General features: G+C 59.7%; 86 protein-coding genes, 3 tRNA genes, 4 rRNA genes and 11 pseudogenes (1 of these 104 running past the window's edge). 42 read left to right on the top strand and 62 right to left on the bottom strand.

From position 1 onward, the window contains the following. A protein-coding gene (locus GJU48_RS01070) for an AAA family ATPase (protein ID WP_155295908.1) crosses the window boundary here: on the top strand, window positions 1-369 show its 3' portion. Its footprint begins 789 nt before the window's first position; 369 of the gene's 1,158 nt are visible here — the last part of the coding sequence; its start codon lies beyond the left edge, outside the window; it ends in the stop codon at window positions 367-369. 30 nt (window positions 370-399) lie between these two features. Here GJU48_RS01070 and GJU48_RS01065 read toward each other — a convergent pair. The 11 genes and pseudogenes from GJU48_RS01065 to GJU48_RS01015 all read right to left on the bottom strand — a co-directional run. After that, window positions 400-498, bottom strand: a pseudogene (locus GJU48_RS01065) (IS3 family transposase); the annotation flags it as partial. A 220-nt stretch (window positions 499-718) separates the two neighbouring features. Then, window positions 719-1,573, bottom strand: a complete 855-nt coding sequence (locus tag GJU48_RS01060; RefSeq protein ID WP_094951123.1) for a transporter substrate-binding domain-containing protein — start codon at window positions 1,571-1,573, stop codon at window positions 719-721. Further along, entirely contained in the window at window positions 1,570-2,346 is a 777-nt protein-coding gene (locus tag GJU48_RS01055; protein WP_094951122.1) for an amino acid ABC transporter ATP-binding protein, read from the bottom strand. The genes GJU48_RS01060 and GJU48_RS01055 overlap by 4 nt, the downstream gene beginning before the upstream one ends. Further along, complete coding sequence (locus GJU48_RS01050) at window positions 2,343-3,002, bottom strand: amino acid ABC transporter permease (RefSeq protein WP_094951121.1); 660 nt, start codon at window positions 3,000-3,002, stop codon at window positions 2,343-2,345. Before GJU48_RS01050 ends, GJU48_RS01055 begins: the two co-directional genes overlap by 4 nt. Continuing rightward, window positions 2,983-3,648, bottom strand: coding sequence for an amino acid ABC transporter permease (locus GJU48_RS01045; RefSeq protein WP_065941074.1), 666 nt, complete (start codon window positions 3,646-3,648; stop codon window positions 2,983-2,985). The genes GJU48_RS01050 and GJU48_RS01045 overlap by 20 nt, the downstream gene beginning before the upstream one ends. 484 nt (window positions 3,649-4,132) lie before the next feature. After that, window positions 4,133-4,915, bottom strand: coding sequence for a MetQ/NlpA family ABC transporter substrate-binding protein (locus tag GJU48_RS01040; RefSeq protein WP_094951120.1), 783 nt, complete (start codon window positions 4,913-4,915; stop codon window positions 4,133-4,135). Between the two features lie 124 nt (window positions 4,916-5,039). Then, window positions 5,040-5,978, bottom strand: a complete 939-nt coding sequence (locus tag GJU48_RS01035; protein WP_094951119.1) for a sigma 54-interacting transcriptional regulator — start codon at window positions 5,976-5,978, stop codon at window positions 5,040-5,042. A gap of 49 nt (window positions 5,979-6,027) precedes the next feature. Next, the gene (locus tag GJU48_RS01030) at window positions 6,028-6,609 is read right to left on the bottom strand and encodes an alpha/beta hydrolase (RefSeq protein ID WP_094951118.1); all 582 of its coding nucleotides are present in this window, start codon (window positions 6,607-6,609) and stop codon (window positions 6,028-6,030) included. Between the two features lie 252 nt (window positions 6,610-6,861). Next, window positions 6,862-7,263 carry an ExbD/TolR family protein gene (locus GJU48_RS01025; RefSeq protein WP_010565408.1) on the bottom strand — a complete coding sequence of 134 codons (402 nt, stop codon included), beginning with the start codon at window positions 7,261-7,263 and terminating at the stop codon, window positions 6,862-6,864. Between the two features lies 1 nt (window position 7,264). After that, the gene (locus GJU48_RS01020; protein WP_094951125.1) at window positions 7,265-7,987 is read right to left on the bottom strand and encodes a MotA/TolQ/ExbB proton channel family protein; all 723 of its coding nucleotides are present in this window, start codon (window positions 7,985-7,987) and stop codon (window positions 7,265-7,267) included. A 51-nt stretch (window positions 7,988-8,038) separates the two neighbouring features. Further along, window positions 8,039-8,863 (bottom strand): energy transducer TonB, encoded by an 825-nt coding sequence (locus GJU48_RS01015; protein ID WP_094951117.1) that lies wholly within the window; start codon window positions 8,861-8,863, stop codon window positions 8,039-8,041. A 561-nt stretch (window positions 8,864-9,424) separates the two neighbouring features. On the opposite strand from GJU48_RS01015, the gene GJU48_RS01010 reads away from it, so the two are divergent. Both GJU48_RS01010 and GJU48_RS01005 read left to right on the top strand, forming a co-directional pair. Continuing rightward, entirely contained in the window at window positions 9,425-10,624 is a 1,200-nt protein-coding gene (locus tag GJU48_RS01010; protein ID WP_094951115.1) for a CynX/NimT family MFS transporter, read from the top strand. A gap of 64 nt (window positions 10,625-10,688) precedes the next feature. After that, window positions 10,689-11,441 (top strand): LysR family transcriptional regulator, encoded by a 753-nt coding sequence (locus GJU48_RS01005; protein WP_371923429.1) that lies wholly within the window; start codon window positions 10,689-10,691, stop codon window positions 11,439-11,441. An 87-nt stretch (window positions 11,442-11,528) separates the two neighbouring features. Here the strand turns inward: GJU48_RS01005 and GJU48_RS01000 are convergent, their stop codons facing one another. Next, on the bottom strand, window positions 11,529-12,608 hold the full coding sequence (locus GJU48_RS01000; RefSeq protein ID WP_094951100.1) for a fatty acid desaturase: 1,080 nt from the start codon (window positions 12,606-12,608) through the stop codon (window positions 11,529-11,531). Window positions 12,609-12,709: 101 nt separating this feature from the next. Between GJU48_RS01000 and GJU48_RS00995 the strand changes: the two genes are divergently transcribed. Then, window positions 12,710-13,714 carry an AraC family transcriptional regulator gene (locus GJU48_RS00995; protein WP_094951099.1) on the top strand — a complete coding sequence of 335 codons (1,005 nt, stop codon included), beginning with the start codon at window positions 12,710-12,712 and terminating at the stop codon, window positions 13,712-13,714. A gap of 307 nt (window positions 13,715-14,021) precedes the next feature. On the opposite strand, the gene GJU48_RS00990 is transcribed toward GJU48_RS00995, so the two are convergent. Both GJU48_RS00990 and GJU48_RS00985 read right to left on the bottom strand, forming a co-directional pair. Further along, on the bottom strand, window positions 14,022-14,387 hold the full coding sequence (locus tag GJU48_RS00990) for a response regulator (protein WP_094951098.1): 366 nt from the start codon (window positions 14,385-14,387) through the stop codon (window positions 14,022-14,024). 38 nt (window positions 14,388-14,425) lie between these two features. Beyond that, window positions 14,426-15,112 carry a Crp/Fnr family transcriptional regulator gene (locus GJU48_RS00985; RefSeq protein WP_094951097.1) on the bottom strand — a complete coding sequence of 229 codons (687 nt, stop codon included), beginning with the start codon at window positions 15,110-15,112 and terminating at the stop codon, window positions 14,426-14,428. 83 nt (window positions 15,113-15,195) lie between these two features. Here GJU48_RS00985 and GJU48_RS00980 point away from each other — a divergent pair, with 83 nt between their 5' ends. Then, the gene (locus tag GJU48_RS00980) at window positions 15,196-15,720 is read left to right on the top strand and encodes an Mpo1 family 2-hydroxy fatty acid dioxygenase (RefSeq protein ID WP_094951096.1); all 525 of its coding nucleotides are present in this window, start codon (window positions 15,196-15,198) and stop codon (window positions 15,718-15,720) included. A 101-nt stretch (window positions 15,721-15,821) separates the two neighbouring features. On the opposite strand, the gene GJU48_RS00975 is transcribed toward GJU48_RS00980, so the two are convergent. From GJU48_RS00975 to dibA, 6 genes are all read right to left on the bottom strand, one after another. After that, on the bottom strand, window positions 15,822-16,802 hold the full coding sequence (locus GJU48_RS00975) for a sulfate/molybdate ABC transporter ATP-binding protein (protein ID WP_028615256.1): 981 nt from the start codon (window positions 16,800-16,802) through the stop codon (window positions 15,822-15,824). 3 nt (window positions 16,803-16,805) lie between these two features. Beyond that, on the bottom strand, window positions 16,806-17,678 hold the full coding sequence (gene cysW, locus GJU48_RS00970) for a sulfate ABC transporter permease subunit CysW (protein WP_094951095.1): 873 nt from the start codon (window positions 17,676-17,678) through the stop codon (window positions 16,806-16,808). Between the two features lie 13 nt (window positions 17,679-17,691). Beyond that, complete coding sequence (cysT, locus tag GJU48_RS00965; protein WP_094951094.1) at window positions 17,692-18,510, bottom strand: sulfate ABC transporter permease subunit CysT; 819 nt, start codon at window positions 18,508-18,510, stop codon at window positions 17,692-17,694. Between the two features lie 214 nt (window positions 18,511-18,724). Beyond that, window positions 18,725-19,735 carry a sulfate ABC transporter substrate-binding protein gene (locus GJU48_RS00960; protein ID WP_094951093.1) on the bottom strand — a complete coding sequence of 337 codons (1,011 nt, stop codon included), beginning with the start codon at window positions 19,733-19,735 and terminating at the stop codon, window positions 18,725-18,727. 67 nt (window positions 19,736-19,802) lie between these two features. Then, entirely contained in the window at window positions 19,803-19,985 is a 183-nt protein-coding gene (gene oscA, locus GJU48_RS00955; RefSeq protein ID WP_003170956.1) for a sulfur starvation response protein OscA, read from the bottom strand. Between the two features lie 293 nt (window positions 19,986-20,278). Continuing rightward, on the bottom strand, window positions 20,279-22,189 hold the full coding sequence (dibA, locus tag GJU48_RS00950; RefSeq protein WP_094951092.1) for a phosphodiesterase DibA: 1,911 nt from the start codon (window positions 22,187-22,189) through the stop codon (window positions 20,279-20,281). 165 nt (window positions 22,190-22,354) lie between these two features. Here dibA and desA point away from each other — a divergent pair, with 165 nt between their 5' ends. Together desA and GJU48_RS00940 are read left to right on the top strand one after the other, a co-directional pair. Beyond that, the gene (gene desA, locus GJU48_RS00945) at window positions 22,355-23,539 is read left to right on the top strand and encodes a delta-9 fatty acid desaturase DesA (RefSeq protein WP_094951091.1); all 1,185 of its coding nucleotides are present in this window, start codon (window positions 22,355-22,357) and stop codon (window positions 23,537-23,539) included. 174 nt (window positions 23,540-23,713) lie between these two features. Further along, a complete protein-coding gene (locus GJU48_RS00940; RefSeq protein ID WP_094951090.1) occupies window positions 23,714-24,715 on the top strand; it encodes a GGDEF domain-containing protein in 1,002 nt (333 codons plus the stop codon). Between the two features lie 30 nt (window positions 24,716-24,745). On the opposite strand, the gene GJU48_RS00935 is transcribed toward GJU48_RS00940, so the two are convergent. The 3 genes from GJU48_RS00935 to gabD all read right to left on the bottom strand — a co-directional run bounded on the left by GJU48_RS00935 (window position 24,746) and on the right by gabD (window position 28,988). Then, a complete protein-coding gene (locus GJU48_RS00935) occupies window positions 24,746-25,948 on the bottom strand; it encodes an HDOD domain-containing protein (RefSeq protein ID WP_094951089.1) in 1,203 nt (400 codons plus the stop codon). Between the two features lie 137 nt (window positions 25,949-26,085). Beyond that, entirely contained in the window at window positions 26,086-27,363 is a 1,278-nt protein-coding gene (gabT, locus tag GJU48_RS00930; RefSeq protein WP_094951088.1) for a 4-aminobutyrate--2-oxoglutarate transaminase, read from the bottom strand. Between the two features lie 182 nt (window positions 27,364-27,545). Then, window positions 27,546-28,988, bottom strand: a complete 1,443-nt coding sequence (gabD, locus tag GJU48_RS00925; protein ID WP_094951087.1) for an NADP-dependent succinate-semialdehyde dehydrogenase — start codon at window positions 28,986-28,988, stop codon at window positions 27,546-27,548. A gap of 371 nt (window positions 28,989-29,359) precedes the next feature. Between gabD and GJU48_RS00920 the strand changes: the two genes are divergently transcribed. Further along, window positions 29,360-29,436 (top strand) — tRNA-Arg (locus GJU48_RS00920). A 228-nt stretch (window positions 29,437-29,664) separates the two neighbouring features. Here the strand turns inward: GJU48_RS00920 and GJU48_RS00915 are convergent. Then, window positions 29,665-29,961: pseudogene (locus GJU48_RS00915) on the bottom strand (hypothetical protein); the annotation flags it as partial. Between the two features lie 357 nt (window positions 29,962-30,318). Here GJU48_RS00915 and GJU48_RS00910 point away from each other — a divergent pair. Next, window positions 30,319-30,576: a hypothetical protein gene (locus GJU48_RS00910; RefSeq protein ID WP_094952063.1), complete on the top strand. Its 258-nt coding sequence runs from the start codon at window positions 30,319-30,321 to the stop codon at window positions 30,574-30,576. Between the two features lie 156 nt (window positions 30,577-30,732). On the opposite strand, the pseudogene GJU48_RS25850 reads toward GJU48_RS00910, so the two are convergent. The 16 genes and pseudogenes from GJU48_RS25850 to GJU48_RS00830 all read right to left on the bottom strand — a co-directional run. Then, window positions 30,733-31,580, bottom strand: a pseudogene (locus GJU48_RS25850) (DUF637 domain-containing protein); the annotation flags it as partial. A gap of 38 nt (window positions 31,581-31,618) precedes the next feature. Continuing rightward, window positions 31,619-32,599, bottom strand: a pseudogene (locus GJU48_RS25845) (filamentous hemagglutinin N-terminal domain-containing protein); the annotation flags it as partial. A gap of 31 nt (window positions 32,600-32,630) precedes the next feature. Beyond that, window positions 32,631-34,260, bottom strand: a pseudogene (locus GJU48_RS00895) (ShlB/FhaC/HecB family hemolysin secretion/activation protein). A gap of 508 nt (window positions 34,261-34,768) precedes the next feature. Then, on the bottom strand, window positions 34,769-35,251 hold the full coding sequence (pgaD, locus tag GJU48_RS00890) for a poly-beta-1,6-N-acetyl-D-glucosamine biosynthesis protein PgaD (protein WP_094952048.1): 483 nt from the start codon (window positions 35,249-35,251) through the stop codon (window positions 34,769-34,771). A gap of 2 nt (window positions 35,252-35,253) precedes the next feature. Further along, window positions 35,254-36,594, bottom strand: coding sequence for a poly-beta-1,6-N-acetyl-D-glucosamine synthase (gene pgaC, locus GJU48_RS00885; protein WP_094952049.1), 1,341 nt, complete (start codon window positions 36,592-36,594; stop codon window positions 35,254-35,256). 2 nt (window positions 36,595-36,596) lie between these two features. After that, complete coding sequence (pgaB, locus tag GJU48_RS00880) at window positions 36,597-38,594, bottom strand: poly-beta-1,6-N-acetyl-D-glucosamine N-deacetylase PgaB (RefSeq protein ID WP_094952050.1); 1,998 nt, start codon at window positions 38,592-38,594, stop codon at window positions 36,597-36,599. Between the two features lie 12 nt (window positions 38,595-38,606). Continuing rightward, on the bottom strand, window positions 38,607-41,087 hold the full coding sequence (pgaA, locus tag GJU48_RS00875; protein ID WP_094952051.1) for a poly-beta-1,6 N-acetyl-D-glucosamine export porin PgaA: 2,481 nt from the start codon (window positions 41,085-41,087) through the stop codon (window positions 38,607-38,609). Between the two features lie 298 nt (window positions 41,088-41,385). Further along, complete coding sequence (locus GJU48_RS00870; RefSeq protein WP_094952052.1) at window positions 41,386-42,882, bottom strand: YdgA family protein; 1,497 nt, start codon at window positions 42,880-42,882, stop codon at window positions 41,386-41,388. 147 nt (window positions 42,883-43,029) lie between these two features. Beyond that, a complete protein-coding gene (locus tag GJU48_RS00865; RefSeq protein WP_094952053.1) occupies window positions 43,030-43,662 on the bottom strand; it encodes an NADH:ubiquinone oxidoreductase subunit N in 633 nt (210 codons plus the stop codon). 81 nt (window positions 43,663-43,743) lie between these two features. Next, a complete protein-coding gene (locus GJU48_RS00860) occupies window positions 43,744-45,192 on the bottom strand; it encodes an efflux transporter outer membrane subunit (protein ID WP_094952054.1) in 1,449 nt (482 codons plus the stop codon). Next, window positions 45,189-46,097, bottom strand: coding sequence for an efflux RND transporter periplasmic adaptor subunit (locus tag GJU48_RS00855; protein WP_094952055.1), 909 nt, complete (start codon window positions 46,095-46,097; stop codon window positions 45,189-45,191). The genes GJU48_RS00860 and GJU48_RS00855 overlap by 4 nt, the downstream gene beginning before the upstream one ends. After that, window positions 46,094-46,303 (bottom strand): DUF1656 domain-containing protein, encoded by a 210-nt coding sequence (locus GJU48_RS00850; protein WP_016969155.1) that lies wholly within the window; start codon window positions 46,301-46,303, stop codon window positions 46,094-46,096. The genes GJU48_RS00855 and GJU48_RS00850 overlap by 4 nt, the downstream gene beginning before the upstream one ends. Continuing rightward, window positions 46,300-48,378 carry an FUSC family protein gene (locus GJU48_RS00845; protein ID WP_094952056.1) on the bottom strand — a complete coding sequence of 693 codons (2,079 nt, stop codon included), beginning with the start codon at window positions 48,376-48,378 and terminating at the stop codon, window positions 46,300-46,302. The genes GJU48_RS00850 and GJU48_RS00845 overlap by 4 nt, the downstream gene beginning before the upstream one ends. Next, the gene (locus tag GJU48_RS00840) at window positions 48,375-48,794 is read right to left on the bottom strand and encodes a MarR family winged helix-turn-helix transcriptional regulator (RefSeq protein WP_094952057.1); all 420 of its coding nucleotides are present in this window, start codon (window positions 48,792-48,794) and stop codon (window positions 48,375-48,377) included. Before GJU48_RS00840 ends, GJU48_RS00845 begins: the two co-directional genes overlap by 4 nt. A gap of 368 nt (window positions 48,795-49,162) precedes the next feature. Further along, window positions 49,163-49,408: a DUF2789 domain-containing protein gene (locus tag GJU48_RS00835; RefSeq protein ID WP_094952058.1), complete on the bottom strand. Its 246-nt coding sequence runs from the start codon at window positions 49,406-49,408 to the stop codon at window positions 49,163-49,165. A 193-nt stretch (window positions 49,409-49,601) separates the two neighbouring features. Continuing rightward, window positions 49,602-51,212 carry a glycosyltransferase family 39 protein gene (locus GJU48_RS00830; protein ID WP_094952059.1) on the bottom strand — a complete coding sequence of 537 codons (1,611 nt, stop codon included), beginning with the start codon at window positions 51,210-51,212 and terminating at the stop codon, window positions 49,602-49,604. A 358-nt stretch (window positions 51,213-51,570) separates the two neighbouring features. On the opposite strand from GJU48_RS00830, the gene GJU48_RS00825 reads away from it, so the two are divergent. Both GJU48_RS00825 and GJU48_RS00820 read left to right on the top strand, forming a co-directional pair. Next, window positions 51,571-53,727, top strand: a complete 2,157-nt coding sequence (locus GJU48_RS00825) for an outer membrane assembly lipoprotein YfiO (protein ID WP_094952060.1) — start codon at window positions 51,571-51,573, stop codon at window positions 53,725-53,727. Continuing rightward, on the top strand, window positions 53,724-54,428 hold the full coding sequence (locus GJU48_RS00820; RefSeq protein WP_094952061.1) for a DUF3142 domain-containing protein: 705 nt from the start codon (window positions 53,724-53,726) through the stop codon (window positions 54,426-54,428). The genes GJU48_RS00825 and GJU48_RS00820 overlap by 4 nt, the downstream gene beginning before the upstream one ends. A 521-nt stretch (window positions 54,429-54,949) precedes the next feature. Here the strand turns inward: GJU48_RS00820 and GJU48_RS00815 are convergent. The 11 genes from GJU48_RS00815 to GJU48_RS00765 all read right to left on the bottom strand — a co-directional run bounded on the left by GJU48_RS00815 (window position 54,950) and on the right by GJU48_RS00765 (window position 68,683). Further along, the gene (locus GJU48_RS00815; RefSeq protein WP_094953063.1) at window positions 54,950-56,410 is read right to left on the bottom strand and encodes an efflux transporter outer membrane subunit; all 1,461 of its coding nucleotides are present in this window, start codon (window positions 56,408-56,410) and stop codon (window positions 54,950-54,952) included. Then, window positions 56,407-57,465, bottom strand: coding sequence for an HlyD family secretion protein (locus GJU48_RS00810; protein ID WP_094953064.1), 1,059 nt, complete (start codon window positions 57,463-57,465; stop codon window positions 56,407-56,409). Before GJU48_RS00810 ends, GJU48_RS00815 begins: the two co-directional genes overlap by 4 nt. A 14-nt stretch (window positions 57,466-57,479) precedes the next feature. Next, the gene (locus GJU48_RS00805; protein WP_094953065.1) at window positions 57,480-59,015 is read right to left on the bottom strand and encodes an MFS transporter; all 1,536 of its coding nucleotides are present in this window, start codon (window positions 59,013-59,015) and stop codon (window positions 57,480-57,482) included. 198 nt (window positions 59,016-59,213) lie between these two features. Then, window positions 59,214-60,134, bottom strand: a complete 921-nt coding sequence (locus tag GJU48_RS00800; RefSeq protein ID WP_094953066.1) for a LysR family transcriptional regulator — start codon at window positions 60,132-60,134, stop codon at window positions 59,214-59,216. Window positions 60,135-60,186: 52 nt separating this feature from the next. Continuing rightward, window positions 60,187-60,735, bottom strand: a complete 549-nt coding sequence (locus GJU48_RS00795) for a TonB family protein (protein WP_176462997.1) — start codon at window positions 60,733-60,735, stop codon at window positions 60,187-60,189. A gap of 198 nt (window positions 60,736-60,933) precedes the next feature. Beyond that, window positions 60,934-61,782: an ABC transporter permease gene (locus GJU48_RS00790; protein WP_094953068.1), complete on the bottom strand. Its 849-nt coding sequence runs from the start codon at window positions 61,780-61,782 to the stop codon at window positions 60,934-60,936. 11 nt (window positions 61,783-61,793) lie between these two features. Next, window positions 61,794-62,645 (bottom strand): ABC transporter ATP-binding protein, encoded by an 852-nt coding sequence (locus GJU48_RS00785; RefSeq protein ID WP_094953069.1) that lies wholly within the window; start codon window positions 62,643-62,645, stop codon window positions 61,794-61,796. Window positions 62,646-62,665: 20 nt separating this feature from the next. After that, complete coding sequence (locus tag GJU48_RS00780) at window positions 62,666-63,559, bottom strand: TauD/TfdA dioxygenase family protein (RefSeq protein WP_094953070.1); 894 nt, start codon at window positions 63,557-63,559, stop codon at window positions 62,666-62,668. 214 nt (window positions 63,560-63,773) lie between these two features. Beyond that, the gene (locus GJU48_RS00775) at window positions 63,774-65,138 is read right to left on the bottom strand and encodes an HlyD family type I secretion periplasmic adaptor subunit (RefSeq protein WP_094953071.1); all 1,365 of its coding nucleotides are present in this window, start codon (window positions 65,136-65,138) and stop codon (window positions 63,774-63,776) included. Then, a complete protein-coding gene (locus tag GJU48_RS00770) occupies window positions 65,128-67,284 on the bottom strand; it encodes a type I secretion system permease/ATPase (protein WP_094953073.1) in 2,157 nt (718 codons plus the stop codon). The genes GJU48_RS00775 and GJU48_RS00770 overlap by 11 nt, the downstream gene beginning before the upstream one ends. Window positions 67,285-67,324: 40 nt before the next feature. Next, window positions 67,325-68,683, bottom strand: coding sequence for a TolC family outer membrane protein (locus GJU48_RS00765; RefSeq protein WP_094953072.1), 1,359 nt, complete (start codon window positions 68,681-68,683; stop codon window positions 67,325-67,327). Between the two features lie 338 nt (window positions 68,684-69,021). Here GJU48_RS00765 and GJU48_RS25555 point away from each other — a divergent pair. The 18 genes and pseudogenes from GJU48_RS25555 (at window position 69,022) to GJU48_RS00675 (ending at window position 87,449) form a co-directional block, all read left to right on the top strand. Continuing rightward, window positions 69,022-72,874, top strand: a pseudogene (locus GJU48_RS25555) (retention module-containing protein). Further along, the gene (locus tag GJU48_RS25840; RefSeq protein WP_155295902.1) at window positions 72,871-73,062 is read left to right on the top strand and encodes an immunoglobulin-like domain-containing protein; all 192 of its coding nucleotides are present in this window, start codon (window positions 72,871-72,873) and stop codon (window positions 73,060-73,062) included. Before GJU48_RS25555 ends, GJU48_RS25840 begins: the two are co-directional and overlap by 4 nt. A 50-nt stretch (window positions 73,063-73,112) precedes the next feature. Further along, window positions 73,113-73,361: an immunoglobulin-like domain-containing protein gene (locus tag GJU48_RS25835; protein WP_452603452.1), complete on the top strand. Its 249-nt coding sequence runs from the start codon at window positions 73,113-73,115 to the stop codon at window positions 73,359-73,361. Next, window positions 73,352-74,397 (top strand): annotated as a pseudogene (locus GJU48_RS00725) (immunoglobulin-like domain-containing protein). The gene GJU48_RS25835 and the pseudogene GJU48_RS00725 overlap by 10 nt, the downstream one beginning before the upstream one ends. Then, window positions 74,352-74,678, top strand: coding sequence for an immunoglobulin-like domain-containing protein (locus GJU48_RS25550; protein ID WP_371923443.1), 327 nt, complete (start codon window positions 74,352-74,354; stop codon window positions 74,676-74,678). Before GJU48_RS00725 ends, GJU48_RS25550 begins: the two are co-directional and overlap by 46 nt. Before the next feature lie 13 nt (window positions 74,679-74,691). After that, window positions 74,692-74,904: an immunoglobulin-like domain-containing protein gene (locus tag GJU48_RS00715; protein ID WP_155295899.1), complete on the top strand. Its 213-nt coding sequence runs from the start codon at window positions 74,692-74,694 to the stop codon at window positions 74,902-74,904. A 200-nt stretch (window positions 74,905-75,104) separates the two neighbouring features. Further along, window positions 75,105-76,223, top strand: coding sequence for an immunoglobulin-like domain-containing protein (locus GJU48_RS00710; RefSeq protein WP_155295898.1), 1,119 nt, complete (start codon window positions 75,105-75,107; stop codon window positions 76,221-76,223). Further along, a pseudogene (locus GJU48_RS00705) lies at window positions 76,220-77,317 on the top strand (immunoglobulin-like domain-containing protein); the annotation flags it as partial. The gene GJU48_RS00710 and the pseudogene GJU48_RS00705, both read left to right, overlap by 4 nt. Window positions 77,318-77,332: 15 nt before the next feature. Beyond that, a complete protein-coding gene (locus tag GJU48_RS00700) occupies window positions 77,333-77,572 on the top strand; it encodes an immunoglobulin-like domain-containing protein (protein WP_371923442.1) in 240 nt (79 codons plus the stop codon). Further along, the gene (locus GJU48_RS25545; protein ID WP_371923441.1) at window positions 77,527-77,730 is read left to right on the top strand and encodes an immunoglobulin-like domain-containing protein; all 204 of its coding nucleotides are present in this window, start codon (window positions 77,527-77,529) and stop codon (window positions 77,728-77,730) included. The genes GJU48_RS00700 and GJU48_RS25545 overlap by 46 nt, the downstream gene beginning before the upstream one ends. A gap of 50 nt (window positions 77,731-77,780) precedes the next feature. After that, a pseudogene (locus GJU48_RS25540) lies at window positions 77,781-78,265 on the top strand (immunoglobulin-like domain-containing protein); the annotation flags it as partial. 48 nt (window positions 78,266-78,313) lie between these two features. Continuing rightward, on the top strand, window positions 78,314-78,442 hold the full coding sequence (locus GJU48_RS25535; protein WP_371923440.1) for an immunoglobulin-like domain-containing protein: 129 nt from the start codon (window positions 78,314-78,316) through the stop codon (window positions 78,440-78,442). Next, window positions 78,439-78,798, top strand: coding sequence for an immunoglobulin-like domain-containing protein (locus tag GJU48_RS00690; RefSeq protein ID WP_371923439.1), 360 nt, complete (start codon window positions 78,439-78,441; stop codon window positions 78,796-78,798). Before GJU48_RS25535 ends, GJU48_RS00690 begins: the two co-directional genes overlap by 4 nt. Beyond that, the gene (locus GJU48_RS00685; RefSeq protein ID WP_371923438.1) at window positions 78,770-80,212 is read left to right on the top strand and encodes an immunoglobulin-like domain-containing protein; all 1,443 of its coding nucleotides are present in this window, start codon (window positions 78,770-78,772) and stop codon (window positions 80,210-80,212) included. Before GJU48_RS00690 ends, GJU48_RS00685 begins: the two co-directional genes overlap by 29 nt. Beyond that, the gene (locus GJU48_RS25830) at window positions 80,137-81,705 is read left to right on the top strand and encodes an immunoglobulin-like domain-containing protein (protein WP_256671182.1); all 1,569 of its coding nucleotides are present in this window, start codon (window positions 80,137-80,139) and stop codon (window positions 81,703-81,705) included. Before GJU48_RS00685 ends, GJU48_RS25830 begins: the two co-directional genes overlap by 76 nt. Continuing rightward, window positions 81,632-82,096, top strand: coding sequence for an immunoglobulin-like domain-containing protein (locus GJU48_RS25825; RefSeq protein WP_452603451.1), 465 nt, complete (start codon window positions 81,632-81,634; stop codon window positions 82,094-82,096). Before GJU48_RS25830 ends, GJU48_RS25825 begins: the two co-directional genes overlap by 74 nt. Further along, window positions 82,093-86,958, top strand: a complete 4,866-nt coding sequence (locus GJU48_RS25445) for an immunoglobulin-like domain-containing protein (protein WP_452603459.1) — start codon at window positions 82,093-82,095, stop codon at window positions 86,956-86,958. Before GJU48_RS25825 ends, GJU48_RS25445 begins: the two co-directional genes overlap by 4 nt. Window positions 86,959-87,110: 152 nt before the next feature. Then, complete coding sequence (locus GJU48_RS00675; RefSeq protein ID WP_094953149.1) at window positions 87,111-87,449, top strand: tryptophan synthase subunit beta; 339 nt, start codon at window positions 87,111-87,113, stop codon at window positions 87,447-87,449. Window positions 87,450-87,602: 153 nt separating this feature from the next. Here the strand turns inward: GJU48_RS00675 and lapD are convergent, their stop codons facing one another. After that, entirely contained in the window at window positions 87,603-89,549 is a 1,947-nt protein-coding gene (gene lapD / locus GJU48_RS00670) for a cyclic di-GMP receptor LapD (RefSeq protein WP_094953150.1), read from the bottom strand. Between the two features lie 14 nt (window positions 89,550-89,563). Next, window positions 89,564-90,256 carry a cysteine protease LapG gene (lapG, locus tag GJU48_RS00665; RefSeq protein WP_094953151.1) on the bottom strand — a complete coding sequence of 231 codons (693 nt, stop codon included), beginning with the start codon at window positions 90,254-90,256 and terminating at the stop codon, window positions 89,564-89,566. 250 nt (window positions 90,257-90,506) lie between these two features. Between lapG and GJU48_RS00660 the strand changes: the two genes are divergently transcribed. The 5 genes and pseudogenes from GJU48_RS00660 (at window position 90,507) to GJU48_RS00640 (ending at window position 97,152) form a co-directional block, all read left to right on the top strand. Beyond that, a complete protein-coding gene (locus tag GJU48_RS00660) occupies window positions 90,507-91,217 on the top strand; it encodes a GntR family transcriptional regulator (RefSeq protein WP_094953152.1) in 711 nt (236 codons plus the stop codon). A 380-nt stretch (window positions 91,218-91,597) separates the two neighbouring features. After that, window positions 91,598-92,356 carry a DUF3050 domain-containing protein gene (locus GJU48_RS00655; protein WP_094953154.1) on the top strand — a complete coding sequence of 253 codons (759 nt, stop codon included), beginning with the start codon at window positions 91,598-91,600 and terminating at the stop codon, window positions 92,354-92,356. Beyond that, window positions 92,353-93,300 (top strand): diiron oxygenase, encoded by a 948-nt coding sequence (locus tag GJU48_RS00650; RefSeq protein WP_094953156.1) that lies wholly within the window; start codon window positions 92,353-92,355, stop codon window positions 93,298-93,300. Before GJU48_RS00655 ends, GJU48_RS00650 begins: the two co-directional genes overlap by 4 nt. Beyond that, window positions 93,297-96,675: pseudogene (locus tag GJU48_RS00645) on the top strand (amino acid adenylation domain-containing protein). Before GJU48_RS00650 ends, GJU48_RS00645 begins: the two are co-directional and overlap by 4 nt. 18 nt (window positions 96,676-96,693) lie before the next feature. Continuing rightward, on the top strand, window positions 96,694-97,152 hold the full coding sequence (locus tag GJU48_RS00640) for an SRPBCC family protein (RefSeq protein WP_094953158.1): 459 nt from the start codon (window positions 96,694-96,696) through the stop codon (window positions 97,150-97,152). 39 nt (window positions 97,153-97,191) lie between these two features. Here the strand turns inward: GJU48_RS00640 and GJU48_RS00635 are convergent, their stop codons facing one another. Continuing rightward, the gene (locus tag GJU48_RS00635; protein WP_094953160.1) at window positions 97,192-99,072 is read right to left on the bottom strand and encodes a methyl-accepting chemotaxis protein; all 1,881 of its coding nucleotides are present in this window, start codon (window positions 99,070-99,072) and stop codon (window positions 97,192-97,194) included. Between the two features lie 148 nt (window positions 99,073-99,220). Here GJU48_RS00635 and GJU48_RS00630 point away from each other — a divergent pair. Beyond that, window positions 99,221-99,545 (top strand): annotated as a pseudogene (locus GJU48_RS00630) (sigma factor); the annotation flags it as partial. 170 nt (window positions 99,546-99,715) lie between these two features. Here the strand turns inward: GJU48_RS00630 and rrf (GJU48_RS00625) are convergent. The 8 genes from rrf (GJU48_RS00625) to GJU48_RS00585 form a co-directional block, all read right to left on the bottom strand. Then, window positions 99,716-99,831: ribosomal RNA gene (rrf, locus tag GJU48_RS00625) — 5S ribosomal RNA — on the bottom strand. Window positions 99,832-99,940: 109 nt separating this feature from the next. After that, window positions 99,941-100,056, bottom strand: a 5S ribosomal RNA gene (rrf, locus tag GJU48_RS00620). A 170-nt stretch (window positions 100,057-100,226) separates the two neighbouring features. After that, window positions 100,227-103,118 (bottom strand): 23S ribosomal RNA (locus GJU48_RS00615). Window positions 103,119-103,369: 251 nt separating this feature from the next. Beyond that, a tRNA-Ala gene (locus GJU48_RS00610) sits at window positions 103,370-103,445 on the bottom strand. A 30-nt stretch (window positions 103,446-103,475) separates the two neighbouring features. Further along, window positions 103,476-103,552 (bottom strand) — tRNA-Ile (locus GJU48_RS00605). A gap of 82 nt (window positions 103,553-103,634) precedes the next feature. After that, window positions 103,635-105,170: ribosomal RNA gene (locus tag GJU48_RS00600) — 16S ribosomal RNA — on the bottom strand. The 16S, 23S and 5S rRNA genes sit together here with 2 tRNA genes alongside, the layout of an rRNA operon. Before the next feature lie 628 nt (window positions 105,171-105,798). Further along, entirely contained in the window at window positions 105,799-107,019 is a 1,221-nt protein-coding gene (locus tag GJU48_RS00590) for a CaiB/BaiF CoA transferase family protein (protein WP_094949637.1), read from the bottom strand. A gap of 12 nt (window positions 107,020-107,031) precedes the next feature. Beyond that, window positions 107,032-108,213, bottom strand: a complete 1,182-nt coding sequence (locus tag GJU48_RS00585; RefSeq protein WP_094949638.1) for an acyl-CoA dehydrogenase — start codon at window positions 108,211-108,213, stop codon at window positions 107,032-107,034. A 157-nt stretch (window positions 108,214-108,370) separates the two neighbouring features. Between GJU48_RS00585 and GJU48_RS00580 the strand changes: the two genes are divergently transcribed. The 7 genes from GJU48_RS00580 (at window position 108,371) to GJU48_RS00550 (ending at window position 115,262) form a co-directional block, all read left to right on the top strand. Further along, entirely contained in the window at window positions 108,371-109,270 is a 900-nt protein-coding gene (locus tag GJU48_RS00580) for a LysR family transcriptional regulator (protein ID WP_094949639.1), read from the top strand. Window positions 109,271-109,722: 452 nt separating this feature from the next. Next, window positions 109,723-110,844 carry a Re/Si-specific NAD(P)(+) transhydrogenase subunit alpha gene (locus tag GJU48_RS00575; protein ID WP_094949640.1) on the top strand — a complete coding sequence of 374 codons (1,122 nt, stop codon included), beginning with the start codon at window positions 109,723-109,725 and terminating at the stop codon, window positions 110,842-110,844. Between the two features lie 15 nt (window positions 110,845-110,859). After that, complete coding sequence (locus GJU48_RS00570) at window positions 110,860-111,183, top strand: NAD(P) transhydrogenase subunit alpha (protein WP_094949641.1); 324 nt, start codon at window positions 110,860-110,862, stop codon at window positions 111,181-111,183. Further along, window positions 111,180-112,616 carry an NAD(P)(+) transhydrogenase (Re/Si-specific) subunit beta gene (locus GJU48_RS00565; RefSeq protein WP_094949642.1) on the top strand — a complete coding sequence of 479 codons (1,437 nt, stop codon included), beginning with the start codon at window positions 111,180-111,182 and terminating at the stop codon, window positions 112,614-112,616. Before GJU48_RS00570 ends, GJU48_RS00565 begins: the two co-directional genes overlap by 4 nt. A gap of 169 nt (window positions 112,617-112,785) precedes the next feature. After that, window positions 112,786-114,279, top strand: a complete 1,494-nt coding sequence (locus tag GJU48_RS00560; RefSeq protein ID WP_094949643.1) for an acetyl-CoA hydrolase/transferase family protein — start codon at window positions 112,786-112,788, stop codon at window positions 114,277-114,279. Between the two features lie 318 nt (window positions 114,280-114,597). Continuing rightward, the gene (locus GJU48_RS00555; RefSeq protein WP_003214752.1) at window positions 114,598-114,813 is read left to right on the top strand and encodes a DUF1127 domain-containing protein; all 216 of its coding nucleotides are present in this window, start codon (window positions 114,598-114,600) and stop codon (window positions 114,811-114,813) included. Window positions 114,814-115,076: 263 nt separating this feature from the next. Further along, complete coding sequence (locus GJU48_RS00550; protein ID WP_094949644.1) at window positions 115,077-115,262, top strand: DUF1127 domain-containing protein; 186 nt, start codon at window positions 115,077-115,079, stop codon at window positions 115,260-115,262. Window positions 115,263-115,343: the final 81 nt, after the last annotated feature.

Raw genomic sequence — 115,343 nt, 5'->3', positions numbered from 1 at the left:
GGCGGGCGCTTTGCAATTGAGTTTTATCAGGAAGGTTTGCTGCGGCCGTTATCAGCGGCGGAGTTGTCGGACGGCACCTTGCGTTACCTGCTGCTGATCGCGGCGCTGCTGACGCCCAGGCCGCCGACCATGATGGTGCTGAACGAGCCGGAAACCAGCCTGCACCCGGATTTGCTGCCAGCGTTGGCGCGCTTGATTATCCAGACATCGAACCACTGCCAGGTATGGGTCGTGTCGCATGCCAGCCGTTTGATTGCGGCGTTACAGCAGGATGAAGGGTGCAATTCGATTGTGTTGGAGAAGGTGATGGGAGAGACGCGGATAGTGGGGCAAGGGATTTTGTGCGGCGGATCAGCCAGGCCGCCATGAAGTGCGCCCCAAAAGTTGGACAGCTAATGGTTAGGCTACCGCGGACCGGGTTCTGTAAGCCACAGGGCTCAGTCCGCCAAGCTTCGTTTTGATTCGCTTATGGTTGTAGTAATGGATGTACTTATCCAGCCCGTTGCTCATGAAAAGCCTCAGGAGTTGGACGAGTGTCCAACTTCTGGGGCGCACTTCACAGGCCTCATCGCGGGCAAGCCCGCTCCCACATTTTGATTTTGAAGAGCGTCCCCACGCTCTGCGTGGGAACGCCTCCTGTGGCGCTGCGCATCACGACTTTAAAAGCGGACGCGGAGCGTCCAAAGCTGCATGCCCACGCAGAGCGTGGGAACGATCATCAGCCCTGCCACTTACCACCCTCAACAATCACGCTCTCAGGCTGGGTGTCATCGCTCAGCTCTTTACGCACATATTGGTCATACAGCTTGAGCAAGAACTTCTCCTCACCCAACTTCGCCAACTCGGCATTCACCCAGTCGCGCAGTTCGATGTTGCCCTTCTTCACCGCCGGTGCAATCGGCGCTTCATCACCGAGCTTCTCTTCCAGCACCCGGTAGCCAGGGTTCTGCTTGGCCCAGCTGAACAGCACCAGGTTGTCTTGCGCATACGCATCACCACGGCCGGCCGTCAGCGCTTGCAGCGACTCGGAGTTTTTCTCGAACTTGAGCAGCTTCCAGTCCGGGTGGTTCTTGGTCAGCCAGATATCCGCCGTGGTGCCGGTGGTGACGATGATGGTGCGAGTGGCCAGGTCATTCAGGCTTTTCACCGAGCTGTCCTGCGGCACCAAGGCCTGTACCGCGACTTTCAGGTTGGGGTTGGTGAAGTCCACCGCCTCCTTGCGTTCCGGCGTCACGGTCATGTTGGCGAGGATAAGGTCAACCTTGTCGCTCTGCAGGAACGGAATACGGCTGGCCGGCTCCACGGCAACGAATTCAACTTTGTTCTCGTCGCCCAGCAGGTCTTTGGCGAATTGGCGGCCGATGTCGGTATCAAAACCCACGTAGCGACCGGCTTCATTCACAAAGCCGAACGGCGGTTTGTCGGTGAATACGCCGACGATCAGCTTGTCGCGCGCCTTGATCTTGTCGATGTAGCTGGCGGCAGCAGCCGCTGGTTTGGCGGGCTCTTCGGCCTTCTTATCGCAGCCGGCCAGCAAGGCGACGGCAAACAGTGGCAGCAGTAACTTTTTCATATCAGCTCCAATTCCTTGGTTTTCTTGGGCAGTGTTGACACAAAGGAGAACTTCTCCAGGAACTGCTGCGCGCGTGCGGTTTGCGGGTTCGTAAAGAATTCTTCGGGGGTGTTGTGTTCGAGGATGCGACCGGCCTCCATAAACACCACGCGGTCGGCGACGGCGCGGGCGAAGGCCATTTCGTGAGTGACGATCAGCAAGGTCATGCCATCGCGGGCCAGGCCCTGAATCACCTCCAGCACTTCCTTGACCATCTCCGGGTCGAGGGCGGCGGTGACTTCGTCAAACAGCATCACTTGCGGGTTCATGCACAGCGAACGGACGATGGCGATGCGTTGTTGCTGGCCGCCGGACAGCTGACGCGGGAAGGCGTCGCGCTTGTCGGCCAGGCCTACGCGTTCCAGCAGTTTTTCCGCCTGGTCGCGGGCTTCACGCGGGTCGCGCTTCTGCACTTTCAGCGGGCCGAGCAGGATGTTGTCGAGCACGCTCATGTGCGGGAACAGGTGGTAGCTCTGGAACACCATGCCCACGTCCTGGCGCACTTGGCGCCAGTCGGTGTGCTTGTCCAACAGTTCCTTACCGGCAAACCGCAGGCTGCCGCTGTGCGCCACTTCCAAGCCGTTGAGGCAGCGCAGCAAGGTGCTTTTGCCGCAGCCACTGGGGCCGAGGATCACCACCACTTCGCCGCTTTTCACGCTCAGGTCGATGCCCTTGAGCACCTGCTGCTCGCCGAAGAATTTGTTGAAACCCTGAAACTCGATCAATGCGCTCATGCTTGGGCCCAGCGCCGTTCCAGCACCTTGGAGGCGGCCGACAACGGGTAGCAAATAAAGAAGAAAAACAGGAACAGCACGCCGTAGATCAGCACCGACTCATAGGTGCGCTCGATGATTTGCTGGCCGACCTTGATCACGTCCACCACGCCGATCAGCACCGCAAGGGAGCTGGTCTTAATGATGCGCGTATAGACGTTGATGGTTGGCGGCGTCAGGCGTTTGAGGGCTTGGGGCAGCAGCACGTAGCCGTACAGCTGCGGATCGGACAACCCAATCGACAACCCCGCTTCGCGCTGACCACGCGGCAGCGAATGCAGCGCACCACGGACCACTTCGCCCACCTCGCTGGCGCCCCACAGCGACAGCACCAGCACCGCGCACCAGAAGCTCGGAATGCTCAAGCCGAAGAAAATCGGCAGGCCGAAAAACAGCAGGTACAACCACACCAGCACCGGGATCGCGCGAAACAGCTCCAGGTAAACCCGCAGCACCGCGTTGATCAGTGTGTTGTTCAACGTGCGCAGCACGCCATACAACACGCCGCCGACCGTACTGAAGGCGATGCTTAAAAACGAAATCGACAGCGTTTGCGCAGCGCCCTTGCCCAGTTGCGGCAACGACACCCACAACAACTCAAGACCCGAACTGGCCATGCTGGAGCCTCCTTTCCAGGCGGCTGAGCAGCAGCGACAGCGGCAAGAACAACAACACGCAAATCAGCGTCAGCACGGCGAGCATTTCGTAAGTCTTGTAGTAGAGCGCGATGTAGCTCTTGGTGGTGTAGAGAATCTCCGGCACCGCCACGGCCGACACCACCGTGGTCTCCTTGAGCAGGAAAATGAAATTGGCGAACAGCGCCGGCAGGCTGAGGATGCCGGCCTGGGGCAAAATCACATGGCGCAGCAGTTGCCAGTCGGACAGGCCGATGGACTTGCCCGACTCGATCTGCGCCAGCGGCACCGCTTCCACACCGGCGCGCAGCACTTCGGTGAGGTAGGCGCCGCCGAGGAAGGTCATGGTGATAATCGCCGCCCAGAACCCGGAAATATTCAAACCCAGAGCCGGCAAGGCGAAATACACGAAGAACAGTTGGATCAGCAGCGGCGTGTTACGCGCCAGCTCCACATACAGCGCCACCAGGCGCGACAGGTACGGCGTGCGAAACACCAGCAGCGCGGCGTTGATCAACGCCACCAGCAAGGAGGTGGCAATAGCGATCAGGCCCACTTGCAGCGTCACCCCCACGGCGTTGAGAAACGCCGGCAAGGTGCTGAGGATAAAAGCGAAATCGAAGGTCATCGTGAGTCCATAACGCCGCAAGGGTAATGCGGCGAGCGCAGTCTGTTCCGGCGTGGGTAACGTCGGGTAGCGCGAACTTTAAAGGTATAAAAAGTAAAATTTAAATACCGAAATAGCATATTGATATCACGCAAAAAGATAACCGCCGGATTCGCGGGTTTGACCGGGGGCGGCTATGGTCTTGGGTCGAGGGAAAGCCGAATCGAGGGAATGAGAGATGAACGAGGCGAAACCGATTGATCCGCAGGAGCTGGTGAAGTGGTTGGTGGCGTTGCGCAGGGCGATCAATAGCCGGGCCGCATAGCCCCTGATCATTCCCACGCTCTGCGTGGGAATGCTGCCCAGGACGCTCTGCGTCCGCTTCTAACATTGTGACGCGGAGCGTCACAGCAGGCACTCCCACGCGGAGCGTGGGAACGATCAAAAAAACGCCGACGCTATGCAAGCCGTCGGCGTTGAAACCTTGAAGGGGGTTTTGTTTACATCAGAACGCAGGCACTACCGCGCCGCTGTACTTCTTCTCAATGAAGGCTTTGACTTCAGGGCTGGTCAGGGCCTTGGCCAGCTTCTGGATAGCGTCGCTGTTCTTGTTATCCGGGCGTGCCACCAGGAAGTTCACGTACGGCGACTTGGCGTCTTCGATGATCAGCGCGTCTTTGGCTGGGTTCAGGCCGGCTTCCAGGGCGTAGTTGGTATTGATCACGTCCAGGTCAACCTGGTCCAGCACGCGTGGCAGCAAGGCCGATTCCAACTCTTTGAATTTGAGATTTTTCGGGTTGCTGGCGATGTCTTTCGTCGTGGACAGGGGATTAGTCGGGTCTTTGAGCGTAATCAGGCCGTTCTTTTGCAGCAGCAACAGGGCACGGCCATTGTTGGAGCCTTCGTTCGGAATGGCCACGGTGGCGCCATCTTTGAGTTCGGAAATATTCTTGATCTTCTTCGAGTAACCACCGATGGGCTCAACGTGCACACCGATGACCGTGACCAGGTTGGTGCCCTTGCCCTTGTTGAAGGTTTCCAGGTACGGCAGGGTTTGGAAGTAGTTAGCGTCCAAGCGTTTCTCGGCAACCTGTGTGTTGGGCTGTACATAGTCAGTGAAGACTTTGATCTCAAGGTCCACGCCTTCTTTGGCCAGGGTCGGTTTGACCAGCTCAAGGATCTCGGCGTGCGGGATCGGAGTGGCGGCAACCACCAGTTTCTCGTTGGCCTGGGCGAAGCTTGCAGTCAGGGCAGCCGCCAGAGCGGTAAACAACAGAACCTTTTTCATGCAGTGTCCTTATCGAAATTCCGGGGCGTCTCTGACGACCGTTTTTATGGTGTGCCAGCGAAGTGCTATCGCGGCGTGGAATGGACAATACCTAGATTTTTTATTCCCGAACAATATCTTTTATTCACTTTGATATTCCATTTTGTTCATGTAGCTGCTGTTCATTTAGAAAGCTGAGCAGGGTCTGCTGCTCAGCCGGGCTGGCACTGGCGAAAATCTGCTGCACTTGCGCAAGCGGCGAACCCGCCGCCGGCAGATTCAGATGCTCGGGCAAAATTTCATCGCCACTGCTGACCAGCAACGCAAAGTGAATAACGTTTTCCAGCTCGCGGGTATTGCCCGGCCAGCTGTGGTGCTCCAGCACGCGCTGGGCGGCGTCGCTGATCAGCGGCACCGGCAGGTCCAGGCGCTGGCTGTAGATGCCCAGGAAGTATTCCGCCAGGGGCAGGATGTCGCCGACGCGCTCGCGCAACGCCGGCAAGTCCAGCCGGCCTTCGCTCAAGTAGTGGAACAGGCGCTCATGAAACTTTCCCGCCGCCACGGCCTGGGCCAGGTCGATGCTGGTAGCGGCGACTAAGCGCACATCCACCGGGCTTGGCTGGTGGGCGCCGACGCGGGTGACTTCGTGATTTTCCAGGGCGGCGAGCAATTTCACCTGGATCGGCAGCGGCAAGTCGCCGATCTCATCCAGGTACAAAGTGCCGCCGTTGGCCGAGCCAAACCAGCCGGCGCGGCTGCTGGCCGCACCGCTGTGGCTGCCTGCGGCGTAGCCAAACAGTTCGGCGTCGGCGTAAGTAGGGCTGATCGCGCCGCAATTGACCGAGACAAACAGCCCGCTGCGGTCGCTGCCACGGTGGATATGCCGCGCCAGCAGCTCTTTACCGCTACCGGTCTCGCCGCGAATCAACACGGGCAAGGCGCGCGGCGCCAGGCTTTCCAGGTCTTCACGCAGTTGGCGCGAGCGCGGGTCGACAAACACCAGTGCTTTGGCACGGATGCTCAGCGGGCTCTTTTCGGCGTCGGGGAAGGTCAGCAGTGGCTGACCGAAGGTTTCATGACTCATGGCAGGCTCCCGCCCCAAATCCACTCAGGGACGGGGCGTTGAAAAGAATTTAGGCACTGCGCCGGGCGTGATGCTCGAGGCGGTTTTGCAGGCGATAGAGGTAGGCGAAACCCTGCTCCCAGCGCTGGTGGCCGGACTTCACATTGATATGCCCGGCACCGGACAAAATCCCGGCCTCCGCGCCCCAATTGCGCGCCAGTTCCAGAGCCCGAGGGGCGCTGACGGCGCTGTCGTTATCGGAGCTGACCACTTGGCTGGGAAACGGCAGCAGGTCGCTGGGTATCGGCGCAAAGTTGCGCAGGGCCGGTGAACAGGCAGGGCGCTCGACATCCGCCGGCGCCACCAGCAAGGCGCCGCGCACTTGACGCAAAAAATGCACAGGAGCGGTGGCCGCCCAATGGGCGACGGTGATGCAACCCAGGCTATGGGCGATCAGGATGACGGGGGTGCTGTCGGCGGCGATGGCCTCGGCCAGTGCAGCCACCCAGTCTTCGCGTCGCGGCGTCAGCCAATCGGCCTGCTCCACCCGCGCGCTGTTGGGCAGGCTGTTCTGCCAATGACTTTGCCAATGATCTTCTGGCGATCCTTGCCAGCCCGGCACGATCAGATAACGAATCGACTCGCTGTGCATGGGTGTGCCCTCCTGCAGCGTTTAACGTTGCTGACCAGTATAGGGACGAGGGTTATATTCGTTAAGGAATAAGAAGCTATTTATTAATAACCAAAATATCAAAACTACCGACATTCAAAACGTGGGGCTGGCGCCAGCTCCCACATTGACCGGGTTACACATTGGAAATTGGGATACCAGGTAAATCCCAGGCAAAAAAAAGGCCGCACCCTGCCAAGGAAAACGGCCAAAAACTTGTCGAGGCTTTTGAAACTAACGAGCAGTAATCACCGACAGCTTGGTAATGCCCGCACGCTCGATAGACGCCATGGCTCGCGCCACTTCGCCATAGTTAACGCCATCGTCAGCCTGCAGTTGCACCCGCACATCGGGGTCCTTGGCCTTGGCCGCCTGCAGGTTGAACTCCAGCAGGTCCGGCTGGATTTCGTCCTTGTTGATAAACAGTTTGCCGGCGCCGTCGATGCTCACCACCAGCGGGTCCTTTTGCTCAACCGGCGCGACCGCTTCGGTCTTGGGCAGGTTGATCGGAATCGCGTTGGTCAGCAACGGCGCGGTGACGATAAACACCACCAGCAGCACCAGCATCACGTCCACCAGCGGTGTGACGTTGATCTCGCTCAGCACCTCATCACTGTCTTGCGTGGAGAAGGCCATCTCAGGACGCCTCCTTCACTTTTTGCGGGTTGCCCGCCGCGTTTTTGGTCAGCGCAGGGTGCAACAGCACGCGGAAGGAATTCTTCTGCGCCAGGCTGTAGAAGTCGTGGGCAAAGTCATCAAGGTCAGCCGCCGTCAGCTTCAGGCGCCGCAGGAAGTAGTTGTAGACCAGCACCGCCGGTACCGCGACGGCGATACCTACGCCGGTGGCGACCAGCGCCGCACCAATCGGCCCGGCTACAGTTTCCAGGCTGGCGGAACCGGCGGCGCTGATGCCCTTCAGCGCTTCCATGATCCCCCACACGGTGCCGAACAGGCCGATAAACGGCGAGGTGCTGCCGATACTGGCGACCACGGCCAGGCCGGTTTCCAGGGAGCGGCGTTCACGCACGATCTGCTGGCGCAGGGCGCGTTCGAGGCGGTCCTGGTGGTTGATCGCCTGGCTCAAATCTGCAGCGTGTGGCGCGTCACCGACCTGGATCGCGGCATAACCGGCCTGGGCCACACGGGCTGCGGCGCCGGGTTGGGTTTCGGCCAGTTCAGCGGCAGAGTCGAGACTCGACGCCGCCCAAAACTGTTTGTGGAATTTGCGATCCTGGGCCTTGAGGCGACCGAACTGCACGCCCTTGAGCAAGGCGAAGCCCCAGGTGGCGACCGAAAAGGCCACCAGCAGCCAGATCACCGTGCTTTCGATGGATTCAAGTGGAGATGCTAATGCCATGATGTTTTCCCTCTGTGCAGGTCGCGGCGTGTCCAACACACCGCTGCCGAATAGTTAGTGAATCTTGAAATCGATCGGAACGCTGACCCAGCCGTCCTGGGCCACATCGCCCTGCTTGGCCGGCACGAAGCTCCAACGCTTCACGGCGGTCAGTGCGGCGTCATCGAGTTGCTGGCGGCCGCTGCTTTTCTGGATCTGGATCTCACCCGGCTTGCCGCTGGCCAACACATGCACCCGCAACAACACCGTGCCTTCCCAACCGCGGCGCTGGGCCAGTGACGGGTATTCAGGCGCCGGGTTCTTCAGGTACGCGGCGTTGGCCGAGGCCGGTGTAACCGGTGCCGGCGACGGCGGTGCGGCGGGCGCGGGCGGTGCAGGTGGCGCTGGCTTCGGTGGCGCGGGTGGCTGCTCGACCGGTTTCGGTGCGGGCTTGGGCTCAGGCTTCGGTACCGGCTTGGGTTTAGGTTTTGGAATCGGTTTTGGCGGCGCCGGTTTGGCGGCCAATTCATCCACAACCGGCGGCGGTGGCTCGACCACGGGCGGTGGTGGCGGTGGGGGCGGAACAAGTGGGGGCGGTTCAACCACCGGCGGCGCCGGCTGGGAAAATTCGATGGTCATCGGCGGGATTTCCGGCGGCACAATCGGCAGCACCGGCGTGGGCTTCTGGCTCACCCAATAGATCACCGCGCCGTGCAAGGCCAACACCAGCAAGCCCAGCAGAAGCCCTTCACGACGGCTCGAGAAGCGCTTCGGGGTCTTCTGCAAACGCAACTGCCCTAGTGGTGCGCGGTGCGGCCGGCCAAGGTCGACCAACTCACCACCCGGTGCCTGGCGCCACTGCGCCTCTGGTGCACTGGCGGCGGTCTGGACATTGCCCATTGATTCACTCCCTACGGTTTTGAAACAAAAAAACCGACAGGCCTGCCAAAGCGGCCGTCGAGGGCTGAATCATCGGGGCCAGACGCTTATCTCTTAAAGTAATCTTTAAAGTTATACATAGATCTAAATTGAATAAACGAAACATCCTGATATGCCAAAGCCACGACCGGCGCGGCCTGTGGTGAAGGGGTTGTTTTTCAATGCTTTTCAGGCATGAAAAATATTCATCGAAGGCATGGGTTTGCCCTCGATTGTCAGTGTGCGCAGCGTTCGCTCCGAAGGGCGTCAGACCCGTCTTCGGCCTACTGGCGAAGGGTATTTATTCGCACACTCGCCTGGAACCCAAACCCGCCATGAACCACCAAGGGTTCAACACGGCGAGCTTGAGAGCACAAAGTAGAAGACTACGGCACGTTGGGGCGCACGCCGGACGCAGGGGTTTTCGCCTTGAAGTTGGTTTAAGCGCCCTAGGACACACCCTGCCAGGCTTAGATTTAAATTCAAAATACCTCGACGGCTCCGCATACTGCATGCCTCTTTTGCGCACCCGAGAGGTCATGCATGCCGCTTAACCCATCACTCATGGGCAAACTCGCCGGCTGGGGCCTGCTGGTGGTCCTGGGCCTCAACCTGCGGCCGATCCTCAGTTCCATCAGCCCGTTGCTTGGCGAGATTCGCCAGGCCACCGGCCTGAGCTTTCAGAGCAGCGCCTTGCTCACCAGCCTGCCCGTGGTGTGCATGGGCCTGGTGGCGCTGGTCGGCGTGCGTGTGGAAGCGCGGCTGGGCGAACGGCGCGGCATCGCCCTGGGCTTGATGATGATTCTGCTGGCGTGCCTGGTACGCTGGCTGATGGGCCAGGCCTCGGCGCTGCTGGTCACCGCCTTGCTCGGCGGCGCCGGTGTGGCGCTGATCCAGGCGTTGGTGCCGGCGATGATCAAGCGTGAATTCCATCACCGTGTGCCGGTGGCGATGGGCGTGTACTCGGCGTCGTTGATGGCCGGTGGTGGGTTGGCGGCGCTGCTCAGCCCGGTGGTGTCCACGCACTTTCAGCAATGGCAGGCGGGGTTGGGCGTGTGGCTATTGCCGGCGCTGGGGGCATTGTTGCTGTGGGCGTGGCTGCCGTTGGGTGCGCCGAGAAAGCTGCAGGCAGCCCCCGCGTTCAAAGGCCTGCGCAATCGCCGCGCCTGGCTGTTGGCGTTGTATTTCGGTTTGGTCAACTGCGGCTACATGAGCATGGTGGCGTGGCTGCCTGCGTACTATCAGCAGCTGGGCTGGGGCGTATTGCCGAGTGGTTCGCTGTTGGCGTTCATGACCATCTTCCAGGTGATCGCCGCGCTGTTGATGCCGGTGTTGGCGCAGCGCGGTATCGACCGCCGCCCACTGCTCAGCATTAGCCTGTTGGCGCAGACCATCGGCTACCTCGGCCTGATCCTCGCGCCGCTGGAGTATCCGCACGTGTGGGTGGCGCTATGCGGCTTCGGCCTGGGCGCGTGTTTCGCCCTGAGCTTGCTGCTGACCCTCGACCACCACCGCGACCCACGCCAAGCCGGGCAACTGGCGGCCTTCGTGCAAGGCGTGGGTTTTTTGATCAACGCGGTTTCGCCGTGGCTGACCGGCTGGCTGCGCGAACTCACCGGCAATTTCGTCAGCGCCTGGGTGGTGCTGACGGTCACGGTGGTGGCGATGCTGCTGGTGACGCGGGTGTTCAGCCCGGCCACCTACCGCACCGGCTCAGAAGTCGTAGCGCCCGGTCACACCTAGCGTACGCGGGGTGCCCAGACCTCGCAAATGCCTTCGACCTATTTTTCAAATGCCGGGAAAGCATATGGATCTTCGCCAACTTCGGTACTTCATCGCCCTCAACGAACACCGCAGTTTCGTGCGTGCGGCGGACGCCATGGGCATCACCCAACCGGCGTTCAGCCGCAGCATTCAGGGGCTGGAACAGGAGTTCGGCTGCGTGCTGGTGGACCGCGGCAACAAGGATTTGCGCCCCACGCCCGAAGGCCAAGTGGTGCTGCAACACGCCCTGAGCCTGGTGCACGGCGCCGCCTTGCTGAGCAGCGAAGTCACGCGTATGACCAAGCTCGACGCCGGCGACCTGCGCTTCGGCACCGGCCCGGCGCCGGCGGTGAAACTGGTGCCGGATGCGGTGGCGCGCTTTATCGGCGCGCACCCAAAAATCCGCACCAGTTTCCAGGTGGATAACTGGGAAAAACTCAGCCGTGCCTTAAGCCGTGAAGAGATCGAATTTTTTATCGCCGACATCCGCCAGTTCGAGTCGGACCCTAACTTCCAGACCCGCGCACTGACGCCCAAGCGCGGGGTGTTTTTCTGCCGCCCAGGGCACCCGCTATTGGCCAAGGACAGCCTGTCGACCAACGACATGTTCGACTACCCGCTGGCCTCACCGCTGATCTCCCAGGGCATTCGCAAATTACTGGCGAACCTGAGCGGGCGCATGGATTTTTCGCCAAGCATTCAGACCGAACATTTCCCGGCATTGGTGAAAATCGTGCTGCAGTCCAACGCCATCGGCGTGGGCACTGAGCTGATGGCATCCCACGAGCCGCATTAAAGGCCGCATCCGCCATGGGTTTAGCCGGTGCGCGCCACCCCGGCAAGCCGTGGTTGGGTTTCCTGGCGGACAAAACCGGCGCGGCACTCAGCGCATCGCCGTTTCAGCCGGATTAAGCCGGGGCTGCGAACGCTCCTGGCGTTCAAGCCGATTGGCCCGGGCAAAGGTGCCGAAATCATTGAAGCGCACGCCCATTTCGCGCATCACTTTATGCGCCACCTTGGCCGTCATCTGGCGGATGTAAAACGGCTCTTTCACCACAAAATGGTGAATGCCATGGGTGCTGCCGAAGTTGAAGCAGAACGCTTGCAGCGGCCACATCCACCACGGGTTCAGCACTTGGGTTTGCTGGATCACATTGCCCAGCTCCACGTCCCCGTAGTAGTGCATGTTGGAGCTGACAAAGTGCAGGCAAAAGGTGCGCAACACGTTAGGGCCAATGATCACCACGGCGGCGATGTCGATCACCTGCATCATCTGCAAGGTGCCGGCTGACCACTCGATCGGCGCGCCCATCAGGCTGGCAATGCCATTGGCCGCATGAAAGCCCAAAAACACATACCACGCGCCCCAATGCAGCAGTGCCAGCGGGGCGTACACCAGCAGCGCACGCTTGAGGATGTTGAATTTGTGCTTCCAGGTTTTGGCGCGCAGCATGCGGATGAAGGCTGACATGAGGTTGTCGCCCACCATCAGCAACCGCGCGATGCCCCAGGGCTCGCCGTTGGTGATGGCGCGCTCTTCCATGTCGGTCTCGGTGCCCGACACCTTGTGGTGATTGAGGTGCAGGTGCCGGCGTATCCACGGGTTGATGGTGCTCGGCCGCGCCAGCCACACCAGCCCCATCATCAGGTTGTGCGCCAGGCGCTGCTTGCGAAAGTACATGCTGTGGATCAGGTCGTGTTCCAGCTCGTGGGTCAGCGAGGCGAGGAAGGCGTTGAGCAGCAGGCACACCCACCAAGCCATATGGCCGCTGATGTAGAGCGCCGCCGAGCCGAGCATGCCGACCAGCGCAAACGCCAGGATGCCCGCGCCCAGCGCGTCCTGATGCAGCAGCCAGGGGTGCTGCTGGCGCAACCTGACGCCCTCGGCCAGCACCACTTCGCGGATATGCGCTGAGCGTTGTTGCGCGTTCATCTGTTGGGGGCTTGCACAAGTACCGTCCATGCTTCCATTCTCTTGTTCATTGATACGTCCATCCTGCCCCAAGCGATCTGGCAGGACGCTAGCCGCGGACGCCAACTTGTTGACCGCAAGCGCCAATCGTCATGACCGAAGCCACCTCACTCGCCAGCTGGACCCGCGCCCTGCGCAAGCAGCTCGATGCCCTGGACCTCGACAGCGCCGCGCTGTGCGCCCAGGCCGGGCTCGACCCGCAGCAGATGGATGACCCTAACGCGCGCTACCCGCTGTCGGCGACCACGCGGTTGTGGGCGCTGGCGGTGCAGGCCAGCGGTGATCCGGCGATCGGCTTGCGGGTGTCGCGGTTCGTCAGCCCCACCACCTTTCATGCACTGGGTTATGCATTGGTGGCCAGCGGCAGCTTGCGCGAGGTGTTCGAGCGGATCGTGCGCTACCACCAGGTGGTCAGCGATGCCCTGACGCTGGAACTTAGCCGAGACGGCGAACGCTACCGTTTTCGCCTGCTGCAACCGCCGGGCAACCCGGCACCGGCGCTGGAAGCGATTGATGCGTTTGCGGCAATTTATGTGCGCACTTGCCGTAATCGGCTGGGCCGTGAATACGCGCCGCTGGCTGTTTATTTGCGCCGTCCGCAACCCATTGACCCCAAGCCCTGGCACACGGTCTTCCGCGCGCCGGTCTTCTTTGGCGCCGAAGAAGACCGCCTGGAGTTTGCCGCGCATGACTTCGACAGCCACCTGGATGACGCCAACCCGGAGCTGGCCGAACACAACGAAACCGTGCTCAAACGCACCCTCGCCCAACTGCAACCGCTGACCTGGGAGCGCAAGGTCCGCGCGGCCATTGAGGCGCAATTGCCGGAAGGTGAACCGAGTGCCGAACGGATTGCCCAGGCGCTGCACTTGAGTTTGCGCAGTTTGCAGCGGCATCTGGCGGATGAAGGGTGCCGGTTTGATGCGTTGCTCAATGAGTGCCGGGAGAATTTGGCGCTGCTGCACCTGCGGGACCCGCAGTGCTCATTGGCCGAGATCAGTCATTTGCTCGGGTTTGCCGACACTAGCAGCTTCAGCCGGGCGTTCAAGCGCTGGACGGGGATGACGCCGGGGCATTTTCGGGAAAGTGTGGGGTAACTGCGCCCCAAACTTATTGCTCCCTCTCGGCCACCCGTCCACTAGCCTAGCCAGTGAACTACAACACCGTGAATTTGATGATGCCCGAAAGTGGGGATCGCTCACGGTTAAAGCTTTGAAAGGCAATTACCGATTTAATGCCACGGTCAATTCTTTGGGTGGGCCGGCGATATAACAACAGGAGCAGTATCCCTGCCGGAAGTAGTAGTTGACATGATGTTAATTCCTTGAGCGTCAAAATTGACAACTCAAGTGTGCTATTCCGATCATCGTTCATCTACTGTCAAACTTGACAGGTATGCACCTGTCAGCGGCCTCGATCTCGACGCAACAGCTTGGCTGATCGAGCCGCTAATGCACGGGCATCAAACGGCTTGAGCAAATAATCATCCTCATGCAATTCCAACCCACGCAGACGGTCTTCAATCCCGCCCGTCGTGGTCAGGAACAACACCGGCGTGGCACCCTTCAACCGAATAGCCTGCTGCAACTTCCAGGCATTCAAGCCCGGCAGCATCACATCCAGAATCACCAGCTCGTAGTCGGCGCTCTCCACTAAACGCAACGCCGCCATGCCATTGGCCGCGACTTCGACGCTGTAGCCGGCCTCGTTCAAGCCTTGGGCCATCCGCTGTGCCTCTTCGGATTCGTGTTCCACTAACAGGACGCGCATAACATACCTCGATTAATCAGGCTTGCAGGCTACCACCCTCAGGTGTGCGCCGCCTCACGCAGTCGTTGGGCATCCAGGATTTCGATCTCGCCATAACCCAGGCGCACGATGCCCTGGGCTTGCAAGTCCTTGAGCAAGGCGTTGGTGGTCTGGCGCGACAGGCTCAACAGCGCCGCCAAGTCTTCCTGGGGCAGTTGCACCATGCTTTTTGCGTGTTCGGTATCGCCGTAACCTTCAACGATCATCAACAAGCGGTGCGCCAGCCGCACCGAGGTCGGCATCAGGCTCAGTTGCTCGATATTGATAAAACTCAGGCGCAGCTTCTGGCTCATCAACAAGGCCAGGTCGCGCCAGTATTGCGGGGACTCATCGAGGATGTTCAGCAGCGCCTGCTGCGGCACCTGCAACAGCGTGCATGGCCCCACGGCGCAGGCGTCATGGGTGCGCGGCAGGCCGTCGAACAGGCAGATTTCGCCAAACCAGTACGGCAGCTCCACCAGGCTCAATAGCGCTTCCTTGCCATGCTCATTCACCGCGCTGATGCGCAAGGTGCCGTCGAGCACCGCATACAGGCCACACGGCGGGTCGCCGCGCTTGAACAGGTATTGCCCTGCCGCCAGCTGCCGCTGCCGGGCGTGGGCCAGCAGGCTATGCTGAAACGAGGCAGGCAAGTGGCTGAACCAATGACCCGTGGCCAGCCGCGAGTGCCATTTCTCTGTGCCCATGAGAACTCCGATGATTGTCGCCCAGCTGACAGTCAGGCGCAGGCTGGCAGGGCATGATCAAGCATCCTACAGGAGGAACAACAATGAAAAGCCTCGTCGACCACCTCAGTCAATACGCCGCCTACCACCGCGACCCACGCAATATCGCCAGCCACTTTATCGGCATCCCGCTGATTGTGGTCGCCGTGGCCGTGCTGCTGTCACGCCCCGAATGGGCAGTGGGCGGCCTCTGGCTGTCGCCAGCGGTGCTGCTCGCGTTGTTCTCGGCGTGGTTTTACCTGCGCCTGGAACTGGCGCTGGGCGTGCTGATGACGCTGTTGATGGGCTTGTCGGTGTGGGCCGGGCATGTACTGGCGGCGCAGAGCACGCTGGTGTGGCTCAGCAGCGGCATTGGGATGTTTGTGGTGGGCTGGGTGATCCAGTTTGTCGGCCACTATTACGAGGGCAAAAAGCCCGCGTTTGTGGATGACGTGTCGGGGCTGATCGTCGGGCCGTTGTTTGTGGTGGCGGAGTTGGCGTTTTTGCTGGGGTTGCGCCAGGGGCTTAAGCAGCAAATTGAGCAGCGGTCAGGGCCGGTGGCGGTGCGCGGAAAAAGGGCAGCGGTCTAAGGGTTAATAGAGATCAGTGCTTCAGTCACACCGAGATGATGCTATCGCAGCAGTGCGACGATTCGACAAGCCAGCTTCCCCATTGGTTTTTTGCAGGGTGCTTAAGCTTTTTGCCAGACCTTGGGTTTAAAGAATAGGGTCTCGCCACGGGCCAGGCCGGTCAGGCTGTCGTGGTCTTTCACCACTTCAGCCTCGATGAGTTCGCTTTGGCCTTCGACCTTGAGCGTTACCCGAGTGGTAGCGCCCAACGGCCGAATATCACGCACCTCAGCCGCGTGGTGATCCTCCAACTCATGCCGCGACAGCGACACTTCATGCGGCCGGAACAGCACGTGCTTGTCCTCGCCCAGATGCAGACGGTTGGAATCACCCAGGAAGTGGTACACAAAATCGCTGGCCGGGTTTTCGTAGACGTCACCCGGTGAGCCGATCTGTTCGATCACACCCTTGTTCATCACCACAATACGGTCGGCGACTTCCATGGCCTCTTCCTGGTCGTGGGTCACGAATACCGAGGTCAGGTTGATATCTTCGTGCAGGCGCGCCAGCCAGCGGCGCAGCTCTTTACGCACCTTGGCGTCGAGGGCGCCGAAGGGTTCGTCCAGCAGCAGCACTTTGGGCTCTACCGCCAAGGCGCGGGCCAGGGCGATACGCTGGCGCTGGCCACCGGAGAGTTGCTCCGGGTAGCGATCAGACAGCCAATCCAACTGCACCATGTTCAGCAGCTCGTGCACCTTGACCGCAATCTGGCTCTCGTTCGGGCGCTGGTTTTTCGGCTTCATGCGCAGGCCGAAGGCGACGTTGTCAAACACGGTCATGTGGCGGAACAGCGCGTAGTGCTGGAATACAAAGCCGACGTTGCGATCACGCACGTCGTGGCCGGACACGTCTTCACCGTGGAACACGATGCTGCCGTCATCCGGGGTTTCCAGGCCGGCGATGATGCGCAGTAAAGTGGTCTTGCCGCAGCCGGACGGGCCCAGCAACGCCACCAGCTCGCCACTCTGGATGTCCAGATTGATGCTGTTCAGGGCCTTGAAGGCGTTGAAATTCTTGCTGACATTACGGACTTCAATCGACATGACTTATTCCTCACCGGCGCTTTTGCGCAGGCGGTTGATACGGTTCTCGCTCCACTGCTTGAGCAGCAGGATGAAGAGCGCCAGGATCAGCAACAGGCTCGCGACGGCAAACGCGGCAACGTGGTTGTATTCGTTGTAGAGGATCTCGACGTGCAGCGGCAAGGTGTTGGTCACGCCGCGAATGTGGCCGGACACCACCGACACCGCACCGAACTCACCCATGGCCCGTGCGGTACACAGCACCACGCCGTAAATCAGGCCCCATTTGATGTTCGGCACGGTCACATGCCAGAACATCTGCCAGCCATTGGCGCCGAGCAAGCGCGCCGCCTCTTCTTCCTGGGTGCCCTGCTCCTGCATCAGCGGGATCAGTTCACGGGCCACGAACGGCACGGTGACGAAGATGGTTGCCAGTACAATGCCGGGCAAGGCGAACACGATCTGGATGTCGTGGTCTTGCAGCCATGGGCCGAAGAAACCCTGGGCGCCGAACATCAGCACATAGACCAAACCCGCGATCACCGGCGATACCGAGAACGGCAAGTCGATCAGCGTGACCAGGATGCTCTTGCCACGGAACGAGTACTTGCTCACGCACCACGCGGCGCTGACGCCGAACACCACGTTGAGCGGCACAGAAATCAACACGGCGATTACTGTGAGTTTCAGTGCGGATAGCGCGTCGGGTTCCAGGATGGCGGTGAAGAACGCGCCGAGGCCATTCTTCAAGCCCTGGGACACCACGATAAACAGCGGCAGCAGCAGGAACAGGAAGAACACCAGCCAGCCCAGGCTGATCAGGATGCGCCGGGACACCGCGCTGCCACGACGGGCAGCGTTGGCCGAGGACGCAGCGGAAATAGACGATTGGGACATGTTCCGCGCCTCCTTATGGACGTTCGATGCGCCGCTGCAACAAGTTGATCAGCAGCAGCAAGACAAAGGAAACCACCAGCATCAACACGCCAATGGAGGTGGCACCGCGGTAGTCGTATTGGTCGAGCTTGACCATGATCAGCAGCGGCAGGATCTCGGTTTTCATCGGCATGTTGCCGGCGATGAAAATCACCGACCCGTACTCACCCACGCCACGGGCGAAAGCCAGCGCGAAGCCGGTCAGCCAGGCGGGCAGCAATGCGGGCACGAGGATGTAGCGGAACACCTGCAACGGCTTGGCGCCCAGGCAGGCGGCGGCTTCTTCGATTTCCCGGGGGATATCGGCCAGCACCGGCTGCACCGTGCGCACCACGAAGGGCAGCGTGACGAACGTCAGCGCCAGGGTGATACCCAACGGGCTGTAGGCGATTTTGAAGCCCAGGTCAGCGGCGAACTGGCCGACCAGGCCGGTCGGCGTGTACAACGCGGTCAGCGCAATACCGGCAACCGCCGTGGGCAGGGCAAAGGGCAGGTCGATCATCGCATCGATGATCTTGCGGCCGGGGAAGGTGTAGCGCACCAGCACCCAAGCCAGCAGCGTGCCGATCACGCCGTTGATCAGCGCAGCGTACAACGCGGTGCTGAAACTCAGTTTCAACGCCGCCAGCACGCGTGGTGCGGAAATAATGGCCCAGAACTGATCCCAAGTGAGTTGAGCGGCGTGTACAAACATCGCCGCCAGGGGGATGAGTACGATCAGGCTGAGGTACACCACGGTGTAGCCCAGCGTCAGCCCGAAGCCGGGTATGACGGGGGAAGTACGACGCGACATAAGAGTCCTTGGTTAAAAGGTAGAAACCACGGTAGGAGCGCGCTTTCTGTGGGGGCCGGCTTTTCTGTGGGAGCCGGACTTGCCCGCGATACAGGCACCTTGGTGTGTCAGTCACACCGCGGTGATGCTATCGCAGCGGTGCGACGATTCGACAAGCCAGCTCCCATAGAAGCCCAGCGCCTACAGAAAATCAGGCCCCTACAGGTACTTTGGCTTACTGCGCCGAGTAAATCTGGTCGAACACGCCACCGTCATTGAAGAATTTCGGTTGGGCAGTTTTCCAGCCGCCGAAGTCTTTGTCGATAGTCACCAGGTCCAGTTTCGGGAACTGCTGGGCGTACTTGGCGGCGACTTTTTCATCGCGTGGGCGGTAGAAGTTCTTCGCCGCAATCTCCTGGCCAGCGGGGCTGTACAGGTGCTTGAGGTATTCAGTGGCGATTTCGGTGTTGCCCTTTTTCTCGGCGTTCTTGTCGACCACGGCCACTGGCGGCTCGGCGAGGATCGACAGGGAAGGCACGACGATGTCGAACTTGTCGGCGCCGCCGTCTTCTTTCAGCGCCAGGAAGGCTTCGTTTTCCCAGGCCAGCAACACGTCACCCTGACCGTTGTTGACGAACGTGATGGTCGAACCGCGAGCGCCGGTGTCGAGAATCGGCACGTGCTTGAACAGTTCTTTCACGTAATCCTGGGCCTTGGCTTCGCTGCCACCGGCTTTGAGGCCGTAGGCCCAGGCGGCGAGGAAGTTCCAGCGCGCACCGCCGGAGGTTTTCGGGTTCGGGGTGATCACGGAAACGTCTTTCTTGATCAGGTCGCCCCAATCCTTGATGCCTTTAGGGTTGCCCTTGCGCACCAGGAACACGATGGTCGAGGTGTACGGGGTGCTGGCGTCCGGCAGGCGGGTTTGCCAGTTTTCCGGCAGGGTCTTGGCCAATTTGGCGATTTCGTCGATGTCGCCGGCCAGGGCCAGGGTCACCACGTCGGCGCGCAGGCCGTCGATCACTGCCCGGCCTTGTTTGCCCGAACCACCGTGGGATTGCTGGATCTTGACGTTGTCGCCGGGGTGGGACTGTTTCCAGTGGTTGGTGAACTCAGCGTTGTAGTCCTGGTACAGCTCACGGGTAGGGTCGTACGAGACGTTGAGCAACTCGTAGTCCTTGGCAACAGCGGAACCGGCAAACACGGCGCTGGCCAGTGCGGCCAGGGCGTAACGGCGAATCGACGACATAGAAGGCTCCTGAGAATTCTTGGTGTTGGCTTTTCTTATAGATGCGGGGGTCTATCGCCGTGAGTGCTTAGCTCGGTTTGTTACCCGGGTTTTGCAAACGGAATTTTTCCTTGCGTTCGATCTGTACCACTTGGGCGTTGTGCACCGTGATTTCCACCGCGCCAAACCGCAGGTCGCGCAAGGCGCTCTGGATCTCACGCAAAATGGCTGCTTCGTCCTGGCCGTCGACGCTACGTAGAGATGCGCTCATGGTCTCGCTCCTGAAATGAATAGTGCCTGGCAGTGGCGGCACTGCTTGCGGCGTGAGGGCGATAGTAGATAAGCGCGGATATTCTTAAAAATACTATTTAAGAATGTTTATATAACCAGAAAGAATTTTCTGGCAGGACGTGGGGTTGCGCGGGTTTTCGCGCGCTCGACACGGAAAATAAGCCGTGTCGAGATCCAAAGGTGGGAGCGGGCTTGCTCGCGAATGAGGTGGGTCAGCCACAGATGTTGACCCGCTCCCACATTTCACTGTATTTCAGATTGAAAACGCGTCGACTATTGAATGGCAGGCGCACGCTCCCAATCAATTTCACTTGCAGGAATCGGGCGCCCAAACCAATACCCCTGCCCCATATCGCACTCCTGCTCCAACAAGAACCGCGCCTGCTCAACCTGCTCGATACCTTCGGCATGCACCTGCATGCCCATGCTTTTGGCCAGGGCGATCACCACGCGCACAATCGCCGCGTCGTCTTCGTCCCACGGCAACCCGGCGACGAAGCCCTGGTCGATCTTGAGCTTTTGCACCGGCAGGCGCTTGAGGCGCAGCAGCGAGGAATAGCCGGTGCCAAAATCGTCGATGGCCAGGCGCAAGCCCAGCTCACGCAGGCGGTGCAGTTGCTCAAGGGCGACCTCCGGGTCATCCATTACCGCGCTTTCGGTGACTTCCAGTTCCAGGAACGCCGGGTCGAGGCCGGTGGCGTGCAGCACCTGGGCGACTTGCTCGTACAGCTCGCGCCGGGCGAACAGACGGCTGGAAACATTCACCGCAATAAAGCTCAGCGGTGCGCCATCGGCCAACCATCGGCACATCTGGCGGCAGGCCTGGTCCATCACCCAGGCGTCGATGTCGGCAATCAGCCCGGTACGCTCGGCAATCGGAATGAACTCGCCCGGTGGCACCAAGCCGCGCGCCGGGTGCTGCCAGCGCACCAGCGCTTCGACGCCGACCAGGCGGCTGCCGCGCAGGTCGTACACCGGCTGGTAGTAGACGCGCAGTTCCTGCTGATCGAGGGCGCGGCGCAGTTCGCTGGCGATTTCCACGCGGTTCTGCGCGTGGGCGGTCAGCTCTTCGGTGTACAGCGCGTAGCCTTCGCGCCCGGCGCTCTTGGCCTTGAACAACGCCGAATCGGCATTGCGCAGCAGCTGTTCAGCGCTCAACGCGTCGCTGGGGAACAGGCTGATGCCGATGCTGGCGCTGATAAACAACTGGTTGCCATCAAACACGAACGGCTCCTTCATCGCATCGAGCATGCGCTGCGCGATCGCGGCGGCCTGCACCACCTGTGGACAACTTTCCGCCAGCACAGCGAACTCGTCACCCCCCAAGCGCGCCAAGGTCACGCCGGGGCCGAACAGCCCTTTGAGCCGCTCGCCTACGGCCTTGAGAAACTGGTCGCCAACGTTATGGCCCAGGCTGTCGTTGATGATCTTGAAATGGTCCAAGTCCAGCAACAGCAAGGCACAGCCGCGTTTATGCACTTGCGCCGAGGCCAGCGCCTGCTCGGCACGGTCAGTGAACAACAGGCGGTTGGGCAAGTCGGTGAGCGGGTCGTGGTGGGCGAGGTGCGCCAGTTCGTGCTGGGAATCCTTGATGGCGCTGATATCGGAAAACACCGCAACGTAGTGGCTGACCTTGCCGTGGTCATCGCGGATCACGCGGATGGTTTGCCACTGTGGATAAATTTCACCGCTTTTGCGTCGGTTCCAGATTTCGCCGCTCCATTCGCCCGTTTGCTCCAGGGTCTGGAACATCTGCAGGTAGAAATTCGACGAATGGCGCCCCGACTTGAACAGGCTCGGCCGCTCGCCCATGACGTCCTTGCGGCTGTGGCCGGTGATCTCCATAAACGCCCGGTTGACGTGCACGATCAGCCCGTCGGCGTCGGTGACCAGCACGCCTTCGCGGGTGCAATCGAACACGGCAGCCGCCTGGCGCAGGCGCTCACGGTTTTCTTTCAGGGGTTGCTGCACCTGGTGGGTGCGGGCAAAACGCGCGCACAGCAAGTAAATCGCCGCCGCGCTCAGGGCCACCCACACATAGTCGCGCAGCTGCAGCCAGCGGACCAACTCCCGCGGGTCATCGAGAAAGTCGATCAATAGGTGGTGGCTGAGCTGAAGCCACACAATGGAAACCAGCAGATATACCAGCCCCACACGCAGGGCACCTCGGTATGAAAACAGCATAGAGTCAGTAATCCTTACCAAAAAACAAAATCGCCCCACAAAGGCTGCGGATTATAGAATAAGAAACATCCAGTCACTTCTATCTGAAAGGGCGGCTGGTTTTCTCTGTAGGCTTAGTGATAATGCGTGAGCTGTTTTTTTCTTTATCTGAGGGCCATACAGCCTATGTGGTACAACGGTTTTCTTGACTTGTCAGCCTGGCAACTGGTTGCAGTCACTCTGTTGATGACCCATGTGACCATCGTTGGGGTCACGGTCTATCTGCACCGCTATTCAGCCCATCGCTCCCTGGAGCTCAATGCCGGCCTGAAACACTTCTTCCGCTTCTGGCTGTGGCTGACCACGGCGCAGAACACCCGCGAGTGGACCGCTATCCACCGCAAACACCACGCCAAATGCGAAACCGTCGACGACCCGCACAGCCCGGTCATCAAAGGCCTGTCCACCGTGTTGCGCAAAGGTGCCGAGCTGTACCGCGCCGAGGCCGAAAACCCCGAAACCCTGCGCATCTACGGCAAGAACTGCCCGGATGACTGGATCGAACGCAAAATCTACACGCCTTACCCGCTGCTGGGCGTGGCGATCATGGGCGTGATCGACCTGCTGCTGTTCGGCACCATCGGCATCACCATCTGGGCGATCCAGATGATGTGGATTCCGTTCTGGGCCGCCGGCGTGATCAACGGCCTGGGGCATGCCGTGGGCTATCGCAATTTCGAATGCCGGGACGCGGCGACCAACCTGGTGCCGTGGGGCATCATTGTCGGCGGCGAAGAACTGCACAACAACCACCACACCTACCCCAACTCGGCCAAGCTGTCGGTGAAGAAGTGGGAGTTCGACCTGGGTTGGGCGTGGATCAAAGTGTTCAGCTTCCTGCGCCTGGCCAAGGTGCAGCGCGTGGCGCCTATCGCGCACCGCGTGGAGGGCAAAGGCCACCTGGACATGGACACCGCCATGGCGATCCTCAACAACCGCTTCCAGATCATGGCCCAGTACCGCAAGTTGGTGATCGGCCCACTGGTCAAGCAGGAGCTGGAAAAGGTCGATCATTCGGTGCGCCACCAGTTCCACCGCGCCAAGCGCCTGCTGTCGCGTGAAACCAGCTTGCTGGATGACCGCCATCACGTGCGCATCCAGAGCCTGCTGGAGCACAGCCAGGCGCTGACAGTGATCTACGAGAAGCGCCTGGCGTTGCAGCAGATCTGGCTGAAAACCAGTTCCAATGGCCACGACATGCTGGCCGCGATCAAGGAATGGGTGCATGAGGCCGAAGCCAGCGGCATCCAGTCACTGCGCGATTTTGCCCATCAATTGAAGACCTATTCGCTGCGCCCTGCAGCGGTCTGACCGGGCATGCACACCCCGCTCGTTCCTGGGGCGGTTTTTGGCGCCATTTCTTAGTTAGCCCGCTCACGGAACTTCACTGCATTTACCCTCTCTCAGAGAACACTTGGCCATCATGGTGAACCCTTGTAGTGACCGCTGCTCCATCCTGCGGCGCGCCCAGAGAGAGTTGTACCGATGGTTCACGAACATCCCTACCTGCCAGATGCCCCTGCTGCCGAGGCTCCCCGCCCGGCCGCGGCGGCAACCCTGTTGGCGTTGATGCATGCCCAGGGTGAAGTCGAACGGTTGAGCGAACGCGAGCAGTTGCTGAGTTCGTTGCTGGTCAGTGTAAATGCCGTGCTGTGGGCCATCGATTGGGAAACGCGCCGTGTGCTGTATGTGAGCCCGGCCTATGAGCGGGTATTTGGCCGTACGGCCGGTTTGCTGCTCGCCGACTACCGCGAATGGCGCAACAGCGTTCACCCCGAAGACCTCGACTATGCCGAACACAGCCTCGCCCGCGTGCTGGAACAAGGCGCCGTGGAGGACCGCGAGTACCGCATCATCACCGCCGACGGGCAAATTCGCTGGCTGAGCGACAAGTGCTATATCAACCAGCAGGTCCAGCCCGGCAAGCCGGTGGTTGTGGTCGGCATGGCCGAAGACATCACCGAAAAGAAACAGATGGAGCTGGAACTGCACCGCCTCGCCACCACCGATGTGCTGACCCAAAGCAGCAACCGCAGGCACTTCTTCGAATGCGCCAACCAGGCCTTCGACAGCGCCTGTGCCCAGGGCGCACCGCTGGCGTTCCTGTTGCTGGACATCGATGATTTCAAAGACGTCAACGACACCTACGGCCATCTGGAGGGCGATCAGGTGTTGCGGCGTATCGCCGAGAGCGGTCGCAGTGTATTGCGCCGTGGCGACCTGTTCGGGCGCATTGGCGGCGAAGAATTCGCCGCCGTACTGCCCGGTTGTGCGCCGCACATGGCGTTGCAGGTAGCCGAGCGGCTGGGCAAGGAAATCCAGGCGCTGAGTTTCAGCTATGAAGGCCGGCAATTCACGGTGACCGTCAGCCAAGGCCTGGCCAACTTGCGCGAAGAAGATTCAGCCCTGGACAGCCTGTTCGCGCGGGCTGATGCGGCCATGTATGAGGCCAAGCGCCAGGGTAAGAACCGCGTCATAGCGAGTTAGAACTCGGTCAAACATGTGGGAGCGTTGCAGCTAGTTTTTGCGCACTCGCATCAACTCCGACAACCCGACCCTCAGCAACCGCGCAGTCTTGCTCCTCGCCAGCGCCTCAAGCCCTTCGTGCTCGGTCAGGCGCGCCATCTGCGCCGCCAGGTTCATCACCAACGCTTCACGCGAATACACCCCGCCTTCGAGCGAATAGATCGCCGCAATCAACTGGCGCAGCTCCAACGGCAAGCGCCAGCGCGCACGCAATGCCGAGCCGTAGGCCGCACCAAAGGTATCAAGGGACTCACCAATCGCCTCGTCATCCAACGCCCCGCCGCCCTGGCGCCAATCCTCCAGGCAACGCAGCAACGCCAAGTCACCCAGCCGGTGCAGGATGCCGGCGCAGTAACAGCGCTCGTGGTCCAGCTCGAGCAAGCGCGCCAGGCGGCGGGCGTAGTCGGCGGTGTCTTCTGACAACTGCCAGTGGCGCTCGGCATAGTCCACCAGCGCAGGGTCGCCCAGCACCACGTTGTGCTTGAGGGCCAGGCCCAGGATCAAGTTCATGCTCTGCCCGGCCGCCAGCTTGTGCAGCGCAGCCGACAGGGTTTGCACCGGCGTGCCGTGATGCCCGGCGCTGTTGGCGGCGGCGATCAGTACGGCGGTAATTTGTGGGTCCATGCGCACCTGGCCTTCCAGGCGCTTGAGGTCCAGGCCATCAGGTTCAAGGCTGTGTTGCACGGCGGCTTTCACGTCGACGCGCAGCGGCGCGCCGTCGGAGGCTTCGCGGCGCCGCTCCAGGAACACCGGCAAGGTCACGCCAGGCGCCAGCGGCGGAATTTCGCAATACACGCTTTCGCCTTCGTTGAGCAGCAGGTCTTGCAGGCGCTGGGTCAGGCCTTCCATGTTCAGCGGTTTGGTCAGGTACGCGGTAGGCGCCAGCGGCAAGGCTTCGCGCACGCTGGCACTGTCGTTGCGACTGCTCAGCAGGATAAACGGCAGCGAACGGCGCTGCTGGCGTACGTTGCGCAGCAAGCTCAGACCATCGATGCCCGGCAGCTCCCAATCCGCCAGGATCAGGTCGTAGGTTTTTTCTCGCAACAGCGTCGCTGCTTGCTGCCCGTCACCACATACATCCAGCCGTGCGTCGCAGCGCACGTTCAACAACACTTGCTTGAGCAAATCCCGCGACCAAGGGTCCGCTTCAGCAATCAACACTCGGGGTACAGCCGGTAAATCAACAGCAGTCATCCAGCACGCTCCATCGGCAATGCTTGCACCTTAGACAATCAAGCCGCCTACGTACAATGAACAAGGCCTGAATGTGTTGCATCGGCCACAAAAAAACCCGCCGAAGCGGGTTTTTTCTGTCGATCAGGTCAATCCGCTTACAGCTCGGAGAAGCACTCTTCGATGATCGCCAAACCTTTGTCCAACTGCTCGTCCGGCGAGGTCAGCGGAACCAGCACGCGCAACACGTTGCCGTAGGTACCGCACGACAGCAGGATCAGGCCTTTGTCGCGCGCTTTGGCCACCACGGAGGCAACGGCAGCGGCGTTCGGCTTGTGGCTGTCGCCCTCTTCGAACAGCTCCACGGCGATCATCGCGCCCAGGGCACGCACTTCGCCGATCACCGGGTACTTGGCTTGAATGGCTTTCAGGCCGGTTACCAAACGCTCGCCGACCGCTTTACAGCGGTCCAGCAGGTGTTCTTCTTCGAACACTTCCATCACCGCCAAAGCAGCGGCGCAAGCGATCGGGCTACCGGCATAGGTGCCGCCCAGGCCGCCTGGAGCGATGGCGTCCATGTATTCAGCCTTGCCGCACACACCGGCCAACGGGAAGCCGCCGGCGATGGATTTGGCGAAGGTGGTCAGGTCGGCAGCAACGTCCATCTGCTCCATGGCGAAGAAGGTACCGGTACGGCCAGCGCCGGTTTGCACTTCGTCGGCGATCAGCAGGATGCCGTGCTTGTCGCACAGTTCGCGCAGGCGCTTCATGAAGGTTTTAGGCGCGACGTAGAAACCGCCTTCGCCCTGCACCGGCTCGATGATGATGGCAGCGATATCACGCGGCTCGGCATCGTTCTTGAAGATACGTTCGATGCTGGCGATGGCGTCGTCGTCGCTCACACCGTGCAGTTCGTTCGGGAACAGCGCGCGGAATACGCCGCCTGGCATCAGGCCCATGCCGGCCGAGTAAGGCACGACTTTACCGGTCAAGCCCAGGGTCATCATGGTGCGGCCGTGATAGGCGCCGGTGAAGGCGATCACACCGGCACGGCCAGTGGCGGCGCGGGCGATTTTCACGGCGTTCTCAACGGCTTCGGAACCGGTGGTGACCAGCAGGGTTTTCTTGGCGAAGTCGCCTGGCACCTTGGCGTTGATTTTTTCGCACAGTTCCACGTAAGGCTCGTAGGCCAGTACCTGGAAGCAGGTGTGGGTCAGCTTGTTCAGCTGCGCGGTCACGGCGGCGATGATTTTCGGGTGCACGTGGCCGGTGTTCAGCACGGCGATACCGCCGGCGAAGTCGATGAACTCGCGACCTTCAACGTCGGTCACGGTGGCGTTCTTCGCGGATTCGGCGAAGATCGGGTGAATCTGGCCAACACCGCGCGGTACAGCGGCTTCGCGGCGTTTCATCAGGGATGCGTTGGTCTTGCTCATAAAGTCCTCATTCGCCACTCATCGGGTGGCGTGGTCCAAGGAATACGTGGCGGGGAGGCAACTACGGCAGCATGCGATGATCGACTGCCACAGCTTTCCCGGCCACTACGAATTACGGTTTGAAACACGCAAAGGGACAGCGCTCTCGTGCCCTCTGCGTTTACTGCATGCTCGTGCCTGGCTTAGATGCCCAGGCAGAGGTATTTAATTTCCAGGTAATCCTCGATCCCATACTTGGAACCTTCACGGCCAAGGCCCGAGGCCTTGATGCCGCCGAACGGCGCCACTTCGTTGGAGATCAACCCGGTGTTGACGCCGACCATGCCGTATTCCAGGGCTTCGGCCACACGGAACACACGGCCCAGGTCGCGGGCATAGAAGTAGGACGCCAGGCCGAACTCGGTGTCGTTGGACATCGCGATCACTTCGGCTTCGTCTTTGAAGCGGAACAGCGGCGCCAGTGGGCCGAAGGTTTCTTCCTTGGCCACTGCAGCGTCTTTCGGCACGTTGACCAGGATGGTCGGCTCAAAGAAGTTGCCTTCCATGACCTTGCCACCGGCCAACAGCTTGGCGCCTTTGCTCAGGGCATCAGCGATGTGCTCCTGAACCTTGGCCACGGCTTTTTCGTCGATCAGCGGGCCGGTGGTGGTGCCTTCTTCCAGACCGTTGCCGATCTTGAGCTTGGCCACGGCCACTTTGAGTTTTTCCGCGAAGGCGTCGTACACCGAATCCTGGATGTACAGGCGGTTGGCACAGACGCAGGTCTGGCCGTTGTTGCGGTATTTGGAAATGATCGCGCCTTCGACAGCCTTATCCAGGTCCGCGTCGTCAAACACGATGAACGGCGCGTTGCCGCCCAACTCCAGGGAGACTTTCTTGATGTCCTTGGCGCATTCGGCCATCAGCTGGCGACCGATTTCGGTGGAGCCGGTGAAGGACAATTTACGCACGATCGGGTTGCTGGTCAGCTCGCTGCCGATATCGCCGGCGCTGCCGGAGACCACGCTGAACACACCTTTAGGGATACCTGCACGCTGGGCCAGTTCAGCCAGGGCAAACGCCGAGAACGGGGTTTGCGACGCCGGCTTGAGCACCATGGTGCAACCGGCGGCCAGGGCCGGGCCGGCTTTACGGGTGATCATCGCGGCCGGGAAGTTCCACGGCGTGATAGCCGCGGTAACACCAATCGGCTGCTTGATCACGATCAGGCGCTTGTCCGGCTGATGGCCCGGAATCACATCACCGTAGATGCGCTTGGCTTCTTCGGCGAACCACTCGATAAACGAGGCGGCGTAAACGATTTCGCCTTTGGCTTCAGCCAGTGGCTTGCCCTGTTCTAGGGTCATCAGGCGAGCCAGGTCATCCTGGTTCTCGATGATCAGCTCAAACCAACGACGCAGCTTGTTGGCGCGGTCCTTGGCGGTGAGTGCACGCCAGGCCGGCAGAGCCTTGTCGGCCGCTTCGATGGCGCGGCGCGTTTCGACCGCACCCATCTTCGGCACGGTACCGAGAATCTCGCCCGTGGCCGGGTTATTGACCTTGATGGTTTGACCGTTGTCCGCATCCACCCAAGCGCCATCAATAAAGGCTTGCTGGCGGAACAACTGGGTATCTTTGAGCTGCATGTCGGCTTTCCTTAACAGCACCGCGCGCGCGCGGAGCGAATTAGAGTTGTTGAAAGGCGCCTTGTGGGCTGCCGTCAGGGAAATCAGCCCCAGCACGCGAGAAAAGTGAAAGAGCGCACGGGAGACAGAGCGTTTGAAATCTCAAACGAATCCTAGGATCAATGGGGGTACAGGGCAATAGTCTGTTCGAAAAAAAGAACGAAAACGGCGCATTTACCAGATCTTTCTGATCCGCGTGATTCAGCCGGGTTCCACCGCAGCGACCACTGGCACCCGGCGCAGGGCCTCTGGGGGGCAAATTCCTACCTATAAAGGGCCAAAGACCGGCATGGACGCCCAAGGTCGACATGGGTATGATGTCGCCCGCACAAGCATCCGTAGCTCAGCTGGATAGAGTACTGCCCTCCGAAGGCAGGGGTCGTGGGTTCGAATCCCGCCGGGTGCACCATATAGCAGTCTCGGGCTGTCTCAGACAGTCTACGAAACACCCCAAGAAGCCCGCCCTGTGCGGGCTTTCTTGTTTCTGACTATCCATTCCTGTCCACCCCTATAACTTCCCGCCGTGTATGCCCACGTGTATGCTTTGAGATTCCTATAACTGGAGGCATACAGGAAGTGAAGCGCTCTGAAATCAAACGCCGCCCCTTAGCAGATACCACACTTTCAGGCCTGGAGGCGTGCTTTTCACCAGTGGCAAGCCTTCGCGGCGGTCCATGGAGCCGGAGACATCCACCAGAAACACCAGGTTGGCCGGCGCCAGATCCGCCACCGCGCGATCAGACGCCTTGATGCCGACGCGCAACAATCGGGTGTGCGGGTTCCACGCGTCTGCACTGAACGTCGACACCGGGGTTTGTGCAACGCTGTAGACCGGGTTATCGGGCAGGTTCTGGTATTGCTCTCGAGGCGCGTCCAGGTACGCCAACGCCACCGAGTCATGCATGACGCTTTGCGAGGCCATCAACACAGGGGCCGTTAATCATCGCCAGTGTGTCGGCCATGGGGCTGAAGACATGAGGCAATGAACGTGGGCCAGTACTTTGATGCCTTGCGTGGGTTTGGGCGTGGGGCTTATAGTCCGGCCCGTCGCCCAAATGGCGATCAGGTTTGGCGACCTGACAACAGAGTGCAAAAGCAACCCGCTTCTATGCAGGTGTTTTTGCACCCGCAAAGCTGTGCATGTTATGGCGGCTGTGCGCGGGAGACCTTCGGGTCTGCCGGTTTTCTCTGTTGCCGGTTCGCCAACCTGCGTACAGCTGCCACCCTTTCGTTTGGCGACGAATGAGTGGTGGCTTAATCCACTAACAGAGAACTGAAAATGAACCAATACATGCCCCTTACGGGCCACGACAGCACCGTCCCCGCTCTGCTCATCGACACCTGTGCGCCCCTCGACGTCCTCCACGACGCCGCCGTGTACCGGATTCGAGCCGTCACCCAACTGCTGGAAAACCTGGCCTTCCGAGAACAGCTCAGCAGCGATGCTGTGGTGCTTCAAGACTTCGCCCAATTGCTGGCTATTCCGCTGCGCGATGGGTGTGATTTGCTTGATGTCATCGTTCGCAGGCTCCATGCCGATCCATCCTGAGTAAAAGCCGGGCGGCCTTAGCGTCGCCCGCTTTATGCGTAGGCCTACTTATTTCCCCACAGCTACTATTTTTTACGGCTGCACCTCATGTTCTCGGGTCACCGACCGCCACGTCACCAACCCATCCAAACCGTGTTCAGACTTCAGGAATTTGAGTACGTTTTGCGCGGCGCTGATATCCAGGTCATTCGCCGCCTCCACCCTCGCCGCACTGTCAACGTAGTCACGGTGCTGCGAATACCCACGCCCGCTGTCGTCCCACCCGGTCACGCTGCGCTCGTTGATCACATCGCCATTGATCGCGGTCATCGTCACATCGCGCCCGGCAATGATGCCGCCGGCTTTGTTGACGATATTGTTACCGGCCAGCAGGTCCAGGCGGTTGCCCGCTTCGATCAGCCCGCTGTTGGTCAAGTCGTTGGCCGCCTTGGCCGACAGGTTGTTGTTCGCGCGCAGGGTGCCGGCGTTGACCAAGTTTTCGCCGGCGATCAGGTTCAGGTCGTTACCGGCGATCAAGGCACCATTCGGCGCCAGGCGGTTGTTGGCCTGGGCCAGGTAGAGCACTGGCACCAGGACCTTTTCACCGTTCACTTCGTGTTGTTCCAGCCACACGATGTCGTGGGTCAAGGCTGCAACCTGTTGCGAGGTGAGGCTCACGCCCATCGACAGGTTTAGTTGCTGCTTGCTGCTGATGGCGTTGTCCATCAGGTACTTGAACAGCTTCTCGTCGGTGTTCTGACCGTCGATAAAGCGTTGGCCGGTGCGCGCTTGTACCGCTTGCTGCACCAGGCGCTGTTCTAGAGGCCATCGCCGAGGCGTTTCCAGCTCTGGTCGGGGTTGTAGCCCAGGCCTTGCAGCAGGTAGTCCGAGCTCATGAATTGCTTGAGGTCGGTGAGTACCGGGTTGGTCTCGATCAGGTACTTGTGCGGCTGCGAGGCGGCGCGACTGTCGGGCAGGCCTTGGACGCGGGTGAAGGTTTGGCTGGTCAACGGGGTCGGTTGCCCCACGGCCGTCTGTGGCGCAATGGCAGCCACGTGTCGGTAAGGTTGACGTTCTGCGCGGTGACTTTGACGTTACCGGTGGCCGACGTCTGCGCCATGCTCAAGTGGCCGTTGGCATCCAGCTGGATATCGCCGCCGCTGGCGGCCAGTGTGCCGTCGAGTTTCACGCCCACACCGGCTTCGGTGCCGACCAGTTTGATCGCACCGGCGTACATGCCGCCCAGCGCCGAGGAATCGATGGCCAATTCTGGTTTGGCGCTGCCGTCGTCAGCGCGCGCGGTGGTTTTCAGGCTTTGGGCATCGACGTCGTTACGCCCGGCGATCACGGTCAATTCACGCGCGTTGATCTGCGCATTGATCTTGGCCGAGCGGGTGATGATTTCGAAACGGTCGACGTTACTGGCGTTGAGGCCCTGGCCGTCGATGGTCACGGCGCCGCCGTCGACCTGATAACGCTGCAACTGGCCGCTCGTGTCGAGCACCGGCTTGCCGGTGGTCAGGGTCACGTTGGGGGTGTTGATAAAACCGCAACCGCTGCACGTGATGCCGTAAGGGTTGGCGACGATGACCTTGGCCGACTGCCCCGCCACTTCGGTGTAACCGCGCAACTGGCTTGGGCTGCCGCCGTTGACTTCGTTGAGGATAACGCTGGCCGCGCCCCCCTTGAGGTTCGGGTTGCCGACGATGTAGCCGCCCAGCTGGGTGTTGGTGACCGCGCCCGTGGCATTGTTGAGGATCACGCCGTTGGGGCCGACGTTGTAGTCCTTGAATTGGTTATGCGACAAGCCACTGCCATTGGGCGTGGCGATGTTCACAACGGGCACGCCATTGCCGGCTTGGCCAACAGTGGTGCCCGGCGCGCTGACCACAATGCCTTCGGCCTGGGCCAGCAGCGGCTGCCAGAACAGCGCGTTGGCCAGGATCAGCACCAAGCCGCGCTTGGGCAAGCCGAAGAACGAATCTCGCGGCTTCAGCGCAGCAGAAGGTTGGCGGGCCAGGAAGGCAAAGTGGCGAACATCCATTGTCATAGTCTCGATGTAACGGGGCGTTGAATTACAGGAAGAAATCCATGCGGAAGTAGATCGGCGCTTCGCGCTCGCTCATCACTGCCGGGCGTTCCAAAGAGTGCGCAAAGGTCACGCTGGTGCTGACGTATTTGCCACGGGCGAACAGCTCCAACGAGTTGCTGGAGACCCGGCCGTGCACTTCGCCGTTGTAGCGGCCGTTGCTGATCACGCCTTGGTCGTAGCCGAGCTGGGCCGTATCGTGAACACCGGTTGCAGCCAGGCCCAGGTCACCGGGCGGCTCCAGCGCAGGTCGTTGCGCCAGTAACCGCCGCTGTCGCCGGCGAGCATCTGGTCTTTGTAGCCGCGAATCGACGACTGCCCGCCCAGGCTCATGCGCTGCGGGCTGAACAGCACGTCTTCGCTGTGCTGGCCGGTCATCAAGCTGCTGAAACTGAGCGACTCGCCCCACAGCTTGAACGGTCAGGTAGCTACGTGGCGTGTATTTGCGATAGCGCGCACTGGGCTGGCGATTGCCGTACGCGTCGCGCTCGTCGTTGGCTTGAGCATCGAAGGCACCGATGCCGTTTTGCATGCCCAAGTCGAGGTTGACGAACGCATTGCCGATACGCCGGCCATGGTTGATGCCCAGTTGCAGTTCGCTGAGGCGGTTGCTGCTGGTCTCGAGGTGAGCCTCATTGATGTAGTTGTTGGTGCGCAGGTGCGCCAGGCCAACGTTGAGCGAGGTCTTGCTCACGTCGTCACGATGGATCACCCGCTCGGCGCGAAACTGGTGGTTCTGGTTGTCGCCCGACTGTTTGAACTTGAAGGTGTCGGTGTAACCCAGCGCGCGGTAATCGCTCTCGCTGTAGGTGTAACTGAAGTTCCACCAGCCCCACGGCACGTTGTAGTAGAGCATGGTGTTTTTCGAGGTTTTCTGGTGGTCGCTGACGGCATCGTGGCCGCCGCGCAGTACCAGTTGGTCAGCCAGGCCGAGCGGGCTGTCCCACTCAAGGCCTGCGCCCCACTGCTGCTCGCCGGTGCTTTTCTGGCCGTCGTTGTTACGCGACAGGCTGGCGCGCCAGGGCTTTTGCGCGGTGTTCTTGACCACCACGTCGCTGCCGCCGATCTGGCGGCCGGGGGTCAGTTCCATTTGCGCCTGCTTGGAGGGCAAGCGATTCAGTTGGTCCACCAGTTGCTCGACTTCGCGCAGGTTTAGCGCCTCGCCGACCTTGCCGGGAAAGGCCATGGCCAGTTCGCGGTCGGTCACCGTGCTGCCTTCGGCGCTTTTCAAGGCTTCGAGTTTGCCTTCGACCACCAGCACTTGCAGATGGCCGCTGGAGAGGTCTTGTTGCGGCAGGTAGGCGCGGCTGGTGACGCGGCCTTTGGTGAGTAGGTCGGTGATGACCTTAGCATCATTGAGCTGCGACGCCCAGGCACTCGCCGATGTAGGGCTTGAGCAGGCGCTCGCGGTCTGCGGCTGCCAGGCTGTCGGCGCCCTTGAGTTCGATGTCTTTGATCGGGAAGCAGCGCGTGTCCGCCGGCAAGGCCGGGGCCTGGGGCTTGGCTTCTTTGCCGGGCAGGTCCTGCAGTTCTTGCAGGCGCCGTTGTTGCTCTTCGAGCAAGCGGTTTTGCCGGTCACGGATCAGGTCTTGATCCCCAGGTGTGGGGGCGGCCATGGCAGTGTTCAGGCTCAAGTAAGCGAGCAGAAAAGTGCACAGCAAGTACCGAGTCCGTGGCAATAACGAAGACATGTTCGATCCATCGAAAATCAAGGGGCGGCAAACTAACATCGAACTTGCGCTTATCCAAGAAACTGGATTAGTTGCACATTCGTACTAGTTACACCTGCAAACCATTGATAGATAACAATAAATAATTATCAAAAAAGAGTTACAGCCTGTTGCTGGAAGTTTTATTCCGACAAGCGGCTACTGTTTTGATAGCGTTTCGAACAAGTACTGATGAAATGCCATTAGTTAGCCATCAAGTTCTTGTCGAGATAGATTAGTACCGAGGAATACAGAAAAGTTCGCGGTGGTTTTGTGAATTGGATCCCATTTATCGGATTAGTCTGGCGCAGGGCTTGTTGTGGCGAGCGGGTGCTGGGGGGGGGCGAACGTGTCATAAGGTTTGGGGCTGCTGCGCAGCCCAACGCGGGGCAAGCCCGCTCGCCACAACACCCCCTCAGCCGGCGCCTTTGTCTTTTTCCATCCCCGGCACCAACGTCAGCGCCGGGCGCTCGACGTCTCGGGACACGTGCGACTTCACGTCTTCCACACCGCCGTCTTCGTCGTTGTGGATCACCAGTACACCCGGCTTGCGGAACTGCTCCAGGTGGCCGTCGCCGAGGTTGAAACTCTCACTCATTTGCTTGTCGCTGAGGGCATTGGCCTCGGCGCGGCGTTGGGCGAACTTGCGGCCCCGGCGTTGCTGATAACGCGCCCAGCTGATGAGGATCACCGCATTGAACAGGGCAATCCACAGGTAGATCTGCAAGGTGTTGAGCGCCGCAAAAATTGGCGCTTCAATGCGTGGGCCGCCGTGGGTTTCCAGCATCGCGGTCATCCCACGCGCCAACAGCCAAATCAGCCCAGCCCAGGCCAGCAGGGTCAGCAGCACATCGATGACCCACATCACTGAGTTTTGGCGAGTTCTGACCAGTTTCATGGTCACGCCTCCTCTTCACTAGGTTTAATACCACGGTCCGGGCTGACCCAGCGCGCGCGTTTCTGGTGCTGGTTGAAGAGCACCTTAGGAAAGCTGACCAAGGTGGTGAACAAGCTGACCAGCCAGAACACCATTGGGTACCACACGGTCCAGAACAGGGTTTTCCACAGGCCTTTCTCGTAGCGCCGGTCGATCAGGATGCTCACCGCAAACTGCAGCAGGCACACCATCGCCAACACCAGCCCGGTAAACGCCGGTGGCATCAGCGAATCCACAGCAATCGCCTGTGGCAGCACCACGAATTTACCCACGCCCCAGAAGATCACCGACAGCAGGAAGGTGAAGGCCCAACCGGTGGACAGGCAGTATTCGAACAGCAGCGGCCACAGGTAGCGGTGGCGCCATTGCCAGATGCCACGAATGTTTTTGAACAGCACCTCGGCGCCGCCCTGGGCCCAGCGCAGGCGTTGTTTCCACAGGCCGCCGACGGTTTCGGGCATGAGGATCCAACACAAGGCGCGGGGTTCGTAGAAGATCGCCCAGTGATCGAGTTGCAGCTTCCAACTGACATCGATGTCCTCGGTGATCATGTCGGTGCTCCAGTAGTCGATGCGGTCCAGCGCCTTCTTGCGAAACGCCACCACCACACCCGACACCGTGAAGATCCGACCGAACACCCGCTGGGTCCGCTTGATCAAGCCGATGATCGAGGAGAACTCGCCCACCTGCACCCGACCGATCAGCGTCGAACGCGTGCGAATGCGTGGGTTGCCGGTCACGGCGCCCAGGCGCGGGTTATCCAGCATCGGCGCCACCAAGTAGGCCGCCGCGTTTTTATCGAGCAAAGCATCGCCGTCAATGCACACCAGGTATTCACTGCGCGCGGCCACGGCGCCCATGCGCAAGGCCACGGCTTTGCCCTGGTTCTGCGCCAGGTGCAGCACGCGCAGGCGTGGGTGTTCCAATGCCAGGGCATCGAGGACCGCCGCGGTGTTGTCTTTGGAGCCATCGTTGACGGCGATCACTTCGATGTTCGGGTACAACTGGCCCAGCGCCGCGTGAATCGTTTCGGCGGCGTTATCGCCCTCGTTGTAGCAAGGAATGATGATCGAGATCAGCGGGTTACCGGCCAGGGTCGGCGCGGGGGTGTCTTCTTTCCAGGGCCAGTGACGCTCCCAGTGCAACCAGAAGTACAGCCCGCCGGCGATCCACAGCGCCGACATGAAGAGCGGGTAGAAAAACACGAAGTCCATCAGGAACTGCCCGGTGACCAAAAAGATCAGGCCAAGGGGCACACCCAACACCAATGCCAGCACGAATAAAGCCAGGAGTCTGTCGAACATGGTCAAGGGTTCCATTGGTTGGACAGGGCCGGACGGACTGTCTTCAAGTCCGGCGAGTTTTCCAGGAAGTTGTCCGGGTAGTAGCCAAAACTCTTGACTCCCTGGCGCTTGAGCACACCCATCCATTCGGCCATTTGCGCACCGCTGAGGTCCGGGGCGGCGGGGGTACGCCAGTCCTTGGCTTGCAACTCGAAAACGGTTTTGTCCAATGCGCCGGGGCGCGCCTTGACCGTGGCGACCAACTTTTCCAACCAGGCGTTGGACGTTTTCAGTTCCTGCCCTTCCATCAGCGGCATCGCCATCGGCGCGGTCCAGTCGTAGGCCTGAAGGAAATCATCGAGGTTCTGTGCGAACCAGGCTTCGCTGGCCGGGTTGAGCATTGGCTCGGCGAAGATATTGCGCGCGGTCAATATCTGCGGGCCACCGATGGCGCGGACCTTGGCGGTCAGCTCATGGGTGAAGTCGATCAAGTAGCGGCTCTTGAAGCGCGTCCAGGGTTGCATCACCGCCGGGTCAGCGCGCAGCGCAGCGATGCTGTCCGGCAAGCCGTTGGCGGCATAGGCCTTGAGCGCGGCGGGGCTGGCGTCTTCGAAGTCGGAGAGCACCGCATCGTCGTGGTACAGCACACCGTCGATGGCACTGTTGCGCACCAGGTCTTCGTAGATCTCGCCAATGATCTTGCGTACCTGCGGATCAAACGGCGACAAGCGCTTGTATTGATCCGGGTCGATGCCAACCTTGCCGGTTTCCGGGTCCCAGCGGGTCACACGTGGCAGCTTGGGATCAAGGGCGAAACTGAGCACGGGCATCCACGCATACACGCTGGCATGGGCACGAGTGTGCAACTGCCAGGAAACGCGGTTGAACAGGTCGGCGCGCACCGGCAAGTGACGGTTGGGGAAGTACAGCGAATGCACCAGGCCGTCACCCTTGGGGTCGGCGAACGCTTGCAGGAACACGGTGCCTGCGCCCATGTCCACCACCCGTTGCACCAGTTGGTCGAGGTTACGCGCTTCTTGGGCTGGGTCCGGGTCGTAGACGTTGTCCAGGTCCACGTGCAGCACGCGCAGCGGAGCCTGGGCTTGCACCGCCACCATGCTGTTAGCGAAGTGCTCGCCGTCCGGGTCGGAAGCCACCAGGAAGCGTGGGCTGTTCATCAGGTTGCCAAGGCTGTCGAGGCCGTCTTCCAGGGTCAGGGCCATCTGGTAGCCCTGCTCACCGACGATCGCCAGCGACGTGCCCTTGGCTGCGCCGTATGGCCACACCCATACGCGTGGTGCTTTACCGGTCACGGTGCGGATCTTGTTGGAGATCGCCGCGACATCAGCCCGCATGCGCGCATCGAATTTCGCCTGATCTTCATAACGCCCGGTGGCCGGGTCAAAGCGCAGGCTGGTCGCCGCCGGCTCTAGGTTGCCCTGGGGGTTGGCGAGGATCCCTTTGTGGTTGTTGTCGGTATGCGCGGCGATTTCCACCAGGCCGGACTGGGACACCTCGCGAATCTGTTGCCAGGTGAGGAATTCCCCACGTGGGCGCGGCGAGCCGGCGAAGTCCACTGGTTGATTGAGCGGCGTATCGATCCAATACCCCACCGGCGCCAGCAAGGCCGGCCAGTGATAGGCGCGCAGAATCGGCATGACGCGGGTGTAGAAGCTGGAGTAGCCGTCATCGAAGCTGAGCATGATGGCTTTGGGCGGCAACTCGGGGCCGCCACGACGCGCGGCCAGAATCTGGTCGACGCTAACGGCCTGGTAGCCATTCTCGCGCAGCCAGGCCATCTGCTCGATCAAACGTTCGGTACGCACTGCCACCACCGCCTGGTCGGGGTCGCGATCCTCGACGTCATGGTAGGCAATGCCCAGGAAATGGTTTTTCGGCCACGGCGCTTCATTGGCCAGTGTCGGCCGCTCGGCAGGTGGGGTAAATGGCGCGGGTTGTTGGGCGCAGGCACTGGCCAGCACTAAACCCAGGACCAACAAGCAACGGCTGAGGACGGTCATGGTCAGGCTCTTTTAGAAACGGTAAGTGAGGTCGACGAGCAAGCGCAGATCGCGTTCGCGATTACCGTCATAAGGTCGGCTGATCAGGCTCAGGTTGGCGCCCACGTCCAGCACATCGTTCCAGCGAAAGCGCTGGCCATACCCGATCAAACCGACGCCACCGGTGGAGTAATCCCGCTGGCTGTAGGTACCCGCACCGAGTTGGAACTGCTGACTCCACTGGGTCTCGTAGCGGTGATAGAGCACATGGTTGACCGTGACGGTGGGCAACACGCTGAGGTCAGACTTGGGGTTGAAGTACACCGTGTCTTCCTTGGTGTTGCGGCTGGCGCCGACTTCCAGGCCCAGGTCCACTTGCACGCCCGGCGAGCTGTAGATGCCCTCGCGGCCGGTGAGCAAGGCTTCAAGCCGGTTGTTGCCGTCGCTGAAGTGCGACGGGCTCAAGGACAGCTTCCACTCGCGGCTTTCATTCGCGCGCCAGCGGATAAAACCACTGCCACCGTTGGCCGTGACATCGGCGTTCAGTGCCCGTAACGGTGTGGTGGTCAGCAGGTAGCCGAGGCTGCCGCCGTACTGCCAGTTGTCGTTGATGTCGCGGGCAATCGAAACGCTCGCGCCTTGTTTGGAGCCATAACCATAGGAGTGGTTGGAGACTGCGGCTTCGAGGGTCATGTCACGGGTACGCCGCTCCACGCCCACAACTTGCCAGCGATGCTGGCCGCTGCCTTCGCTGAAGTCGGCCGTGGCATACCCGGCACCGGCGAACACCCGCCAGTCTTCGTCGATGGGCGGGGTGTAGATCCGACTTTCAATGCCCCAATCCCGGCTGCCCGCTACCGCACCGACGTCGCCGTTATTGCCGCCGCCGTAGCTTTTACCGGTGTAGGCCTCGACACGCAGTTCGGCCATGTCGTGCACATCCCTTAGGCGGCTCAGGCGCTGCACCTGCCGGCTGTCCGGGTTGCGGGCCAGCACGTCATCGGTCAGCACGTCCATTTGCCGCCACTCCTGCAGGTCCATGGCGGTGTAGGCTTGGCTCACTTCCAGGCCGATGTCACGCGGGGTCTGGGCTTCGGTTTCCTTGAGTATGCCCTCGGCGCGCCGGGGCAAATCACGGGCGCGGTACATATCAGCCTGGGCCAGGCGTAGGCCGACGTTACCTGGGGCTTTTGCCACCAACGCTTCCAGGCCGGCTTCGCTGCCAGGCAGGTCGCCGCCATAGACGCCGGCCTGGGCCGACAGTTGTTGCGCATCCATCCAGGCATCGTTGGGGTTACCGATGGGCAAGCCCTTGAGTTCGACCCGAGGCTTCTGGCTATTGGCGAGGCCATTGGCGACTTCGCGCGCATCGGCGCCTTTATCGCTTTCCTGTAAGGCGTAGAACAACGCCGTGGTGTCTTCAACCCGGTCATCGGGCTCGGCATCGGCGGCACTCAGCGCCTGGCGATACAGCGGCTCAGCCTTTTCCGGTTGGCGCTGGTCGAGGTAAGACGCCGCCACCCAACGCACGGCGTAAGTGGGCAATTGCACGCCTTCGCCCTTGAGGGTTTCGTAATCACGGACCACATCAGCCGTGCGCGTGCGTGCCTTGAGGGCGCCCAGGCGGTCGATGCGCCAGCGCACCACATCGTCATGGGCGCTGGCATCCGGGGTCCAGCGGGCGAGCAGTTTGTCGTAGTCCTGCAGCGCGCGATCGGCAATGACGTAACGTTCTTTCTCGGTGCGCGTCGCGAACTCGGCCATGCGCACACGCTCGGCGGCGAGGTCACCTTCAAGACGGCGCTGGGTCACGGCGTCGAGCACGCCCGGGTGCTTGGCCGACAGGCGCAAGGCCGGTTCCGGCAGGCGGGCCCGTTGCAGGGCGATGATGTATTCGCGGATCACGTCAGGTTTGTCGCCAGCGCGAATAAAGGCCTGGTCGAACTCAAACAGCGCGTCGTAGTTCAGGCCCGCGCGGGTCAGCGCATAGCCCAGGGCCATGCGGCGGCTGGGGTCATTCGGTTGCGCCGCCACCAGTGCGCGGGTGCGTTGCACCGCTTCATTGGTTTGGCCGCCGTCGGCCTGGGTCAGGGCCTGGCCCAGTTGCAGGTCGACATTGTTCGGCTCACGCACCAGCGCCTGCTGATACACCGCCAAGGCCTGCGGCCACTGCTTTTGATTGCGGTAGGTACGGGCCACGGTGGCCAGTGCCTGGGTGGTCAGGTTGCGGTTTTTGCCTTGGGCCTCATACACCTTCAGCACTTCGGCGTCTTGCCCGGCCCACCCGGCAATCACAAGGTGATCGCTGATCTGGCCCGGTGTCTGGCGCTCGGCAGGCAGTTGACGTAATTGAGTGAGGGCCGGCGTGAAGTTGCCGTTGCGCGCCTGAATGATCAGGGCATCGTAGGCGGGATCGGCCACGGCAAGGGCGGGCATCAACAATTGACTGCATAAGGCGGCCCCGATGAGCAGTCGCAACCGGCCTGAAGCACTGATGGGTAGGGTTTGCAACATATCGTGAGCTTCCTTACACACGGAAAGCTATAACGATAGGTGGTCCTGAGCTGTTTGCATCAGGGCGCCGGCGTCTAATGACCCGACCAAGCTTTCCTGTAGGAACTATCCCCTAGTGACGTAGGGAAATGCCTAATTCAGAACAATTGTTCAGAATTGTGCGCGCAACAGAAAAGCCAATGGGGGAGCAGACTTGCCTGAGCTGATCGGTCAGCGTCGGCCTATACGCCGACTGTTTGACCGCTGCCTCAGGCAACGCTGCTCCCCCACTATTTATTTCTTACTGGTGTAAGAAATCTTACTGCGCGCCGCTGACCGCACCCGCTTTAGCCATCACAAAACCAATGAATTGCTCGACGGTCATCTTCTGGCCGTTGAAGGTCACTTCATTGTTGGCGTAATGCAGCTTGGAGACCACGTCAGTGCCCACCAGGGTTGCCAGTTGAGTGCCGACGGCCATGCCGCTGACCATCTCGGCGGCCATCTGCGATTGCTGCTCGATGGCTTTAGGGTCGGTCACGCCGCCTACCTGCGCTTGCAGGGCCGCCACGTCGCCGATCATTGGCTTGGACAGGGTCAGGTTGGCATCCAACAGCGCGATGACCTGCTTGCCCAGCTCAACCGGCGGCAGCTCCATAGTCGAAGGTTTGGCCAGGTCCAACACCAGGTTGAATTTGCTTTCGCCATGGGTGGTTTTCAGCGACAGGTTTTCCACCGCCACTTGCGGCTTGGCAGCCAGCACTTGGTTGACGTTGGCCTCGGCCAGGGTCTGCTCGGCTTCGGTCAGTTGCAGCTCAGGCACCGGCTGGCCGGCAGCGGCGGCGGCTTGCACCGGCTGCATCTTGTCTTGGTAGAGCTTGGTCAGCACCAGCATCGCCGGAATGTCGACGTTCTTCATGCTCAGGGCCATGGCGGCCGAGCCGACAGGCTTACCCTGGTAACCAATCTCGTCGATCTTGTAGTCGACGCGGCCGGCCAGGTTGTTGTCTTTGGCCTCGCTGGTGTCTTTTTGCTCGAAGCCTTTGAGGGTCAGCACGGCTTTCTGCGGGCCGAAGGTGACCTTGGTGTCGGTCAGCTCAACGGTGTTTTGCCCGGTGTAGAAACCGAACGAGGTTTTCTCCAGGTTGCTGGCCACGGTCAGGCCGGACAGTTCAGCTTCGAACGGCGCGCCGTTGGCATCGATCACCGCGACTTTCAGGCTGTTCATATAGCCTTCAGCCTTGACCTTCTGACCTTCGGCGGTGCCGTCGAAGTCCAGGTTAGCGCCCGAGAAGCTGACCGAAGACTTGTCGTCCTTGAGCTCCAGAGGCAGCAGCTCAACGTTGCCGCTGACCGAGCGGGTGTAGCCGATGTTGGCCACGCCTTTGAGAGGCGACACGTCTTTGCTGGCGGCGAACCATTTTTCAGTGGTGGCGTTCTTTTCCAGCGCGTAGTGACTGGTGGCCATGACCGGCAGCCATTTCAGCGAGACCAGACGCGAGAACGGCAGCGGGCCGTGTTCGATGTGGTCGACAAACAGCAGCTCTGGGTTCGGGTTGTCTTCACCGAATACGCTGCCTTGGCCCTTCAGACGGTAGTGCGCGGTGCTGCTGAACAGGCCACGGTCCAGGGACACCAGCTCCAGGTTCACGCTGCCGTCGACGCCGGCCATGGAGCTCTGTAGTTCTTTGTTGGCGTTCTGGATCGCGGTTTGCAGCACCGGCTCCAGTTGCTTACCGGTGTACCAGGCGCCGCCTGCACTGACGACGCCAACGGCGACAACGAAACCCAAAAGAACAACTGCTGGCTTATTCATGAAGTGACCTGATCAAATCCTGTGAGAAGTGGGCTGTCTTCCTTGAACCCCGAAAGGGTTGGCTCAAGCCCGCCGAAAACGGGGGAAGATTAGCACTGGCGGCCGAGAACGGCCCAGCTTTTCAGAGGGGTCAGGTCTGCAGTTGGTTCAGGTGTACTCCAATTCAATCTCGTCGAGCTGGTGATCAAAACTCTTCAAACGTGCCGTCCAGGTGTACACCAACACCTCAAATTCACGGTGTATCACGGCGTTTCCGGGGGTGTCGGCCTTGGGATTGCAGAAGTCCAGCTGGTAGCGCTCGCGCGCCATGGCGTTGGCCACGTCGGACAATTCCCGAGCGTTATTCAGCCAATGCCTACCTTCGGCGACCTGCTGGTCGAGCAGCACACATTGCTTTTTCAGGGCTTCGAGACTTTTTTCCAGGGGCGTGCCGGTGAGTTCACCCATGACTTCCTGGAACGTGCGCCCGGGCTGCCAGTAGCTGCCCCAGAAATAGCGGTCGAACACGGTTTCGACACGGCGCAGGGCGACCTTGGTGTCCCAGATCGCCACACGGGTCTTGCCTTGTTCGAGGAGCTTTTTCTTCACCCGTTGGTTTTGATAAGACGCCCACGCCACCACGCCGATAGACAAGGTGCCGATCACCAGGCACGCGCTGTCGAGAAAGACCATGGCCGTGTCGATTTGATGGGCAAGCATGACGCCGTAGAAATAGGCAGCCGATAACAACACCAGTGCGAAACACACGCACCAGAAAGCGGGAGCATAAGGGTTTTTCATTATTGGAATCCCCATGAGCAAACGCGAGCAGTGACGAGCGAGCCGTCACAGCGGCTCACAGGTCAAAGCATAGCTATTCGCTCAGGGTTTGCCGGGCTGTGACGCTTGCGTTCGTCCGCTTTCCCAACCGCCGCCCAAAGCCAGGAACAGATCGATCTGGCTCATGGCAACCTGGGTGTTTGCCGCTGCCAGCTGCGCACGCACATCGGTATAGGTGCGCGTAGCTTGCAGGTCGGCCAGGAACGAGGCGCGGCCGGCCTGGAAGAAGCGGTGCGTCTGCTGCGAGGCTTCCTTGGCCGACTCGCCGGCATCGGCCAGCGCGTCACGGCGTTGCAACTGCGCGGTGTACTGCGCAAGGCCGGTCTGGGTCTCGCGGATGGCGTTGAGCACCACGCCGTCGAAGTGGGCCAGGGCGCCCTGGGTCGCGGCTTCGGCTTCGTGGATGCGTGCGCGGGCGCCGTTGGTCGGCACCGACCAACTGATCAGCGGGCCAAAGCCCCAGCGGTTGGTCGCAGGCGTACCCAGGTCATCGAGCAGACCGACCGTGCCCACGGTGGCGCCGATACTGATGTCCGGGTACAGCGCGCCGGTGGCCACGCCGATACGCGCGGTGGCGGCGGCCAGTTGGCGCTCAGCCTGGCGTACGTCGGGGCGGCGTTTGAGCAGGGTCGCGCCGTCGCCCACAGGCAGCAACTGGGCGATGTGCGGCAGCTCGGCGCAGGTGCCGGTGCCCGAGGGTAATTGGTCTACAGGCTTGGCCAGCAGCATCGACAAACGGAACAAGCCCGCTTGGCGCAACGCTTCGTAGCGCGGCATGTCGGCGCGCAAGGATTTGTATTGGGTTTGCGAACGCGTCACCTGGGTTTCGTCACCACGCCCGGCGTCGCGCAGGCGCTGGGTCAGCTTGGTGCTCTGGGCTTGCAGGTCGAGGGACTCGTTGGCAATCGCCAGTTCTTCGTTGGCCGCGCACACCTGGGTGTAGGAGCGCACCACATCCGCTACCAGCGTAATGCGCGCGGTGTCAGCGCCAGCCTGGGCGGCGTCGGTGGTGGCCTGGGCGCTTTCGATGCCGCGCTGCAAGGTACCGAACAAGTCGAACTGGTAGGAGGTGCTAATGCTGGCGCTGCCGATGTTGCCGACCGGGACTTTTTCTGTCAGCAAAAACGCTTCGCCCGATTCCTGCAGGCGCTGGGCCTCAGCCTTCGCGCCCGCGCTCCAACCGCCTGCGGATTGCGCCTCTTGGGTCTGGAAACGCGCGCGTTGCAGGTTGGCGGCGGCCACACGCAGGTCGGTGTTGGAGGCCATGGCCTGGCGTACCAACTCATCCAGGCGCGGGTCTTTGTACAGCTTCCACCAGTCGGCTGGCACCGGCGCCGAGACCACGTTGCCACCCTCACCTGCGATCTGCCCTTGCAGGTCGCCACGGTTGATGGCGGCCTTATACGGCAGTTTGTAATCGGGCCCCACCACTTGGCAGGCCGACAGCAGCAAACCCAAGCCGGCCGTGGCCAGCAACGCCGCCGGTTTCATGGTTTTTCTCCCTGCTGCGCTTTTTCTTTGGCGGCGGTCTTGTCGTCAATGATCGACACCGTGGCCGTACGCCCGGCGATCATGCGAAAGTCCGCCGGCACGTCATCAAAGGCAATGCGCACCGGAATCCGCTGGGCCAGGCGCACCCAGCTGAATGCCGGGTTGACGTTGGGCAACAGGTTAGAGCCACTGGTGCGGTCACGGTCTTCGATACCGGCGACGATGCTCTGCACATGGCCACGCAGACGCGCGTTGTCGCCGATCACGCGGATATCCACGGCCATACCGACGTGAATGCCGTCGAGTTTGGTCTCTTCGAAGTAACCGTCGATGTGGAACGAGTTGCTGTCCACCACCGACAACACCGGGCGCCCGGCGGTGACGAACTCCTGATTACGCGGCGCACGGTCGTTGACGTAGCCGTCCACGGGGCTGCGGATCACCGAGCGGTCGAGGTTGAGCTGGGCGGCGTCCACCGTCACCTGCGCCTCGGCCAAGGCCGATTGGGCACGGGCCACGCGGGACTGGCTTTCTTCCAGTTGCTCGCTCGGCACCAGGTTGCCCAGGCCACGGTTACGTTTGTTTTCGCGCTGGGCCTGGGCCAGGGTTTCCTGGCGGTCGGCCACGGCAGCCTGGGCTTGGCGCAGGGCCAGCTTGAAGCGGTCCTGGTCCACGGCAAACAGCACCTGACCTTTGGTCACAAGCTGGTTGTCGCGCACGTCGACTTGCTGGATCAACCCGGACACGTCCGGGGCGATCTGCACGATGTCGGCACGGATATGCCCGTCACGGGTCCAGGGTGCAAACATGTAGTACATGACCATGCGCCACACAACGACGACAGCAAAGGTCACTATCAATAACGTCAGGACAACACGGCCGATGGTCAAAAAAGGTTTTTTCATGTCATGAGGTATCGACTGAGTGAGTCCACCGCGCCCAGCAACAGCGCGTAGAGCCCCACATTGAACAATGCCCGGTGCCAGACCAGGCGATAGAAGTGAATGCGCGTCAACAACCCGTGCACCACCAGAAACAACACGTACGTAATGCCCATCAGCACCAGCAGCGTGGGCAGGAACACCCCGCTGATATCCAGATCACCGATCATAAAGGCGCTCCATCAGGCAGCGGCGCTTCCATTTCGGTGCCGCCAATAAATTCCACGCCGGGCAGCAACGACAGGCGCAAGCCGGCCAACGCGTGCAGCAGATGCAGGCGGGTGTCATCTTCGTCTTGCAGGCCTTGCCCATTGAGGGCGCGGCGCGTGCGGTCGAGGGTCATCAGCAGACCGCTCGGCGCGGGCAAGCGTTCACCCGCCTTGAGGCAGGCTTTGAAGTAACCGCCGACGCCTTCCACCACCTGGTTGAGCAGCACCCGGGGCACGCCGTAGATGCGCGGCGAGTAGGCCAACAGGTCAAGCAGGTTCAGCGCCACGCGCAAATCGCGCAGGGCGGTGCCGGTGTCCTGGCCGATGAGGCCCAGGCGCGGCAGGTGCTGCATCAGGCGGTCAAGCATTTGCGCGGCCATGTGCCGGTGTTCGGCCAGGGTCGCAGGCTCGGTCAAGGTGACGATGTCGCGCCAGCTGAAACGGGTCAGGCGCTTGGCCGCCAGTTCGGCGCCGAACGGCCGTGCAATCAAGGTCCATACAAAGGCGAACAGTAAGCCCACCGGCCCGGCCAGGTTGACGTTGGCGAAGTTCAGGAAGTCCGCGTCGTAGGCGCCCTGGATGCTGATAAACGACGAGGTGTTGACCAGCGTCAGCAGCATGCCGAGGTAGAAACGCGGCTGCACCGTGAGCGTGCCGATGCAGATAAACGGCACCGCGAACGCCAGCACCAGCATCGGGAAATCGTGCAGGTTGGGCAGCACCAAAAACAGATAGAGGCTGGCGAACAGCACCGACATCGCAGTCCAGAAGAAAAACCGATAGATCTGCGGCGCCGGGTCGTCCATCGACGCGAAAAAGCTGCAGGCCACGGCGGCGAGAATCACCGCGCTGCCGCCGTCGGTCCAGCCCAGAAGGATCCACAGCACCGAGGCGACGATGATCGCGGTGACGGTGGAAAATGCCGAGTAGAACATCAGGCCACGGTCGAGGAACGGCGTCAGCCGGCCCAGGCGCCAGTGGCGGTACACGGCGCGCCAGGTGTCCTGGCTTTCGCACTGGATGGCGGCCTGCAGGCTGCGGCAGTCTTGCCACAGGTCGATCCACTCGGCCAGGCGATACAAGGCGTTGGAGAACAGCAACGTGTGGCGGTCGTCCAGCGCTTCGCCTTGAGGTTGCAGGGCGTCGACCTTGTCGCGCAGCACGCGCCAACGTTCGAGGGGTGCCTCTTCGGTGGTGCTTTGCAGCCAAACAGTGGCCTCTTCCAGCAATGGCGTGAGCTGATCGAGAAATTCCGGGGCTCGGTGTTCGATTGCGTAGACCGCGTCGTCCAAGGCGTCGATCACCGGCAGCAGGTGAATCATGCGCCCACGCAACTCCTTGGTGTTGCGCACCGTCTGCGGCCGCGCGCCTTCGTGGGGCAACTGGCCGATCATCAATTCCAGGGTGTTGAAAGTGGCGACCATGCCGCCGCGCAAGGTGCTGACCTCTTCAGGCGCCACGTTGCGCGTCAAAAAGCGCAGGCTGTAGACCTGGGCGTCGGCAAACCACTTGGCCACCGAGCCATCGAACACCGGCATCAGGCGCCGTGGCCAGAACATCGCGCCCACCACCGCGGCGACCGCGATGCCGAGGAAGATTTCTTCCGTACGTGCCTCGGCCACGTCCCACACCGCCAGCGGGTTATCCACCACCGGCAGCGCGATCAACGGCAAGGTGTAGCCGGCGAGCATCAGCGCGTAGTTATTGGCGGTACGCAGGTGCATGGACAGGAACAGCAAAATGCCCGTCCACAACGCAATCACCACCACCAGCACATACGGCGCCTGCACAAACATGGGCACAAAAATCACCGCCGCCGCCGCGCCCATAAAGGTGCCGATGGCGCGGTACAAAGCCTTGGAGCTGGTAGGGCCGACGAACGGGCTGGAGACGATGTACACCGTGGCCATCGCCCAGTAAGGACGTGGCATTTGCATGAGCATGGCGATGTACAACGCGATCATCGACGCCGCGAACGTACGCACCCCATAGAACCAGTCGCGGGCGGGCGGGAAGCCGGCAAAAAATCCGTTCAAGGCGATGCAACCCCAGCCGCTTCAAACGCCCGCAGCACACGCAGGGCGGCCTCAAGGTCGCTGTTGGCGATATCCGCCAACACTTCCCGGCGCAGGCGCACCAGTTGCACTTCCACCGCTTGCACCAGCTCACGGCCGCGCTCGGTGAGGCTCAAAGCCTTGGCGCGGCGGTCATGGACGTCTTCGGTACGGCACACGTAGCCGCCGCTGCACAGCTGGTCGAGCAGACGCACCAGTGACGGGCTTTCCATCCCGGACGCCTGGGCGACTTTTACCTGATGCACACCGTCGCCCAAGCGGCCGATCATCAACAATGGCACGGCGCAGGCTTCGGAAATACCGTAACTCACCAGCGTGGTCTGGCAGATTTTGCGCCAATGACGGGCGCCCACCACCATGCTGCTGCTGAGGTTCATGTGGAGTTGTTCGAGGGTTTGAGGCACTGGAGTGTTCGCATACAGTTAGTTTGCTAACTATCAATATGGTGGATGGATCCAGAGCAGTCAAGTTTTGAAACAAATTTGTGATGGGTGGTGCGGGGTTGGGGTAAGTAAAGCGGGTTTCGGAAGGGATGTTGGATGTTCAGCGGTATTGATCGTTCCCACGCTCTGCGTGGGAGTGCATCCGCGTCCGCTCTTAAAGTCGTGACGCAGAGCGCCACAGGCGGCATTCCCACGCGAAGCGTAGGAACGATCATCCGCTCTTAAAGTCGTGACGCAGAGCGCCACAGGCGGCATTCCCACGCGAAGCGTAGGAACGATCAATGCCTTTTTGAAAAGATTTTTTACGCCTCTCGCCCTGCCCGCAACAACACACTCAACTGATCCACGACTTCCGCCCAATCCGCATCTTCCCGAATCCCATCGCGCAAAAACGCTCTCTGACTGGGCGTCCAGAAAAACGCATCCGCCAAATGCAGTTCAGGCTTTAGCGGTGAATGAACCGTCACAAACTTCTCGATACTCACCGGGTCATGCGGCAGCCCAAGCTGTTTGAACAGTGAAGGTAAGCTGTGCACAGGCGATTCCATGGCAAGCTCCAGATAAAGAAGTGTTAACTGAGTCTAGCGGCAACCTTCGGGTTGCGGCTGCGGTACGTTGCACAGCACGAACAGCCGCGCCCTGGCACCGCCGCCGTCCTGACGGCTCAGCTCGCGCCAGCCATGGTAAGCTGTGCACAGGCGATTCCATGGCAAGCTCCAGATAAAGAAGTGTTAACTGAGTCTAGCGGCAACCTTCGGGTTGCGGCTGCGGTACGTTGCACAGCACGAACAGCCGCGCCCTGGCACCGCCGCCGTCCTGACGGCTCAGCTCGCGCCAGCCATCGGGCAGTGGTGCGAAATCATCCGGCGCTTCGTTGCTGCTGATCAGCCACACGCGGCGGGTATCGGCGGGCAATGCCGACAAACGGTCGAGGTAGATGCGCCCACCATCCTGGTCCACCAGCGTACCGAAGCCGTAGGCGTTCGGCCGGGTCGGCGTGCCGTCGGGTTTGGGCGGTGTGTAGAGCTGCAATTGGGCGTCGGTCTGGTCGTAATACACATAGCTGAGGTACCACAGCATGTCACTCAGAACGATGCGGTCGTCCTCCTGGTAGTTGCGATTGACGAACTCCACGGGGACGTTGAACTGGTCATGTTCATCGACAGTGAAATTGTTCTTCAACCCCACCAGTTCCACCCCCACGAACAACACAAGAAAGGCCGCGCCCAACCAAGACAGGCGCGCCGGTAAGCGGTCGATGGCGAGTGCCACAAGGATAGGCAAACCCAACGCGTAGACAGTGAGGTAACGTTCGATAAACACCGGGGAAATAAAGGACACCCCGTACACCAACAGCAACGGCAGCAGGAAAAACAGCGCCAGCAAGGTGGCCGGCCGATAACCCTCGCGGTCTCGCCAGGCAGTCACCAGCACGATCGCAACGAGCAGCAGCGGGAACAGCCAAAACAGCGGCGGCCAGAAGCCAATACCCTCGTCCTGCGCCACAAATTGCCAGATCATCGACGGCATGGAGAGCAGATTAACCGGTTCCTCCCAGCCAATGTCACCGCCCACCTTGAGCTGTTCGACGTGTTGCACCAGGCCCCACAAGTTCGGCAACCAAGGCAGGTACACCAACACAATCGCGGCGTTGGCCGCCCACCACGCAGGCCGCCCGAGCAGGCGCTGGCCTCGTGGTTGCGCGCGGTACAGCACACCCAGGTAAGCCCAATGCACCAGCACACACAGGGCGGTGAAGTAATGGGTGTAAAACCCGGCACTCATCAGCACGGCATACGCCACCAGATAACGCGTGCGCTCGGGCTGACGCACCCAGTACACCAGCGCCAACGTGGCGGCCAGCAGCCACACACCCAGCAGTGAGTACATGCGTACTTCCTGGCTATAGCGCACCGCTGTCGGCAGCAGCGCCAGCAACACACCCGCCAGCACGGCCGCACGCCGGGTGGACAGCGCGCGCGTCAGCCAGGTGCCCAGGCCCACGGCGACCACACCGGGGATCGCGCTCATGCCACGAATCGACCAGATGCTGTCGCCGAACAGCTCGATCCAGCCGCGCAGCATGAAAAAGTACAACGGTGGGTGCACATCATGGGCGGCGTGAAACCACAGGTCGTCCACGGCGTATTCACTGAGCAACAGGCTGGAGCCTTCGTCGCCCCAGATCGCCGCCGCCGTCAGGCTGTAAAAACGCAGGGCCATGGCCAGTGCCAGGATCGGCACCCACCACAGGCGACTGACCCAACCGGTGCCTTCCCAGGCACCGGTGAGGCGATTGAATGCGGGCATTGCCGCAATCTTTTCATCTTGCTCTACCACAGACCGTCGCACCTCAATTCCCCTACCCTTGCCTTTTAAGGCCGGCAAACAAGCCCCATGCGTGAATGACCGCCACTCTAGGACAAAAGCCCATTATTCGCTGCTGGAATCGGACAAATCAGCGATTTGTGTAGGCCTTCACCGATGCACTTGTCGGATCACGCTATGATTGCCCCCTCCAATTCCCCTACCCTTGCCTTTTAAGGCCGGCAAACAAGCCCCATGCGTGAATGACCGCCACTCTAGGACAAAAGCCCATTATTCGCTGCTGGAATCGGACAAATCAGCGATTTGTGTAGGCCTTCACCGATGCACTTGTCGGATCACGCTATGATTGCCCCCTCAAAGGACTAAGGATCAAGGACACGTCATGCGTATCGGTTTTCTGTCTCCCCTGGCCCTGGCGCTGCTCGCCGGCCTTTCCTTCCAGGCCCAAGCCAGTGGCGATGACTCGTGCTACCCCGACTGGCGGGTATCGCGCGACAGCCTCGAAGGGTGCAGCAACCTGCCCTTTCTGAGCCCGGGCAATGACAGCCGGGTCAACCTGCGCCTGTTGCTGGCCGACAAGCAGGTGGCGCCCCTGACGCCGAATGCGCTGGGTGAAACGGATCTGGAAGAAGGCTTCGGCCCGGTGCCGTTCCCGGTGTATCGCCTCACACCGATGACCGATGCCAGCGCCGAAAAACCCGACGCGACGCCTGCGCCCAACAAGCTCGATGAGCTGTTGGCCTCGCAGGGTATCGCACGTGAAAGCGACAAAGCTGCGGGTGATACCTTCCTGAGCGGCGAAGGCAGCCGCTGCCGCAGCAACGACGACAGCAGCGCCACGGCGTTCGTCAGCCAGGTAATCAAGGCCGACCTGCCCGAGCCGGAGCGCCGCTTACTGATCGCGGGCCGCCTGCACCTGCTTGGCGCCTGTACCTGGGAAGGCGCAAGCCTGGGCGACCCGGAGCAAATCCAGTCAGCCCCAGGCCGCGAGCTGCGCACCTACCTTCAAGCCGCCGGCGACTTCTACAGCGGCCGGTTCGGCGACGCACAACGCGGCTTTGTCGCGGCCGCCGCCGGCAGCCTGCCGTGGGTCAAGGAAACGGCGCTGTACATGATCGCCCGTACCGAGCTGAACCAAGCCCAGGAAAACGCCTTCGATGAATACGGCATGCCGCAGCTGGAGCGTGTGGATAAGTCGGTGTTGGCCAATAGCGAAACCAGCTTCAACCTGTACCTGAAAACTTACCCACAGGGTGAATACGCCGCCTCCGCCCAAGGCCTGTTGCGCCGCGTGCATTGGCTGGCGGGCGATACCGACAAGCTGGCGAACGCGCTGGCTGCGCAATTGAGCGCTGAGCCGCGCAACGTGTCGTTGGATGACCTGGTGCAGGAAACCGACAACAAACTGCTGAGCGTCACCCAAACACCTGCGGCCAACCCACTGATGCTGGCGCTCAATGACTTGATGTGGATGCGCGCCGGCAACCCGCCCAAACTGACCCGCGAGGCCTTGACCGAGCAGAAGGCGGTGTTCGCCCAAGAACCGGCGCTGTACGACTACGTGCAAGCCGCCTTTGCCCTGTACGTCGAGCATCAACCCGACCACGCCTTGAAACTGCTGCCTCAGGACGTGCCTGCGAGCCTGAACTACTTCGCCTTCAGCCAGCAGACCCTGCGCGGCCTCGCCCTGGAAGCCAAGCAAGACTGGAACAGCGCCGAAGCGCTGTGGTTGAAACTCTTGCCACTGGCCAAGCAACCCTTGCAGCGCGACCAGTTGGAGCTGGCCCTGGCGATGAATTACGAGCGCAGCGGCCAACTGGCCAAAGTGTTCGCGAGCGACTCGCCGATCAGCGCTAAACAGGTGCGCTATATCTTGCTGCGTAACATCGCAGGCCAGGAATTGCTGCGTCAGCAGATCACCCAGGCCAGCGACCCGGCCGAACGCGAAACCGCCCAATTTGTGCTGCTCTACAAAGACCTGCTGCGCGGCCAATACGCCACCTTCGCCGAAGACCTCAAGCAACTGCCAGCCTCGGCGCCAGAGGACAAACTCGGCACCAGCCTGGGTTACGTCTACAGCGATGGCTACTCGCTGAAGCTGTTCCAATGGAACGGCGACAAAGCCGAATCCGGCTACGCCTGCCCGAGCATTGCGCAAATCGCCAGCACTCTGCAGGCCGATCCGAAAAACCCCAAGGGCCTGAACTGCCTGGGTGAGTTCATCCTCAGCAACCATCTGGACGGCATGCCGCTGGACCAGGCGCGCGCCGCCGGCAGCCTGGGCAGCACTGCCTCGCTGTTCAAAGGCGAAGCCTTTTCGCGGCTCGACGGTTACCGCCAGGTCATCGCCAACCCCAAGGCTGCGCATAACGACAAGGCCTACGCACTGTTTCGCGCGATCAACTGCTATGCGCGGTCCGGCTATAACAACTGCGGCGGTGAGGATGTGGATAAATCCGTACGCAAAGGCTGGTTCCGCCAGCTGAAAACCGGGTTTGCCGACACCGAGTGGGCCGAGTCACTGAAGTACTACTGGTGAAACACCTGTGGCTAGGCTTGCTGTTGCTGGCAAGCCCGGCCTTTGCTGCGGTTGACGCCCGCGACTACGACGCCTTCTGGCTGTGGAGTGGCGTCACACCGCAGCCGGTGCTCAAGCAGGCGAAAACCCTGTACATCCTCCAGGGCCAGATCAACTCCACCCGCCGCGCCCCTCAGCGCGGCGTGCAGTTCATCGCCCAAGGCATCAGCGTACCGCGCATTACCCAGGGTGAAGTTTGGGTGGTCTACCGCGCCCACACCCTGCACTGGCCGGAGCAGGTCTACAGCCAATTGCTCGGCCAAGTGCAACGCTGGCGCGACGCCGGCAACCCAGTGGTCGGCATCCAGATCGACTTCGACGCTCGCACCCAGTACCTGCACGAATACGCCGACTTCCTGCGCGACCTGCGCCAACGCTTGCCAGCCGACCTGCGCCTGAGCATCACCGGCCTGATGGACTGGAGCAGCAACGCCGACCCAACCGCCATCGCCCAGCTCAAAGGCGTGGTGGATGAAGTGGTGGTGCAGACGTACCAAGGGCGCCACAGCATCCCAGATTACGCGGCGTATCTGCCACGGATGAACCGGCTGGGGCTGCCGTTCAAGGTCGGGTTGATTCAGGGTGGCGCGTGGGAGGAACCGGGGTATTTGAAGGGGAGTGAGTGGTTTCGGGGGTATGTGGTGTTTTTGCAGAACCCGTAATCACGCAATATCCCCTGAGGGAGCGGGCTTGCCCGCGATAGCGTCAGTTCAGTCAACGTGGTGTGAGTCTCTTGCTTTGCCCTGCTTTTGCTTCTACCACTCAGGTCGGCTACTAGGCCGCCGTGCTCTTGCTTTTGATCTTGATCTTGATCTTGATCTTGATCTGAGGCGCCCCGTTAACCACGATGGCCGAACGCAGGCTTGAATCCGTGGGTAACCCGGCAGGACGCCGGGTTAGCCGCGATGGGCCAAGGATGGCCCATGGCGGCGGCCCACGGATTCAAGCCGGAGTGAGGGCATGCCGAGCCTAGGCGAGGCACCGAGTGGTGGGGCAAGAGCCCTTTTGGTTACTTTTGGGGCTCTTTTCCAAAAGTGACCCGCCGTAAGGGCGGAACCCTAAGCAGCCGTTACCGCAGCAACGGATATGTACTCAATCTACCTAAACCATCACAGCTAAACCACAAAAAGTGGTAGATACCTATGCTCATCGCGGGCAAGCCCGCTCCCACATGGCGTTGTATTTAGCCTGCAGGAAGGGAGGCTGTTTCAGGGTAGACGGATTGCCAACCGCCACCCAACGCCTTGTACAACCCGACCATGGCCAATGACACACCGGTGGAGCTTTCCACCCACTGCTCCTGCGTTGCCAATAGCGCACTTTGCACGGTCAGCACGTTGACAAAATCCACCACGCCTTCGACGTACTGCTGTTGCGCGGTGCTCAAGGCGATCTGGTTTTGGCGCACCGCTTCGGCAAGGCTGTCGCGGCGCAGTTGGCTGGCGTTGTAGCGGGTCAGTTGGTCGTCGATCTCATGCCAGGCGCGCAGCACGGTTTGCTGGTAGGCGAGCGCGGCTTCCTGTTGCTGCGCTTCACGCAGGTTCAACACGCCTTGCAGCCGGCCGCCATTGAACAGCGGCAGGCTGAACTGTGGGCCGAAGGCAAACGCGCGCGAGCCCCACGAGCCGAAATCCGACAGTTGCATGGCCTGTGAACCGAGGCTGCCGGACAAGGTGATACGCGGGTAGAAATCCCCCTTGGCCACGCCGATAGTGGCGGTTGCGGCGTGCAGGCGCGCCTCGGCCTGGCGGATGTCTGGGCGGCGTTCGGCAAGTTCCGACGGCAGGCCAATGGCGACCTGGCGTTGGGTTTGCGGCACGGCAGCATCCTTGGACAATTGCGCATGCAGCGCTTGCGGCGGCTCGCCCATCAACAGGCTCAGGGCGTTGATCAGTTGGTCCTGGCGCTGCTGCAAATCCGGCAGCCGTGCTTCGATGGCGGCTACTTGGGCGGCGGCTTCGGCCACGTCCAGGTCAGTCGCTACGCCGTCGGCCAGGCGCAGTTGCGAGAGCTTGAGGCTGTGGCGCGCAACATCGAGGTTTTGCTCGGTGACGGCGCGGGTGTTCTGCACACCGCGCAGTTGGATGTAGTCCTGGGCGGTCTCGGCAAGCACCGACAGCAGCACGGCGCGGCGGTCGTTTTCGGCGACTTGCAGGGTGGCGTCAGCGGCTTCGGTTTCGCGTTTGACCCGGCCCCAGAGGTCCAGCTCCCAGGCGGCGGAGAAGCCCATGTCCCACTCGTTGAACGCCGAACGGCCGTTCTCGCCGGAGGGGTCGCTCAAGCCTTTGCCGCTATTGCGTTTGCGCTGGTAAGCCCCCGTGGCATCGACATTGGGATAGCGCTCGGCGGTGGTCACCTGGCGCACGGCACGGCTTTGTTGCAAGCGGCTGCTGGCCAGTTTCAGGTCAAGGTTGTCGGTAAGGGCGCGGCGTGTGAGGGCCGAGAGCTGTTCGTCGTGAAACACGTCCCACCAACGCTCTTGCAAAGGATCGGTGACGGCGCGGCTGGCAGCCTGCCGGCCCTGGGGCTCGCTCCATTGGGTGACTTGCGGGCTTTGTGGCCGCTGGAAATCCGGGCCGACGGTGCAGGCGCTCAGGCTGATCAGGCTGATCAGGCTCAAGGTGAGCCAGGCAAACGGCTTCATTGCTGGGCCACCTCACGCGGCTGCGCGACTGATTGGGTGTCGACGCTGGCTTCCACCGACATGCCGACACGCAGGCGCTCGGTCAGTGGCTGATTGGGTTCGAGCACGATTTTCACTGGGATGCGTTGCACCACCTTGGTGAAGTTACCGGTGGCGTTGTCGGGTTTGACCGACGCAAAGGTCACCCCGGTAGCCGGCGCGAGGCTTTCCAGGTGGCCCTTGAGCAGTTCGCCGTCGAGGCTGTCGACGCGCACCTGCACGGCTTGGCCGGCGTGCATATGCCACAGTTGGGTTTCCTGAAAGTTGGCCACCACATAAGCCTCGGCCAACGGCACCACGGCGAGGATCTTGCTGCCCGGCGTCACATACGCACCGACGCGCACCGCGCGTTCACCGACCATGCCATCCACCGGCGCCACAATGCGCGTGTAGGACAGCTGATAGCTGGCCATTTCCAACGCCGCCTGGGCGCGCTTGAGCCCACCTTCGGCGGCATCGCGCTGGGCGGTGAGGATCTCCACCTGCTTGCGCTCGGCCGCCAGCACCGCCGTGGCATTGGCCAGGCGTGCGGTGGCCTGGTCGATGCGGGTCTTGGCCTGCTGGGCGTTCTGTACGGTGCCCGCGCCAACACCGGCGAGGTGGTTGTAGCGGTTCAGTTCGTGCTCGGCGAAGGCCACTTCGGCGCGGTCTGCCGCTACGGTGGCCTGGGCCTGGGCGATCACCGAGCTCTGGCGCTCAAGGGTCGCGGTGGCGTTTTTCAGTTGGGCTTGGGCGACAAGCGTGTCGGCGTCGGCAGCCTGCGCGGCGGCGCGAAAGTCGCGGTCGTCGATCAGCGCCAACAGTTGGCCAGCCTTGACCCGCTGGTTGTCTTCTACCAGCACTTCCTTGATAAAACCGGCTACGCGCGGCGCCACCAGGGTGAAGTCGGCGGCGACGAAGGCGTCGTTGGTAGTCTGGCGCTTGCTGCCCAACAGGCCGGGCGCGACCAGGTACACCAGCATGCCGACAGCAAACACGGCGATAACGGAGACGGCAATTTTGTCTTTGCGTTTCATGAAAATTCCTTGTGCTAGGTCGGTGTGCGCGGCGGAAAAATCCGCGTGGGCATCCAGAAAATCAGCAGGATCAACGCCACTGCGACACCCGCCATGACGTAATAAAGGTCCGAAGAGGTCAGCACCACGGCCTGCTCATGCAGCCGGTGCGCCAGGCCCGGCGCGTCGCCGTCGGCCAGGGGCGAGTTGCCCAGTCGGTCCACCAGCATGGTTGAGTGAAAGTGCAGGCGCTGGGTGGTCAGCACATCAATCACGGCGGTGGCGACCACCGCCGCAAGGCCTTTGACGGTGTTGAACCAAGCCGAGGCGAACGGCCCATCTATCGGTTGGATGCTGCCGGTGGACAGCATCAGCAGCGGCAACACCGCCATGGGTTGCCCGAAGATTTGCAGCAGGTACAGGCCATAGAAGTCGTCGCGAATCCACTCCGAGGTCAGGTGCGCGCTGCCAATGCAACACAGCACCAGCATGCTCAACCCGATCCCCAGTACCCACCGGCAATCGACCCAGCGCAGGTTGCACAGCGCCGCCACCAGCGGCAGCGCGATCAACTGCGGCAACGCCATCAGCAGCATCACTGGCGCGGTTTGCAGCGGCCGGTAACCCTGGACCTGGGCGAGGAAGCTCGAGGGGATGATGATCACTGAGGTCAGCACCATCAGCACGCCCGCCAGCACGATCAAGGCAAAGGCCAGGTTGCGCAGGCCGAGCATCTGCAACTTGAAGAACGGAATCGGCTGCGACCATTCATTCACCAGAAACAGCACCAGCAACAGCGTGCCCGCGCTCAACAGGAAGGTGATCAGGCCGGACTCGAACCAGTCCAGGCGATTGCCCTGCAACAGGCCGATCACCAGCATGCAGATCGCCGGGAAGCCCAGCAGCAGGCCGCGCCAGTTGAACTGCTTGAAGCGCTCCAGGCGCAGCGGATCCTGCGGTAAGCCGTAGGCCACGGCAGCCATCGCCAGCAGGCACGGCGCAACGATTTGCCAGAACGCCCACTGCCAGCCGACGTATTCGGTCCACAGCGCAGCCAACGGCGTGCCCAGGCTTGGGCCGAAGGTGGCGGTGAGCGCGTAGCCGGCCAGGCCGTACAGTTTGACGTTGGCCGGCAGGAAGCGCAGCGCCACGGTCATCAACATCGGCGGCAACGCGCCACCGGCCAGGCCTTGCACGGTGCGCAGCAGCAGCAGGGTCTCGTAGTTCGGCGCAAACGGGCACAGGATGCCCAGCACCGTGAACAGGCCGATGGCGCACAGCGTGAAGCGGCGCAGGGAAAACGTCACCGAGCACCACGGCGCAAACGCCATGGCCGCCACCGAGGTCGCGGTGTAGGCGGCGACCAGCCAGGTGCCTTCGTCAAAGCCGATGTACAGCGCACCACGGATATCCGCGAGGGCCACCTTGGTGACCATCTCATTGAGGCCGGACACCAGCACCGCCAACAGCACGCCGACCAGGCCGATGATGATGCGTGGGCCGAACACGGGCGGGTTGAGCGCAGTGGGTTTGGCTGCAGCCTGGAGAGCGGGGGCAGCGAGGGATGTCATGAACAAGTAACTCGGGATTAGAAATACCCGAGCAGTTTAATCAGGCACACACATGACAAAAAAGTTACTTGTCGGCAGGTTATAAGTGCATCAGACGCAACTGTTGGCCGTAGCTTGATCCTGTGGGCGCCGGGCTTGCCAGCGATGCAAACAATTCGGTCTGCCCAGGCCCACATTTTGATCGAGTGCACCTGAGATTCAGGTGGGCTGGGCTTCCAGCCAGGTGGCATGGCAGCTCTCGCGCATGGTTTCGCGCAGCCATTTGTGGGCCGGGTCTTTGTCGAAACGTGGGTGCCAGGATTGCGCGAGCACCAGGGTCGGCAGGGAAATCGGCAGCGGGAATGAGCGCAGTGGCAGGTTCAGGCGGGTGGCGCTCAAGAGGGCTTCCTTGGGCACCGGCAGCAGCAGGTCGGAGTCGGTCAGCATGAACATCGCGCCATGGAAGCCTGGGGCGATCATCGCCACGCGGCGCTCCAGGCCCTGGGCATTCAACGCGGTGTCGATCGGCCCGCGAGCGATGCCGCGCCGCGAAATGCTGATGTGGGAATAGCTGGCAAAACGTGCTGCGGTGATTTCTTCGTCGAACAACGGGTGATCTTGCCGCGCCAGGCCGACAAAGGTGGTGGAGAACAGGTTCTGCACCTTCACTTCGGGGCTGGAGGGCATGGTGTTGCTTACTCGCAGGTCCAGCCGCCCTTCGCGCAGCGCCTCGTCGTCGGTGTCGCCTTCGGGCACGAAGCACAGCTCGCACAGCGGTGCCACGCGTTCCATGGTGTCGAACAGGCGACCGCCATACACACCGATAAAGAAGTCATTGGCACGCACGCTGAAACGCCGGCGCAAGGTGCTCAGGTCAACCTGATCCGCCGAGCGAAACAACAACGCCGCCTGCTCCACCACACTGCGCACCTGGCCTTGCAGCTGCAGGGCCTTGGGCGTCGGCACCAGGCCGCGACCGGCGCGCACCAGGATCGGATCGCCCACCGCCTCGCGAATGCGTGTGAGGGTGCGGCTCATGGCCGCCGGGCTGAGGTTCATGCGTCGCGCGGCGCCGACCACGCTGCCCTCGTCGAGCAAGGCGTCGAGGGCGACCAACAGGTTCATGTCCGGAAGTTGCATGCCAAGCACTCGTGGTCAGTGGGGAGTGAACTGGGCGCAATCGTAGCAGGCTTTACAGGTAACGCCTCAGGCTGCGAGGCAGGTATTGGGCGAAGGTGGATTTGGGATTCGCCTGGCACTTGCGCACGATTTCCGGCAAAGCGTTTTCCAGCTCATCGGCGCGAGCCAGGCCTTCGTTGTAGTCACTTTTACCGCTTAACGCCGGGAACATCACCGCCACACGGGTGATGGCAAAGCTCTTTATGGCAATTAACGGGCGGGTGGGATGGTCGCGACGGAACTGGCTGACTTCTTCGTTCAACGCGCGGCAGGATTGATAGGTGGTTTGCGTAAAGGTCAGTTGAACCGCTTCAGTGCGCGCCGGTTCAGGCGAGAAGATCATGTCGTTGTGCGCCTCGATGACCGCTGGCTGATCGGCAGTCACCGTCCAGGGTTTGAAGCGCCATTGTGTGGCCGCGTCCACGCCGGCGGCGCCGAAAGCAGGCTGGGTGGCGCTGAGCGCTTTTACATCGCTGACCGTTCCGTCGCTGTGAATATTCAGGCTGATGCGCGCATGCCCCTGGGTGTTGATCATGTTTTGAGGGTAATGCGGCTTGGGCATCAAAACCGCTTCAGGCGCGAATTGAGCAAAAACCGAAGTCGATAACAACAAGGCCGCTGCCAAGACAAAAAGCCGCATCTTCGTAAATCCTTTTACCAGACATGCCTGACGCCAGGGCGACGTCAGGTTCGGGCAGCATTATCAGCGCCAGCGCGGACAAAGAGCAATTATTAAGCGCGCAAGAGCAATTATTCCTATTTAGCGCTGCATGCCCCAGCGTTTCACCGTCAGCCGTTCGAAGGTGTCGAACACTAGGTTCTCCACCAGCAAGCCGATCAGAATCACCACCGCCAACCCGGCAAACACCTTGTCGGTGTACAGCTCGTTGCGGTTCTGGAAGATGTACCAACCCAACCCGCCCTTGCCGCTGGTGGCGCCGAACACCAGCTCGGCGGCGATCAACGTACGCCAGGCGAAAGCCCAGCCGATCTTGAGGCCGGCGAGGATCGACGGCAGCGCCGCCGGGATCAGGATGAACAGCACAAAACGCATACCCTTGAGGCCGTAGTTGCGCCCGGCCATGCGCAGGGTTTCGGACACGCCGAGAAACCCGGAATAGGTGTTCAGCGCCAAGGCCCACAGCACCGAATGCACCAGCACGAAAATCAGGCTGTTCTGCCCCAGGCCGAACCACAGCAGCGCCAGTGGCAGTAATGCAATCGCCGGCAACGGGTTGAACATCGAGGTCAGGGTGCTGAGCAGGTCGCGGCCCAACTGGGTCGACACCGCCAACGTGGTCAGGGCAAACGCCAGCACAATGCCGATCAGGTAGCCCTTGATCAGCACCGCCAGCGAGATGCTCACTTTGCTCAGCAGCTCGCCACTGAGCAGGCCATCAAACAGCGCCTGGGCCGTCTGCAAAAAGCTCGGCAGCAGCAAATCGTTGTTCTGGTAACGGGCAACCGCTTCCCACAGGATCGCCAGCACGATCAGGATCAGGCCCTTGCGCAGCCAGCCTTGTTGCCACAGACGTTGACGCAAGGGCAGTTCGCGCTCCACGGGGACGCTGAGCAGCGGTTGGAGGTTAACTTCAAATTCCTGGCGCATGGGCGGCCCCTTCAGTAAGCGATGCGGATATCGGCGAAACCCAACTCACGTTCGGCCTCGGGCGCTTCATCGAACAACAGGCGATGAATACGCCGCGCCGACGCCTGGAATTCCACACCGCCGAGGCTGTGCAGGTCGTATTGATGGCTGTGGATTTGCGCCCGCACGCGCCCAGGGTGTGGCGACAGCAACAGGATGCGATTGCCCACCACCAGGGCTTCTTCGATGGAGTGGGTGACGAACAACAGCGTGAAGCGCACCTCCTCCCAGAGCAGCAACAATTCTTCCTGCATCTTGCGCCGGGTCAGGGCATCGAGGGCGGCGAAGGGTTCGTCCATCAGCAGGATTTTCGGCTGCATGGCCAGCGCGCGCGCGATGGCTACACGGGCTTTCATGCCGCCGGACAGGGTGTGTGGGTAGGCATCGGCGAAGGCCGTGAGGCCGACTTTTTCGAGGTAGTGCAGCGCGCGTTCTTCGGCTTCGCGGCGCTTCAAGGTTTTCGACGCCAACAGCGGGAACATCACGTTCTGTTTGACGGTTTTCCACGGCGGCAGCTGGTCGAACTCCTGGAACACCACGATGCGATCCGGGCCAGGCTCTTCGACCTTTTGCCCGAGCAGGCGGATCTCGCCTTCGCAGGGTTTGATAAACCCGGCGATCGACTTGAGCAAGGTGGATTTGCCGCAGCCCGAAGGGCCGAGCAACACGTAGCGATCGGCCGGGTCGATTTCGAAACTGACCTGGTGGGTGGCCCGCACCACGCGCTCGGGCGTGCGGTATTCGAGGCTGACATGGTCCACCGCCAGCAACGGTTCGGCGGTGTTCAGGTTGCTGGCCGCGTGGCCTTGCAGGGGCGCGTTCATTTCAACTCTCTTGCAGGGGGTTAGAAAGGCGCATCGCCCTGGATGGTGGTGCGAAACAGCTTGCGGCGCAGATGGCTCGGGCAACCGGCCGCCAGGTGGATCAGCGAGCGGTTGTCCCAGAACACCAGGTCATGGGGCTGCCACTGGTGGCGGTAGATGTTGTGCGCCAGCACGCTGTGGGCGTAGAGCTGGGCCAGCAGGTCGCGGCTTTCATCCTCCGGCAGGTCGACGATGCGGGTGGTGAAGCCTTCGCTGACGAACAGCGCTTTGCGGCCGTTTTCCGGGTGGGTGCGCACAATTGGGTGCACCACTTCGGCCACTTGGGCGAGCTGTTCGGGGGTCAGCGTTGGGCGCCAGTTGCCTTCGAATTTAGTTTCGCTGTAGCGCGCGGTATATGAATGCGCGGCGCTGCGGCCTTCCACGGCGTTGCGCAGGTGCTTGGGCAGTTGGTCCCAGGCTTTGTGCATGTCAGCGAACAGCGTGTCGCCGCCTTCAAAGGGCAGTTCCTGGGCGTGCAGCATCGAGCCCAGGCTTGGCAGTTCCTTGTAGGACAGGTCCGAATGCCAGAACTTGCCCGCATCGCCCAGGCCGATGGATTGGCCGTTTTCGATGATGTTGGAGACGATCAGGATTTCCGGGTGGTTGGCCAGCAGGAACTGTTTGAGCACATGGATCTGCAACACGCCGAAGCGGCGGCTGAAGGCGATCTGTTGTTCGGGGGTGATGCGTTGGTCGCGAAATACCACGACGTGGTGGTCCAGGTGCGCGCGGTGGATGCGTGCGAAGTCCTGGTCGTTGACCGGGTGGGATAAATCCAGGCCGATGATCTCGGCGCCGACGCTGCCGGGGAATGGGCGGATGTCGAAGGACTGAGCGGTAGAGGTCGCTGTTGGAACAGTAGAGGTGGCGGACATGAAGGCACTCCCGGTCGGACAGGGGAGTGACTTTATAGATATAAGAACGGGCGATTAAATACCGTTAGTGAATATCGATATGCATTAGGGTTGGGATCTGCGGTGATGCTGATGGCGCAATCGCAGGCAAGCCAGCTCCCACATTCTGATTTGTGAACACATTCAAATGTTGGAGCTGGCTTGCCTGCGATGAGGCCCTGGCAGGCGATAGAGATTACCGCTCGTGCAACGCCTCGGCCCGCGCCTTGATGATCGGCTTGAGCAGGTAGCTCAGGATGCTTTTCTTGCCGGTAATGATATCCACCGAGGCGACCATGCCGGGGATGATCAGCAGTGGCTTCTCATCGGTGCCCAAGTGGCTGCGGTCGGTGCGCAGGGTGATCATGTAGTAGGTGGTTTTCTTGTCTTCATCGGTGATGGTGTCAGCGCCGATGCGTTCGAGCTTGGCCTTCAGGCCGCCATAGATGGTGTAGTCATAGGCGGTGAATTTGACGATCGCTTCTTGCCCCGGGTGCAGGAAGGCGATGTCTTGCGGGCGAATCTTGGCTTCCACCAGCAGGGTGTCGTTGAGCGGCACGATTTCGACCATGTCGCTGCCCGGCTGGATCACGCCGCCGACGGTGTTGACCAGCAATTGCTTGACGATACCGCGTACCGGCGAGGTGACCAGCGTACGGCTGACGCGGTCTTCCAGGGCGCGACCGGTGGATTCGGCCTTGTTCAGTTCGGTGCGGGCTTCGTTGAGCTGGGTCAGCGCTTCGCTGCGGAATTTGCCACGGGTTTCGTCGATCTTGCGCTGCACTTCCTTGATCGCTGATTCGGCGCGGGGAATCGCCAGGGTGGTGGCGTCCAACTGGCCACGGGTTTCCATTTCGGCACGCTTGAGGCGCAGCACTTCCACTGGCGATACCGCGCCCTGGGCCACCAGCGGCTCGGACATGTTGATTTCCTGGCGTTGCAGGGACAACTGGCTACGGTACTGGCCTTGCTTGGAGCTGAACTCGCGCAGTTCCTGTTGGCGCTGCACCAGTTGCTCCTGCAAACCACCGACTTCGTCTTTCAACTGCTGGCGGCGGCTTTCATACAAGGAGCGCTCGTTGGCGGCCTGGCTCGGCGCGGCCTTGAGCACGTCATCGGGGATGTTCAGCGGGCGGTCATCCACCTGCGCACTCAAGCGCTCAACGCGCAGTTGCATGGCCAGGCGCAAGGCTTCGGTTTCACCAGCGTTGGAGACAAACCGCGTGTCGTCGAGGCGAATCAACGGCGCGCCAGCCTCTACGATCTGGCCTTCCTTGACGTACAACTCGGAGACGATACCGCCTTCCAGGTTCTGGATTTTCTGCAGCTTGGACGACGGAATCGCCTTGCCGTCGCCTCGGGTGACTTCGTCGATGCTGGAGAAACCCGCCCACACCACCAGGAATACGAAGAACGCGATGATCGCCCAGATGGTCAGGCGGATTACCCGCGGTGCATCTTCGATCAGCGCTTTGTTGACCTCAGGCAGGGGCTGGCCCTGCAACGAGTCGGTGCCTTTGAAGTAGCGGCCAACCGCGCTTTTGATGGAGTTAAGCAACACTGATCTGCCCCTTTTTCAACGCTTCCATAACCACGGCTTTCGGGCCGTCCGCGAGGATCTGCCCACGGTCGACCACCAGCAGGCGGTCCACCAGGGAGAGCAGTGAGGCACGGTGGGTGACCAGCACCACGGTCTTGTTTTGCACCACGGCTTGCAGACGTTGTTTCAAGCGTTCTTCACCGGTGTTGTCCATGGCGCTGGTGGGTTCGTCCAACAGCAGGATGGGCGGGTTGAGCAATAGCGCGCGCGCCAGGGCGACGTTTTGCCGCTGGCCGCCGGACAGGTTCTGCCCACGCTCGCCAACTTGCAGCTCATAACCTTGGGGGTGCAGGCGCGCGAATTCGTGCACACCGGCCAGTTCGGCAGCTTGCAGGACCATTTCGTCTTCTACATAACGCGCACCCGAGACCAGGTTGTCGCGCAGGGTGCCGGCCAGCAATTGGATGTCTTGAGCGACGTAGCCGATGTTGTGGCGCAGTTCGCTCACGTCGATCTGGCGTACGTCCACGCCGTCCACCAGCAAGGCGCCGGAGTCGGGCTGGTAAAGGCCGACGATCAGTTTGGCGAGGGAGCTTTTACCCGAGCCACTGCGGCCGATAATGCCGATTTTTTCGCCCGGTTTGATCATCAGGTTGATGTTTTTCAACGCGGCGTTCTGTTGGTTCGGGTAAGTGAAGTTCAGGCCCCGGCACTCGATGGCACCTTGCAGGGTGCGACGGCTCATCGGGCGCTCTTCGAAATTGCGCTCTTGGGGCAGCTCCATCATCTGGTCCACCGAGGTCATGGTGACCTTGGCTTGCTGGTAACGGGTCAGCAGGCCCGACAGTGAGGCCAGTGGGCTCAAGGCGCGGCCACTGAGCATGTAGCAGGCAATCAGGCCGCCCATGCTGAGGTTGCCGTCGATGATCTGGTACACGCCGAACACGATCATGATCACGCCAGCCAGTTGCTGGATCAGCAGGGTCATGTTCATCGACAGGCCCGACAGCAATTTCACGCGCAGCTCAAGGCGGCTCAAGGTGCCGATGGTCTGTTCCCAACCGTACTGACGTTCGCTCTCGGCGTTGTTGACCTTGACCGCGTCCAACCCGGCGAGGGTTTCGATCAGGCTCGACTGGCGCTCGGCGGCCAGGGCCATGGTTCGTTCCATAGTCGCCACCAGCGGTTTTTGCAGGGCGTAGCCGATGCCCAGGGCAATGGGGAACGCCAGCACCGGCACCCATACCAAGTGGCCGCCGAGGATGGCGATCACCAAGAAGATCAGCAGGGTAAACGGCAGGTCGATCAGGCTGGTGAGGGTCAGCGAGGCGAGAAAATCGCGCAGGCTCTGAAACTCATGGATGTTCTGCGCGAAGCTGCCGACCCGTGCCGGCCGGTACTTCATGGACATGCCGACAATGCGCTCGAACAGCGTGGCCGAAATGATCAGGTCGGTCTTTTTACCGGCCAGGTCCAGGCACAGGCTGCGCAGGCTTTTGAGGATCAGGTCAAACAGGTACGCGCCGCAGATACCCACGGCCAGCACCCACAAGGTCGCCGTGGCCTGGTTGGGCACCACACGGTCGTACACGTTCATCACGAACAACGGCGCGGCCATCGCGATGATGTTGATCAGGAAGCTGGCGGCAATGGCGTCGGTGTAGAGCCAGCGCGAACGCTTGAGGGTGTCACGGAACCACGAACGCGCCCGAGGGATCAGGGTGCCGTGGTTGACGTCGAATTTGTGCTGCGGCTGGGCAAAGAAGACTTTGCCGATGTAGTCATCGGCCAACGCCTCGCGCTTGATCAGCACTTCACCGCCGTCGCTTTCGCTGAGCAGGATCCGTGCTTCATCTTCGCCTTGCCAACCCACCAATACGGCACTGCGACCGTCTTTGAGCAACAGCAGCGCCGGCAGTGCAATCGTCGGGATCTGTTCCAGCTTGCGTTGCAGCACACGGCCTTGCAGCCCGGCGCGCGCGGCTGCACGCGGCAGCAACTCGGCACTCAGGCGCTGCGAGGGCAACGGCAGGCCCGTGGTGAGCATGGCCGCGCTGGCCGGTTTTTGATGCAGGGCACAGAGCGCCAACAACCCGTCTAATAACGGGTCGTCGTGCAGCGTGCGTGGATCATGACTGAGATGAACTCGACCGACTTCGGATTCCACGCGCTGCACTCTCGACTAACAATTGGGCTATAGGTGTAGCTCAATTCATCCCGGGCAGTTGGACTTTAGGCTTCACGTCGTTCTGCACGACGGAGGCCATCGGTGCGACCACTCCCTGGCTCTTGAGCAATTCACCCATGGTCGCCTTGATTCGATATTGAGTAAATAACTGAATGTTCTTGATCTCTTCCAAACGACGCGAAGCGGTGAACAATTCGTTCTCGCTGTCGAGCAAATCCAGCAGGGTTCGCTGACCCAGACTAAACTGCTGCTGATAGGAGGTACGCACACGGGTGCTGTGATCCACGTACTGCTGGGCCACCGGCAACTGCGAATTCGCGTTGTTCAAGGCGTTCCAGGCCAGGCCCAGTTCTTCGTTGAGCTGGCGCAAAGCGTTGTTGCGGATGTCCAGTGCCTGGCTTGCCTGGTACGACTTGGATTGCAGGTCAGCCTTGTTGCTGCCACCGGCAAACAGGTTGAAGCGCATGCGCACCATGGCTTCCCAGCCGTTGTTGTGGCTGGCATCGCCGGAAACGTTGTTGTCGGCGTTGGTGCCAAGCTCGGCATCAAAGCGCGGGTAGAAGCTGGATTTGGCGGCTTCGTACTGGCTTTCGGCGGCGGAGATATCCGACTCGGCCGAACGCAGGATCGGGCTGTTGTCGAGCATCTGGCGACGCGCTTCATTCAGGTCAGCCGGCAGCATGGCCATGAACGGCGCCGGGCGCTCGAGCTGGTCGGGCATCTGGCCGACGGCGCTGAGGTAGTTGACCTGCGAGTCGGAGAGGTTGGTCTGCTCGGTGATCAGGTTGTTGCGGGCTTGGGCCAGACGCGCTTCGGCCTGGTCCTGGTCGGCACCGTTGCCGACGCCGCGCTGGGTGCGCAACTTGATCTGGTCGTAAATGCGTTCGTGGTTGCGCAGGTTTTCTTCAGCCAGGCGCACGAACTCACGACGGGTCAGTACATCCAGGTACACCTGGGCGACGGTCAACCCGGTGCGCTCGGAGGTGCCGAGTAGGGAGTAGGCACGGGAATTGACGTTGGCTTGTTGACGGCCGACTTCGCTGGACGTGGCGAAGCCGTCAAAAATCATTTGCTGCAGGCGCAGGCTGGATTCGCCGCGGTTGAGCGTGTCCCAGTGGTTGCCGTTTGGGCCGTTGACGGCGCGAGTGGTGGAGTTGTCGGTGCCTTCACGGCCGTAACCGGCGTTCAGGTCAACGCGAGGCAGGTAACCACCTTGTGCGGCGCGCAATTGGTAATCGGCAGCGATACGGCTGTTAACCCCGGCTTGGATTTCCGGGTGCACATCCAGGGCCTGTTGCATGGCCTGGGGCAATGTTTGGGCTTGTACAAAACTGGCGGCGAGAACGAACGGTATTGCCTTGAACAGGTGACGACGCATTTAAAAAATTCCCCAGGACTTCTTGTCTTAAATCACAGCGATTGGCACCGCTGCGTCGGATAATGGCTACCGTAATGACCGTACGTCGGAAAGTTCAAAGAGCGGAACTGCTTCACACATGTAGGACGGTTCGCCGCATAAATATCAATGTGACATTACGGAAGCGATTGTTTAGGATGGCGACCAGAAGGTCAATAGTTTGGCATAAACTAGATTGCTAAAAAATCTAGCCAATTATTTGACGTCATTAACATCATAGACTACGCCCCTCCTATCTGGCGTCCTAACTTGGGCTGCCACATGGATTTCATCAGAACGGAACACCGGAGAAAATTTTAATGAGCAGTGTTGTTGCCATCGTCAAAAGCATTGTTGGTCAAGTTTTCGTTATTTCTCCGGAGGGGGCGCGCCGCGTTCTGGTTGAAGGCGACCGCCTGTTCGCGGGTGACCAGATAGACACTGGCATGTCCGGCGCGGTCAGCCTTGAACTGGCCGATGGCCGCACGCTGGACTTGGGTCGGGATACTCAGTGGAGCGCCGATCTGCCGGACTCCAGCCTCGACTTGGCCGCCGCCACCGAGCAAGCCGCGCCTTCGGTTGCCGAGCTGCAGCAAGCCATCGCCGCCGGCGCCGACCCGACCACCGACCTGGAAGCCACTGCCGCAGGCGCCAACGCTACGGGTACCGGCGCGGCGGGCGGCGGCCACAGCTTCGTAGTGCTGGACGCGACCGCCGGCCGCGTCGACCCAACCATCGGCTTCCCGACCGGCCCGCTTGGCCAGGGCACCTCGACGCAAACTCAACTCACGGGCGCCCAAGGCTCCAGCGAAACAGGCAACCTGGTGTTGCAGCCCTCGACCCTGACCCTGAGCGCGACCCCGACCATCACCGAGGCCGGCGGCGTACTGACCTACACCGCCACGGTGACCCAGGCGCCGTCCAGCAACCTGAGCATCACCCTGTCCAACGGTGCGGTGATCACTATCCCTGCCGGCCAGACGACCGGCACCGTCAATGTACCGCTGGCGCCAAATGACAGCCCGTACATCGACCCAAGCCAGATCAGCGTCACCGTCACCGGCACCACCGGCGGCAACAACCTGGTGCTGACCATCGACCCTAACCCGGCCGTGACGCAGATTACCGACACCATCGACACCACCACCGTCACGCTGACGGCGGGTGAGACGGTGACTGAAGGCGGCCAGATCACCTACACCGCCACCTTGACCAACCCGGCGCAAACGCCGGTGACTGTCACCTTGAGCAATGGCTCGGTGATTACCATCAAGGCCGGGAGTCGTTGGCACCGTAGTCGTGGATACGCCGGCTAACGACGTCTACAACAACGGTTCGACCGTCACGACCACCATTACCGGTGCGACCGGCGGTAACTTTGAAAATCTGGTACCGAGCACTACGCCTGCGGTCACCACGATTACGGACTCGATCGACACCACCACGGTCACGCTGACCGCAGGCGAGACCGTGACCGAAGGCGGCCAGATCACCTACACCGCCACCTTGACCAACCCGGCGCAGACGCCAGTGACTGTCACTTTGAGCAATGGCTCGGTGATCACCATCAAGGCAGGCGAGTCGGTTGGCACTGTAGTCGTGGAGACGCCGGCTAACGACGTCTACAACAACGGTTCGACCGTCACGACCACCATTACCGGTGCGACCGGCGGTAACTTTGAAAATCTGGTACCGAGCACTACGCCTGCGGTCACCACGATTACGACTCGATCGACACCACACCGTCACGTGACGGCCGGGAGACCGTGACCGAAGGGGCCAGATCACCTACACCGCCACCTTGACCAACCCGGCGCAGACGCCAGTGACTGTCACTTTGAGCAATGGCTCGGTGATCACCATCAAGGCAGGCGAGTCGGTTGGCACTGTAGTCGTGGAGACGCCGGCTAACGATGTTTACAACAACGGTTCTACCGTCAGCACCACAATTACCGGTGCAACCGGCGGTAACTTTGAGAACTTGGTGCCGAGCACCACGCCTGCGGTCACCACCATTGTTGATTCGATCGACACCACTACCGTCACGTTGACGGCCGGTGAGACCGTGACCGAAGGTGGCCAGATCACCTACACCGCCACCTTGACCAACCCGGCGCAAACGCCGGTGACTGTCACCTTGAGCAATGGCTCGGTGATTACCATCAAGGCCGGCGAGTCCGTCGGCACGGTGGTCGTGGATACCCCGGCTAACGACGTTTACAACAATGGTTCGACCGTCTCGACCACCATTACTGGCGCGACCGGCGGCAACTTTGAAAATCTGGTACCGAGCACTACGCCTGCGGTTACTACGATTACGGACTCGATCGACACCACGACTGTCACGCTGACTGCTGGCCAGACCGTGACTGAAGGCGGGCAGATCACCTACACCGCCACCTTGACCAACCCGGCGCAGACGCCAGTGACTGTCACTTTGAGCAATGGCTCGGTGATCACCATCAAGGCAGGCGAGTCGGTTGGCACTGTAGTCGTGGAGACGCCGGCTAACGATGTTTACAACAACGGTTCTACCGTCAGCACCACAATTACCGGTGCACCGGCGGCAACTTTGAAAATCTGGTACCGAGCACTACGCCTGCGGTTACTACGATTACGGACTCGATCGACACCACGACTGTCACGCTGACTGCTGGCCAGACCGTGACTGAAGGCGGGCAGATTACTTACACCGCGACCTTAACCAACCCCGCGCAGACCCCGGTGACTGTCACTTTGAGCAATGGCTCGGTGATCACCATCAAGGCCGGTGAGTCGGTTGGCACCGTAGTCGTGGATACGCCGGCTAACGACGTCTACAACAACGGTTCACCGTCACACCACAATTACCGGTGCACCGGCGGTAACTTTGAGGACCGCGACCTTAACCAACCCCGCGCAGACCCCGGTGACTGTCACTTTGAGCAATGGCTCGGTGATCACCATCAAGGCCGGTGAGTCGGTTGGCACCGTAGTCGTGGATACGCCGGCTAACGACGTCTACAACAACGGTTCGACCGTCACGACCACCATTACCGGTGCGACCGGCGGTAACTTTGAAAATCTGGTACCGAGCACCACGCCTGCGGTCACCACCATTGTTGATTCGATCGACACCACTACCGTCACGTTGACGGCCGGTGAGACCGTGACCGAAGGTGGCCAGATCACCTACACCGCCACGTTGACCAACCCGGCGCAGACGCCGGTGACTGTCACCTTGAGCAATGGCTCGGTGATCACGATCAAAGCGGGTGAGTCGGTTGGCACCGTAGTCGTGATACGCCGGCTAACGACGTCTACAACAACGGTTCGACCGTCACGACCACCATTACCGGTGCGACCGGCGGTAACTTTGAAAATCTGGTACCGAGCACTACGCCTGCGGTCACCACGATTACGGACTCGATCGACACCACCACGGTCACGCTGACCGCAGGCGAGACCGTGACCGAAGGTGGCCAGATCACCTACACCGCCACGTTGACCAACCCGGCGCAGACGCCGGTGACTGTCACCTTGAGCAATGGCTCGGTGATCACGATCAAAGCGGGTGAGTCGGTTGGCACCGTAGTCGTCGACACCCCGCCGAACGATGTCTACGTCAACGGCAGCACTGTCAGCACCACTATTACGGGCGCGACGGGCGGCAACTTCGAAAACCTGGTGCCGAGCACGACACCAGCGGTCACCACCATCACAGATTCGATCGACACCACAACCGTGACGCTGACCGCGCCGACCGAGGCGAACGAAGGTGGTCAGATTACGTACACCGCTACGCTTTCTAACAAAGCGGGCACTGACGTCACTCTGAAACTCGATAATGGTTCGACCATTACCATCAAGGCTGGCGATACCGTCGGCACGGTGACTGTTCCGGCGCCTAGCGATGACGTGTTCATCGACAAGAGCACCCAGACGGTCAAGATCACTGACACTACTGGCGGCAACTTCGAGAAGTTGGAAGTTGCGGGCAATGGTGCGACCACGACGATTAACGACACCATCGACAAAGTTGATGTGGTTCTGACCGCGACCAACACTATCGGCGAAGGCGGCAACATCGTTTACACCGCTTCGCTGGTCGACAAGTCGGGTAACGCGGTGACCAACATCACCAACCCGTTGACCGTACCCTGGATAACGGCAAAACCATCACCATCGGTGTGAACCAGTCCAGCGGTACCGTCACCGTCGTAGCACCGAACGACGTCTACAAAGGCGACCAGACCGTCACCACCGCGATCACTAACGTGACGGGCGGCGCGCATTTCGAAAACCTGGTGCCAGGTACCACGCCGGTTAACACCACGGTCACGGACACCCCGGGCACCACCGATCTCACCAGTGTCACCTGACTGCTCCGACTGAGGTTAGCGAAGGTGGCCAGATCACCTACACCGCGACCTTGAGCAACAAGGCCGGCACCGACGTCACCCTGAAATTGGATAATGGCTCGAGCATCACCATTAAGGCAGGCGACACCGTCGGCACTGTGACTGTCCCAGCGCCAAGCGATGACGTGTTCATCGATAAGAGCACTCAGACGTCAAGATCACCGACACCGCTGGCGGCAACTTCGAGAAGTTGGAAGTTGCGGGCAATGGTGCGACCACGACGATTAACGACACCATCGACAAAGTTGATGTGGTTCTGACTGCCACCACCACTGTTGGTGAGGGCGGCAACATCGTTTACACCGCTTCGCTGGTCGACAAGTCGGGTAACGCGGTGACCAACATCACCAACCCGTTGACCGTGACACTGGATAACGGCCAAACAATCACCATCGGCGTTAATCAGTCGAGCGGCAACGTCACGGTTGTAGCTCCAGATGATGTGTACAAAGGCGATCAAACCGTCACTACCGCCATCAAAGGTGTAACCGGCGGCGAGCACTTTGAAAACTTAGTACCTGGCACCACGCCGGTTAACACCACCGTCACGGATACTCCGGGCACCGATAACACCACCACAGTTACGCTGACCGCGCCAAGCGCAGTCAACGAGGGTGGCCAGATCACTTACACCGCGACCTTGAGCAACAAGGCCGGCACCGACGTCACCCTGAAATTGGATAATGGCTCGAGCATCACCATTAAGGCAGGCGACACCGTCGGCACTGTGACTGTCCCAGCGCCAAGCGATGACGTGTTCATCGATAAGAGCACTCAGACGGTCAAGATCACCGACACTACTGGCGGCAACTTCGAAAAACTGGAAGTTGCAGGCAACGGCGCAACCACGACGATCAATGACACCATCGACAAGGTCGATGTCGTACTGACCGCCACCACCACCGTCGGCGAAGGCGGCAACATCGTCTACACCGCCAGCCTTGTGGATAAAAACGGCACGCCGGTGACTAACATCACCAACCCGCTGACCGTCACTCTGGATAACGGTAAAACCATCACCATCGGTGTGAACCAGTCCAGCGGCAACGTCACGGTTGTAGCTCCGATGATGTCTACAAAGGCGATCAAACCGTTACCACGGCCATCAAAGGCGTGACTGGCGGCGAGCATTTCGAAAATCTGGTTCCTGGGACCGATAAAGTCACCACGACTGTGACTGATACTCCGAGCACCGATAACACCACCACCGTTACGCTGACCGCCCCTGGCGCAGTAACGAGGGCGGTGAGATTACGTACACCGCTACGCTTTCCAATAAAGCGGGCACCGACGTAACGCTGAAACTCGACAACGGCTCGACCATCACCATCAAGGCGGGCGACACCGTCGGGACCGTTACTGTCCCAGCACCTAGCGATGACGTGTTCATCGATAAGAGCACTCAGACGGTCAAGATCACCGACACCGCTGGCGGTAACTTCGAGAAATTGGAAGTTGCAGGCAACGGCGCAACCACGACGATCAATGACACCATCGACAAGGTCGATGTCGTACTGACCGCGACCACCACTATGGGAAGGCGGCAACATCGTTTACACCGCAAGCCTTGTGGATAAAAACGGCGCGCCGGTGACTAACATCACCAACCCGCTGACCGTCACTCTGGATAACGGTAAAACCATCACCATCGGTGTGAACCAGTCCAGCGGCAACGTCACGGTTGTAGCTCCAGATGATGTCTACAAAGGTGATCAAACCGTTACCACGACCATCAAAGGCGTGACTGGCGGCGAGCATTTCGAAAATCTGGTTCCTGGGACCGATAAAGTCACCACACTGTGACTGATACTCCGAGCACCGATAACACCACCACCGTTACGCTGACCGCCCCTGGCGCAGTTAACGAGGGCGGTGAGATTACGTAACCGCTACGCTTTCTAACAAAGCGGGCACTGACGTTACTCTGAAACTCGAAAGGTCGACCATACCATAAGGCGGGCGACACCGTCGGCACTGTGACTGTCCCGGCGCCTAGCGATGACGTGTTCATCGATAAGAGCACTCAGACGGTCAAGATCACCGACACCGCTGGCGGCAACTTCGAGAAGTTGGAAGTTGCGGGCAATGGTGCGACCACGACGATTAACGACACCATCGACAAAGTTGATGTGGTTCTGACCGCGACCAACACTATCGGCGAAGGCGGCAACATCGTTTACACCGCTTCGCTGGTCGACAAGTCGGGTAACGCGGTGACCAACATCACCAACCCGTTGACCGTGACACTGGATAACGGCCAAACAATCACCATCGGCGTTAATCAGTCGAGCGGCAACGTCACGGTCGTAGCTCCAGATGTCTACAAAGGCGATCAAACCGTCACTACCGCCATCAAAGGCGTGACTGGCGGCGAGCACTTTGAAAACCTGGTGCCAGGCACCACGCCGGTTAACACTACCGTTACCGATACACCGAGTACTGCTGATACCACTACCGTCACGCTGACCGCGCCGAGCGCAGTGAACGAGGGTGGCCAGATTACGTACACCGCTACGCTTTCCAATAAAGCGGGCACTGACGTAACGCTGAAACTCGACAACGGCTCGACCATCACCATCAAGGCAGGCGATACCGTCGGCACTGTGACTGTCCCAGCGCCAAGTGATGACGTGTTCATCGATAAGAGCACTCAGACCGTCAAGATCACCGACACCGCTGGCGGTAACTTCGAGAAGCTCGAAGTTGCAGGCAACGGCGCAACCACGACGATCAATGACACCATCGACAAGGTCGATGTCGTACTGACCGCGACCACCACTATCGGCGAAGGCGGCAACATCGTTTACACCGCCAGCCTTGTGGATAACAAGGCGGGCACTGACGTAACGCTGAAACTCGACAACGGCTCGACCATCACCATCAAGGCGGGCGACACCGTCGGCACTGTGACTGTCCCAGCGCCAAGCGATGACGTGTTCATCGATAAGAGCACTCAGACGGTCAAGATCACCGACACTACTGGCGGCAACTTCGAAAAACTGGAAGTTGCAGGCAACGGCGCAACCACGACGATCAATGACACCATCGACAAGGTCGATGTCGTACTGACCGCCACCACCACCGTCGGCGAAGGCGGCAACATCGTCTACACCGCCCGGTGACTAACATCACCAACCCGCTGACCGTCACTCTGGATAACGGTAAAACAATCACCATCGGTGTGAACCAGTCCAGCGGCAACGTCACGGTTGTAGCTCCAGATGATGTATACAAAGGTGATCAAACCGTTACCACGGCCATCAAAGGTGTGACTGGCGGCGAGCACTTTGAAAACCTGGTGCCAGGCACCACGCCGGTTAACACCACCGTCACGGATACTCCGGGCACCGACAACACCACGACGGTAACTCTGACTGCTCCGACTGAGGTTAGCGAAGGTGGCCAGATCACCTACACCGCGACCTTGAGCAACAAGGCCGGCACCGACGTCACCCTGAAATTGGATAATGGCTCGAGCATCACCATTAAGGCAGGCGACACCGTCGGCACTGTGACTGTCCCAGCGCCAAGCGATGACGTGTTCATCGATAAGAGCACTCAGACCGTCAAGATCACCGACACCGCTGGCGGCAACTTCGAGAAGTTGGAAGTTGCAGGCAACGGCGCCACTACCACAATCAATGACACCATCGACAAGGTCGATGTCGTACTGACCGCCACCACCACCGTCGGCGAAGGCGGCAACATCGTCTACACCGCCAGCCTTGTGGATAAAAACGGCACGCCGGTGACTAACATCACCAACCCGCTGACCGTCACTCTGGATAACGGCCAAACAATCACCATCGGCGTTAATCAGTCGAGCGGCACCGTCACGGTCGTAGCTCCTGATGATGTCTATAAAGGTGATCAAACCGTTACCACGACCATCAAAGGCGTGACTGGCGGCGAGCATTTCGAAAATCTGGTTCCTGGGACCGATAAAGTCACCACGACTGTGACTGACACACCAGGCACTGACAACACCACGACGGTAACCCTGACCGCTCCGACTGAAGTTAGCGAGGGTGGTCAAATCACCTACACCGCGACCTTGAGCAACAAGGCGGGCACTGACGTAACGCTGAAATGAAATGGCTCGAGCATCACCATTAAGGCAGGCGACACCGTCGGCACTGTGACTGTCCCAGCGCCAAGCGATGACGTGTTCATCGATAAGAGCACTCAGACCGTCAAGATCACCGACACCGCTGGCGGCAACTTCGAGAAGTTGGAAGTTGCAGGCAACGGCGCCACTACCACAATCAATGACACCATCGACAAGGTCGATGTCGTACTGACCGCCACCACCACCGTCGGCGAAGGCGGCAACATCGTCTACACCGCCAGCCTTGTGGATAAAAACGGCACGCCGGTGACTAACATCACCAACCCGCTGACCGTCACTCTGGATAACGGTAAACAATCACCATCGGCGTTAATCAGTCGAGCGGCACCGTCACGGTCGTAGCTCCTGATGATGTCTATAAAGGCGACCAAACCGTCACCACCGCTATCAAAGGTGTAACCGGCGGCGAGCATTTCGAAAATCTGGTTCCTGGGACCGATAAAGTCACCACAACTGTGACTGATACTCCGAGCACCGATAACACCACCACCGTTACCTGACCGCTCCGACTGAAGTTAGCGAGGGTGGTCAAATCACCTACACCGCGACCTTGAGCAACAAGGCGGGCACTGACGTAACGCTGAAACTCGACAACGGCTCGACCATCACCATCAAGGCGGGCGACACCGTCGGCACTGTGACTGTCCCAGCGCCAGCGATGACGTGTTCATCGATAAGAGCACTCAGACGGTCAAGATCACCGACACTACTGGCGGCAACTTCGAGAAATTGGAAGTTGCAGGCGATGGCGCGACTACCACGATCAACGACACCATCGACAAAGTCGATGTCGTCCTGACCGCGACCACCACTATTGGTGAAGGCGGCAACATCGTTTACACCGCAAGCCTTGTGGATAAAAACGGCGCGCCGGTGACTAACATCACCAACCCGCTGACCGTCACTCTGGATAACGGTAAAACAATCACCATCGGCGTTAATCAGTCGAGCGGCACCGTCACGGTCGTAGCTCCTGATGATGTCTATAAAGGCGACCAAACCGTCACCACCGCTATCAAAGGTGTAACCGGCGGCGAGCATTTCGAAAATCTGGTTCCTGGGACCGATAAAGTCACCACGACTGTGACTGACACACCAGGCACTGACAACACCACGACGGTAACCCTGACCGCTCCGACTGAAGTTAGCGAGGGTGGTCAAATCACCTACACCGCGACCTTGAGCAACAAGCGGGCACTGACGTTACTCTGAAACTCGATAATGGTTCGACCATTACCATTAAGGCGGGCGACACCGTCGGCACTGTGACTGTCCCGGCGCCTAGCGATGACGTGTTCATCGATAAGAGCACTCAGACGGTCAAGATCACCGACACTACTGGCGGCAACTTCGAGAAATTGGAAGTTGCAGGCGATGGCGCGACTACCACGATCAACGACACCATCGACAAAGTCGATGTCGTCCTGACCGCGACCACCACTATTGGTGAAGGCGGCAACATCGTTTACACCGCAAGCCTTGTGGATAAAAACGGCGCGCCGGTGACTAACATCACCAACCCGCTGACCGTCACTCTGGATAACGGAAACAATCACCATCGGCGTTAATCAGTCGAGCGGCACCGTCACGGTCGTAGCTCCAGATGATGTGTACAAAGGTGATCAAACCGTTACCACGGCCATCAAAGGCGTGACCGGCGGCGAGCACTTTGAAAACCTGGTGCCAGGCACTACCTCGGTGAACACCACCGTCACGGACACTCCGGGCACCGATAACACCACCACCGTTACGCTGACCGCGCCAAGCGCAGTCAACGAGGGTGGCCAGATCACTTACACCGCGACCTTGAGCAACAAGGCCGGCACCGACGTCACCCTGAAATTGGATAATGGCTCGAGCATCACCATTAAGGCAGGCGACACCGTCGGCACTGTGACTGTCCCAGCGCCAAGCGATGACGTGTTCATCGATAAGAGCACTCAGACCGTCAAGATCACCGACACCGCTGGCGGCAACTTCGAGAAGTTGGAAGTTGCAGGCAACGGCGCAACCACGACGATCAATGACACCATCGACAAGGTCGATGTCGTACTGACCGCGACCACCACTATCGGCGAAGGCGGCAACATCGTTTACACCGCCAGCCTTGTGGATAAAAACGGCACGCCGGTGACTAACATCACCAACCCGCTGACCGTCACTCTGGATAACGGCCAAACAATCACCATCGGCGTTAATCAGTCGAGCGGCAACGTCACGGTCGTAGCTCCTGATGATGTCTACAAAGGCGATCAAACCGTTACCACGGCCATCAAAGGCGTGACTGGCGGCGAGCATTTCGAAAATCTGGTTCCTGGGACCGATAAAGTCACCACGACTGTGACTGACACACCAGGCCCGACTGAAGTTAGCGAGGGTGGTCAAATCACCTACACCGCGACCTTGAGCAACAAGGCGGGCACTGACGTAACGCTGAAACTCGACAACGGCTCGACCATCACCATCAAGGCGGGCGACACCGTCGGCACTGTGACTGTCCCAGCGCCAAGCGATGACGTGTTCATCGATAAGAGCACTCAGACGGTCAAGATCACCGACACCGCTGGCGGCAACTTCGAGAAGTTGGAAGTTGCGGGCAATGGTGCGACCACGACGATTAACGACACCATCGACAAAGTTGATGTGGTTCTGACCGCGACCAACACTATCGGCGAAGGCGGCAACATCGTTTACACCGCTTCGCTGGTCGACAAGTCGGGTAACGCGGTGACCAACATCACCAACCCGTTGACCGTGACACTGGATAACGGCCAAACAATCACCATCGGCGTTAATCAGTCGAGCGGCACCGTCACGGTCGTAGCTCCTGATGATGTCTATAAAGGCGACCAAACCGTCACCACCGCTATCAAAGGTGTAACCGGCGGCGAGCATTTGAAAACCTGGTGCCAGGCACTACCCCGGTTAACACTACCGTTACAGATACACCGAGTACTGCTGATACCACTACCGTCACGCTGACCGCGCCGAGCGCAGTGAACGAGGGTGGCCAGATCACCTACACCGCGACCTTGAGCAACAAGGCCGGCACCGACGTCACCCTCAAGTTGGATAATGGCTCGACCATCACCATCAAGGCAGGCGATACCGTCGGCACCGTGACTGTCCCAGCGCCAAGTGATGACGTGTTCATCGATAAGAGCACTCAGACCGTCAAGATCACCGACACCGCTGGCGGTAACTTCGAGAAGCTCGAAGTTGCAGGCAACGGCGCAACCACGACGATCAATGACACCATCGACAAGGTCGATGTCGTACTGACCGCGACCACCACTATCGGCGAAGGCGGCAACATCGTTTACACCGCCAGCCTTGTGGATAAAAACGGCGCCCTGGTGACCAACATCACCAGCCCGCTGACCGTCACCCTGGATAACGGCAAAACCATCACCATCGGTGTGAACCAGTCCAGCGGTACCGTCACCGTCGTAGCACCGAACGACGTCTACAAAGGCGACCAGACCGTCACCACCGCGATCAAAGGTGTAACCGGCGGCGAGCACTTTGAAAACTTAGTACCTGGCACCACGCCGGTTAACACCACCGTCACGGATACTCCGGGCACCGATAACACCACCACAGTTACGCTGACCGCGCCAAGCGCAGTCAACGAGGGCGGTGAGATTACGTACACCGCTACGCTTTCCAATAAAGCGGGCACCGACGTAACGCTGAAACTCGACAACGGCTCGACCATCACCATCAAGGCGGGCGACACCGTCGGGACCGTTACTGTCCCAGCACCTAGCGATGACGTGTTCATCGATAAGAGCACTCAGACGGTCAAGATCACCGACACCGCTGGCGGTAACTTCGAGAAATTGGAAGTTGCAGGCAACGGCGCAACCACGACGATCAATGACACCATCGACAAGGTCGATGTCGTACTGACCGCGACCACCACTATCGGCGAAGGCGGCAACATCGTTTACACCGCCAGCCTTGTGGATAAAAACGGCACGCCGGTGACTAACATCACCAACCCGCTGACCGTCACTCTGGATAACGGTAAAACCATCACCATCGGTGTGAACCAGTCCAGCGGCAACGTCACGGTTGTAGCTCCAGATGATGTGTACAAAGGTGATCAAACCGTTACCACGGCCATCAAAGGCGTGACCGGCGGCGAGCACTTTGAAAACCTGGTGCCAGGCACTACCTCGGTGAACACCACCGTCACGGACACTCCGGGCACCACCGATCTCACCAGTGTCACGCTGACTGCCCCAACGGCCGTCAACGAAGGTGGCCAGATCACCTATACCGCCACCTTGAGCAACAAGGCCGGCAGCGACATGGTGGTCCAACTCGATAACGGTTCGAGCATCACCATCAAGCAAGGCGCGACCGTGGGTACAGTGACTGTCCCAGCGCCTAGCGATGACGTGTTCATCGACAAGAGCACCCAGACGGTCAAGATCACCGGCACTACCGGCGGTAACTCGAGGGTGTGACGCTCTTCCGAACGGCGCAACCACGACGATCAATGACACCATCGACAAGGTCGATGTCGTACTGACCGCGACCACCACTATCGGCGAAGGCGGCAACATCGTTTACACCGCCAGCCTTGTGGATAAAAACGGCGCCCTGGTGACCAACATCACCAGCCCGCTGACCGTCACCCTGGATAACGGCAAAACCATCACCATCGGTGTGAACCAGTCCAGCGGTACCGTCACAGCTGTAGCGCCAAACGATGTCTACAAAGGCGATCAAACCGTCACTACCGCCATCAAAGGCGTGACTGGCGGCGGCATTGAAAACCTGGTGCCAGGACCACGCCGGTTAACACCACGGTCACGGACACCCCGGGCACCACCGATCTCACCAGTGTCACGCTGACTGCCCCAACGGCCGTCAACGAAGGTGGCCAGATCACCTATACCGCCACCTTGAGCAACAAGGCCGGCAGCGACATGGTGGTCCAACTCGATAACGGTTCGAGCATCACCATCAAGCAAGGCGCGACCGTGGGTACAGTGACTGTCCCAGCGCCTAGCGATGACGTGTTCATCGACAAGAGCACCCAGACGGTCAAGATCACCGGCACTACCGGCGGTAACTTCGAGGGTGTGACTGTCACTCCAGGCGGCGCGACCACCACCATCAACGACACCATCGACAAGGTCGATGTCGTACTGACCGCGACCACCACTATCGGCGAAGGCGGCAACATCGTTTACACCGCCAGCCTTGTGGATAAAAACGGCACGCCGGTGACTAACATCACCAACCCGCTGACCGTCACTCTGGATAACGGTAAAACCATCACCATCGGTGTGAACCAGTCCAGCGGCAACGTCACGGTTGTAGCTCCAGATGATGTGTACAAAGGCGATCAAACCGTCACTACCGCCATCAAAGGCGTGACTGGCGGCGAGCACTTTGAAAACCTGGTGCCAGGCACTACCCCGGTTAACACTACCGTTACAGATACACCGAGTACTGCTGATACCACTACCGTCACGCTGACCGCGCCGAGCGCAGTGAACGAGGGTGGCCAGATCACCTACACCGCGACCTTGAGCAACAAGGCCGGCAGCGACATGGTGGTCCAACTCGATAACGGTTCGAGCATCACCATCAAGCAAGGCGCGACCGTGGGTACAGTGACTGTCCCAGCGCCTAGCGATGACGTGTTCATCGACAAGAGCACCCAGACGGTCAAGATCACCGGCACTACCGGCGGTAACTTCGAGGGTGTGACTGTCACTCCAGGCGGCGCGACCACCACCATCAACGACACCATCGATGATGTGACCGTGGTGCTCAAGGCCACCGGTTCGGTGAGTGAAGGCGGTCAGATCGTCTACACCGCGTCCCTGGTCGACAAGAACGGTGCAGCGGTGAACAACGTCGGTTCCGACCTGGTGGTGAAGCTGGATAACGGCTCGACCATCACCATCGGCAACGGCAAGTCCAGCAGCACCACCACTGCCACCGCGCCTAACGACGTGTATGTCGGTGCCAACGATGTCAGCACCAAGATCACCAACGTGGTCAGCGGCGGCGACAAGTACGAGCACTTGATTGTCGACGGCAGCACCGTGACCACCAAGGTCACCGATGTGGTCACCAACACCACCATCAGCATCACCGGCGACGCGTCGGTGACGGAAGGCGGCACGGCGCACTACACCCTGACGCTGAGCAACCCGGCGCAAACCGACGTGACCGTAACGCTCAAGTACAGCGGCACCGCCACCGACGGTTCGGACTTCAATGGTGTGTACACCGTGAAGATCCCGGCCGGCTCCAGCAGCGTGCCGTTTGATATCCGCACCCTCGACGACAAGATTACCGAGCCGACGGAAAAAATCGTCATCACCATCGACAAGACCACCGGGGGCAACTTCGAGAACCTGGTGGTCGGCAATGGCAGCGTCAGCACCGATATCATCGACAACGATGCACCACCGGTCATCGACCTGGATGCCAACAACTCCAGTGGCGCCACCGGTGCCGACTACAAGACCTCATTCACCGAAGGCGGCACGGGCGTGTCGATTGCTGACACCGACATCAAGATTACTGACCCGGACAGCACTCAACTGACCGGCGCCACCGTGGTCTTGACCAACACCCAGCAGGGCGACGCGCTGAATTTCAGCAGCGTCACCGGCATCACCGTGGCCTCGGCGACAGACCCTGCCACCGGCAAGATCACCCTGACCCTGACTGGCACGGCGTCGCTGGCTGACTACATGCAGCAGATCAAGAACATCACGTTCACCAACAGCAGCCACGACCCGAGCACCACGCCGCGGACCATCACCGTGACCGTGACTGACGGCGGCAACTACTCCAACGTCGCCACCACCACGGTCAACGTAGTGGCGGTCAACGATGCGCCTGTGGCGACCGGCAGTGCTGTGACCGGCACCGAAGACACCCCGCTGGCCCTGACCTGGGCTAACTTCGGCGTGACCGACGTGGACTCACCACCAGCCAGCCTGGCGGTGAAAATCACCGACCTGCCCATTGCCGGCAAGCTGCAATACCTGGCGACAGACGGCACCACCTGGACTAACGTGACTGCCGGCCAGACCTTCACCAAAGCCCAGATCGACGGCGGCCAGTTGCGCTTCATGCCAAACGCCAACGAGTCCGGCGCCGATGGTTATGGCGGCAACGGTATCGGCAACAAGCAAGCCGATTACGCACAGTTCAAGTTCCAGCCAACAGATGGCAAGGACTTTGGCACCAGCGCCACGGTGAAAGTCGATATCACCCCAGTGGCCGACGCACCGACCCTGAATGTGGCCGACAACAACGTCAACTCGATCGGCTTGCTCAAGCAAAGCTGGAACAGCATTGCAGGCATTGGCTCTAACGGTAACGGCGCGTCAGCGACCGACCTGAAAAACGCTATTGATAAGGCCGGCACGCCGAACAGCAGCGGCGTCGTCACCAACGTCGAGTCCACCGAAAACGTCGCCGCAGGCGCGGGTTCGAAGATCTCCGGGCTGATGTATATGGAAGCCGGCAAGACCTACACCTTCAGCGGTACCGGCGATGACAGCCTGGTGATCAACGTCGGCGGCAAAGACGTGGCCAGCGCGCAGTGGGGCACCAACAGCGGCAAGTTCAGCGGCTCGATCACCCCGACGGTGAGCGGTTACTACAGCCTTGAAATCTACCACGCCAACCAGGCCGGCCCAGGCAGCTATGACGTCAACCTGTCGGTCAACGGCGCCACGGCCACAGACTTGAGCACCAGCGGCGTGCCGCTGTACACCGGCATCACCGACCTGACCAACGCCGGCGTAACCGTGTCCGACCTGCATGGCAGCAACGGTGACGGTTACTACGTGGGCTACAAGCTCAACGAAGGCCAGGAAAACGGCACCGTGAAGCTGTCCAAGGTCACCACTGCGCTGACCGATACCGACGGCTCGGAAACCCTGAGCGTGAAGATCAGCGGCATACCAGCGGGCTCGGTACTCACGGACGCTTCCGGGCACACCTTCACCGCGACCAAAACCGTAGGCGAAGTCAACGTGAACGGCTGGGACCTGAGCACCCTCACCATTAAGCCGCCGACCTACTACAGCGGCCAGTTCAATCTGACCGTCACCTCAACCTCCACCGAAAGCATCGGCGGTTCGGCGACTACTACCGCGCAATTGCCAGTCACGGTGCACCCGGCGACCTACAACCCGGTAACCGGCACCTCGGGCAGTGACACCATCAATGGCACCGATGGCAACGACATCGTCGTGGCCGACATCGCCGGCTTGAACGTGGTGCAGGGCAAGAACTACAACATTGCGTTCATGATCGATACGTCGGGCAGTATGGGTTCGGACTCGGTAGCGGCGGCGAAAGCCTCGCTGACCACCGTGTTCAACTCACTGAAAAACAGTGTCGGCTCCAGCACCTCTGGCACCGTGAACGTCTTCCTGGCGGACTTCAGTGACCAGGTCAATCGCACAGTTACAGTCAACCTGAAAGACCCAGGTGCACTGGATGCGCTGCAGAAAGTCCTGGATAAGATGGTGTCGACCGGCGGCACCAACTACGAAGACGTGTTCAAGTCTGCATCCAACTTCTTCCAAAGTGCCCAGGCGACTGGCAACACTGGCGCAATCAACACCACGTACTTCATCACCGATGGTCAGCCGACGTTTTACCAGGCGTCCGAGCAGACCAACCCGTACTTGTACGGCAACGTCAGGCTCGATGATGTCGTCACCATGAACAACTACACCATAGGTACAGCCACTCGGAGTCCTCGGCGGGTCGTACAACAACCCAGAGGCACCTATGAAATATCGGTACAAGGCGGCCTCGGGTACGATACCGACTACTCCACCACCACCAACTCCAACAGCGCGTTCGCACTGCTCAAAGGCCTGTCCACCGGTGGTGTAGAAGCCATCGGCCTCAACAGCGGGGTCAGCCTGAGTCAGTTGGCACCGTACGACAGTGATGGCAAGCCACAAAGCAACATCGATCCGAAGGACTTGGCCAACGCCATCCTCGGTCACAGCGAGGCGACGCTGCCAGGCTCTGACACCATCAGCGGTGGCGACGGCAACGACATCATCTTCGGCGACCTGGTGAGCTTCAGCGGGATTGCCGGTGAGGGTTACAACGCGCTGCAGGCCTTTGTTGCACAGAAAACCGGTGTAGCCGTCACAGCCGTGACCGCCTCGAACGTGCACCAGTACGTCACCGAGCACTACGCGGACTTCGACGTGTCCGGCGCCAAGGACGGTAACGACACGCTGTTGGGCGGTGCAGGCGATGACATCCTGTTCGGCCAGGGCGGTAACGACACCCTGGACGGCGGCAAAGGCAATGACATCCTGCTGGGCGGCACCGGCAACGACACCTTGATCGGTGGCCAGGGCAACGACATCCTGATCGGCGGTTCGGGTGCCGACACCTTCGTGTGGAAGGCGGGTGACATCGGCAACGATGTGATCAAGGACTTCAAGGCATCGGAAGGTGACCGGATCGATCTGAAGGATCTGTTGAGAGGTGAGACCGACAGCACCATCGACAACTACCTCAAGATCACCACGGTAGACGGCGTGTCGACCTTGCAAGTCAGCACTGAAGGCAAGCTCAACGCCGCTGGCGGCCTGGCCAATGCCGATGTGACGATCAAGCTGGAAGGCAACGATTGGTCCCACACCAGCATCAACTCGCTGATCAGTGGTGCCGACCCAACCATCAAGATCGACCACACCGCCTAAGCTTCAGTTTATCGGCCGCCCCCAGGGGCGGCCGATTTGCTTAGGTGATACGTTGCTGGCCCTGGCGGGCGGTTGCATCGCATACTCGGTTCAATAAACACACCGCTGGCCTATGCGGGTGAAAACGTGTGGCTCATTTTCGAGGGTTTCTTATGTTTTACGTGCAACGTGATGCACAGGGTGCACTGAGTCGCGTGGAGGCCGCCGCCTTTGCCGAGTCAACCGAAACCCTGCCGGCCGATCACCTTGAGATTCAGGCTTGGTACGCCAACGAAGCGGTGGAAACCAGCCTGGCACAGCTCAAGCAAAGTGACCTGGAGATGATCCGGGTGCTGGACGACTTGATTCAGGTACTGACCCAAAAGGGCGTGATCAACGTGACGGACCTGCCGCCGGCGGCGCAGGCCAAGCTGATGGACCGTAACCACGCGCGGGAAGCGTTGGGCGGGTTGAGCCATTTGATCAATGATGAAGAGACCGGGCTGATCTGATTTCGGCAGGCAAACCGAATCTAAATGTGGGCAGGCTTTTGTGGGAGCTGGCTTGCCTGCGATGCAGGCACCTCGGTGTATCAGGCAGCCCGAGGTGATGCTATCGCAGGCAAGCCAGCTCCCACATAAGCCCGCTCCCACATTGGATTGGCATTATTTCCAGGGCGCGGGTTCACCAAACAACTGGCCCTGCACGCCGAAAATCCCCATCTCGCGAATCACCTTCAGCTCACCCTCGGTTTCCACGCGCTCGGCAATCAATGGCAAGTCGATACTGTGGGCCGCGCGTTGGATCGCTTCGATAAACAGGCGCTTGTCGCTTTCCTGGTCGATGGCGCGGATGTAGCTGCCGTCGATCTTCAAGTAAGCCAGGCCCAGGCGCGCCAGGTTGCCGATCATGCTGAAGCGCCCACCAAAACGCTGCAGGCTTAGGGAGAAGCCCAGCTCGCGTAGGCGCTTGGTTAACTGTTCCAGCAGCGCCTGCTCAGGCAATTGTTCTTCGCCAATTTCCAGGGTCAGGCGCGAGCCCAGGTTGCTGTGCTGGCGTAGCAGCTCAAAAATCCGATTCAACGCCTGGGCGTCCTGCAAGGTCGCCGCCGAGAGGTTCAGCGCCAGGCTATGGCTGTGGCCGGCCATCTGCTTGAGCACTTGCTCCAGCATCAGGCGGTCCAGGCGCGCGGTCCAGCCGAAGCGCTCAAGCCACGGCAGGAAACGCCCGGCGGGTATGGTCTGGCCGTCTTCATCCTGCAAACGCGACAGCACTTTGTAGTGCAGGACCAGCTGCGGGTCCTGGCTGGCGACGACCGGCTGGAAGTACAGCTTGAAACGTTGCTGAGTCAGGGCCTGGTCAAGCAGGGTGTGCCAGGCATGGTGATCATCACCGACGCTGGCGGCGGCACTGTGGTCGAGGCACACCCAACTGGTGTCGCCCTGCCCTTCGGCCTGGGCCAGGGCTTGGTCAGCCAAGGTCAACAGCGCCTGGGGGGAATCGCCATGGCTGAACGGCGCCAGGCCGATATAGGCGACCGGCGTCACATCACTGGCACCGGTGGCTTGCAGGCTGAGTAAGGTGCTTTCAAGGTTCTGCGCCAATTGCAGCGCTTCATCGCGCACCAGCCCGGGCGCCAGCACCGCGAATTCACCGCCGCGGATACGGGTGACGAGGTTGTGGGTTTCGGGGTACGGCTCGCACTCGCGCAGCAGTTGTTCACCGACCGCTTGCAGCAACTGGTCGGTGCGCTGACCACCCAGGCGCTGGTTAAGACCGGCCAGGTCCTTGACCCGCAATAGCAGCAGGTAGCCGGAGTTGGTGTCTTCCGGGTTACTCACCCGGGCGTTGAGCTGCATCTCGAAATAACGGCGGTTGGCGAGGCCCGTGAGGTTGTCCTGATAGGATTCGTTGCGCAGTTTTTCACTGCGCTCGGCCTGCTCCTGGAACAGCGCCTTGAGCTTCTCTACCATCTGGTTCATGGCCTGCACCACACGGCGCAGCTCCGGCGTACGTGGAAGGTCGGGCACGCTGAGGAACTCGCGGCGCGCAATGGCGTGGGATTGCTTGACCATGTAGTCCAACGGTTTCAGTTGCCGACGCAGCAGCAACGCGCCCAGCACCGCACTCACCGCACCGCACAGCAACAGCCAGCCGAGGCTGCCCAAGGCGCTTTGCCAAAGCTTGGCCAGGGCGAACATCGGGTGGCTGACCACTTCTACACGTGCCGCCTGTTCCCAGCCGCGGTTGACCAGCGCATCACCACCGGCCGGCTCCAGGCCGATCAATTTCACGAACCAGTTGGGCACACCGTTGTTGTCGGGGATACCGCTGCGCTCGACGATGGTTTTGTCAGTGGCCAGATCCACCACGCGAATGCTGGCGTAATAGCCGCTGTCGAAGATCGAGCTGACCAGTAACTCGACCATCGCCGGGTCGTCGATATTGGGCGTCAGCGACAATGCCAGCGCCGTCGCCGCGTCCTGTGCATGCGAGCGCAGCTGGTTGACGTATTGCGTGCGCGAGCTTTCCAGGCTGACCATGAAGCTGCCGCTGAAGGCGACCACCAGGAACAGACAGATTGCGATCAATAGTTGTTTGAACAGAGACATCCGATCAGTTACTCCTAGTTGGCAGGCTCGGCTGGGAAGCCTTCCGCACGCATTTTTTTCAACACATCCTGCCAGCGCGACAAGCGTTTAGTGTCACCGACTTTCTTGTTGCCCTTGGCGCCGGGCAAGTACAAACCTTCGGCGTTGAATGAGTACACCGGAATCAGGTCGGTACGGCGGGTGGCCGGCAAGATTTCGTCCATCAGGCTGTCGAGCACCAGCGGGATCGCGTCTGGGGTCGAATAATACGTCAGGACCATGTGAGCGCGATTCTGACGCAAGGCCTTGACGTAGGTAATGCGCAATTTGTCGCTGGAGACGCCCAAATGACGCAAACTGAAATACTTGGCGATCGCGTAGTCCTCGCAGTCGCCAGCCCCCTTCCAGAGTGCTTCGATGGGCGTCTCCCAGTAGTCGACCACGTGCCAGAGGTCGGTGTCTTCCACGTAAGACATTTGCTTGTTGAAGAACAGGTTGACCACCTTGAGCTGCTCCTGTTCGTCGACCTGCTTTTGGGTCGCCAGCAACCGCTGCCAGGCGTCGATACGCTGCTGGCCCTCCCCCAGCGGCCCGTACAAGGCCGTGGCCTTGCGGCTGATCTGGGAAAAATCCCAATCAGCATGCAGCCCGCCGAGCATAAGGCCGGCCAACACAATCGCTGAAAACAGCCAGCTAAAGATTCGAGAGGGAATAAAACTTACCGCCAAGGCGTTCAGTCCATGAAGAGAGACGGAATTTCAAAGGATGGTGATGCTTCGACTGGCAAAAAACAATGGCACAGTGCAATCATCCATCGGTCGGGCGAGTTTATAACCGCCCCCTGTGGGATGCACAAAGTACGCCCCGTAAGCCCTTACAAACGGAAACTTTGGTTGTTTGACAAGCGCGCGGCCCGTCTCTAGTGTGCATTGGATCCAATTAAACACACTCCACTCAAGAAAGGAGGATAGCGTAACCGTGACGCAGAAGCCGAACCCTTTAAGCAGCATCAAAATCAGCGGGCCTATTCCCGCCCATCTTGCTCGCGCCGTTATTGAAGAAACACTGCGTAATGCCATTCTCGATGGTCGATTGCCGTGTGGCACCGCGATGCGTCAGCAAGAGCTGGCTAGCCTGTTCGGCGTTAGCCGTATGCCCGTGCGCGAGGCTTTACGCCAACTGGAAGCTCAATCCTTGCTGCATGTGGTGACCCATAAGGGCGCCGTGGTTGCACCGTTGATCGAAGACAATTCGGCTGAGACCTATGAACTGCGCATGCTGCTTGAATCCGAAGCGTTGCGCCTCTCGACTCCGTTTCTCACCGACGCCGACATCGCTGAAGCCGATGCCTACATCAATGCGTTGGAGCAGGAGAAAGACTACACCGAGATTGGCCGTCTCAACCGCCTGTTCCACATGGTGTTGTATGGCAAGGCACCTAACCAGCGGCTGCTCAAACTGGTTGAACACGGTTTGAATGAGGAGGAACGCTTTCTGCGCTTCAACCTTGAGGCGATGGGCCTGGGCGAGACGTCCCAGGAAGATCACCGAGAACTGCTGAGCCTGGTGGCGCAGAAGAAAGTCGACGAGAGCATCCTGACGCTACGCAACCACTTGATGCGAGGGATGGAGGTAATCACCACCTACCTCAATGGTCTTGAAGCCTGCGCAAAGAAAGGCGCGCAGTAAGGTTTACGGCTCTGTTCCTTGACGCCTCTACGGTGTGGGGCTCCCTACCTCTCGGCGAGGGGCCCGCACTGATACGCCAGCGCCAGAACGATTCGATTTAAATAAGACGGCTCACTTCGAGGAAACTTCAAACAACTATCCAGGCAACTTACCCACAACAAGATATTTCTCGAAAAAACATCTAACACATTCATAAGATCCTCAAAACGTTTAACCAGACTATTATCTCTCGCCAATAAAACAAACATTTCGCTCGGCAGCACAACCCTATGTGCGGTTAGCGCTGCGCGCGTGGCACGGCTAAATGCCATCTTTACGTTGTTAATTAAAAACCCATTACTGTTTTCAGAGCAGTCGCAACAACTTATTAGGCGTCAACCATGCACCAACACTTACTTAAACAAAAAAAACTGCAGTTATGCAGCCATCCGTTATTTATAGAAATAACTTCAGTCAACAAGTTACACGTTTTTATGGAGCACCATGTATTTGCCGTTTGGGACTTCATGACCTTGACCAAACGCCTGCAGCAGGACTTGACCTGCACGCATTTACCCTGGCTTCCGCCCGCCGACCCGAAAGCCGCCCGCCTGATCAATGAAATCGTGCTTGGAGAGGAGTCGGACGAACACCCAACACATGGCCATTGCAGCCACTTCGAACTGTATCTGGAAGCCATGGTGGAGGTAGGGGCCGACACCACTAGCATCCAGCGCTTCATTGAATTGCAGCGCCAGGGCGTGGAAGCAAGTGCAGCCTTACACATGCTTGAGGTGCTTCCCGGCGTGGCCGGCTTTGTCGACAGCACGCTGGACATCGCGTTAAACGCACCTACCCACTGCGTGGCGGCGGCCTTCCTGCACGGCCGCGAGAGTGTCATCCCGTTGATGTTCGAACGTATTCTGCACAGTAATCCATGCATTGTTCGTCAAGCACCCACCCTGAACTATTACCTCAGCCGCCACATCGAGCTGGACGCTCAAGACCATGGGCCAGCGGCGCAGCAATTACTCCAACGCCTGATCGGGACAGACACTGCCCGACAACGCCAGGCCGATGACACCGCCCTCGCCGCCGTGCAAAACCGCCTCAGCTTCTGGGACGCCGTGCGCGCCTCGCTTCAAGAGGTGCAACCATGACCGCCGTCGACTACCGCTCCTTTGCCGAAGACTGGGAACGCCGTGCAACGATCCGCACACGCCCTCGGCGCCTGCTGGAAAACGATGACAGGTTGATCTATCCGCTGTGCCGCCAACCACTGGTGCTGAGTGCAACCTTTCTGGAGCACTGCCCGCAGTACCGCGACTTTGTGTTGGCGCAAAGCTTCTACAAATTCATCAACGATGTGGTGATCTTCGAAACCGAGATCGTCGGCAAGACCGCCCGTAACATTGCCAAGAACCACTTTTCGCTGCCCTTCCCCCTCGCCTGTCGCGTGGACGCGATGACCGTCGTGGTGGATGAGGACTACCACGCGCTGGTCGCGCTGGACTTCCTGCAACAGACCGTGGAAATGACCGGCATACAGCCCCTCGACCTGCCTGGGCAAATCGAACTGAGCCATGCCCTGCCGGCAGCGCAGGCGATGGCACCGGCACACCTGCGCGATGCCGTGGAATTGATTGGCGTGGCCATCGCCGAAAACACCGTCACCCATGACGTAGCGGCGTTTTCCAAGGACGACAGCGTCAAGCCTTCCATCCGTGGCTTGATGGCCGATCACTTGTTTGATGAAGGGCGCCATGCGCAATTCTGGACGCAACTGGTGCGTCTCTACTGGCAAGCGGCAAGCACGGCCGACCGCGACAGTATCGCTGTTACCCTGCCGACCTTTTTGGCGCATTACCTGACCAACGATCTGCAAAAAGGCTTTGATTTACACCTGATCGAACACCTGGACGTCAGCGCCGATGTTCGCCACGCGCTACAGGGCGAAGTCGCAGCGCTGGACTTTCCCATCACCCGCCAGCACCCACTGCTCGGTAACATCATGGGGTTCCTGCATCAGAGCGGCGTGCTGCACACACCGAGCGTCGCCCTGGCCCTGAGCGACTACCTGCCCGAACCGGGGAGGCCGGCATGAGGCGCTTGAAGATTGGTTGGAACGGCAGCAGTAATGCCTTGCAAGCGCTCAGGCAGACGCTGGAGCAATACGGGCACGCCAGCGCAACAGAATCCCTCGACATCGTTATTGAAGATGGCAGCCAACCACCGCTGACTCATTCCGACAACGCCCAATGGATAAGCCTGCGCCTGGGTGTCGGCCCGGTGTTCGAACATGGGCTTCCCGCGCTGCAGTTGCGCTGCTATGACCATGACCAACGCGTATTGGCGGTACAGGACCTTGCCGACGAACCCAGCGGCAACGGCCAGCAACTACGCCGGCACGCGACGAACGCGCTGGTGGAATGGGTGGCCTCGCTGGTCAGCGGTTTCTCGAGGGACGTGGGCTTCTTCGCCGCAACCACCACCGTTAACGCCTGGCCCGAGCAAGGCCTGCAAACGCTGGACGCGCTGGCGTTTGTGCATCGATTCAATCGCACAGCGCAGCCGGCATTATTGCAAGCAGCCCAGGCGCCCATCATCGAACGGCTACAGGCAAGCCTGCACACATTCGCCGAACGCCCGGCGCTGAACATCAGCCGGCAGTGTGGTGACCTACCAGCAATTACGGATACGGGCCCTATCGATCCAGCAACGCCTGCGCCCCCTGCTGGAAGGCATTGAGGCGCCAGCAGTGGTCGGCGTTTGCCTGGGCAAGTCCACCGAGTTGTACGCCAGCATTCTCGCGGTGTTGGGTTGCGGCGCGGTGTACCTGCCACTGGCACCGGAGCATCCGCCACAGCGCCAGCAAACGATGCTGCAAAGTACTCGGGCGAGCGTGCTGTTGGATGATGGCCAGCACCCTTTGCGCGACCAGTTCGTTAGCCTGAATGTGTGCCAACTCGACCCGACGCACACTGACACCACGCAGCCTTTGGCGCACCATCGCGCCAGCGGCGAAGCACCCTGCATCGTGCTTTTCACCTCCGGCACCACCGGCCAGCCTAAAGGCGTGCTGCTCAGCCAAGGCAACCTTGCGCATTTCACCGCCTGGCTTGGGGCCTGTGTGGCGCTGAATGAGCAGAGCCGTGTGCTGCAATTTTCGCCGCTCAGTTTCGACTCATCGCTGATCGATATCTTCCCTGCCCTGATCGCCGGTGCCGAGTTGATCGTGCCCAGCGAGGGCCAGAGGCACGACCCTCAGCAGTTGGTCGAGCTGATTCGCCAAAAGAACATCAGCCACGCGTTTTTGCCACCGGCACTTTTGAGCATCCTGCCACTGGATCAGCCGTTGGGCCTGACCCACCTGTTGACCGGCGGTGATACCTGCGAGCCGCACGTGATCGAAAGGTTGGCGGGCCAGTGCCGATTGCACAACCTCTACGGCCCTACCGAGACGACGGTGCTAGCCACCCACCGCATGTTTCAGGCCGGCGACAGCCATCGCAACGTAGGCCATCCGATTGCCAACAGCCGGGTGCTGATCCTCGACGACCACCTGCAACCGGTGGATGAGCAGGTGATGGGCGACCTATACATCGTCGGCCCTGGAGTGAGCCTGGGGTATGTGAGCGCACCGCAACGGGTGGACAACCCGTTCGTTGAGCTGACACTGCCGGATGGCCAGATGCTGCAGGCTTACCGCAGCGGCGACCTGGCGAAATGGACGCAAGACGGTATAGAGCTGGGCGGTCGACGGGATGACCAAGTGAAGATCCGTGGTTTTCGGGTCGAGCCTCAAGAAATCGAAGAGTGCCTGCGCAGCAGCCGGTTGTTTCGCCAAGTGGCCGTGGTGATTGATGGTGATCGCCGGATTTTCAGTTTTGCCGCCCAGCCCGAGCCCGGCGCCACGCTCGCAGGCTTGAAGCGACATGCGCAGCAATGGCTACCGGCTTATATGCACCCCGAAGTGTGGACTGAGGTGCCAATAATGCCGCGCACCTGCCACGACAAGATCGACCGCCAGGCACTGCTGGCGATGCCAATGCACCCCACGCCCCACACTGCCCGTCACGCAGCACAAACGCCTCTGCAAACGCGTCTGACGGCGCTGTGGAGCGAGTTGCTGTCGGTACCTGGCGATGCTCTTGGCATCGATGACAGCTTTTTCAACTTGGGCGGCCATTCCATCCTGCTGTCGACGTTGTTGCTGCGTCTGCGCGATGAGTTTGGCCGCAGCCTGTCATTGAGCCGTTTCTTTGAGGCGCCGACGATTCGTACGCTCGCCGTGCTGATGGAGGACGGTGAACTGCCCAATGCACCGTCAGGCCAAGTGCACAAAGACGCATCGCAAGCGCTGAATCTACACATGCTGCATGAGGACCGCGCCGGTGATCCGCGCAAGGTGATCGTCACAGGCGCCAACAGTTTTGTCGGGGTGCACCTAGTCGAAGCGTTGTTGGCGGGCGGTGCGCAAGAGGTGGCCTGCCTGGTGCGAGAACAGCCGGGGCGCTCGGCGGCGGCGCGGTTTGCCGAGGCATTGCGCGAGTATCGCCTGGACCATCTGGACCTGAGCCGCGTGCAGGTCCATGCCGCCGATATCAGCCTGCCCCGGCTGGGCCTGGCCAGCGACGTGTATGAACACCTCGCCAGTACTTATGGCGTGTTGGTGCACAACGCAGCAAGGGTCAATCATGTGATGGACTACGCCTCACTCGCCAGGGACAACGTCGAACCGGTGCTGGAGTGCCTGCGCCTGTGTGAAACCCAGTGCAAGAAGGTCTTCAATTTCATCTCCACACTGTCGGCCTGCAGCAGCGTCGACGCTCAGGGGAACATCCTTGAAACACTTGCAGTGGCGACGTTGCCGCTCTATCTGAAGAACGGCTACAACCTCTCCAAGTGGGTGGCCGAACGGCTGTTGGGACGAGCGGCCGAGCAAGGTGCCTGGGTCAATATCTATCGCCCGGGCAATATCGCCTTCAACAGCCGCAGCGGTGTTTGCCAGCCGCAAAACAACCGCTTGATGCTGATGCTCAAGGGGTCGTTGCAGCTGGGCCTGGCGCCCCGCCTTGAGGTGAATTTCGACCTGATGCCGGTGGACTTCTTTGCCCGTTTCGTTGCGTTCCATTGCAGCCAATTTTCTGCCAGGCGCAACGTCTTCAACCTGCACAACCCACAGCCCTTGAGCTGGGATCACTACCTTGATGCATTCAGCCAGGCGGGCCACCCCTTCGAACGGGTGAGTGTTGCGCATTGGCAAAGAGCGTTGCGTACGGTGGGCTGCGAGAACGCGCTGTTTGGCGTGCTGGGTTTCTACCTGGATGACCTTTCAGAAGACATCAGCGACATCTCGATGATCTGTCACGACAACGCACGCCAGGGTGTTGAAGCCATGGGCGAGCACTACCCACAAAAGGACCCGGCGCTGTTGCGTAAGGGCTGCGACCACCTCAGGGCCATTGGCTTTCTCTGACCGCTAAAGGACACGCTTATGAAACCGCTGCAACCGGATACATTGATCCGCAACCCGAATGCCGCACCGTTGGTGGCGTCTGTCGAAGTCCCGTGCGAAGCCGCTCGCCTGTGGAACGTGGTAGGCAACTTTGCAGGCTTTGATGCCTTCATTCCCGCCCTTTCGCACATCGACATGACGGGGACAGGTGTAGGCGCATTGCGCACGAAATTTTTCCACGATGGCCATTGCGTTGTAGAGCAACTCAACAGCAGGGACGACGAGGCCATGTGCATGACATGGACCACAATCTACAACACGTTGGGCGTCGCGCGGTTGTGGGCTGCAATGCGCGTGGAAGGGCTTGGCGAGGGGTGCTCCAGGGCGACCTGGACCCTGGTGGGCGAGCCACTGGAAACTGCGCAGGCAGAGTTTGAACAGTTTGTGCAGGCGTTCGCCGACAGCGCACTGCAGAACGTGCGCCAGATGCTCGGCTGATCAGCAGGAGCGAGAGGCCTCGCTCCTGCATAAACAGGGTCAGATTTTGAAGCTGTCGACCAATTGCTTCAGACGGCTGGCCTGCTGGGACAGTGCATCGCAGTCCTTGAGCGTTTCGTTGAGGTTAGCCACGCCCTGCTGGTTCAGCAGGTTGATCTGGTTGATGTCGACGTTGAGGGTTTCAACCACAGCGGTCTGCTCTTCGGTGGCGGCAGCAACCGATTGGTTCATGCCATCGATCTCGACGATTCGCTGAGTCACGCTGACCAGGCGCTCACCGGCCTGGTTGGCCACTTCCACGCTTTCTTCGCTGGAGGTCTGGCTGGCGTTCATGGTGGTCACCGCTTCACGCGAACCCACTTGCAGCGAAGTGATCATCTTATGGATCTCTTCGGCGGATTCCTGGGTACGGTGCGCCAAGTTACGCACTTCATCGGCAACCACGGCAAACCCGCGCCCGGCTTCCCCGGCACGCGCGGCCTCGATCGCGGCATTGAGCGCCAACAGGTTGGTTTGCTGGGAGATGCCTTTGATCACATCAAGGATGTGGCCGATGTTGTCGGTGCTGGCGTTCAGGGTTTCGATCTGGGTGCAGGACAGGCTAATTTTTTGCGACAGCTCCGACATCGCCAGGATGGTTTTCTCTACCACCTTGCGACCGTCGTCTGCCTGTTCACTGGCACCACTGGCGTGCTGCGAAGCATCGGCGGCGTTACGCGCGATTTCCTGGGTGGCGGCGCCCAATTCGTTGATCGCCGCGGCCACGCTATTGGTCCGCGCACTTTGCTCGTCCGAACCGATGATCGAAGCGTTGGACGAAGCCATCACGCGCTGGGACAGGTCGTGTACCTGACGCGTTGCCGAAGACACTTCCGAGATGGACGCGTGAATACGCTCGACGAACTGGTTGAAAGCACTGCCAACCTCGCCAAACTCGTCCTTAGTGGTCACGTCCAGGCGGCGAGTCAAATCGCCCTCACCCTGGGCGATGTCCTGCATGGCAACACCCATGGTGGTCAGGGGGCGTAGCAGCACTTGAATCAACAGGCTCAAGAGCACCGCAATGGCGACGACCGCGATTAACATGGCGATCAGCGCAGAAGTACGGAACTTGCCCAGTGGTGCGTAGGCTTTGTCTTTATCGATCGACAGACCGATGTACCAGTCTGCACCGGGCAAACCACTGATCGGGGTGAACGAAAGGATACGGTCCTTGCCATTGAGGACAACGTCCTGGCTGACCTTCTCGATGCGCAGATTAGCGCCAGGGTAGATGTCCTTGAGGTTTTTCATCACCTGGGCCTGGTCAGGACTGACGATGACCTGGCCATCGGCGCTGACCAGAAACGCATGGCCCATGCCGCCGAAGTCTACCGAATTGATGATCTTCACCAGGGTTTGCAAGCTCAGGTCGCCGCCGACCACACCCAGCAGTTCGCCGTTCTTTTTGACCGGCAGAGCGATGGTCACGATCTGCCCGCCCACAGCTGCCATGTAGGGCGGGGTGAGCATGGTTTTATCGGCGGCCACCGCTTGTTTGTACCAGGGACGCTGACGAGGGTCGTAATCGTCGGACATCTTGGCGTCAGGGCGCTGGGTGAACACGCCGTTGGTTTGACCGACATAAGTGAACTGGAAATTCGAGGTGAATGCAGGCTGGTCGACCAGGCCTGGAAGGTCGGCAGCACTGCCCTGATGCGCAACGTTTTGCGCCAGGTTTTCGAGGACCAGAATCCGGCCACTCAGCCAGTTCTGCACACTGCTGGCGGTGAGTTCACCCGATTGCTGGATAGACGACTCCAGGTTTTGCTTGATGGTGCTGCGCTGCAGGTAGTCGTTGTAGAACGTGAATAACGCGAAAGCGAGAACCACGACGCCTGACGCGGCCAACAGAATTTTATGACTGAACTTGAGATTCATTTCATCGACTTCTTTTTGCCAAAGGGGGATGAGCGTGCCGAGTGGAACATTTCATCTAACGGGATAGGCGAACTCTGCGACCGCTCTATTTCGGTGCACGCATGGCTCATCAGTCTTTCGGCCAATTCAGGAAAAATCTTAGAAATTTGTGAGATACATCCTTATTTTGAGTAGGAAACCGACAGGCGGTACAGTCGCACTGGGCAGTGCCGCCGATGCGGCGGACCTGGCGCAAGACACCTGTGTGCAGCTACTGCAAAAGACTGAACGCTTTGAACTCAAGGCGCCTCGGGCTTTTTTGCGCACGATCGCTCGCGGCTTGGTGGTTGATCATTGGCGCCATGAAGAAATCGAGCGCGCTTACCTCGACTCTTCCGTACCTCGAGTCCATCGCCCATCTGCCGCAAGCGCTGGCACACAGCGCCGAAGCCCGTGCGTTGGTACTGGAGCTTCTGGAGGACATCACCCGCCTGACCGGCTGGCAGTGCTGGACGTCTGACCTCGCGACCGGCACCAGCGAGCGGCGCAGTGTGCAATTCTGCTCACTTGCCGGGAAGTTTCCAGCCGCGAGGGTTCCTAGTTATTAAACCTCTAAACGACAAAACCCCTGTCTGCGTTAGCAGACAGGGGTTTCGGAATTCAATCTTGACGATGACCTACTCTCACATGGGGAAACCCCACACTACCATCGGCGATGCATCGTTTCACTGCTGAGTTCGGGATGGGATCAGGTGGTTCCAATGCTCTATGGTCGTCAAGAAATTCTGTGTACCAGACCGTTGCGTGAGCAACGTGCTGGTGAAATTCATGGACTTCTACATAAACAAAACCCCTGTTTGCGTTAGCAGACAGGGGTTTTGGAATTTAATCTTGACGATGACCTACTCTCACATGGGGAAACCCCACACTACCATCGGCGATGCATCGTTTCACTGCTGAGTTCGGGATGGGATCAGGTGGTTCCAATGCTCTATGGTCGTCAAGAAATTCGGGTACTGAGTCGTGACCTTATGGCCTCGCTTCAGCAAATTGGGTATGTGATAGCTTCGGTGTTTTGTGAGATTCGAACTTTCGGTTCTATCGTCTTCACACACCGCAATCTGATGCTTCTACTTGTTTCCAAGTCCGAAGTAGTCAAATTGCTTGGGTGTTATATGGTCAAGCCTCACGGGCAATTAGTATTGGTTAGCTCAACGCCTCACAGCGCTTACACACCCAACCTATCAACGTCGTAGTCTTCGACGGCCCTTCAGGGGACTCAAGGTCCCAGTGAGATCTCATCTTGAGGCTAGTTTCCCGCTTAGATGCTTTCAGCGGTTATCTATTCCGAACATAGCTACCCGGCAATGCCACTGGCGTGACAACCGGAACACCAGAGGTTCGTCCACTCCGGTCCTCTCGTACTAGGAGCAGCCCCTCTCAAATCTCAAACGTCCACGGCAGATAGGGACCGAACTGTCTCACGACGTTCTAAACCCAGCTCGCGTACCACTTTAAATGGCGAACAGCCATACCCTTGGGACCGGCTTCAGCCCCAGGATGTGATGAGCCGACATCGAGGTGCCAAACACCGCCGTCGATATGAACTCTTGGGCGGTATCAGCCTGTTATCCCCGGAGTACCTTTTATCCGTTGAGCGATGGCCCTTCCATACAGAACCACCGGATCACTAAGACCTACTTTCGTACCTGCTCGACGTGTCTGTCTCGCAGTCAAGCGCGCTTTTGCCTTTATACTCTACGACCGATTTCCGACCGGTCTGAGCGCACCTTCGTACTCCTCCGTTACTCTTTAGGAGGAGACCGCCCCAGTCAAACTACCCACCATACACTGTCCTCGATCCGGATAACGGACCTGAGTTAGAACCTCAAAGTTGCCAGGGTGGTATTTCAAGGTTGGCTCCACGCGAACTGGCGTCCACGCTTCAAAGCCTCCCACCTATCCTACACAAGCAAATTCAAAGTCCAGTGCAAAGCTATAGTAAAGGTTCACGGGGTCTTTCCGTCTAGCCGCGGATACACTGCATCTTCACAGCGATTTCAATTTCACTGAGTCTCGGGTGGAGACAGCGCCGCCATCGTTACGCCATTCGTGCAGGTCGGAACTTACCCGACAAGGAATTTCGCTACCTTAGGACCGTTATAGTTACGGCCGCCGTTTACCGGGGCTTCGATCAAGAGCTTCGCGTTAGCTAACCCCATCAATTAACCTTCCGGCACCGGGCAGGCGTCACACCCTATACGTCCACTTTCGTGTTTGCAGAGTGCTGTGTTTTTAATAAACAGTCGCAGCGGCCTGGTATCTTCGACCGGCATGAGCTTACGGAGCAAGTCCTTCACCCTCACCGGCGCACCTTCTCCCGAAGTTACGGTGCCATTTTGCCTAGTTCCTTCACCCGAGTTCTCTCAAGCGCCTTGGTATTCTCTACCCAACCACCTGTGTCGGTTTGGGGTACGGTTCCTGGTTACCTGAAGCTTAGAAGCTTTTCTTGGAAGCATGGCATCAACCACTTCGTTAACTAAAAGTTAACTCGTCATCAGCTCTCGGCCTTAGAATCCCGGATTTACCTAAGATTCCAGCCTACCACCTTAAACTTGGACAACCAACGCCAAGCTGGCCTAGCCTTCTCCGTCCCTCCATCGCAATAACCAGAAGTACAGGAATATTAACCTGTTTTCCATCGACTACGCTTTTCAGCCTCGCCTTAGGGACCGACTAACCCTGCGTCGATTAACGTTGCGCAGGAAACCTTGGTCTTTCGGCGTGGGTGTTTTTCACACCCATTGTCGTTACTCATGTCAGCATTCGCACTTCTGATACCTCCAGCAAGCTTCTCAACTCACCTTCACAGGCTTACAGAACGCTCCTCTACCGCATCACCTAAGTGATACCCGTAGCTTCGGTGTATGGTTTGAGCCCCGTTACATCTTCCGCGCAGGCCGACTCGACTAGTGAGCTATTACGCTTTCTTTAAAGGGTGGCTGCTTCTAAGCCAACCTCCTAGCTGTCTAAGCCTTCCCACATCGTTTCCCACTTAACCATAACTTTGGGACCTTAGCTGACGGTCTGGGTTGTTTCCCTTTTCACGACGGACGTTAGCACCCGCCGTGTGTCTCCCATGCTCGGCACTTGTAGGTATTCGGAGTTTGCATCGGTTTGGTAAGTCGGGATGACCCCCTAGCCGAAACAGTGCTCTACCCCCTACAGTGATACATGAGGCGCTACCTAAATAGCTTTCGAGGAGAACCAGCTATCTCCGAGCTTGATTAGCCTTTCACTCCGATCCACAGGTCATCCGCTAACTTTTCAACGGTAGTCGGTTCGGTCCTCCAGTTAGTGTTACCCAACCTTCAACCTGCCCATGGATAGATCGCCCGGTTTCGGGTCTATTCCCAGCGACTAGACGCCCTATTAAGACTCGCTTTCGCTACGCCTCCCCTATTCGGTTAAGCTCGCCACTGAAAATAAGTCGCTGACCCATTATACAAAAGGTACGCAGTCACCCAACAAAGTGGGCTCCCACTGCTTGTACGCATACGGTTTCAGGATCTATTTCACTCCCCTCTCCGGGGTTCTTTTCGCCTTTCCCTCACGGTACTAGTTCACTATCGGTCAGTCAGTAGTATTTAGCCTTGGAGGATGGTCCCCCCATATTCAGACAAAGTTTCTCGTGCTCCGTCCTACTCGATTTCATGACTAAGAGATTTTCGCGTACAGGGCTATCACCCACTATGGCCGCACTTTCCAGAGCGTTCCGCTAATCTCAAAGCCACTTAAGGGCTAGTCCCCGTTCGCTCGCCACTACTAAGGGAATCTCGGTTGATTTCTTTTCCTCAGGGTACTTAGATGTTTCAGTTCCCCTGGTTCGCCTCTTACGCCTATGTATTCAGCGTAAGATAACCATCTTATGATGGCTGGGTTCCCCCATTCAGACATCTCCGGATCAAAGTCTGTTTGCCGACTCCCCGAAGCTTTTCGCAGGCTACCACGTCTTTCATCGCCTCTGACTGCCAAGGCATCCACCGTATGCGCTTCTTCACTTGACCATATAACCCCAAGCAATCTGGTTATACTGTGAAGACAACATTCGCCGAAAATTCGATAATACTCAATTACGAGTAACTCACAAATTTTACCTTAGCCTGATCCGTTACCAGTGAAAGTAACGTTCAGTCTATCTTTCTATCACATACCCAAATTTTTAAAGAACGATCTAATCAAAGACTAGAAATCAACATTCACCATCACTTCGATGGAATGCTCATTTCTAAGCTTTCAAAACTTTCAGAAGCAGTAGTGGTGGAGCCAAACGGGATCGAACCGTTGACCTCCTGCGTGCAAGGCAGGCGCTCTCCCAGCTGAGCTATGGCCCCGTATTTCTACAGGCGTTTCCCACACAAAATTGGTGGGTCTGGGCAGATTCGAACTGCCGACCTCACCCTTATCAGGGGTGCGCTCTAACCAACTGAGCTACAGACCCAATTTCGGGCTGCTTCTTATCGTCTTCTTCAATGAATCAAGCAATTCGTGTGGGAACTTATGGAGCAGCTGATGTCGTCGATTAAGGAGGTGATCCAGCCGCAGGTTCCCCTACGGCTACCTTGTTACGACTTCACCCCAGTCATGAATCACACCGTGGTAACCGTCCTCCCGAAGGTTAGACTAGCTACTTCTGGTGCAACCCACTCCCATGGTGTGACGGGCGGTGTGTACAAGGCCCGGGAACGTATTCACCGCGACATTCTGATTCGCGATTACTAGCGATTCCGACTTCACGCAGTCGAGTTGCAGACTGCGATCCGGACTACGATCGGTTTTGTGGGATTAGCTCCACCTCGCGGCTTGGCAACCCTCTGTACCGACCATTGTAGCACGTGTGTAGCCCAGGCCGTAAGGGCCATGATGACTTGACGTCATCCCCACCTTCCTCCGGTTTGTCACCGGCAGTCTCCTTAGAGTGCCCACCATTACGTGCTGGTAACTAAGGACAAGGGTTGCGCTCGTTACGGGACTTAACCCAACATCTCACGACACGAGCTGACGACAGCCATGCAGCACCTGTCTCAATGTTCCCGAAGGCACCAATCTATCTCTAGAAAGTTCATTGGATGTCAAGGCCTGGTAAGGTTCTTCGCGTTGCTTCGAATTAAACCACATGCTCCACCGCTTGTGCGGGCCCCCGTCAATTCATTTGAGTTTTAACCTTGCGGCCGTACTCCCCAGGCGGTCAACTTAATGCGTTAGCTGCGCCACTAAGAGCTCAAGGCTCCCAACGGCTAGTTGACATCGTTTACGGCGTGGACTACCAGGGTATCTAATCCTGTTTGCTCCCCACGCTTTCGCACCTCAGTGTCAGTATTGTCCAGGTGGTCGCCTTCGCCACTGGTGTTCCTTCCTATATCTACGCATTTCACCGCTACACAGGAAATTCCACCACCCTCTACCATACTCTAGTCAGTCAGTTTTGAATGCAGTTCCCAGGTTGAGCCCGGGGATTTCACATCCAACTTAACAAACCACCTACGCGCGCTTTACGCCCAGTAATTCCGATTAACGCTTGCACCCTCTGTATTACCGCGGCTGCTGGCACAGAGTTAGCCGGTGCTTATTCTGTCGGTAACGTCAAAACAATCACGTATTAGGTAACTGCTCTTCCTCCCAACTTAAAGTGCTTTACAATCCGAAGACCTTCTTCACACACGCGGCATGGCTGGATCAGGCTTTCGCCCATTGTCCAATATTCCCCACTGCTGCCTCCCGTAGGAGTCTGGACCGTGTCTCAGTTCCAGTGTGACTGATCATCCTCTCAGACCAGTTACGGATCGTAGCCTTGGTGAGCCATTACCTCACCAACTAGCTAATCCGACCTAGGCTCATCTGATAGCGCAAGGCCCGAAGGTCCCCTGCTTTCTCCCGTAGGACGTATGCGGTATTAGCGTCCGTTTCCGAACGTTATCCCCCACTACCAGGCAGATTCCTAGGCATTACTCACCCGTCCGCCGCTCTCAAGAGAAGCAAGCTTCTCTCTACCGCTCGACTTGCATGTGTTAGGCCTGCCGCCAGCGTTCAATCTGAGCCATGATCAAACTCTTCAGTTCAAACATCTTTGGGTTTTTAAGAAACCCTAAACTTGGCTCAGCAATCGTTGGTTACATCTTTGATTTCTCGCGGAGTAACTTGTGATGCTGATAATCTTGTTGACTATCAGTCTGACTCCACAAGCACCCACACGAATTGCTTGATTCAGTTGTTAAAGAGCGGTTGGTTAAGATCTTTCGTCTCAACCGAGGCGCGCATTCTACAGCAGCCTCATTTGCTGTCAAGTGATTATTTTCAGAAGTTTTCGAAGATTTCTTCAACAACTTCAACCACTTGCGCTTCCGATCTCTCGTTAGCGGGAGGCGGATTCTACAGCGTTACACGCTGCTGTCAACACCTCTTTTTCTCCGCTTTCGACCGAGAAGATCGAAACGTTAATAGAGCCAAACAACACTGCTCTACCAACTCCTTCTGGGCTTCGATCAACTGAAGCAAGCCGCTGTCGAATTCTGCATAACTCTTTGTTTACCAAGGAGTTTTCCGTTTCGACTGCGCCGGAAGTGGGGCGAATTATAGACTTCCAGAATCTGCCGTCAACCCTTAATTTCGCGTCTCTATCAATTACTTAGGATTGATTAAAAAACAACCTATATAGGCGCTTTACGCGCCCTATATAGAAGGGAATACTCAGATAACACCCGCTTCTCTTAAAGCAGCCACATTTGCGGGCCCCAGCCCAAGCACACCCTGCAGCACCTGGACCGTGTGCTCTCCTAATAGAGGAGGCGCACTGCGGTACTCCACAGGCGTCTTGGACAGCCGTATCGGACTGGCCACCTGCGGAACCATCCCCGCCAGCGCATGAGGCAACGCCATAGCCAGCCCACGCGCCTTGACCTGCGGATCGGCGAATACCTGCGCCAAGTCATTGATAGGCCCACACGGCACGCCCACTCGCTCCAGCTGCGTCACCCATTCAGCCGTCGTCTTGAAGACCGTAGCTTGGCGAATCAACGGAATCAGCTCCGCACGGTTAGCCACCCGCACCTTATTAGTAGCAAAGCGCGGATCGTCCGCCCACTGCGGCTGCCCAGCCGCCTCAGCGAACTTGCGAAACTGCCCGTCATTACCCACCGTCAGGATGAAGTCACCATCGGCCGTGGGGAAATCCTGATAAGGCACAATATTCGGGTGAGCATTGCCCAGCCGCTTGGGCGACACACCCGTCGTCAGGTAATTCATCGCCTGATTAGCCAGGCAGGCCACCTGCACGTCCAGCAACGCCATATCAATATGCTGCCCGCCGCCGTCATGGTCCCGGTGCGCCAGCGCTGCCAAGATCGCCACAGTCGAGTAGAGCCCCGTCAAGATGTCCGTCAGCGCCACTCCAACCTTTACCGGCCCAGCGCCATCATCACCCTCAGGCCGACCGGTCAAGCTCATGAGCCCGCCCAACCCCTGAATCATGAAGTCATAGCCCGCGCGCGCCGCGTAGGGCCCGGTCTGACCAAAGCCGGTGATCGAGCAATAGATCAACTCCGGATTGATCTCCTTCAGCGACTCATAGTCCAGCCCATACGCCGCCAGGCCACCCACTTTAAAATTCTCGATCAGGATGTCGGACTTCGCCGCCAGGTCACGCACCAGCTTCTGCCCCTCCGGCCGCGTGAAGTCGATGGTCACCGACTCCTTGTTTCGGTTGGCCGACAGATAATAGGCCGCCTCACTGGTGTTCTCGCCATACGCATCCTTAAGGAAGGGCGGCCCCCAGGCGCGCGTGTCATCGCCATTACCCGGCCGCTCGACCTTGATCACCTCAGCCCCAAGGTCCGCCAGGATTTGCCCGGACCAAGGGCCCGCCAGCACTCTCGATAAATCCAATACCCGCAGATGTGAAAGCGCGCCCATGCCGTGCTCCTATTAATAGAACGCTTGAAGACCGGTTTGCGCACGCCCAAGAATCAGGGCGTGCACGTCATGCGTACCTTCATAGGTGTTAACCACCTCCAGGTTGACCAAGTGACGCGCCACCCCGAACTCATCAGAAATACCGTTGCCCCCTAGCATGTCCCGCGCCATACGCGCGATATCCAGGGACTTGCCGCAGGAGTTGCGCTTCATGATCGAAGTAATCTCAACCGCAGCCGTACCTTCATCCTTCATACGCCCCAAGCGCAGGCAGCCTTGCAAGGCCATCGTGATCTCGGTCTGCATATCGGCCAGCTTCTTCTGGATCAGTTGCGTCGCCGCCAATGGACGCCCGAACTGATGACGATCCAGGGTGTACTGGCGAGCGGTGTGCCAGCAGAACTCGGCGGCCCCCAGCGCCCCCCAGGAAATGCCATAGCGCGCCGAGTTAAGGCAGGTGAAAGGCCCTTTCAAGCCACGCACATCCGGAAAGATGTTTTCTTCCGGCACAAACACGTTATCCATGACGATCTCACCGGTAATGGAAGCGCGCAGGCCGACCTTGCCGTGAATCGCCGGAGCACTCAGGCCTTTCCAGCCTTTCTCCAGGACAAAACCACGAATATCACCGGCATCGTCCTTGCCCCACACCACAAACACATCGGCGATCGGGCTATTGGTGATCCACATCTTGGCGCCGGTCAGGCTGTAGCCGCCGTCCACCTTACGGGCCCGCGTAATCATCGCGCCCGGGTCAGAGCCGTGATTAGGCTCAGTCAAGCCGAAGCAGCCGATCCACTCGCCAGAGGCCAGCTTCGGCAGGTACTTCTGCTTCTGTGCCTTAGTACCAAATTCATTGATAGGCACCATGACCAGTGATGACTGCACACTCATCATCGAGCGATAGCCGGAGTCGACACGCTCGACCTCACGGGCAATCAGCCCATAGCTGACGTAGTTCAAGCCACTGCCACCGTACTGCTCGGGGATCATCGCGCCCAACAGGCCCGTTTCGCCCATCTCGCGGAAGATCGCAGGGTCGGTCTTTTCATGGCGAAAGGCTTCGAGCACACGCGGCGCCAGCTTGTCCCGGGCGAATTGCTCAGCACTGTCACGCACCATGCGCTCTTCTTCGGTGAGCTGTTGATCCAGCAGCAGTGGATCGATCCAGTTGAAGCTTGCCTTACCAGCCATGAATAAGTCCTCGCGGAAAAAATCAGAAGTCGTGGATGCAGCCTAGGCCGGGCAGTCGCAGAGGGCAAACGAGGTTTCTGCATAGGGTTGTGCTAATTTCTCACTTCGAAACGACTGAGAAGGGCGCAGACGCGCTTTATAAGTGAGTACTACGTACATGCGCAGAAAAATTCCCAGCACCACCGCCCTGGTCAGTTTTGAAGCCGCGGCCCGCCACGAGAGCTTTACCAAGGCGGCGCAGGAGCTTTCCATCACCCAAGGCGCCATCTGTCGACAGATCGCCAGCCTTGAGGAGTTTTTAAGTGTCGAGCTGTTTCGGCGCTCACGGCGCGGAGTAAAGCTGACCGAAGCGGGGTTGTCCTACAGCCGTCGCGTCGCTATGCAGCTGGACGCGGTAGAGCGAGACACCTTGTCAGTAATGGGACAGCAGGGCGCCAGCGTCATCGAGCTCGCCGTGGTGCCAACCTTCGGCACCCAATGGCTGATCCCGCGCCTCAAGGACTTTCAACGCCAGCACCCGGAAGTCACCGTCAATCTCACCAACCGCACGCGCCCGTTTCTATTTGCCGATACCGAATTCGATGCCGCGATCTACTTTGGCGATGCCGACTGGTCTGGGACCGAGTCCCACCGGCTGATGGGGGAAAACCCGGTTCCGGTGTGCAGTCCGCGATTACTGGGCACCCGCACCCACTTCAGCCCCCAAGAGATCGCAGAACTGCCGCTGCTGCAGCAAACCACACGGCCTTACGCCTGGCGCCAATGGTTCAACGCGCAACAACTGAACATACCCCGCGACATGACAGGCCCGCGTTACGAGCTATTCTCGATGTTGTCTCAGGCCGCCATGCATGACATGGGGATCGCGCTGATACCGCCGTTCCTTATCCAGCGCGAGCTGGAGGAGAACCAACTGATGATCGCAAGCCCAGAGGCGCTGAGCAGTTCGAAGGCCTACTACTTGATGATTCCCGAGAGAAAAGTCGAATCTGCATCGCTGCACGCATTCAGAGACTGGTTGATTGATCAGTCGCAGCGCTATAGCCCCAGCGTTTAAAGGAAAAAACCGAGCCGTTGACTTTGTAGTCAGATAATTATTGGCACTACAGATATACGTATATGTCGCATTTAAGCAGACTGTACTTCTCTGCAATAGATAAGGCTCAAGGCCATGATTCACTTGGCTTGTAGCGACTATCACCGGCCAATGCCCGACTATTCACAACCACGATTCTAAAACATACGTAAACCGCCTAAATCCCTTTAAACACTTGTATTTAAAGAGGTTATTTCGAGGCGTTGCGACAATCAGTCACAGGGTGACTTGTAGTTAATTTTTCGTCACCCGTCATAATCCCTTGAAGGCCGTAAAGTTCGCCTGCAAAATGCCGCGCCCCGCTGCCATTTCAGCGGGATCGTGCTGATCGGCCGCCCCAGTTGCGCCACTCACGGTGCACTGGCCTTTTTACAAAAAGATCAAAAGCAAAAAGATCATGCAGGAGATTTGACGTGCACATTGGTGTTCCTCTCGAAACCCAGACCGGTGAAACGCGGGTGGCTGCCACCCCGGAAACCATCAAGAAGCTGATCGGCCAGGGCCATAAGGTCACTGTTCAAAGCGGGGCAGGCGTTAATGCCAGCGTCGTCGACAGTGCCTACGAAGCGGCAGGCGCAACCATTGGCAGTGCCAGCGAAGCGTTTGGCGCCGAGCTGATTCTCAAGGTGGTCGCCCCCAGCGACAACGAACTGGGGCTGATCAAAAGCGGCACCGTCGTTGTAGGCATGCTCAATCCGTTCAGCAACGAAACCATTGCCAAGCTGGCCGAGCGCGGCATCACTGCCTTCGCGCTGGAAGCTGCGCCGCGCACCTCACGGGCCCAGAGCCTTGATGTGCTGTCGTCGCAAGCCAACATCGCCGGCTACAAAGCAGTGCTGCTTGCAGCCCATCACTACCCGCGCTTCATGCCGATGCTGATGACGGCTGCTGGCACCGTGAAAGCTGCCCGCGTGCTGATCCTCGGCGCTGGCGTCGCAGGTCTTCAGGCCATCGCCACGGCGAAACGCCTGGGTGCGGTGATCGAAGCGTCCGACGTGCGCCCAGCGGTGAAAGAGCAGATCGAATCCCTCGGCGCCAAGTTCGTCGACGTGCCGTACGAAACCGATGAAGAGCGCGAATGCGCCGTCGGTGTTGGCGGTTACGCACGCCCGATGCCAAGCAGTTGGATGCAGCGCCAGGCCCTGGCCGTGCACGAGCGCGCCAAGCAGGCCGACATCGTCATCACCACCGCGTTGATCCCGGGCCGCAAGGCGCCGACTCTGCTCAGCGCCGAAACCGTCGCACACATGAAGCCAGGCTCGGTGGTCATCGACCTCGCCGCCGCCCAAGGTGGTAACTGCCCGCTGACCGTGGCCGATCAGGTCGTCGTGGCAAACGGCGTGACCATCTGTGGCCCGACCAACTTGGCCGGTGCCGTCGCTGCCGACGCTTCAGCTTTGTATGCACGCAACCTGCTGGACTTCCTGAAGCTGGTCTTCAACAAGGAAGGGCAGTTTGAAATCAACCTCGAAGACGACATCGTCGCCGCGTGCCTGATGTGCCGCGACGGCCAAGTCATCCGCAAAAACGCCTAAGCAGGGATTCAGACGATGGAAGAGCTTATCTCCCCCGGTATCTACAACCTGATCATCTTTGTGCTGGCGATTTATGTCGGTTACCACGTGGTCTGGAACGTGACACCTGCGCTGCACACGCCATTGATGGCGGTGACGAACGCAATCTCAGCAATTGTGATCGTCGGCGCCATGCTGGCTGCAGCGCTCACCGTTACACCATTGGGCAAGACCATGGGCACCCTGGCCGTGGCCTTGGCGGCAGTTAATGTGTTCGGCGGTTTTTTGGTAACCCGCAGAATGCTGGAAATGTTCAAGAAGAAAGCCCCGAAAGTAAAAGCAGAGGCGCCATCGTCATGAGCATGAATCTGGTCACGACGCTCTACTTGATCGCGTCGATTTGCTTTATCCAGGCCCTCAAAGGCCTGTCGCACCCAACTACCTCGCGGCGCGGCAACCTGTTCGGCATGCTCGGCATGGCGCTGGCGGTGCTGACCACCGTGGGCCTCATCTATAAGCTTGGGGCTGAACTGGCCACCGCCGGTATCGGCTACGTGATCGTCGGCCTGCTGATCGGCGGCACCGCCGGTTCGATCATGACCAAGCGCGTAGAAATGACCAAAATGCCTGAGCTGGTCGCGTTCATGCACAGCATGATCGGCTTGGCCGCAGTATTTATCGCCATCGCCGCCGTGGTCGAGCCGCAATCGCTGGGCATCGTCAAGCACCTGGGCGACTCGATCCCTGCCGGCAACCGCCTGGAACTGTTCCTCGGTGCAGCCATCGGCGCAATTACCTTCTCCGGTTCGGTAATCGCGTTCGGCAAACTCTCGGGCAAGTACAAGTTCCGCCTGTTCCAAGGCGCACCGGTACAGTTCGGCGGCCAGCACAAGCTAAACTTGGTGCTCGGCCTGGCCACCCTCGGCCTCGGCCTGGCGTTCATGTTCACCGGCAACCTCAGTGCCTTCGCATTGATGCTGGCCCTGGCGTTCGTGCTCGGTGTGCTGATCATCATCCCGATTGGCGGCGCCGACATGCCGGTAGTCGTGTCGATGCTCAACAGCTACTCAGGCTGGGCAGCGGCGGGTATCGGCTTCTCGCTGAACAACTCGATGCTGATCATCGCCGGCTCCCTTGTGGGCTCCAGCGGCGCGATTCTGTCGTACATCATGTGCAAGGCGATGAACCGCTCCTTCTTTAATGTGCTGCTCGGCGGTTTCGGCAACACAGCGGATGCAGCCGGCCCGGCGGGCTCTAAAGAAGCGCGCCCGGTGAAGTCCGGCTCCGCCGACGACGCTACCTTCCTGCTGACCAATGCCGATACCGTGATCATCGTGCCGGGCTATGGCTTGGCGGTGGCACGCGCGCAACATGCGCTTAAAGAGCTGACCGAGAAGCTGACCCACCGCGGCGTGACCGTGAAGTACGCGATCCACCCGGTGGCGGGGCGCATGCCTGGCCATATGAACGTGCTGCTGGCTGAGGCGGAAGTGCCTTACGACCAGGTGTTTGAGATGGAAGACATCAACTCCGAATTCGGCCAGGCTGATGTGGTGCTGGTGCTGGGCGCGAACGACGTGGTCAACCCGGCCGCCAAAAACGACCCTAAATCACCCATCGCCGGCATGCCGATCCTGGAAGCATTCAAAGCCAAGACCATCATCGTCAACAAGCGCTCGATGGCCAGCGGCTATGCAGGCCTGGACAACGAGTTGTTCTACCTGGACAAGACCATGATGGTCTTCGGTGATGCCAAGAAGGTCATCGAAGACATGGTCAAGGCCGTCGAATAACACTGCGCTAGCGCAATACCCGAAACCCTGGCCTCCAGTAGGCTGTTCTCACATGAAACCCGACCAAAGGCTCTAAATCGCCGCCTGGCATTCGACCATGGTAGCGGGCCGAATTTTTTTGAAATCACTACACTGCCCACCTTGCTTCCGTAGCCTGAGATAACAATTCATGTACCGTGATCGTATCCGCTTGCCTTCGTTGTTGAACAAGGTCATGAGCGCGGCAGACGCCGCTGCACTGATCGAGGACGGCATGACCGTCGGCATGAGCGGCTTCACCCGAGCCGGTGAAGCCAAGGCCGTCCCTCACGCACTTGCCGAACGCGCCAAGACTTCGCCGCTGAAAATCACCCTGATGACCGGCGCCAGCCTGGGCAATGACCTGGACAAGCAACTGACCGAAGCCGGCGTGCTGTCCCGCCGCATGCCATTCCAAGTGGACAGCACCCTGCGCCGCGCGATCAACGCCGGCGAGGTGATGTTTATCGACCAGCATCTGTCGGAAACCGTCGAGCAACTGCGTAACAACCAGCTCAAGCTGCCGGACATCGCCGTCATCGAAGCCGTCGCAATCACCGAACAAGGCCATATCGTGCCGACCACCTCCGTGGGCAACTCGGCCAGTTTCGCGATTTTCGCCAAGCAAGTGATCGTCGAGATCAACCTCGCGCACAACCCGAACCTGGAAGGGCTGCACGACATCTATATCCCGACCTACCGGCCGACCCGTACGCCGATTCCGCTGGTCAAGGTCGACGACCGCATTGGCAGCACCGCGATTCCGATCCCGCCCGAGAAGATCGTCGCCATCGTGATCACCAACCAGGCTGACTCAGCCTCCACCGTGACGCCGCCAGACGCCGACACCCAAGGCATCGCCAATCACCTGATCAACTTCCTCAAGCAGGAAGTGGACGCCGGGCGCATGACTAACAAGCTCGGCCCGCTGCAGGCCGGTATCGGCAACATTGCCAACGCAGTGATGTGCGGCTTGCTCGATTCGCCGTTCGAAGACCTGACCATGTATTCGGAAGTGCTGCAGGACTCGACGTTCGACCTGATCGACGCAGGCAAGCTGAGCTTCGCCTCGGGCAGCTCGATTACCTTGTCGGAACGGCGCAATGCCGATGTGTTCGGCAACCTGGAACACTACAAGGACAAGCTGGTACTACGCCCGCAGGAAATCTCTAACCACCCTGAAGTCGTGCGACGTCTGGGGATCATCGCTATCAACACCGCGCTGGAGTTTGATATCTACGGCAACGTCAACTCCACCCACATCTGCGGCACGCGGATGATGAACGGCATTGGGGGCTCCGGGGACTTCGCACGCAATGCGCACCTGGCGATCTTCGTCACCAAGTCGATTGCCAAGGGCGGCGCGATTTCCAGCGTGGTGCCGATGGTCAGCCATGTGGACCACACTGAGCACGACGTGGACATCCTAGTGACTGAGGTTGGCCTTGCCGATCTGCGTGGCCTGGCACCGCGTGAGCGTGCCCGGGTGATCATCGACAACTGTGTGCACCCGGCGTACCGCGATGCGCTGAACAGTTACTTCAACGCCGCCTGCGCTATCGGCGGGCATACCCCGCATATCCTGCGTGAAGCACTGAGCTGGCACATTAACCTGGAAGAAACCGGGCATATGCTCAAGGCCTGATTGATACAGATTCGGGCTGATGCAAAGACAGTTGCATCAGCCCGAAGGCATACCCGTCACTTCTGTAAAAAACTGTACTGCTGTACCGGTCTTTTCCTACATGCATATCCCATAACTTCCGCCGAAACCGTCCATTTCGCACCGTTTAAGTGCAGACAGGTACAGTTGCCCCGTTTCCGTACAGTACAGCCGCTATAAACAGTTAACTGGCCCCTCACAATACAGGTGAACTGTATCTAGTGAGTCTTGCGTCGGAGGAGGATCATTGGCATCAGTTAAACCACTACCTAATCCCGCCACAAGCGGAAGGATGTCACCATGGAACGTACACTCAGTTCCGATCTGTTCTTCGAAGAAAAAGCTGTAAACACCCAGGCTTCCCTGCCTTTGCGCGTTCTCGCTAACCTGATGTTGTGGCAGCGCCGCATTTCCAGCCGCCACCAATTGGCTCGTCTGGACTCGCGCCTGCTGGCTGACGCCGGTATCAGCGAAGCTCAACGCTACGAAGAGCTGAGCAAGCCGTTCTGGCGCTAATTGGCGCCCGCTGGCCCTGACCCACCGGGTCCACCGCCAGCACTCTGATTTGTCAAAACAAAGCCCGCCCCGGGAAACCGGAGGCGGGCTTTGTTGTTTCTGGGATTCAGCTCTTTTCACCGCTGAACAGAAGGCTTACGCAGCAACCAGTACAGTTAAAAAAATACTACAGTTAAGCGGTACAATTTAACCTTGGTGTATCTGTATCGGTAGAAATGAGGCGCCCAACATGGAGCTCCAAGACCTCATGAAAGGCTCCAGCCATGAACACGCAACGCTCGTCCTTTAAACAGCTGCTCGTTCGCACCGCCAGTGCATTAGCCAGATGGGCGCGACAGGCCCATGAGCGGCATCAACTGGCACAGCTTGACCCGCGCGAACTCCCAGACGCGGGCATCAGCCAGGGCGACCGAATCGCCGAGCTGTCCAAGCCGTTCTGGCGTGAATAGACACCCGCGGGACTTTCCGAACAGATAAACGGCAGCTTAAGATCCCACTAATACGTGGCGAACCTTGTAGAACCGGCGTCT

The sequence above is a fragment of the Pseudomonas sp. IB20 genome (genome assembly GCF_009707325.1).
Lineage (GTDB): Bacteria > Pseudomonadota > Gammaproteobacteria > Pseudomonadales > Pseudomonadaceae > Aquipseudomonas.
The sequence above is the reverse complement of the archived record's forward strand: the minus strand, read 5'-3'. Positions and strand labels throughout refer to the sequence as shown.

What these genes read in the sequence shown, in the direction of transcription:
- GJU48_RS00835 (WP_094952058.1), bottom strand. Translation starts at nt 49,408, where the DNA reads ATGGAATCGCCTGTGCACAGCTTACCTTCACTGTTCAAACAGCTTGGG.
- pgaA (WP_094952051.1), bottom strand. Translation starts at nt 41,087, where the DNA reads ATGTTGCAAACCCTACCCATCAGTGCTTCAGGCCGGTTGCGACTGCTC.
- GJU48_RS00785 (WP_094953069.1), bottom strand. Translation starts at nt 62,645, where the DNA reads ATGAACGCGCCCCTGCAAGGCCACGCGGCCAGCAACCTGAACACCGCC.
- GJU48_RS01005 (WP_371923429.1), top strand. Translation starts at nt 10,689, where the DNA reads ATGGATCTTCGCCAACTTCGGTACTTCATCGCCCTCAACGAACACCGC.
- GJU48_RS00910 (WP_094952063.1), top strand. Translation starts at nt 30,319, where the DNA reads ATGCCCCTTACGGGCCACGACAGCACCGTCCCCGCTCTGCTCATCGAC.
- cysT (WP_094951094.1), bottom strand. Translation starts at nt 18,510, where the DNA reads ATGTCGCGTCGTACTTCCCCCGTCATACCCGGCTTCGGGCTGACGCTG.
- GJU48_RS01015 (WP_094951117.1), bottom strand. Translation starts at nt 8,863, where the DNA reads ATGGGCAATGTCCAGACCGCCGCCAGTGCACCAGAGGCGCAGTGGCGC.
- GJU48_RS00780 (WP_094953070.1), bottom strand. Translation starts at nt 63,559, where the DNA reads ATGTCCGCCACCTCTACTGTTCCAACAGCGACCTCTACCGCTCAGTCC.
- GJU48_RS00795 (WP_176462997.1), bottom strand. Translation starts at nt 60,735, where the DNA reads ATGCCCAAGCCGCATTACCCTCAAAACATGATCAACACCCAGGGGCAT.
- GJU48_RS00805 (WP_094953065.1), bottom strand. Translation starts at nt 59,015, where the DNA reads ATGACATCCCTCGCTGCCCCCGCTCTCCAGGCTGCAGCCAAACCCACT.
- GJU48_RS00590 (WP_094949637.1), bottom strand. Translation starts at nt 107,019, where the DNA reads ATGGGCGCGCTTTCACATCTGCGGGTATTGGATTTATCGAGAGTGCTG.
- GJU48_RS25825 (WP_452603451.1), top strand. Translation starts at nt 81,632, where the DNA reads ATGACGTGTTCATCGACAAGAGCACCCAGACGGTCAAGATCACCGGCA.
- pgaB (WP_094952050.1), bottom strand. Translation starts at nt 38,594, where the DNA reads ATGACCGTCCTCAGCCGTTGCTTGTTGGTCCTGGGTTTAGTGCTGGCC.
- GJU48_RS01060 (WP_094951123.1), bottom strand. Translation starts at nt 1,573, where the DNA reads ATGAAAAAGTTACTGCTGCCACTGTTTGCCGTCGCCTTGCTGGCCGGC.
- GJU48_RS01045 (WP_065941074.1), bottom strand. Translation starts at nt 3,648, where the DNA reads ATGACCTTCGATTTCGCTTTTATCCTCAGCACCTTGCCGGCGTTTCTC.
- GJU48_RS00850 (WP_016969155.1), bottom strand. Translation starts at nt 46,303, where the DNA reads ATGATCGGTGATCTGGATATCAGCGGGGTGTTCCTGCCCACGCTGCTG.
- GJU48_RS00935 (WP_094951089.1), bottom strand. Translation starts at nt 25,948, where the DNA reads ATGACTGCTGTTGATTTACCGGCTGTACCCCGAGTGTTGATTGCTGAA.
- GJU48_RS00860 (WP_094952054.1), bottom strand. Translation starts at nt 45,192, where the DNA reads ATGAAACCGGCGGCGTTGCTGGCCACGGCCGGCTTGGGTTTGCTGCTG.
- lapD (WP_094953150.1), bottom strand. Translation starts at nt 89,549, where the DNA reads ATGTCTCTGTTCAAACAACTATTGATCGCAATCTGTCTGTTCCTGGTG.
- GJU48_RS00980 (WP_094951096.1), top strand. Translation starts at nt 15,196, where the DNA reads ATGAAAAGCCTCGTCGACCACCTCAGTCAATACGCCGCCTACCACCGC.
- GJU48_RS00855 (WP_094952055.1), bottom strand. Translation starts at nt 46,097, where the DNA reads ATGAAAAAACCTTTTTTGACCATCGGCCGTGTTGTCCTGACGTTATTG.
- GJU48_RS00635 (WP_094953160.1), bottom strand. Translation starts at nt 99,072, where the DNA reads ATGAATCTCAAGTTCAGTCATAAAATTCTGTTGGCCGCGTCAGGCGTC.
- GJU48_RS00570 (WP_094949641.1), top strand. Translation starts at nt 110,860, where the DNA reads ATGGAAGAGCTTATCTCCCCCGGTATCTACAACCTGATCATCTTTGTG.
- GJU48_RS00675 (WP_094953149.1), top strand. Translation starts at nt 87,111, where the DNA reads ATGTTTTACGTGCAACGTGATGCACAGGGTGCACTGAGTCGCGTGGAG.
- GJU48_RS00640 (WP_094953158.1), top strand. Translation starts at nt 96,694, where the DNA reads ATGAAACCGCTGCAACCGGATACATTGATCCGCAACCCGAATGCCGCA.
- GJU48_RS00765 (WP_094953072.1), bottom strand. Translation starts at nt 68,683, where the DNA reads ATGCGTCGTCACCTGTTCAAGGCAATACCGTTCGTTCTCGCCGCCAGT.
- GJU48_RS00550 (WP_094949644.1), top strand. Translation starts at nt 115,077, where the DNA reads ATGAACACGCAACGCTCGTCCTTTAAACAGCTGCTCGTTCGCACCGCC.
- GJU48_RS00825 (WP_094952060.1), top strand. Translation starts at nt 51,571, where the DNA reads ATGCGTATCGGTTTTCTGTCTCCCCTGGCCCTGGCGCTGCTCGCCGGC.
- GJU48_RS01010 (WP_094951115.1), top strand. Translation starts at nt 9,425, where the DNA reads ATGCCGCTTAACCCATCACTCATGGGCAAACTCGCCGGCTGGGGCCTG.
- GJU48_RS01050 (WP_094951121.1), bottom strand. Translation starts at nt 3,002, where the DNA reads ATGGCCAGTTCGGGTCTTGAGTTGTTGTGGGTGTCGTTGCCGCAACTG.
- GJU48_RS00995 (WP_094951099.1), top strand. Translation starts at nt 12,710, where the DNA reads ATGACCGAAGCCACCTCACTCGCCAGCTGGACCCGCGCCCTGCGCAAG.
- GJU48_RS00650 (WP_094953156.1), top strand. Translation starts at nt 92,353, where the DNA reads ATGACCGCCGTCGACTACCGCTCCTTTGCCGAAGACTGGGAACGCCGT.
- GJU48_RS00800 (WP_094953066.1), bottom strand. Translation starts at nt 60,134, where the DNA reads ATGCAACTTCCGGACATGAACCTGTTGGTCGCCCTCGACGCCTTGCTC.
- GJU48_RS00560 (WP_094949643.1), top strand. Translation starts at nt 112,786, where the DNA reads ATGTACCGTGATCGTATCCGCTTGCCTTCGTTGTTGAACAAGGTCATG.
- pgaC (WP_094952049.1), bottom strand. Translation starts at nt 36,594, where the DNA reads ATGTTCGACAGACTCCTGGCTTTATTCGTGCTGGCATTGGTGTTGGGT.
- GJU48_RS00840 (WP_094952057.1), bottom strand. Translation starts at nt 48,794, where the DNA reads ATGAACCTCAGCAGCAGCATGGTGGTGGGCGCCCGTCATTGGCGCAAA.
- GJU48_RS00975 (WP_028615256.1), bottom strand. Translation starts at nt 16,802, where the DNA reads ATGTCGATTGAAGTCCGTAATGTCAGCAAGAATTTCAACGCCTTCAAG.
- GJU48_RS00565 (WP_094949642.1), top strand. Translation starts at nt 111,180, where the DNA reads ATGAGCATGAATCTGGTCACGACGCTCTACTTGATCGCGTCGATTTGC.
- oscA (WP_003170956.1), bottom strand. Translation starts at nt 19,985, where the DNA reads ATGAGCGCATCTCTACGTAGCGTCGACGGCCAGGACGAAGCAGCCATT.
- gabD (WP_094951087.1), bottom strand. Translation starts at nt 28,988, where the DNA reads ATGCAGCTCAAAGATACCCAGTTGTTCCGCCAGCAAGCCTTTATTGAT.
- pgaD (WP_094952048.1), bottom strand. Translation starts at nt 35,251, where the DNA reads ATGAAACTGGTCAGAACTCGCCAAAACTCAGTGATGTGGGTCATCGAT.
- GJU48_RS01040 (WP_094951120.1), bottom strand. Translation starts at nt 4,915, where the DNA reads ATGAAAAAGGTTCTGTTGTTTACCGCTCTGGCGGCTGCCCTGACTGCA.
- GJU48_RS00960 (WP_094951093.1), bottom strand. Translation starts at nt 19,735, where the DNA reads ATGTCGTCGATTCGCCGTTACGCCCTGGCCGCACTGGCCAGCGCCGTG.
- desA (WP_094951091.1), top strand. Translation starts at nt 22,355, where the DNA reads ATGTGGTACAACGGTTTTCTTGACTTGTCAGCCTGGCAACTGGTTGCA.
- GJU48_RS00870 (WP_094952052.1), bottom strand. Translation starts at nt 42,882, where the DNA reads ATGAATAAGCCAGCAGTTGTTCTTTTGGGTTTCGTTGTCGCCGTTGGC.
- GJU48_RS00985 (WP_094951097.1), bottom strand. Translation starts at nt 15,112, where the DNA reads ATGGGCACAGAGAAATGGCACTCGCGGCTGGCCACGGGTCATTGGTTC.
- GJU48_RS00585 (WP_094949638.1), bottom strand. Translation starts at nt 108,213, where the DNA reads ATGGCTGGTAAGGCAAGCTTCAACTGGATCGATCCACTGCTGCTGGAT.
- GJU48_RS00815 (WP_094953063.1), bottom strand. Translation starts at nt 56,410, where the DNA reads ATGAAGCCGTTTGCCTGGCTCACCTTGAGCCTGATCAGCCTGATCAGC.
- GJU48_RS00655 (WP_094953154.1), top strand. Translation starts at nt 91,598, where the DNA reads ATGCACCAACACTTACTTAAACAAAAAAAACTGCAGTTATGCAGCCAT.
- GJU48_RS01035 (WP_094951119.1), bottom strand. Translation starts at nt 5,978, where the DNA reads ATGAGTCATGAAACCTTCGGTCAGCCACTGCTGACCTTCCCCGACGCC.
- cysW (WP_094951095.1), bottom strand. Translation starts at nt 17,678, where the DNA reads ATGTCCCAATCGTCTATTTCCGCTGCGTCCTCGGCCAACGCTGCCCGT.
- gabT (WP_094951088.1), bottom strand. Translation starts at nt 27,363, where the DNA reads ATGAGCAAGACCAACGCATCCCTGATGAAACGCCGCGAAGCCGCTGTA.
- GJU48_RS00990 (WP_094951098.1), bottom strand. Translation starts at nt 14,387, where the DNA reads ATGCGCGTCCTGTTAGTGGAACACGAATCCGAAGAGGCACAGCGGATG.
- dibA (WP_094951092.1), bottom strand. Translation starts at nt 22,189, where the DNA reads ATGCTGTTTTCATACCGAGGTGCCCTGCGTGTGGGGCTGGTATATCTG.
- GJU48_RS00940 (WP_094951090.1), top strand. Translation starts at nt 23,714, where the DNA reads ATGGTTCACGAACATCCCTACCTGCCAGATGCCCCTGCTGCCGAGGCT.
- GJU48_RS00865 (WP_094952053.1), bottom strand. Translation starts at nt 43,662, where the DNA reads ATGAAAAACCCTTATGCTCCCGCTTTCTGGTGCGTGTGTTTCGCACTG.
- GJU48_RS00555 (WP_003214752.1), top strand. Translation starts at nt 114,598, where the DNA reads ATGGAACGTACACTCAGTTCCGATCTGTTCTTCGAAGAAAAAGCTGTA.
- GJU48_RS00790 (WP_094953068.1), bottom strand. Translation starts at nt 61,782, where the DNA reads ATGCGCCAGGAATTTGAAGTTAACCTCCAACCGCTGCTCAGCGTCCCC.
- GJU48_RS00580 (WP_094949639.1), top strand. Translation starts at nt 108,371, where the DNA reads ATGCGCAGAAAAATTCCCAGCACCACCGCCCTGGTCAGTTTTGAAGCC.
- GJU48_RS00810 (WP_094953064.1), bottom strand. Translation starts at nt 57,465, where the DNA reads ATGAAACGCAAAGACAAAATTGCCGTCTCCGTTATCGCCGTGTTTGCT.
- GJU48_RS01025 (WP_010565408.1), bottom strand. Translation starts at nt 7,263, where the DNA reads ATGGCCTTCTCCACGCAAGACAGTGATGAGGTGCTGAGCGAGATCAAC.
- GJU48_RS01030 (WP_094951118.1), bottom strand. Translation starts at nt 6,609, where the DNA reads ATGCACAGCGAGTCGATTCGTTATCTGATCGTGCCGGGCTGGCAAGGA.
- GJU48_RS01000 (WP_094951100.1), bottom strand. Translation starts at nt 12,608, where the DNA reads ATGGACGGTACTTGTGCAAGCCCCCAACAGATGAACGCGCAACAACGC.
- GJU48_RS01055 (WP_094951122.1), bottom strand. Translation starts at nt 2,346, where the DNA reads ATGAGCGCATTGATCGAGTTTCAGGGTTTCAACAAATTCTTCGGCGAG.